This window comes from Massilia sp. CFBP9012 (assembly GCF_034045115.1).
Taxonomy (GTDB): Bacteria; Pseudomonadota; Gammaproteobacteria; order Burkholderiales; family Burkholderiaceae_D; genus Telluria.
The window spans coordinates 559,711-654,341 of record NZ_JAXCWM010000001.1 but is presented as its reverse complement, the minus strand read 5'-3'; the positions used below and the strand labels follow the sequence as shown (position 1 = coordinate 654,341).

Below are 94,631 nucleotides of genomic sequence, written 5' to 3'. Positions count from 1 at the left end.
GTCCGGAATAATTTCGGGCGCTTGAATAAGCCCGCTTCATAGGAAAAACCACGTCGTTCCCGCGGAGGCGGGAACCCAAGTGTGCCCGGCCAGTGGCCTGGAAATCGACCTCCGATGAACGTTCGGGCAACGCAAGAGCATGAACATTCTGTGATTTCACTTGGATCCCCGCCTTCGCGGGGATGACGATGCATATTTTGCGTATAAATATTCCGGACACCAGTGCGCCTTCGCGGGAATGACGTGCTGAGGTCGTGGTACTAACGTCAAAAAGCACTTAGCTGATCCCGCACCCTCAGTCAGACCCTAGTTGCGTCGCTCCTGCCCCGACTGCAATCCATGCTCCACCGCGAACACCGCCGCCTGCACCCGGCTCGACAGCCCGAGCTTTTTGAGGATGTTCTGGACGTGGATCTTGACCGTGCTTTCGGCCAAATCCAGGGCGCGCGCGATCACCTTGTTGCTTTCGCCGCGCGCCAGGCAGGCCAGGATCTCGCGCTCGCGCGGGGTGAGCTTGTCCAGTTCCGACACCGCTGCAGGCGCCCTGGCTGCGCCGCCACGCTGCACGTGGGCGAACAGCTTGCCGGCCAGCGACTCGGCCAGCACCGATTCGCCGGCGGCCGCGCGTTCCACGGCCCGGGTCAGGTAATCGGCGTCGATGTTCTTGAGCAGGTAGCCGCGCGCGCCGGCCTGCAGGGCCGCGGCCAGGTCCTCCGCTTCCTCGGACACGGTCAGCATCAGCACCGCGGCGCCGGGCCGGTCCTGCAGCATCAGCTGCAGGGTCTCGATGCCCGACATGCCGGGCATGTTCAGGTCGAGCAGGACGACGTCGGGCTTGAGTTGCAGGGCGCGCTTGACGCCATCGACCCCATCGGCGGCTTCTCCCACCACGTTGAAGCGCGGATTGCGCTGCAACAGCGAACGCACGCCGCTGCGAAACAGGGTATGGTCGTCCACCAGCAGCACGCTGATCGTTTCGCCTTCACCAGGCATTCAGATTCCCTTTCATATTGATTCAGGCGGCGCGGCGCTGCGCCTGCCCGAGCCGGAGCCGGACCGTGGTCCCGGCGCCCGGCGTCGATTCGATCTCGAGGCTGGCGCCGATGCGGCCGGCGCGCTCGCCCATGATGTGCAGGCCCACGTGGCTGCCGTCGGCGTCCGGCTTCGCGCCGGCATCGAAGCCGGCGCCGTCATCTTTGACGTTCACCAGGTAGTCGTCGCCGTCGTCGACCCGCACTTCCACGCGGCTGGCGCGGGCGTGCTTGCGCACGTTCGACAGCGCTTCCTGGACGATGAACAGGATCTGCAGCTGCACCTCGCGTTCGATCGGCGGTCCACCCTTGCCGTGCACCGAGAACGCGGTGTCGACGCCGGCTTGGGTTGAGAACTTGCGTACCGTCTTGTGCAGGGCCGCGTTCAGGTCTTCTTCCGCCAGCCGGCTGCGGAAGTTCAGCAGCAGCTCGCGCACGTCCTCGTAGCTTTCCTGGACCCCTGCGCGCAGCAGCGGCACGATCTCGGCCGCCTCGGCAGGGCGTCCCGCGGCGAGCGAGGTTTCCAGCATCTGCACCTGCAGGTTGAGGAAGTTCAGGCCTTGCGCGATGCTGTCGTGCAGGCCGCGCGCGACCAGGTTGCGTTCTTCGGAGATTGCCATCTCGCGCTCGCGCGCCGCCAGCCGCATGTTCTCGATCGCCACCCCGACCAGCTTGGCCAGCGTCTCGAGCAGGGCGCGTTCGCGCTCGCTGAAGCTGCGGCCGTGCATGAAGTGAAGGCTGAACAGGCCGACGTGCTGGTCTTGCGCGTGGATCTGGAATACCGAGATGGTGGCGAAGCCTTCGCGGCTGCAGGCCAGCGGGCCGATCTGCGGCATGTCTTCCAGCCTGTGCACCACCGAGATCTTCCGGGCCGCCGCTTCGCCGCACAGGCATTCGCCGATCTTCATGCAGCGCTCGGCCTCGGCCATCTCGCTGGACAGGCCGTCGTGCACCACCATGTGCATGTTCTCGTTGGCCGGGTCGACGATGCGCACGGTGCTGCCGGCCGCGCCGAAATAGGCCGCGATGCGCGACAGGAAACCGCTGCACATGGTCGCCAAAGTGTGGCGCTGCTGCAGGAATGCCGCGCAGTCGTACAGCAGGGCCAGTTCGCGGTTCTTGTCTTCGAGGCTGACGGTCTTGCGCCGCACCTCGTCTTCGAGGTTGCAATACAGGTGCTGCAGGCGGTCGGCCATTTCGTTGAAGCCGCTCGACAGCTGGCCGAATTCATCGCGGCTCTCGACGTCCAGGCGCACGCCGAAGTCACTGCCGGCCATGCTGCGCATGCCTTCGCGCAGCCGCATCACGGGCGCGATGATCAGCGCGAACATCAGGTAGACCAGGGCCACGGTGCCGCCGATCGCCAGCGCGACCAGCACCAGCTGCGAGGCGCGCAGCCAGAAGGTGCGCAGTTCGTTGTCGCGTTCGATCAGGTTGACCAGCCGGTCGAGGTCGGCCACGTAGTCCTCGAGCTGGTTGTCGAACAGGCGCAGCGCCTCGATGCGCGCCGGGCCCTCCAGTTGCAGCACCTGGCGCGCGCTGGGCCGCACCTGGCTGCCCCAGCGCCGCGCCACGTCGAGGAAGGCGCCGTGGATCGCCGGCGTCGGCGGCAATCCCAGCGGACGTTGCGGATCGCCGCGTTCGAGCAGCAGCAGGGTCGCTTCGATGGTGGCGATCTGGCGTTCGACGCGCGCATAGGCGTCGATGATGGGCGCATCCTGCGTGCGCGGCAGGGCCAGCGCCAGCCGGTAATTGTGGCGGCGCAGGCTGCCGGTCTCGTTGATCGCGGCCGCCGCCCCTTCGAGCTGCCACGACAGCCACAGGGTGGCGCCGATCGCGGCCAGGGCCAGCAGCAGGAAGCCGATCAGGGCGCCGACGATCTTGGTGGACAGGCGTTGGAAAGGGGCAAGGGCGGAATAGGCTGGCATGCGGTTCAGGCGGCGCGCGGCACGTTCACCGCGACGGGATCGAGTATGGGCAGGAATTCCTGCTTGCGCGCCGAGTAGGCGAGCAGGGTGCCGGCGGCAAGGTCGAAATACCAGCCGTGCATGGCTAGTGTACCAGCCTCGACGCGGCGGCGGATCCACGGATAGGTCAGCAGGTTGTCGAGCGAGTGCAGGATGCTGGCCAGTTCGGCCGCGCGGCACTGTTCGTCGGCGTGCTTGTGGTGCAGTTCGCGCAGCACGTCGAGCCGCACCGGTTCGGCCAATCGCATCCAGCGCGCGACGAAGCCGGTCTGCTCCGCCTCTTCGCTGATGCGTGTGCCCGACATCAGGGCGCGTATGCCGCCGCAGCGCGCGTGACCGAGCACGATGATGCGCGCCACCTCCAGGCCGCATACCGCGAACTCGATGGCCGAACTGACGCCCGGCGGGGCGTCCGGGGCGCACGGCGGCACCAGATTGGCGATATTGCGCACCACGAAGATGTCGCCCGGATCGCAGCCGGTCAGCAGCGCCGGATCGACCCGCGCATCGCAGCAGCCGATGACCAGGGTGCGCGGATGCTGGCCCTGGCGCAGGCTGTCGAGCGCGGTGGGCTCCTTCAGGTATTGCTCCTGGAAGCGGCTGAAGCCGCGGATGAATTTTTCGATGTCCTGCATGTCGGCCTCCGGTTGGCCCCATTGTAGGCAGCGGCGGCTCCGGCGGCAGTCGGCATGACGACGTACGGTTTCTAGGTCTAATTGACTATTTCCACAGCTAGCTCGGGCGTTTTTGATCCACATCAAGTTTTTGTTTAGTCAACGAATTGTAGGATGCGGCATGCGCAATCGCTGCTTTGGAGCGGATGCGCTTTCCGGTGCGCCGGATGTTCCAGGCGCCCCCGTTTCGTTCGTTTCCACGGGCTACGCCCTGAATTTATCGTGAGCCGACACCGCATCGCACCCCGCCAGTTCCTGGCAACCCTGTCCCTGTTCGCCGACCTCTCGTCCGAACAGCTCGACATGCTCGCGCAAGCGACTACCGAGCTGCACGTGCCGCGCGGCCGCGTGGTCGTCGAACGCGGCGAATCCTGCAGCGGCCTGCACGCCGTGATCTACGGCGACGTCAAGCTCTCCATCGTCTCGAGCGAAGGCGACGAGAAGGTGGTCGAACTGATCGGCCCCGGCCAGAGCTTCGGCGAGGCGCCGCTGTTCATGGAGCGGCCCTACATGACCCAGGCCGAGACGCTGGCCGACAGCATGCTGCTGCACATCTCGAAGCACGCGATCTACGCCCAGATCGAGCGCAATCCCGGTTTCTCGCGGCGCCTGCTGGCGTCCATGAGCCGGCGCCTGCACGGCCTGATCTCGGACGTCGAATCCTATACCCTGCGCAGCGGCAGCCAGCGCATCGTCAGCTACCTGCTCAAGGACGATCCGGCGCAGGGCGCCGAAGTGACGCTGGCGGCGCGCAAGAAGATGATCGCGTCGCGCCTGTCGCTGTCGCCCGAATACTTTTCGCGCGTGCTGCACGACATGGCCCACCGCGGCATGGTCGGCATCGCCGGGCGCAGCATCACCATCCTCGACATCGAGCGCCTGCGCGCCTACGAAGGCTGACGCCGCGCCGTCATCAACCAACCACGAAGGCGTTCATATGTACATGCACCTGACCGAATTCACCGACAACGCCCTGCGCCTGCTGGTCTACCTGGGCAACCACCGTGAGCGGATCGCAACCATCAACGAGATCGCCGAGCGCTACGGCATTTCGCGCCACCACCTGGCCAAGGTGTCCTGCGTGCTGGCCGCGTCCGGGCTGATCGAGACCTCGCGCGGTCGACTGGGCGGGATGCGCCTGGCCGGCGCGCCGCGCGACATCCGCCTGGGCGAAGTCGTGCGCTGCACCGAGCGCGGCCTGGCGGGTGGCGCCCGCAGTGGTCCGCGCAGCGCCCAGGACGGCGAGCGGCCGCCATGCCGCCAGCCGGGCGACCGCCTGCAGCAGTCGCTGGCGGTGGCCACCGCCGCCTATCTGGCCGAACTCAATCGCGTGACCCTGGCCGACCTGATTCCCGGCAGCGGGGAGGCGCACGGTGAAATACCCGGCTGGCTGGCCACGAATGCCTGGCGCTGGCAGCACTCGACGCTGGAGGAGGGGGCATGAGTACATTGGCCCCCAGCGCCGACACCGTCCGCATCGACGTCTCGGCGCTGGCGGCGCCCGAACCGATGGAGCGCATCCTCGATGCGCTTGCCGTGCTGCCGCCGGGCGCCCGGCTGCAGGTGCTGATCCACCGCGAGCCGTTTCCGCTGTACGAGATCCTCGACCGGCGCGGCTGGGACCACCGCACCACACGCCGGCCGGACGCCCGCTACGACCTCGTGATCGAAGCGATGGCATGCAGCGCGCCCTGAGCTACGCGGCGATGCCCGCGCTGCGGGTGCCGCTGCCGTTCATGCTGGCGGCGCCGTGCTTCGCGCTGGCGGCGGCGCTGCTGCTGGTGTGGCACGGCGAAGCGGCGCTGGTCTTGCGCTGGACTCCGGTCACGCTCTGCATGACCCACCTGGTGGTGCTGGGTTTCCTGACCATGACGATCGTCGGTTCGCTGTTCCAGCTGTTGCCGGTGACGGCGGGCGTGGCGGTGCCGCTGGCACGGCAGGTGGCGGTCTTTTGCTGGTGCGCGCTGGCGCTGGGCACGGCCGTGCTGGCCGCGGCGCTCGGCCTGGGCCTGGGCGCGACGGCATTTCGCCTCGCGGCCGGCCTGCTGGGCAGCGCCGGCTTCGTGTTCCTGAGCGCGATCGGGGCCGCCATCGCGCGCCCGGTGCCGGCGGGCGCGAAGCCGCTGGTGGAAGGCGTGCGCTACGCGGCGGCGGCGCTGGCGATCACGATCGCGATCGGCGCCGCGCTGGCGCTCTATCTGGGCGGAGTGGGCACCGTCAATGCGCCGCTGCTCACCGACATCCACGCCACCTGGGGCCTGGTCGGCTGGGTGATCGTGCTGACGGCGACCGTGTCGTTCCAGGTGATCCCGATGTTCCAGGGGACGGCCACCTATCCGCGCCTGCTCGAGACCTGGCTGCCGCCACTGGTATTCGCCCTGCTGTTCGGCTGGAGCGCGGCGACGCTGTTCGACGCCGCCTGGTGGGCCCTGGTATGCGAGACCGGGATCGGCGCGCTGCTGCTGCACTACGCGGTCACCACGGTAGCCTGGCTACGAGGCCGGAAAGGCAAGCGCAAGCCGGATACCGGGACCCGTTACTGGCTGCTCGCGATGGGCTGCCTGCTGCTGGCGGCGCTGCTGCATTTCATTCCGTTCGAGTTGGTCTTCGATTCGGTGGATGCGCTGCCCCTGCTCACCGGCGTGCTGGTGATCGTGGGCTGCGCGATGTCCGCGGTGAACGGCATGCTGTACAAGATCGTACCCTTCCTGGTCTGGTACCACCTGGCCCACGACGAACGCCTGCCGCGCGAACGCATCCCCAGGATGTCGGCAGTGCTGGGCGAGGCGCAGGCCGCGCGCCAGTGGCGCTGGCACCTTGCAGGGCTGGCGCTGCTGGTGCTGGCCTGCCTGTTCCCCGCCGTGCTGGCGCGGCCCGCTGGCCTGTTCCTGATGGTGTCCTTGCTATTGCTGGCGCGCGACGTCGCCGCCGCGGCGCTGCTGTACGTACGCCTGCGCGGCGCATAAAACAGCACGACCGTACGCAACCGCGTCCACACGCGATGGTGTCGCTTCGGCTAGAATGTTTGCCCATGAATGGAAGGCCGCCTTCCACGCCGCGACATCCAAGTTATAGGAAGACCATGAGTACCGATAGTAATCTGAACGAAGCCCAGAACACCCAGTTGCGCATCGACGCGCTCGAATACCATCGTAGTCCGACCCGAGGCAAGATCGAAGTGGTGGCCACCAAGCCGCTGTCGAACCAGCGCGACCTGTCGCTGGCCTACTCGCCGGGCGTGGCCTACGCCTGCGAGGAAATCGCCGCCGATCCGGCGACCGCCTTCGATTACACCTCGCGCGGCAACCTGGTGGCCGTGATCACGAACGGCACCGCGGTGCTTGGCCTGGGCAATATCGGCCCGCTGGCATCGAAGCCGGTCATGGAAGGCAAGGGTTGCCTGTTCAAGAAATTCGCCGGCGTCGACGTGTTCGACCTGGAACTGGACGAACTGGATCCGGACAAGCTGGTCGACGCCATCGCCATGCTCGAACCGACCGTTGGCGGCATCAACCTGGAAGACATCAAGGCGCCGGAATGCTTCTACATCGAGAAGAAGCTGCGCGAGCGCATGAACATCCCGGTCTTCCACGACGACCAGCACGGCACCGCGATCATCTCGACCGCGGCGCTGCTCAACGCGCTGAAGGTGGTGGGCAAGGACATCGGCCAGATCAAGCTGGTGGCCTCGGGCGCCGGCGCGGCGGCCATCGCCTGCCTGGACATGATGGTGTTGCTGGGCGTGAAGCAGTCGAACATCTACGTCACCGACTCGAAGGGCGTGATCTGGCAGGGCCGCGAAGCGAATATGGAAGCCAACAAGGCGCGCTATGCGCAGGCGACCGATGCCCGCACCCTGGGCGATATCGTCAAGGACGCCGACGTGTTCCTGGGCTGCTCGACCGCCGGCGTGCTCACCGCCGACATGGTCAAGACCATGGCCGACAAGCCGGTGATCCTGGCCCTGGCCAATCCGGAACCGGAGATCCGTCCTGAAGTAGCGAAAGCCGCGCGTCCGGACGTCATCATCGCCACCGGCCGTTCGGACTATCCGAACCAGGTCAACAACGTGCTGTGCTTCCCTTACATCTTCCGCGGCGCGCTCGATTGCGGCGCGACCCGCATCACCGACGAGATGAAGCTGGCCTGCGTGACCGCGATCGCCGAGCTGGCCGAAGCCGAGGCGAGCGACGTGGTGGCGCTGGCCTACGAAGGCCAGGACCTGACCTTCGGCCCTGAATACATCATCCCGAAGCCGTTCGATCCGCGCCTGCTGGCCGCGATCGCCCCGCGCGTGGCGCAGGCGGCCGCCGATTCGGGCGTGGCGACCCGTCCGATCGCCGACATGGACGCCTACCGCGACAAGCTGGGCGAGATGATCTACCACACCGGTTTCTTCATGAAGCCGGTGTTCAACAAGGCGCGCGCCAATGTGCGCAAGGTGGCCTACGCCGAAGCGAACGAGCCGCGCGTGCTGCGCGCGGTGCAGGCGGTGGTGGACGAGGGCATCGCCCAGCCGGTGCTGATCGGCGACGAGACCGCGATCGCGCGCGCCGTCAAGCAGGCCGGCCTGCGCCTGCAGGCGGGCGTGGACTACACGGTCATCGCAGCGGAATCCGACACCACGCTGCAAGGCACGCGCCTGCTGAAGTCGGGCCAGGTCGACGCCCTGATCTGCGGCATGACCGGCAGCTATGACAGCCACCTGGAACACGTCAGGAACGAAATCGGCGTGGCGCCGGGCGCCGAAGTGCTGGCCGCGATGAACGCGCTGGTGCTCGACAAGCTGACCCTGTTCATCACCGACACCTACGTCAACGAGACCCCGAGCGCCCAGGAACTGGCGGCGATCACCCGCCTGGCGGCCGAGGCGCTGCAGCACTTCGGCCTGGAGCCGAAGGCGGCGCTGCTGTCGCACTCCTCGCAGGGTTCGTCCGAGCGTCCGTCGGCGCGCCGCATGCGTGAAGCGCGCGCGCTGCTGGCCGAGCAGTCCCCCGAGCTGGCGGTGGTCGGCGAGATCCACGGCGACGCCGCGCTGTCGCAGGAAATCCGCGACATCTACGGGATCGACGCCGGCTACAACGGCAGCGCCAACCTGCTGGTGATGCCGTCGCTGGACGCGGCCAACATCCTGTTCAATGTGCTCAAGGTCGCCAGCGGCAAGGGCGTGACGGTGGGCCCGATCCTTCTGGGCGCGGCCAAGTCGGTGCACATCCTGAGCCCGAGCGCCACCGTGCGCCGCATCGTGAACATGACGGCGCTGGCGGCGGCGCAGGTCGTCTAAGGCGTTAATCCTTCCCATCCGACGGCCCCTTGCGAGGGGCCGTCGCGTTTCTGGTTCTGTCTATGATTTCGGTGATCGACCTTGCATTGAACTTCGGCCTGGGCGCCTCGCTCGGCATTGCCGGCGGCATGCTGGGCATTGGCGGCGGCCTGATCGCCATTCCGGTGCTGGGCCTGTTGTACGGCATGAACCAGCACCTGGCCCAGGGCACGGCGCTGGTGATGATCGCGCCGAACGTGGCGATTGGCTTCTGGCGCTATCACCAGAAGCACCCGGTCGACCTGCGCTCGGTCGGCGTGGCCGGCCTGTGCTCGATCGGGACCGCCTGGCTGGCGGCGCGCTTCGCAGTGGCGATCGACGCCCAGGTGCTGCACTACGCTTTCGCGCTGTTCCTGCTCGCGCTGGCGCTGTACTTCGGCTGGCCATCCCGGCGCAAGACCGGCGCGCCGCCGCCCGCGAGGGAAGTGCCGCGCCGGTTGATGCCGGCGATCGGCATCGCCAGCGGCGCGGTGTCTGGTTTCTTCACGATCGGCGGCGGCATGGTGGTGGTGCCGGCGCTGGTGAGCCTGTTCAAGATGCCGCAGACGCGCGCCCAGGGCATGGCGCTGGCGCTGGTGGTGCCGGGCGCCTTCGTGGCGTTGGCCACCTACGGCCACAGCGGCGCGGTCGACTGGCAGGTCGGCCTGCCGCTGGCGCTGGGAGGGGTGCTGACCGTGTCGTGGGGCGTGCACCTGGCGCACACCCTGCCGCCACGGCTGTTGCGGGTGGCGTTCAGCTCGGTGCTGCTGGCGGCCGCCGTGACGATGCTGGTGACTGGCGGCGCCTGAGCCGCATGGGCCGAATGAGTGGGCTCAGGCCGGCGCGAACTGCGCGGCCAGGAAATCGATGAAGGCGCGCGCCCGCGCCGACTGCCGGCGTCCGCCCGGATAGACCACGTACAGGTCGGCCGCCGGCTGCACGTACTGCGGCAGCACGATGCGCAGGCGGCCGCTGTCGACGTATTTTTTCAAGTCCCATTCCGAGCGCACCAGGATGCCGTGGCCGTCCAGCGCCCAGCCGAGGGCGATGTCGCCATCGTTGCTCGACAGCGTGCCCTGCACCTTCACCGAGACATTGCGGCCCTCGTGCACCAGGCGCCACACGCCGTGCGCGTCCTCGTTCTGGCGGTGGACGATGCAGCGGTGCCGCGCCAGGTCGGCCAGGCTGCCCGGCGTGCCGTGCTGCTCAAGGTAGCGTGGCGAGGCGCACAGGAAGCGCCGGTTCGACATGATGCGGCGCGCCACCAGGCGCTGGTCGGGCAGCTCGCCGAAGCGGATCGCCAGGTCGATGCCGGCCGCGACCAGGTCGACCGGGCGGTCGGTGACGTCGAGCTGCACCTCGACCTGCGGATAGCGCTGGGCGAAGCTCGAGACCAGCGGCGCGATCGCGGTGCGCCCAAAGCCCAGCGAGGCGTTCACCTTCAGCCGCCCACGCGGCACCGAGCGCGTGCTCGATACCGCTTCTTCCATTTCGCGCAGCTCGGCCAGGATCCGGGTCGCGTAGTGCAGATAGGTTTCGCCTTCCGGCGTCAGGCTGCTGGTGCGGGTGGTGCGGTTGACCAGGCGCACGCCCAGGTGTTGTTCCAGCTGCGCCAGACGCTTGGTGGCGGCGGGCGGGGTCAGGTCCAGCTCGCGCGCGGCGGCCGACAGGTTGCCGTGCCTGGCCAGCAGGACGAAGAATTCGAGGTGGGAGGCGAGGTCGTTTTTCACCGCAGGTTAATAATCTAGTGAATCCGGCTCAATCATAACCGCCTTTGAAGAGAATAATCTGGTGGCTCGTTCAACCGCAAGCGAAGGAATCCCAGATGAGAATCGTCGAAATCCGCGAAAAGACTGTCCCGATCAGCTCCCCGATCCGCAATGCCTATATCGATTTCAGCAAGATGACGCTGAGCGTGGTCGCGGTGGTGACCGACGTCGTGCGCGACGGGAAGCCGGTGATCGGCTACGGCTTCAATTCTAACGGCCGCTACGGCCAGGGCACCCTGATGCGCGAGCGCTTCATCCCGCGCATCCTCGAGGCCGACCCGGCGTCACTAGTCGACGATACGGGCGACAATCTGGATCCGCACAAGGTATGGCAGGCGATGTTCACCAACGAGAAGCCGGGTGGCCATGGCGAGCGCTCGGTGGCCATCGGCACCATCGACATGGCGGTGTGGGACGCGACCGCCAAGATCGCCGGCAAGCCGCTGTTCCAGCTGCTGGCCGAGCGTTATGGCAACGGCGAGCCGGATCGGAAAGTGTTCGTGTACGCGGCCGGCGGCTATTACTATCCGGGCCAGGACCACGGCAAGCTGAAGGACGAGATGCGCAGCTACCTGGATCGCGGCTACACGGTGGTCAAGAAGAAGATCGGCGGCGCCTCGCTCGACGAAGACCTGCGCCGCATCGATTCGATCCTGAGCGTGCTGGGGGATGGCCAGAAGCTGGCGGTGGACGCCAACGGCCGCTTCGACCTGGACACCGCAATCGGCTACGCCAAGGCGCTGTCGCAGTACGATCTGTTCTGGTACGAGGAGGCGGGCGACCCGCTCGACTACGAGCTGCAGGCCACGCTGCGCAACTACTACGACAAGCCGATGGCCACCGGCGAGAACCTGTTCTCGATGCAGGACGCGCGCAACCTGATCCGCCACGGCGGCATGCGTCCCGACCGTGACTGGCTGCAGTTCGACTGCGCGCTGAGCTACGGGCTGGTGGAATACCTGCGCACGCTCGATATGCTGCGCCAGCATGGCTGGTCGGCCAGCCGCTGCATTCCGCACGGCGGCCACCAGATGTCGTTGAACATCGCGGCCGGGCTGGGGCTGGGCGGCAACGAGTCCTATCCCGACCTGTTCCAGCCGTATGGCGGATTCCCTGATGGCGTGAAGGTCGAGAATGGTTTCATCACGATGCCCGACTTGCCGGGAATCGGGTTCGAGGGCAAGGCCGACCTGATTGCCGAGATGCGGCGGCTTACCGCTTGAGTGGGGGCGTCGTGCGCCTGCGCCGCTTGACCACGACCGTGCCGGCCATCTTGTCGTGCCAGCCCTGCTTGCGCGCATCGATGCCGACCCAGATGAGGCCTAGCCCCAGCGGGATGCTGGAGACGAAGTAGCCGATGTAGCGCACCAGGAACTGGCGCGCGCTCGGCCTGGCGCCGGTGCGGGCGTCGACGATGACGGCGTCGATGGCCATCTTGCCCGGCGTGGTCGAGCGTGCGAGCCAGAACAGCATGATGACGATGGCGGGCAGCACCCAGCCGATCAACAGGTCGGCCAGGCCGCCGTCGAAGGACGGATTGTGCCAATAGGCCGGCCCGTACAGGTACCAGAGCAGCGGCGCCGTGAGCATCATCATCAGGATGGTGTCGAGGAGGGCGGCGCCTACCCGGAGCCAGAAGCCGACGTATTCCGGTTCGCTTGCGTCGTGCGGCGCCATGCTGTCCTTTCGGGCGGGATGTCAGTGATGCAGTGGACAGTAGCACCGGCCCGGCCGGCATGCAAGCAGGCCGGGCGCAGGTCAGACGCAGGTCAGACGCAAGTGAGCCGCAGGTCAGCTGTCCTTGTCCAGATAGCGCGCCACCGCTTGGCCCACCTCGGTGGTGTTGGCCTCGCCGCCCATGTCCGGCGTGCGCGGGCCTTCGACCAGGCAGCGTTCGATCGCCGCCAGCATGGCGTCGTGGGCGGCGGTATAGGTGGCGTCGCCCTGGCCCAGGAACTCGAGCATCATCGCTCCGGACCAGATCATCGCGATCGGGTTGGCGATGTTCTTGCCGTAGATGTCGGGCGCCGAACCGTGCACCGGCTCGAACAGGGAAGGGAAGGTCCGCTCCGGATTCAGGTTGGCCGACGGCGCGATGCCGATGGTGCCGGTGCAGGCCGGGCCGAGGTCGGACAGGATGTCGCCGAACAGGTTCGAGGCCACCACCACATCGAAGCGCTCGGGCGAGATCACGAAGCGCGCGCACAGGATGTCGATGTGGTACTTGTCCCATTTGACGTCGCCATACTGCTGGCCGATGGCGGCCACGCGCTCGTCCCAGTAGGGCATCGAGATCGAGATACCGTTCGACTTGGTGGCGGCGGTCAGGTGTTTCTTCGGACGGCGCTGGGCCAGGTCGAAAGCGTACTTGAGGATGCGGTCGGTGCCGTGGCGGGTGAAGACCGATTCCTGCAGCACGAATTCGCGCTCGGTCCCTTCGAACATCTTGCCGCCGACCGAGGAGTATTCGCCTTCGGTGTTTTCGCGCACCACGTAGAAGTCGATGTCGCCGGGCTTCTTGTTGGCCAGTGGGCAGGGCACGCCGGGCATCAGGCGCACCGGGCGCAGGTTGACGTACTGGTCGAACTCGCGCCGGAACTTGAGCAGCGAACCCCACAACGAGACATGGTCGGGCACCGTGTCGGGCCAGCCGACGGCGCCGAAATAGATCGCCTCGAAGCCGTCGAGCTGCTGGCGCCAGTCGTCCGGCATCATCTTGCCGTGCTGGGCGTAGTAGTCGCAGTCCGCCCAGGCGAAGGTGGTGAATTCGAGGCGGATGCCGAAGCGGCGGGCGGTCACCTCGAGGGCGCGCAGGCCCTCGGGCATGACTTCCTTGCCGATGCCGTCGCCGGCGATGACTGCGATCTTGTGGGTGTTCATGTGGCGTGCTCCTGCGTGCTGGATGGGTGTGGTCAGCATAATCCAAAACGCGGTGTTTATAATATGGCTTTCCGTGGCTGCAAGGAACACGAATCGTGAATAATCTGTTGGAGAATGCCGACTTGCGCGTGTTCGTGACCGTCGTGCGCAAGGGCTCGTTCGCCCAGGCCGCCGCGGAACTGGGCATGTCGGCGGCTTATGTGAGCAAGCGCATCGGCGTGCTGGAAGAGGCGCTGGGCGTGCGGCTGTTCCAGCGCACTACGCGCCGCATCGTCATCACCGAGGAGGGCGAGCAGGCCTTCGGGCGGGCCCAGGCCATCCTGGACAGCCTGGACGGTCTGGTCGACGAGGTATCGGAGCGGCGCCGCGAGCCCAGTGGCCGGGTGCGCATCTGCAGCAGCTTCGGCTTCGGGCGCAATGTGGTGGCGCCGGCCATCGCCAAGCTGGTGCGCGCCTATCCGGCGCTGCAGATCCGGTTCGAGGTGTTCGACCGCCTGGTCGATCCGGTGGCCGAAGGTTTCGACCTCGACGTGCGCATCGGCGACGAGATCGCGCCGCAGCTGATCGCGCGCCGCCTGATGGCGAACCACCGCATCCTGTGCGCGGCGCCGGATTACCTCGCACGGCATGGCGCGCCGCGCGCGCTGCAGGAGCTGTCCGGCCACCAGTGCCTGGTGATCAAGGAGCGCGACCACCCATTCGGTGTGTGGCGGCTGCGCGCGCGCGGGGGCGAGGAGACGGTGAAGGTCTCGGGTGCGCTGTCGACCAACCACGGCGAGATCGCGCTGCGCTGGGCGCTCGACGGCGCCGGCATCATCCTGCGCTCGCGCTGGCATGCCCAGCCCCATCTCGATGCCGGGCGGCTGGTGCAGGTGCTGCCCGACTTCAGCCAGGAAGCGAATGTCTGGGCCGTGTATCCCCAGCGGCTGGGCAATTCGGCCAAGGTGCGGGTGTGCGTGGAATTCCTGGAACGCGAGCTGGCGGTGGGGCGAGCACCGGAATAGGGCATATCGGCTGCGTGGCTCGCACTGAAACAGGGGTGCGCGCACTGGAATGGTGCTCCGCACAAGCCTGTTGGCCGAGGTGTTTCTCATCTACTACGCCAGCATGCCTGGTGTATCGACATTGCGCCGCAACATGAGCGATAATAGCGCCCCGAAGCACACCATACCCCGTGCGTTTCGCGCATTTGCGCCTACCCGGCGCGCCGGCATCCCTGTTACCTCTATATCTCAAGGAACATGAACTTCAGCTCTACGCTCGTCGCTACCCCCTGCACGGCCACCCGGCGGACCCTGTCCGTTCGCGTGGCGATCGCCACCATCGTCGTCGATGCGGCGGTGCGCGGATGAGCCAGTCTGCCATGTTCCCCGGTTCGGCATCGTCGTCCCAGCGCGCAGTCGTGGTCAAGCCGCATTCGCCACTCGATGACGTCTACGGCATTGCCGTCGGCGTGCTGTTCGTCGTGATCGGCATCGTGCTGCTGCAGGCGGCCCAGCTGATCACGGGCGGCGTGGCCGGCATCGCGCTGCTGACGTCGTATGTGAGCGGGCTGTCGGTCGGCACGCTGTTCATGATGATCAACGTGCCGTTTTTCCTGTTCGGCTACCTGTTCATGGGGCCGCTCTTCACCTTGAAGTCGCTGGCGGGCAGCGCGTTGATCATGGGCCTGCTCAAGATCATGCCCTTCGTGCTGGTGATCGATCACATCCACCCCGCGGTGGCGGCGCTGGGCGGCGGCACCTTCTGCGGCATGGGCATCCTGGCCATGGCGCGCCATGGCGCCGGCGTCGGCGGCACCGGCATCGTCACCCTGTGGCTGCAAAAAAAGTACGGCATCAATGCCGGCCGCACCCAGGTCATGATCGACAGCGTCATCCTGCTGCTGGCCCTCGGCCTGGTAGCCCCGCACCTGGTCGGCTGGTCGGCACTGAGCGCGGTGGCGATGAGCAGCATGGTCATGGTCTGGCACCGCTCCGGCCGCTACTTCGGCAGCTAACCCTCAATTAGGGTCAGAGTCGAATTATTGAGCAATTTCTCCGCTTGATTGGCAGCTATTCTCGATGAACAGCTGCCTATAATCAGGCAGCGAAATAATGAGGGTCAGCGTCGAATTATTTTCCAATTGATTTTTAAAAATTGGCAAACAATTCGACACTGACCCTCTTTGTTTTACGTTCGTGCGAGCGCTATCATCCGTAAAACTATTTCTCGGCTCTAATTGGTTCTCAATCGCCAACAAAAATGGCGCCAAATCTGGCGCAAAGAATTAGGGTCAGAGTCGACTTATTGAGCAATTTCTCGGATCGTCGATAAGTTCGACGCTAATGCTCAGGTCGATCAGAAATATTGCCCAGCAATTAGGGTCAGAGTCGAATTATTGGCCAATTGATTTGCTGAAGTTGTCAAACAATTTTACTCTGACCCTAATTATGGATTGGGCTGGGGCGGTAAGCGCGCGCGGCTGGGTGGAAGTGGGTTGTAGAATTGAAATTTTATTGTCTGGAAATTGCCATGCCGCGTCTATTGCGTTGTGTTGTGTTCGGGCTGTTGTTTGCGTCGTGTCAGGCGGTTTTTGGGCAGCCGCGTGGCTTGCTGATTCAGAATGCGTATGTCGTCAGCCTTGATCCACAGCAGGGCGAGCGGCGCGATGCGGATGTGCTGGTAAGGGATGGGCGGATCGTGGCGGTTGGGCGCGGGCTTGAGGCGGCGGGGGCGGAGCGGATCGATGCGCGTGGGATGATCCTGCTGCCGGGGCTGGTCGATACGCATAACCATCTGTGGCTCAGTGCGGCGCGCGGGCAGTTTCGGAATACACCTGACACCGATTATTTTGCGCTCAAGAAGCGGTTGGGGCGGCACTATACGCCGGATGACGTTCGTATAGGCACGTATTTCGGCGCTGTTGAGACCCTGGCGTCGGGCGTTACGACCACCGTCGATTTCTTCCATAACCTGCGCAGCCCGGCGCATCTGGAGGCGGCTGAACAGGCGCTGCTGCGAAGCGGTATTCGCGCGCGGTTGCTGGCGGGCGCGCATGACGATCTTGGCGCGGCCGAGAGCGTCGACCTCGAGCTGCTCGCCGCCGCGGCGGCGCGGGAGAGGCCGGGGCGGGTCACGCTGGGGCTCGGCTGGCGCGGTGTGGGGGAGGGCAAGGCCGACGTGGCCGCGACCGGCCGCCGCGAGATCGCGGCCGCGCGCAAGCTCGGCTTGCCGGTCTCGGTGCATTCCGGCGGCAAGCGCAACGGCGCACTGGCCGCCAGCGGACTGTTAGGTGAGGACGTGCAGATCGTGCATGCCACCGGCGCCACGCCCGCCGAGCTGGCGGCGTTTCGAAAGGCCGGCAGCGCGCTGTCGCTGACGCCGGTCACCGAGCAGCGGGTCGGCTATGGCCTGACCGTGCTGGACGACTACTCGGCGGTCGGGCGCATCGGCCTGGGCATCGACGGCACCGCGCTGGCCGGCAGCGCCGACCTGTTCGCCAATATGCGCCTGCTCGCGCTTACCGCATCCGGCGCCGGGAAAAAGGAAACAGCGGTCGCCCCGCGCCACATCCTCGAACTGGCGACGATCGAGGCGGCGCGCTCGATCGGCATGGACGATCAGATCGGTTCGATCACGCCCGGCAAGCGCGCCGACCTGATCCTGCTCGACCCCGGCGCCCTGAACATGGCCCTGGCCGAGGACAGCGATCCCTATGCCCTGATCGTGTACTCGGCCACGCCGGCCAATGTCGATACGGTGATCGTCGACGGCGTCGTACTCAAGCGAGACGGGCGCCTGATCGGCGTCGATGTTCCCCAGGTGATGAAAGAGGCGCGCGCCTCGATCGACGCCATCCTCGAACGCTCAGGGGGGAAACCTCAATAGGCTTTCGCCGCCGGATTGGCGTGCAGCAGCAGGCTGGCGCGCAGGCCCGGATGGTTGTCTTCCAGCGTCAGGCTGCCGCCATGCAGGCGCGCCACGGCCGAGACCACGCTCAGGCCCAGGCCCACGCCCGGCGTGCCGCGGCTGGCGTCGACCCGGTAGAAGCGCTCGATCACGCGCGTGCGCTCGTGTTCCGGAATGCCCGGGCCGTTGTCGGCCACCACCACCGCCACCCGGTCGGCGTCGAGGCGGCGCGCGGTGATCGCGATCGCGCCGCGCACCGGCGCGTATTTCAGGGCGTTGTCGACCATATTGCCCAGGGCCTGGGCCAGCAGCACCGGGTCGCCCACCACCCGCAGATCTTCGGGCGCGTCGAAGCCCAGGTCGATGTCCTTCAGTTCGGCCACCGGGCCGTAGAATTCGGTGACCTCGGCGCCCAGCGCGGCCAGGTCGACCTCGACGAAACCGCGGCGCCGGCTGCCGCTGTCGATCTCGGCCAGGCGCAGCAGCGCGTTGAAGATGCCCATCACCCGGTCGACGTCGTCGATGGCGGCGTCGATCTCGGCGAAGGTTTCCTCGCTCGGCGGACGCGCCACCGACAGCTCCTCGAGCCGCGCGCGCAGCTCCGACAGCGGCGTGCGCAGGTCGTGCGCGATCGCGTTCGACACGTCCTGCACCCCCGTCACCAGGTGCTCGATCTGGTCCAGCATGCGGTTCACGGTGCGGGTCAGCTGCTGCAGCTCGTCGCCGTCGCGCGGCTCCACCAGGCGGTGCGACAGCTTGCCCTCGATGATCGAGGCCGTGGTCTGGCTGATGCGCTGCACCCGCCCCAGGAGCGCGCGGCGGATCAACACGCCGCCCAGCGCGGCTCCCACCAGCACCGCCAGTGCGCAGCCCAGCAGGCCGTAGGCGAACAGGCGCTCGAGCTGCTGGAAGCGATCCAGGTTGCTGGCCACCAGCAGCATATAGCCGTCTTCCAGCGTCACCCGCACCAGCTCCACGTTGCGCGGCTTGTCGTCGACCCGGATCGTCACCTGGCACAGGCCGTCGCGTTCGGGTACGCCCTCGGGCCACTCCGGCAGGTTGCCGGCCAGCTTGGCGCCATCGGGCGCCACGAACAGCATGATCTTGCGCACGCCGTCATTGACGCCGTGGACCTGGCTGTCGATCGCCGCCGCCAGCGCCGGCGGGCCCTGGCGCTCGAACAGGTTGCGCAGGTGCCGGGCGTCCGTCTTGAGCAGCTGGGTGCGCACCTCGCCGATATTCTTGTGCCAGGCGAACCACAGCGGCGCGGCGAACATCGCCAGCACCAGCAGGGTGACGACGGCGTATCCGATCGCGATGGTGCGGGCGGAAAAACTGGGCAGGCGCAGGTTCAAGACGGATGTCTCATGGCTGGTCGGTCAGCATATAGCCGGCATTGCGCACGGTGCGCAGCAGCGGAGTGGCAAAGCCCGCGTCGATCTTCTGGCGCAGCTTGCTGATGTGGACGTCGATGACGTTGGTCTGCGGGTCGAAGTGGTAATCCCACACGTTCTCGAGCAGCATGGTGCGCGTCACCACCTGGTTGGCGTGGCGCAGCAGGTAAGTGAGCAGCTTGAATTCGCGCGGCTGCAGCGCCACCGGCTTGCCGGCGCGCGTGACGCGGTGCGACAGCATGTCGACCGACAGGTCGCCCAGGCTCATCACGGTTTCCACCGCCTGGCTCTGCGAGCGGCGCAGCAGGGCGTCGAGCCGCGCCAGCAGCTCGCCGAAGGCGAACGGCTTGGTCAGGTAGTCGTCGCCGCCGGCGCGCAGGCCGCGGATGCGGTCGTCCACGCCATCCAGCGCGCTCAAGATGAGGATCGGCACCCGGTTGCCCTGCTGGCGCAGCGCTTCGATGATGCCCAGGCCGTCGATCCCGCCCGGCAGCATGCGGTCCATGACGATCGCGTCGTAAGGCTCGCTGACGGCATGGTACATGCCGTCGCGGCCGTTGTCGGCGTGGTCGACCGTATGGCCGGCCTCGGTCAGCCCCTTCTTGACGAAGCGGGCCACGCGTTCATTATCTTCGACGAGTAACAGTTTCACGGCAGTCTCAGTGGGAAGCCGGCATTGTATCCGCTGCCTCGGCCTCGGCCTTCGGCGCGTGGGCCACCGGCGGTGGCGGCGGCGGCGCGTGGATCGCCGGCGGCTTGGCGCGGCCGGCGACGATCACGTAGAACAGCGGAATCAGGAAGGTCGCCAGGAAGGTCGCCGTCAGCATCCCGCCGATCACGCCGATGCCCAGCGCGTTCTGGCTGCCCGAGCCGGCCCCGCTGGAGATCGCCAGCGGCAGCACGCCCAGGATGAAGGCCATCGAGGTCATGATGATCGGACGCAGGCGCACCTTCGACGCTTCCATGACCGCCTCGACCAGCTCCATGCCCTGCATCTGCAGCTCGCGTGCGAATTCCGCGATCAGGATCGCGTTCTTGGCCGACAGGCCGATGGTGGTCAACAGGCCCACCTGGAAGAACACGTCGTTCTCCATGCCGAAGGCGGTGGCCGCGCCCAGCGCACCGAGCACGCCGATCGGCACCACCATGATCACCGAGATCGGGATCGCCCAGCTCTCGTACAGCGCCGCCAGACACAGGAACACGACCAGGATCGACAGTGCGTACAGCAGCGGCGCCTGGGCGCCGGCCTGGGATTCCTGCAGCGAGATGCCGCTCCATTCGAAGCCGATGCCTTGCGGCAGCTGGGCCGCCAGGCGGGTCATGATGGCCATCGCCTCGCCGGTGCTGTGGCCGGCGGTCGGCTGGCCCACGATCTCGGCCGAGGTGATGCCGTTATAGCGCTGCATCGACGGCGAACCCCATGACCAGCGCGCGCTGGCGAAGCTCGAGAATGGCACCATATCGCCCTGGCCGTTCCTGACGTGCAGCAGCTTGATATCGTCCGGGTTCATGCGGAACTGGGCGTCGGCCTGGATGTAGACACGCTTGATGCGATTGTCCATGTCGAGGAAGTTGTTGATGTAGCGCGAGCCCCAGGCGGTCGAGAAGGTCTGGTCGACCAGGGTCAGGTCGATGCCCAGCGCAGCCGCCTTCTCGCGGTCGATGTCGATCTTGTAGGTCGGGTTGTCGGCCTGGCCGGTGAAGCGCACCCGGGTCAGGGCCGGTTCCTTGGCGGCCAGTTCCAGCAGCTGGTCGCGCGCCTTGGCCAGTGCGTCGCGGCCAAGGCCGCCGCGGTCCTGCAGCTGCATCGTGAAGCCGGTGGCCGAGCCCAGGCCGCGGATCGACGGCGGCTCGATCGGCACCACCTGGGCGTTCTGCAAGTCCTTGTAGCGCGCGGCGATCCGGTTGGAGAGCGCCGACACGTGCAGGGCATCGTCCTTGCGCTCGTTCCAGTCGTGCAGGCGCACGAACATGCGTCCCACGTTCTGGCCGCGCTGGCCCTGGCCCGAGCCGTTGATGACCATGGTCGCCTCGACCATCGCCTTCTCGTCATTGAGCAGATAGGTGCTGATCTCATCGAGCACCTTGCCGGTCTGTTCCTGGGTGGTGCCGGCCGGGGTCTGGACCTGGACCAGCATGAAGCCCTGGTCTTCCTTGGGCAGGAAGCCGCCCGGCAGGCGCAGGAACAGCGCCGCGACGATGCCGATGATGACCAGGTACACCACCATCCACAGCGCGCGGCGGCCCAGGATGCTGCTCACCGCGCCCAGGTAGCGGTCGCGGCTCTTGTCGAAGCCGCGGTTGAACCAGCCGAAGAAACCCTTTTTTTCGTGGTGATTGGGATCGACCGGCTTGAGCATGGTCGCGCACAGCGCCGGGGTCAGGGTTAGCGCGATGAAGGCCGACAGCAGCATCGAGGCCACCACCGTCAGCGAGAACTCGCGGTAGATCGCGCCCACCGTGCCGCTCGAGAAGGCCACCGGCACGAACACCGCCGACAGCACCAGGGCCACGCCGATCAGCGCGCTGGTGATCTGGCCCATGGCCTTGACGGTCGCTTCCTTCGGCGGCAGGCCATCCTCGTGCATCACGCGCTCGACGTTCTCGACCACCACGATGGCGTCATCGACCAAGAGGCCGATCGACAGCACCAGGCCGAACATCGACAGCGTATTGACGGTAAAGCCCAGCGCCGCCATGATGCCGAAAGTCCCCAGCAGCACGACCGGCACCGTGATCGACGGGATCAGGGTGGCGCGGAAGTTTTGCAGGAACAGGTACATGACCAGGAACACCAGCACGATGCCCTCGATCAGGGTGTGCACCACGCCGCTGATCGATTGCTCGATGAAGGGCGTGACGTCGTTCGGGTACACGGTGCGCAGGCCCGGCGGGAAGAATTCGCCCAGCTCGGCCAGGCGGGCGCGCACCGCAACCGCGGTGTCGAGCGCGTTCGCGCCCGGCGCCAGCTGGATGCCCAGGCCCGACGCCGGCTTGCCGTTGTAGCGCACGTCGACGTGGTAGTTCTCGGAGCCGAGCGCGACCCGCGCCACGTCCCCGATGCGCACGCTCGAGCCGTCCGGCTGGACCTTGACCAGGATGCGCTGGAATTCCTCCGGCGTGCGCAGCAGCGTCGCCTGGGTGATGGTGGCGTTGATCGATTGTCCCTGCACCGCCGGCGTGCCGCCCAGCTGGCCGCCCGAGACCTGCACGTTCTGGGCCCGGATGGCGGCGCTGACGTCCAGCGGCGTGAGGGCGTACGCGGTCAGCTTGACCGGGTCGAGCCAGATCCGCATCGCGTACTGGGTGCCGAACACGTTCATGCTGCCCACGCCCGAGATGCGGCTGAGCGGATCCTGGATGTTCGACGACACGTAGTTGGCGATGTCGAACTTGGTCATGCTGTCGTCGTCCGACACGAAGGCGGCCACCATCAGGAAGTCGCTGGTCGACTTGGTTACCCGCAGGCCGGTCTGCTGCACCTCGGCCGGCAGGCGCGGCACGGCCGCCTGCAGCTGGTTCTGCACCTGCACCTGGGCGATGTCGGGATCGGTGCCGGCGGCGAAGGTCAGGGTGGTGGTCGAGCGACCCGAATCGTCGCTCGAGGAGTCCATGTACAGCAGGTTGTCGATCGCGGTAAGCTGCTGCTCGATCACCTGGATCACGGTGTTCTGCATGGTCTCGGCCGAGGCGCCCGGGAAGTCGGCCTGGATCTGCACCGACGGCGGCGACACCGGCGGATACTGCTCGATCGGCATGCTGTACAGGGCGATGCCGCCTGTCAGCATGATGAGCAGCGAAATGACGATCGCGAAGATCGGGCGCTGGATGAAGAACTTTGGCATCGTCGCTTATCCCTGGCTGGCGGGCGCCGACGGCGCGCCGATCCGGACCACGGTGCCCGGACGCAGCTTCTGGGTGCCGCTGACGATCACGCGTTCGCCTTCCTTCAGGCCTTCGTCGATCAGCCAGTAGCCGTCGACCAGGGCGCCGGTGCGTACGCTGCGCAGCTGGGCCTTGTTTTCGCGGTCCACGACCATGACGGTCGCGGTGCCCTGCGGGGTGCGCGAGACGGCAGGCGCCGGCACCCGCATCACGGCCTGGCGCACGCCCTGGCTGACGCTGGCGCGCACGAACATGCCGGGCAGTAGCAGCTTGTCGGGATTCGGGAAGCGCGCGCGCAGGGTGACCGCGCCGGTGGCCTGGTCGACCGTCACGCCGGAAAACTCGAGCGTGCCGCTGCGGCTGTACGTGGTGCCGTCTTCCAGCGTCAGGCTGACCTTGGCGGCGTTGGCGCCGTCCATGCGCACCCGGCCGGCGGCGATCTCGCGCCGCAGGGCCAGGCCGTCGACGCTCGATTGCTGCAGGTCGACGTACATCGGGTCGATCTGCTGGACGGTGGTCATCAGGGTCGCGGCGCTGCCCTGGACATAGGCGCCCTGCGTCACCGTTGACACGCTGCTGCGGCCGGTGATGGGCGCGCTCACGCTGGTGTAGCCGAGGTTGATGCGGGCGGTATCGACGGCGGCCCTGGCGGCGGCGACGTCGGCCGCGGCTTCCAGCTGGGCCGCCTCGGCGTTCTCGAATTCCTGCTTGCTGACCGCGTTTTCCTTCACCAGCACCTGGTTGCGCTTGAGCTGGGAGGCGTTGCTGGCCAGGGTGGCCTGGGCCCGCTGCAGCTCGGCCTCGGCGCTGGCCAGCGTGGCGCGATAGGGCGCCGGGTCGATCAGGTAGAGCGGATCGCCTTGCTTGACGTCGGCCCCTTCCTTGAAGCGGCGTTCCTGCACGATGCCGTCGACCCGGGCCCGGACCTCTGCCAGTAGGAAAGGCGCCGTGCGACCCGGCAGGGCGATGTTCAGCGCCACGTTGGACGTGTTCATCGTCAACACGGCCACCTCCGGAACGGTGGGCGCGACGGGTTTCGGGTCTTTGGCGCAGGCGGACAGCAGCAGCGCCGCCAGGACGGTGGCGCCAAGGGCCGGCTGGCGGCGCAAGGAAGTGGTCGAAGGCATGTGGTCGGATCCGGATTGCAAGGTTGAGAGCGGTATTTTCCCTACCTTCGATCATGCCCGGCGCCGGCTTAAACGGGGGTGTGCGAATTATTAATTTTCGTTAATGTTGTCCTTCAGCTGTGCCAGAATGGTCAATGGATGAGCGATAGGCTGTTACCGCAGAGTGGAAAAGTGCAACTCGGCGCTCCCGACCGCGGGCGGGGGGAGTATGCCCGCCGCCATGGCCTGGGACGGGGAGTATCGGCACTAATGTCCGACGGTTTCGCCGCGCGCGAATGCCAGCAGGTCGGCGTTCACCCGGTCCTTGTGCGTGTCGGTCAAGCCATGCGGCGCCCCGGCATAGGCGATGAAGGTCGCGTGCGGCACCAGGCGCGCCGAGGCCCGGCCGCCGACGTCGATCGGCACCACCTGGTCGTCGTCGCCGTGGATGATCAGCGTCGGCTTGTCGAATTTCCTGAGGTCATCGCGAAAATCGGTTTCGGAAAACGCCGCGATCGAGTCGTAGGTATTCTTGTGTCCGCCTAACATTCCCTGCAAGAACCAGGACTGGATCAGCCCCGGCGATGGCGTTGCGCCCGGCCGGTTGAAACCATAGAAGGGGCCGGAGGGGATGTCGAGGTAGAGCTGGGCCCGGTTCTCCAGCTGGCCGGCGCGGATGCCGTCGAACACTTCGCGCGGCACGCCGTCCGAATTGTCGGGGCGCTGCACCATCAGCGGCGGCACCGCTCCGATCAGGACAAGCCGGGCGATGCGGCCGGTGCCATGGCGGCCGACGTAGCGCGCCACCTCGCCGCCGCCGGTCGAGAAGCCGACCAGGCATACGTCATCAAGGTCGAGCAATTCGAGCAGCTGGGCCAGGTCGTCGGCGTAATGGTCCATATCGTTGCCATCCCAGGGCTGACTGGAGCGCATATGCCCGCGCCGGTCGTGGGCGATGGTGCGCAAGCCGTTGTGCGACAGGTGCAGCATCTGCGCTTCCCAGCTGTCCGCGCCCAGCGGCCAGCCGTGGCAGAACACGACCGGCCGGCCGCGGCCCCAGTCCTTGTAATAGATGTCGACGCCATCGCGGGTGGTGAAATAGGCCATCGTGTTTCCTTTCGACGAGGTGGAGGTGGCCCGGCATGGTTCAGATGCCGGGCCTCGTCGATTGTTCCGGATCGGCGGCAAGGCGTTGCCGACCGGATCAAGGATTAGAACTGATTGCGCAGTCCAAACACGATATTGCGTCCTCGTAGTGGCGACTGGGCTTTGACGAAGGACGCGTGGCTATACGCCAGCTCGTCCGTCAAATTTGTGCCGCTAAGGTAGAGCTCGGTCCAGCGGCCGGGGCCGTGGGGGAAGCGGTAAGCCAGGGTCGCGTTGAGCATATTGTAGCCATCGGTGCGCGTCTCCAGCGGCGCCAGCCGGTCTTGCGTGAACTGGCGGTAGACCTCGAACCCCGCCGACAGCGGCCCCCAGTCGCCCTGGTAGCGGGCGCCCAGCCGAGCCGGCGGGATGCGCGGCAGATAGCCTTTCTCGTCGGCGAGTTCGGCATGCACGTAGTCGCCGAACACGGTCACGCGCGAGGCCGGCGTGAGGCGGTAGCTGGCCTGGCCGTCGATGCCCTTGAAACGCGCCTTGCCGGCCGTATAGATCAGGAAGTGGTGGGCGAGGCCGTTGCGGGTCTCGGTTTCCAGCGCGTGGGCGTACACATAGTTGTCGACGTCCTGGTGGAACAGGCCGACTTCGAACTCGAACGGGCCGCCGGTCTTGCGCAAGGTCAGGTTCAGCGCGTCCGATTTTTCCAGGACGTCGCCACGGAAAATGCCGGCTTCCCCGAGAATGGGGTCGATGAATTCCCAGTCGGCCAGCAAGCCCAGCTCATAGCTATTGGTGGCGAGGTTGTTGCCGAAGGCGAATAGCTCGCGCATATTCGGCGCCCGCTCGGTGCGCGCCAGCGCCAGGGCGGCCGAGTAGCCGCCGCCAAGATTCCAGGTCGCGCTGATCGATGCGGAGAGCGGACGATGCTTGCGCTCGGGGTTTCTGCTGACATGGCCCTCGCGCATGCTTGCTTCGAGCACCTGGCGCCAGTTCGGGCCGTCCATCTTTTCATAAGAGGGAATATATTCCTCCGGCACACGGATGAAGAACTCCCCGGGAATCGGCACGCTGACCGTGCGCCAGTCCTTGCGCACGGCGAGCTCGACGTCGACGGCGCCGAACGCGCGCCGTTCGCTGAGGAAGAGCCCGGTGTTCTCGGTCACGTAGCGCGTCTGCCCTTCGAACCCGTAGAAATTGGTCGAGGGCACGTGCAGGTCGATGAGATTCAGCCCACCGAAGGTGCCGTCCGTGTACTGCAGGCCGATCGTGCCGGTGAATCCGAGCAAGGGTTTGTGGGTGAGTTCGAGGCGGCCATCCTTGACCTTGTTGGTATAGCGGCTGTACAGGATGGGGCCATCGATCTCGTTGTGCTGGTAGTCGGTGTGGGAGGCGCGGAATTTAATGCCGGAAAAGCCGGGCAGCGGATCGGCATAGTCGGCCCGGACATCCACGCGGTCGCTGCGCAGGTCGATCCAGGCCGTGTCCGAGTCGGGATTGTCCAGCGGATTCTGGTAACTCCCATGCCCCACGCAATGCAGGTCGACCCGCACCGGATTGAAATAACCGTGCAGGTGACACACGCCATTCGCATGGCTGTGTCCGGGCAGGCCATATTCGTTGCGCACGCGCGTATAGGCCACGCCAATGTAGCCCTTCTTGGTGATCCACGAACCGCCCATGCTATAGCTCTCGCTGTCGGCGAAAGAGTCGCGCAGCCTGTCGGCGCCGAAGGCGGACGGCACCTCGTATTCGCCGGCCTGGCGTTTGGCGCCTTCGGCATGCAGGGCGAAGTTGCCGCTGCCGGCGGTGACGCGGCCGACCACGGTTTTCTCATTGTCGCCAGTGCCGTAGCGTACTTCGGTCGCGCCGCTGACGCCGCCTTCGGGGACCAGCTTGGGTACCTTGCTGTCGATCAGGTTGATCGCGCCGCCGGTTGCGTTGCCGCCGTAGCGCACTGCGGCCGGCCCGCGCTGGACCTCGATGGCGTCGAGCAGCAGCGGATCGGTGGCGATGCCGTGGTCGGGCGACACCGACGACACGTCGAACAGGTTGGCGCCATCGCTCAGCACTTCGATGCGGGGCAGGGTCTGGCCGCGGATCACGGGCCTGGCGGCGCCGGCGCCGAAATTGTCGAGGTGCACGCCAGGCAGGCCGGCCAGCGTCTCGCCCAGGGTGCCCATGCGGCGCCGCACGAGTTCCTGGCCCGACAGGGTCTGTACTGGCGTGACGGTCAATGGGGCGGCGTCGTCGCGGCGGGCGGTGACGACGACGGTGCTGTCGGGCTCCGCTTCTTGCTCGGCGGCCAGCGGCAGGGCGGGCGCCAGTACAAGGCAGGCGCCCAGGATGGGAAGGCGGTTCATGGTAGTCCTTTCAGGGTGATCAAACGGTTGCTGCGGCCGAGGCGGCGAGCGCCATCTCTTCCAGATACAGTTGCTCGAGCTCCAGCGCCGACACCTCGTTCGCGCGCAGGGTGCGCAGCAGGCGGCCGTCGCGCATCAAGCCGATGGTGGTGGCCACTTCGCGCGCGCGGAACAGGTCGTGGGTGGCCATCAGCACCGCCGCGCCGGCGTCGCGCTGGCGCAGCAACAGGCGGTGGAACTCGGCGCTGGCCTGCGGGTCGAGACCAGACGTCGGCTCGTCCAGCAACAGGCCGCGCGCCTGGCGCGCGATGGCCAGTGCGATCGCGACCTTCTGGCGCATGCCTTTCGAATAGCCACTGGCGCGGCGTAGGGCGGCGGCGGCCGGCACGCCAGCCTGTTCCAGCCAGCCGCGCAGGCGCGCCGGGCTACGGTCAGGCACACCGGCCAGGCCGGCGAAGTAATCCAGGTTTTCCAGGCCGGAGAGTTCCCCGTACAGCGCCACCTGCTCCGGCAGGTAGAGCAGGCGCCGGCGCGCGGCCAGCGGATCCTTCTGGACGTCGATGCCGTCGACCAGGGCCAGGCCCGAGGTCGGCGCCAGGAAACCCAGCAGCAGCTTGATGGTGGTGGTCTTGCCGGCGCCATTGGCGCCGAGCATGCAGAAGATCTCGCCCGGCGCGATGCGCAGGTCGAGGTTATCGAGGGCGCGCTGGCCCCCGAAGGATTTGGACAGCGCTTGTGCGTGCAGCATGGTGGACCTCATTCGGTGAAGGTGGCGTGGCGGCGCAAGCGGCGGCCGGCGGCCAGCAGCAGGGCGGTCATGCCGAGGACGATGACGGCGGCGTCGAACAGCAGGGCGCCAAGGCGCCGGGCGGGCGGCGCCTCGCGCAGCAGGAAGCGGGGCAGGCCGCGGTCGTAGTCGGCGACGGTGAGCAGGCGGTCCTGGTCCAGGTGGCGCCGCACGATCCGGCGCACCTCGAGCAGGAAACCGTGGGCCTGGTCCTGGAAGCGCAGGGCGCGCCCGGCGTCGCTCCCGGCCAGTCGTTCCAGCGCGTCCTGCAGTGCGATTGCGGGCGAGACCACGCGCAGGCCGTCGAGCCAGGCCAGACGCTGCGCCTGCTGCGCGCGGTAGGGCTGGAGTGCCTCCTGGATCAGCCGTTCGCCGCGCTCGACTTCGAGCGCGCGGCGACGCAGGCTGTCGGGGATGTTGGGTGCGGGCACGCGGTCAGGCGCGACCGCAGTGCGCAGTTCGGCGCGCGCCTGCATCGCCATGGCGCGCAGCGCGTTCGCGCGCTCGGCCTGGCTGACCGGCGGCGCGGCCAGGTCGGCCACCCCCAGGGCCAGCGCCGGCAGCAGCACGACCATGGCCAGCCAGGCAGCCAGGCAGCCCAGCGCCGCCTGGGCGGCGTTGCAGGCGACCAGGTTGACGAGCAAGGCAAGCACGAGCCAGAACAGCGCATAGAGCAGCACCAGGCCGCCGGCCTGCAGCAGCGCCGCCGGCCCGGCCTGGCTCGCGAAGGCGAGGGTCGCCACCACGATCGCCGCCAGCGGCAGCGCCAGCAGCAGCGCACGCGCCGCCGTCTTGGCCGCCAGCAGATGCGCGGGCGTGACCGGTTGCGACAGCAGCCATGGCGCCATCCCACGTTCGCGTTCAAACGCGAACAGGTCGAAGCTACCGGCCAGCACCAGCAGGGGCAGCAGCCAGACGATCGCGAAGGCCAGGTCGAACCGGCCGGCCGCCAGCACCGCCGGGTTTTCCATGCCGGCCGTGTGGCGGTCGAAGATCGTATTGCTGGCGATGAACGGGAAAACCGTCGCCGCCATCGGGTAACCCTCGGCCTGGCCGACCGTCAGCAGCGCCAGCTCGCCCGGCGGCAGGGTGGCGCGCAGCGACATCGCGGTGGCGTACAGCGCGCCGCCGTAGCGCGACTTGTTGTCCGGCGTGACCTGTTCGGCGAGCTGGGTGCGGCGCATGGCGTGCGTCGCGCGCTCGTCCTCGAGGATGAGCGCGAGCGTGGCCTGGCGCCCCTCGACCCAGGCTGCGCCGTTCCACGCGGCGCAGGCGCACATCACGCCGAACAGGAGCCACAGCGGCAGCAGCCAGCGCCCGCGCAGCAGGCGCCGTCCTTCCATGCGGATGATGGTCAAGGTCGCACTCATGCCGCGCCCTCCAGCCGGCGCACGGCCAGCCGCATCAGCAGCAGTGCGCCGCCCACCCAGGCCGCCAGCGCGGCAAACGGTACGACCGTGCGCGGCAGCAGCTCGCCCAGGGCCAGCGGCTGCGGCGCGAACGCGATGCCGCGCGTGATCGCCGCCACGTCGCTGGCGTACTCGCGCATCTGCGGCTTGCGATTGAGTTTGATGTCGCGGTTGAGCGCCTGCACGGTCTCGTAGCGGTAGCGCTCGGCCTGGGCCAGGAAGTGGCGGTGCGCTTCCATATCGGTGCGCGCCAGGCTGGACGACAGCGGGCGCAGGGCCAGCAGCGGCGAGAGCGCGCTTCCGGCCAGCGCCAGGCGCGCCTGGGCCGCGTAGCCGTCGTACAGCCGGTCGACGTGGCGGTTGTAGATGTCGGCGGTCGCCTTCTCGCCATGCTCGAACAGCAGGCCGGCGTAGTTGATGGGCAGCTCGTCGATGTGCCTGACGCCGTAGCGGGCCAGCGTGGCCTTCTCGAATGCGGCGAAGCGCACGTCGCGTGGGCTGTGGCCGTCAGGCCCCTTCATCACCTCGTCGGTCACGGCGGCCTCGAAGGCTTCCGCGCTCGGCGTCGGATGGCGCGCCTCGGCCAGCATGGGCGCCAGCATCGGCGCCAGCACCGCCGTCACGATCCAGAACGCCAGGGCGCCGAACAGTGCCGCGCGGCTGCTTGCGCTCCAGGCCGAGATGGCGAGCGTGACGCCGAGGAAGGCGGTCCAGTACAAGCCATGGGCGGCCAGCATCAGGCCAAGGGCCGCGAAATGGGCGGCGCTCCAGGCCGGGATGGTGGCCAGCGCGGCCAGCATGCCGACCAGCGCAAGGAGCGGCAGCAGGGCGGCCGCGCAGGCGGCGAAGCGGCCCAGCATCAGTTGCCAGGGCGTGGCGCCGGCGCCGATTTCCTGCCAGGCCAGCTGGCGCGCCCGCTCGCCGGAAAAGACGCCGAAGGCGGCGAACACGATCATCAATGGCACCAGCACCTGCAGGGCGAAGGCCGGGCTGAAGCCGCCAAAGCGGCTCAGGGCCGCGCCCCCGTCGGTCGCCCTGAAACGGCTGGCGTTCTGGACGTGGCCTTCGAGCTTGAGGGTGGAACCCAGGTGGGCCGTCACGCCGGGATCGAGCACCGCCAGCGGCGTCGCCGGCTTGTAGACAAAACGCCCGAAGTGGGCCGCGCCGTGCGGGTTGGCCTCGCCCTGGGCCTCCCACACCGCTTCCTCGGCCAGGATATCGTGCATGCGCGCGGTCTCCAGGCGCCCGGTATCCAGCGCCGCGTCGAACAGGGCGAGCGCGCAGAGGGCCAGCACCAGCAGGCCGAGCAGTCGCAGACGGCGCTCGCGCGCCAGCGACATCCACTGCTGGCGCACGATCAGGCGCAAGGGCGTCGGGACAGCGGCGGTCATCGGTAGCTCCCGCGCACGCTCAGCAGCACGCTGCGCGGGTCGCCGTAGATGTTATAGGTGTTCAAGCCACCCACACGCGCCCAGTAGATACGGTCGAACACGTTGTTGACGGCGAGCGTGACGGCCAGGCGGCGGTCCAGCGCATAGCCCAGCTGGGCGTTGGCGACCGCGTAGCCGCCCTGTTCGCGCACACCAGGCACGCCGGTGCCCAGCAGTGCGCTGCTGGCGCTCATGCCGCCGCCGAGGAACAGGCCGCGCATCCAGGCCGGCTGCCAGCGCGCGTACAGTTTCAGGCTGTGCTTGGGCTCGAAGGTCGACCATTCGGCGCCTTCCAGGGTCGGGTGGACGCCGTATTCGGTGCGCAGGAAGGTATAGCCGGCAGTCAGGTTCAGATCCGGCAGCGGACGGCCGCCGATCTCGAACTCGACCCCGCGCACCTTGACGTCGCCGGCGGGAACGTAGACGTCGATGACGTCGGTGGCCAGCGCGCGGTTGCGGTCGCGCGCATTGAACACGGCGGCCGAGGCGTTCAGGCGGCCGTCCAGGAACACGCCCTTGGCGCCGATCTCCACCTGGCTGCCCACGCGCGGATCGAGCGTGCGGCGCCCGGCGTCCATCTGCGATTGCGGGAAGAAGATGTCGGCGTAGGAGACGTAGGCATTGACCTCGGGCGCGACATGCCACAGCAGGGCCGCCGATGGCGTGACTTCGCCGCGTTCGCGGGTGGTGGCGACGAAGGCCGTCTCGGGTGTCGGCGCGATATTGCGGGTCTCGTTGCGGTAGTTGGAGCTGCGCGCGCCCAGCGCCAGGGTGAACGGATCGGCGAGCGAGAGCCGGGCCTGGGCATAGGCGCCGCTCTGGGTGACGCGGTTGGCGTTGCCGCGGGCGAAGTCACCGCTCGGTTCCGGCACGCTGTCGGGGTTGAAAATGTCGACGTTCGGCACCGCCGCATAGGTGACCGACTGGTTGTCTGCCACGCGCCGGTCGAAGTTGTAGCCGACCGTCAGGCCGTGGCGGCGCCCGAACAGGGAGAACGGGCCGCTGGCGAACAGGTCGGCCGCCTCGCGCTCGAAATCCAGCCCGGCCATGCGGCGCGCGTAGGTGGCGGTATTGTTGGCGCGGTTCACGCCGGTGCTCGGGTAGCCGTCCTTGTAGAACTTGTCGACGCTGCGGCGCACGGCGCGCGCCCGCAGCTCCCAGCCCGACGCCAGCTTGTGCGCCAGCTCGGCCTCCGCCTGGCTGGTGGCCCACGCCATACGGTTCCAGGACGGATATACATGGGTCTCGCGCGGCGCCTCGATGAAGGCGCCGTCGCTCCATGCCGGCAGGCCCATGGTGGTCGAGTCGAGGTCGTCGACCTGGCGCGTGAAGGCAAGCGACAGTGTGGTGCCCCGCGCCACGTCGGCGTCCAGCGCCAGGTAGCCCAGCCATTTGCGGTCATGGGTGGTGTCGTGGAAGTAGTCGCGGTCCTGGAAGGTCGCGACCGCGCGGGCGCGCAGCGTGCCGGCGGCGTTCAGCGGCCCGCCAGCGTCGATCTCGACCCGGCGGTTGTCGTAGGAGCCGAGGCTGACTGCGCCCGAGAACAGGTGCGCGCGGCTGCCGCGCTTGCGCACGAAGTTGATCACGCCGCCCGGCTGGCCGGCGCCGGCGGTCACGCCCGATGGTCCGCGCAGCACCTCGACCCGCTCGTAGACCGCCAGTTCGAATTCCTGCTGGCCGCTGCCGGCCTGGCTGGCGGGAATGCCGTCATAGCTCAGCTCCATGGCGTAGCCGCGTGCGCGGAAGTCCGGATTGGCGCCGTCGAAGGGCATCACGCTCACGCCCGGCGCCTGCTGCATCAGGTCGCCCAGGGTGAACAGGTTCTGGTCGCGGATCCGTTCGGCGCTGAACACGGTGGCCGATTGCGGGATGTCGATCAGGCGCTGCGGCGTCTTGCCGCCGACCGTAGCGTGCGACGGCGCATACGGCTCTTCCAGGCTGGCGTTGACCACGACCTGCGGCAAGTCCTGGGCGGCGGCGTGGGCGGCTGGGTGACCGGCGAGCGCGGCGCCAAGGCACAGGCCCAAGAGCGTACGGCGCGGCGCTGGGCAGGATGCGGTATCGAAAGGCTTCTTCATTTTTCTTTCCTTGGGGCGTGCGGCGGCCTTGTCCCGTCATGCGCGGGACGCGGCAACGCCGCTGGTTGATGCAACGGCGTTGCGAATTCAGGCGCGCGCTGGCCGGAGGGCCGAGCGCGGGCGCGCACGGCCGATGCCGGCGTGCGGATGGATGACGATGTTCATGGTGCGGCGAGGACCCGGTGCATGGCCGTGGCCCGTCAGCGACGGGTCAGGCCGAAACGAGAGGACGCACGGGCGCGCGTCTGGACAATCCAGGGCGCCGGGCGGACTTCAGGTGCAGCGACGGATCAGGCGAAGGGCGGGGCGCGCGAGCGGAAGGCCAGCGCGGGCGCGGCTTCGATGCCGCGCGTGGGGACGGCGTGGTGAACGACGGCGGCCGGATCGGCCGGTTGAAGATGGAAGGTGGATGCCGGCAGGGCGGCCGCGAACTGGGCCGCCGCGACGCACAGCTCGCAGGCGTGGGCCGCGAATTCCTGGGTGTCGCCGCTCAGTTCCTGGGCTGCTGCTGCCGCCGCGATCGTCGCGGCCGGCGCCAGGTGGCTGACGGCGTGCGATAGCGAAGCCTGCTGGGTGAACAGCAGGAACAGCATCAGCAATAGTGACAGCGGTCGACGCACGGTCCGGATCAGCCTTGGCGCAAAGCCCTTGAAAGATGGTCGCAAACAGGGTGCGACGGAAAGGGCTTGCAGTATAAACCAGGGTAGGTGGAAGGGTTTATATTTTTTTGCAAGCCAGAATGAAAACATGGTCATTTTCCTGTGGCGGACAGGCCACGCAAGATACTGAACAGGCCGCTCCCGAGTTCTCGTGGGGCAACTATTCACGTAAAATCGGTAAGTTACATACTTCATACAAACGCTCGTCGATGCGTCTGCCAACTGTCCGGAATCTGCCACGCAATCTGCTGCCCCGGGGGCTGGCGGGATACATGGCGCTCGCAACGTCCACGCTTTGCGCCGTCCTCACGATCATCCTGGTCGCCCTGGTCCAGAACCAGGCGCGCGACCACGTGCGCGAAAGCATCGGCTTCGGCCTGGGCGAGCTGGCCCAGCAGGCCGCGGACAAGCTCGACCGCGGCATGTACGAACGCTACCGGGAAGTCAATCTGCTGGCGCGCCGCATCGGCGACCTGGGTCCGCGGGCGACCCTGGAATCGCAGCGCCGCCTGCTCGACGACGCCCACCGCAGCTATGGCTACTACAGCTGGATGGGCATCGCTACCGTGGACGGCAAGGTCCAGGTGGCGGCGCGCGGCCTGCTCGAAGGCGCCAATGTGGCGGCCCGGCCGTGGTTCACGAACGCCCTGGCCGGCATCCACATCGGCGACGTGCACGAAGCGCTGCTGCTGGCCAAGCTCCTGCCATCGGTGAGTGGCCAGCCGCAGCGCTTCGTCGACGTCGCGTTTCCGATCGAGGACCCCGACGGCCGGCCGCGCGCGGTGCTGGGCGCCCACCTGTCGTGGCAGTGGGCGCGCGACGTCGAGCGTTCGGTGATCGAGCCGATCCAGGAGGGACGCCGGGTGGATGCCCTGATCGTCGATACCAAGGGCCTGGTCCTGCTCGGACCGCCCGGCCTGCAGGGCACCACCATCGATACCGCCAGCCTGCGCCGCGCGCGGGGCGAGCGCGGCATCGGCTATGTGCTGGAGCGCTGGAGCGACGGCAGGGAATACCTGGTCGGCTACCGCAAGACCGACGGCTACGCCGATTATCCCGGCTTGGGCTGGACCGTGCTGCTGCGCCAGGAGGCGGGCAATGCCTATGCGCCGGTGCACAAGCTCGGCCAGTATGCGCTGTGGACCGGCGTGGGCCTGGCGGTGCTGTTCTCGATCGCCGGCGCGCTGGTGGCGAACTGGATCACCCATCCGATCAAGAACCTGCAGGTGTACGCCGACCGCATTCGGCGCGGCGTGGTGGCGCCGCTGGTGCCCGACGCGCGTTCGTATGACGAGGTGCGCAGCCTGGCCAGCGCCCTGAATACGCTGCTGGAGGACCTCGTGCGGCGCGGGCACGAGCTGGAAGAGCTCAACCGCACGCTGGAGCAGCGGGTGAGCGAACGCACCCAGGAACTGGCGAGCGCGCTGGCCATCGTCCAGCAGAACGCGCAGCACATCAACACCATCATCGAGACCGCCCACGACGCCTTCATCGGCATGGACCTGGACGGCGTCGTCACCGACTGGAATACCCAGGCCGAGCGCATGTTCGGCTGGCGCCGCCACGAGGCGATCGGCCGTCCGCTGGCCGAGCTGGTGCTGCCGCAGCGCTACCACGACTCGCTGCGGCGCGCCATCGTCGAGTTCCGCACCACCGGCCACACCGATGCCCTGAACCGCCGCGTCGAGCGCATCGTGCGCACGCGCCAGGGCGAGGAGTTCGCCATCGAGATGACGGCCGGCATCGCCGGCATCGGCGAGCGCAGCTTCTTTTCCATCTTCCTGCACGATATCTCGCTCAGGAAGCGCGTCGACCAGATGAAGAACGAGCTGGTGGCCACCGTGTCGCACGAGCTGCGCACGCCCCTGACCTCGATGCGCGCCTCGCTGTCGCTATTGAAGAGCGGCGCGGCCGGGCCGATCGACGGCGAAGTCGGGGAACTGGTCGAGATCGCGCATCGCCATTGCGAGCGCCTGGTGCGCCTGGTGAGCGATATGCTGGACGTGGAAAAGATCGAATCGGGACGCCTGTCGGCGCATTCCAAGCCGCAGCCCCTGATGCCGATCGTCGAAGACGCACTCTGCGCGATGCGGGTCCAGGCCCAGGATGCGCAGGTCGAGCTGCGCAGCGCCTGCGAAGCGGGCCTGGAATGGCTGCCGGCCGAGGTCGACCGCGACCGCATCACCCAGGTCCTGATGAACCTGCTGTCGAATGCGCTCAAGTATTCGCCGCCGCAGGGCGCGGTCGAGGTAATGCTGGCGCGCAGCAGCCGCGGCCTGCGCATCAGCGTGGCCGACCGCGGGCCGGGCATCCCGCCCGCGTTCCGCGCGCGCATCTTCCAGCGCTTCTCCCAGGCCGATGCGGGCGCGGACCGCAAGACCAGTTCCGGACTGGGGCTGGCGATCAGCCGCCAGATCATGGTCGAACATGGTGGCGACCTGTCGTTCGAGGACCGAGAGGGCGGCGGCACCTGCTTCCACGTCGACCTGCCGCTCACCGCGGCATCGCAGCGCGCGCTCGCGGCCTGAGCGTCTCAGTCAGGGTTTCAGCCAGGGTCTCAGCAAGAGTCTAAGCCGGCTTCCTGGTCGGCCGTCCACACGGCCAGTTCGTAGCCGTCGGGATCGACGAAGTGGAAGCGCCGGCCGCCGGGGAAGGAGAAAGTCTCCTTGCTGATGCGGGCGCCGGCGTCGACGACGCGGCGCAGGGTCGCTTCCAGCTCGTTCGAATACAGGATCACCAGCGGGCCGCCGGCGCGCACCGGAGCATCGGTCGTGAAGCCGCCGGCCAGGCGGCCGTCGCGGAACTCGGTATAGCCGGGGCCATAGTCGATGAAGGTCCAGCCGAACACCTGGCCATAGAAAGCCTTGCTGCGCGCGATGTCGGCGACGTTCAATTCGATGTTGTCGATCTGGTGGTGATGGCCTTGTGTGCTCACTGTCGTCTCCGGGCGTGATATGGAGACGCCATGATACGTCAAGACGTTACTCAGCCGTCCAGCAATCCCGCCGCTGCCTGCACCAGCGCCTCGGGACTGAAAGGCTTGACCATGTAATGATCGGCCCCCGCGGCCAGGCCGGCCGCGACGTCGCTCTGCTGGCCGCAGGCCGACAGCAGCATGACCTTCATGCCGGCGGTGGCCGGCGCGTCCTTGAGCTTGCGGCACAGTTCCAGGCCGCTGATGCCTTCGCCCAGCCAGACGTCCAGGATCAGGAGGTCGGGCACGGATTGCGCCAGCTGGGCCAGCGCGGCCTCGGCGCTGGACGCCTGGGCCACCTCGCCCAGCGCGCGCAGGGTCAGGCGGATCAGCAGGCGCAAATCGGGCTGGTCGTCGACGACGAGGATGCGGCGTGTCGTCAAGAGGCCTCCGGGTCGGTGGGCGCGCCGTCGCGCGGCAGCCAGAAGGTCACCTGGGTGCCGTCGCCCGGCGTCGAGACGATCTCCACCTGGCCGCAGTGGACGTCCACGATCTCGCGCACGATGGTCATGCCCAGGCCGTTGCCCGGCACGTCGGGCAGGGCGCCGGCGCGCCAGAAGGCGTCGTACACCTGGCGCTGCTGGTCCGGCGTCATGCCGACGCCGCGGTCGATGACGGTCACGGCGGCGCCCGGCCGGCCGTCGCGCGCTTGGGGCCCGATGCCGATCCCGACCTGGCTGTCCGGCGCCGAATACGCCAGGGCGTTGGCCACGATATTGGCCAGCGCCTGCTGCACGCGCTGAGGGTCGGCCTGGACCTGCGGCAGGTCTGGGGCCGGGTGCAGCACGATGCGGGCCGACTGCGCCGCGTCCTCGATCCCGGCCTTCACCTTCTCCACCACCTGGGCCAGGTCAAGCGGCGCCGGGTGCAGCTGGTCCGAGCCGCCCGAATCGATGCGCGCCAGGTCGAGCATCTGGTTCACCAGGCCGATCAGGCGATTGGCCTGGCGGTGGATGATGTCGATCAGTTCGCGCCCGGTGGCGGCGTCGAAGTCACGCTTGAGCAGCAGTTCGGAAAAGCCCAGGATGCTCGCCATCGGGGTGCGCAGCTCGTGGCTGGCGGTGCGGAAGTAGTCGTGGCGGCGCCGGTTGGCGGCGCGCACCCGTTCCTGCTCGGCGCGGTGCCAGGCCACGTCGCGCACCGTCGCCACCAGGTAGGCGCGGCCGTCGAGCGTCATCTCGGCGATCGAGACCTCGGCCGCGAAGGCGCTGCCATCCATGCGCCGGCCCGTGCCCTCGTGGCGCGCCACCGCCTTCGGGGCGATCCCGATCAGGGCGCCCGACGACTGGCCGGCCAGCGCCTCGCAGGGGGCGCCGAACATGCGCTCGGCGGCCGGATTGCAGGACTGGATCGTGCCGGCCGCGTCGAACAGCAGCACGCCCTCCGGCAGGTGGTCGAGCAGGGCGCGCACGGTCGCCGCGCTGCGCCGCTCGCGCTCGGACACGGCCTTGAGCTCGAGGGCGGCGACCTCGCCCGCGACAATGCTGGCCAGGTCGCGCAGCAGGGTGCGTTCTTCGGGGCCGAATTCGCGCGGGACGCGGTCAATGATGCACAGGGTGCCGATGCGTGCGCCGTCGCCGATCTCGATCGGCGAGCCGGCGTAGAAGCGGATGCCGGCATCGCCCAGGACCAGCGGATTGTCGGCGAAACGGGCATCCTCGCAGGCGTCGCGCACCACCATCACATCGTCCTGCAGGATCGCGTGGGCGCAGAACGAGGCCGAGCGCGGCGTTTCCGGCAGCGGCATGCCGACGCGCGACTTGAACCACTGGCGGTCGGCGTCGATCAGGCTGACCAGGGCGGTCGGCACGTCGAACAGGCGCGCCGCAAGTCGCGTAATGCGGTCGAAGCGTTCGTCGGGAGGCGAATCCAGGAGGTCGAGGTCGATCAGGACCTGCAGGCGGCGCGCCTCGTCGGCGGGCAGCGGAGCGCAAGTGTGGGGTGTCTCGTTCATGATCATTGGTGTGCTTTGGCGTGCGTTGGCTATTCTGGCCCGCTCAGGATGCCGCCGGCAGCCGCGCGGTGACCGCCGCGCGCAGGGCCGCGAGCGGGGCCGGCTTGGTGAGATAGGCGACATCCTCGGGAAGGCCCAGGGCCAGCACCGCCGGCTTGTCCATACCGCTGACGACGACCAGCGGCAGGCTGGCGGTGGCTGGATTGTTGCGCAGGGTGCGGATCATGCCGAAGCCGTCCAGGCCCGGCATGTGCAGGTCGCTCACCAGGATGTCCGGCCGCGCTTCGCCGATCCGTATCAGCGCTTCGATGCCGTTGCTGGCCTTGCGCACCGCGAGGTCCAGTCCCCAGGTCGAGATCTCCAGCTCGTACAGGCGCAGCAGCACGGCGTCGTCGTCGACAATCAGGACGCTGCGCGTGCAGGTGGTCGGCGCGATCGGGCGCAGCGCGGGCGTCGGACGCGCTACGCCAGCCAGGGCGGTGCGGCGTTCGGACAGCAGGCGCTCGACCGACTCGACGGCGATGCGGCGGTGGCCGCCGGCCGTCTTCCAGGCCTGCAGCGTGCCGTTCTCGACCCACATCTGCACCGTGCGGTGCGATACGCCGATCTGCTCGGCGGCCTGCCTGGTGGTGCAAAAGGCGGCCCGGTCGAACGAACGTTCCTCGGTGACTTGCTGATCGGCGATTTTCATATTTACTGATTTTACTGTTTCACATTTGCCTGTCAAGGGCAAACCACAGGTAGATCAACTTACCGCAGAGCAAATCGATGGCGGACGGGGCCGGTGTGGCGCAAGCGGTACACCGGCCCCGCCGGAACGGGCCGGTATGCCTTATCCCACGCCGTCGTCAGTGATGGCCGGGGGCAGGTAAAGTGTGACTTCCGTGCCCACCCCCAGCTGCGATTCGAGCGTGATCTGGCCGCCGTGCAGGTCGACGATCTCCTTGAGGATGGTCATGCCCAGGCCGCTGCCGGGCACGCTGGAATCGCGGTCGACGCGGTAGAAGGCGTCGAACACCTGGGCCTGCTGCTGCGGCGTCATGCCCAGCCCCTGGTCGCGCACCCGGACCGCGACCAGGAGCCGCCCGTCGCGCCGTTCCAGGCGCGCCTCCACCGTGATCGGCGTGCCGGGGGCCGAGTACTTGATGCTGTTGCTGACGATATTGGTCAGCGCCTGCTGCATCTTTTGCGCGTCGGCCGCCAGCGGCGGCAGGTCGGGCGCGAGATCGGCGCGCACGCGGTGGGCCTGGCCCAGGCCTTCCAGGCTGGCCAGGGTCTGCTCCACCAGCGCCGGCAGCGCCACCGCGGCGAGCTTGAGTTGGGACGTGCCGCCGGCCTCGATGCGCGCCAGGTCGAGCAGCTGGTTGACCAGGTCGACCAGGCGGCCCGATTCGCGGTGGATGATCTCGACCAGCTCGCGCTGGGTGGCGGGATCGAAGTCGCGCTTGAGCAGCAGCTCGGAAAAGCCCAGCACGCTCGACATCGGCGTGCGCAGCTCATGGGTGGCGGTGGCGAAGTGGTGGCGCCGCCGCTCGTCGGTGGCGCGCGCGCGTTCTTCCTGGGCGCGGCGCTGGGTGATGTCGCGCACGGTAACGGCGAACTTGGGTCGGGCGGCCCAGGCCATGCGGCAATACGTGAACTCGACCGGGAAGCGGCTGCCGTCCAGCCTCCGCGCGCCCGTCTCATACGGGCAGCCCTCGACCAGCAGGCCGGCACGGCGCCGGGCGACCAGGTCTTCGTCCAGCAGCTCGCCCAGCGGGCGGCCGGCCAGCATGGCGCCGCTGGCGCCGAAGATCTTCTCGGCGGCCGGATTGGCGGCGACGATCACGCCGTGGACGTTGAGCATCAGGATGCCGTCCGGCAGGTGGGCCACCAGGGCCTTTTCCCAGCCTTCGGGCGCGGGGCGGCCAGCCGGCCGCGCGCGCAGCTCGTCGCCGGCGATGGCGGCCAGGTCGCGCAAGGTCGCCATCTGGTCCTGGTCGAAGTGGCGCACCTGGCTGTCGATCACGCACAGGGCGCCGACCCGGCTGCCGTCGGGCGCGGCCAGCGGAATGCCGGCATAGAAGCGCACGCGCGGCTCGCCCAGCACGAAGGGGTTGGCGGCGAAGCGAGGGTCTTGCCGCGCATCTTCGATCACCAGGCCTTCGGGATGCTCGATGGTATGGGTGCAGAATGAGGTGGCGCGCGCCGTTTCGTGAAGGTCGATGCCGACCCGCGACTTGAACCACTGGCGTTCGGCGTCGACCAGGGCGACCAGCGAGATCGGCACGCCCAGCAGGCGGCAGGCGAGGCGGGTGATGCGGTCGAAGCGTTCTTCAGGCGGGGTGTCGAGCAGTTGCAGCTCGTGCAGGGCCCGCACGCGCGCGGCGTCGGGCTGGGCGTCGGGCAAGGCGGTACGAACAATCTTGTGCGGCTCGTGTCGCATTCTTCTCAGTCCTGGTTAAGTCTCCATGGCGCCGTCGCCCGCGCCCAGCAGCTGTTCGACCTTGGCGCGCAATTCGGGGAAACGCACCGGTTTGGAGAACACCGGTATGTCGGACGGCAAGCCCATCGACGCGATCGTAGCCCGGTCCAGGCCGCTGATCACAATGATGGCCATCTTGCCATAACGCGGGTCGGCACGTAGTGTACGTACCATGCGGAAACCATCCATCCCCGGCATGTTCAAGTCGCTGATCAACAGGTCGGGCTTGGCTTCGCCGATCCGGATCAGGGCGTCGAAACCGTCGCGTGCCTTGATCAGCTCGGCATCCAGGCCCCAGCCCGAAATTTCCAGCTCGTACAGGCGCAGCAGGGTGGCGTCGTCGTCGGCCATCACGATGCGGCGCGCCGAAGATGGCGTTGCCTGTTCGGCCGCCTGGTTGGGGGGCGAGCCGCCCGCCACCGCATGATTGCGCTGCGCTACCAGCCGGTGCACCGAGGTGAGCAGGATGCGGCGATGGCCGCCCGCCGTTTTCCACGCTTGCAGTACGCCGCCCTCGACCCACAATTGCACCGTGCGGTGCGAGACGCCGAGCAGGCTCGCGGCCTCTTTGGTCGAACAGACTTCCGAGGAAGCGGGATCTGGCTGCGCCGGCGATGGACTGCTGTGCGATTTCATTGGATTCAGGTGTGCATAGGGTTAAACGCCCGCCGGCATGGGCCGGCAAAAACGCGCGTCGCACGCTTGCCGGATTGGCACAGGCGTGCGACGAAGCATGATACAGGCTGCCGGCATGCGCAACAGATACGCATGGGCAAGTCAACAATCTATCAAATTCTCACAATTTGCGATAGTGAAACGCGATGATTCGTTTCCTCATTGTAACTTGCGGTGACAAACCTATGCAGCACGATTGGATTTGTCTTATTGGACCTTGACTGAAATAGTGACGCTGCCCGTTGCCCCGGGCGCCAGGGTGCCGCTGACCCCCCATTCGACCTTGCCGGTGGCGCCGACTTCGGGCTTGCTCGCCACGATGCACGACAGGCCTGCCGGCATCGATCCGCAGTTGCTGTCCACATAGGTGGTGTAGGCCGGGGTCGGGTCGCTGACCTTCAGGTTGTTGAGCGTGGTGGTGCCGGTATTCTCGAAGGTGATCGTGTAGACGATGGTGGCGCCGGGCAGGGCGGCCGATTTGTCGGCCGCCTTGGTCAGCTTGAAATCGTCGCAGGTCTGGCAGATGCCTTCGACGGTCACCACCATCTCGCCCAGGCCGATGCCCAGCAGCTTGAGCAGCGGGTCAGCTACGCCGGACAGGATCGGCGCCAGCAGCGGCGACACGACCTTGGTCACCAGCGTCACCACCAGCGGCTGGACCACGCCCTGCAGCAGGCCCAGGCTCGGCATGTCGCGGAACTTCAGGTTGCTCACCAGGCTGTTGGCGGCATTGGTCACGAACATCGTGCTGCTGCTGACGGTGCGGGTCTGGGGGAAGCTGCCGCTCATGGTGACGCTGGTCGAGAACGGCGCCTGGGCGCGCACGATGCTCTTGACGTCGAGCGGGATATTGACCGAGGCCAGGCCCAGCGCCAGCGTCGCCTGCAGGTTGCCGATGTTGCCATAGTCGACGTCGGAGTCCTGGATGGTGCGGGTGCGGTTGAAGAACACGCCGTCGTCGATCTTGCCGATGTACAGGTCGGCCACACCCGGGGCCACCTGCAGGGTGACGGCCTTGGTGGCGGCGTTGACGGCCGCCAGGCTGCCCTGGCCGCGCGCGACGTCGGCATAGACGTCGAGTTTGCCGATCGCGATCGAGGCGCTCTGCAACAGGCCGAGGCCGACCAGGGTGTCGGTAAGCGGGGCCAGCGAAATCAGGTCGAGCTTGAGCTTGATGCGCACCGCGGCCGAATAGAAGGTCGAGCCGGTCGGACCGCACACGTACGATGGCGGCTCGATCACCTGGGCGTACAGCTGCAGGCTGTTGACGATGCCGGCGGCGCCCAGGACGCCGCCCGAAATGCCGACCGGGACCGGCGTGGTGAGCACGTTGCGGCGGTTGTACAGCTGGATCAGGCCGGTGAACATGTCGAGCGCATTGACGGTGGTTGTGCCGAGCGAGCCGGTGTCGGCCGTGATCTTGAGCAGGTCGCCCAGGCGCACGGTGGCGCCGGCGCCGTTCAGCTGCGAGGCCAGGCCCGAGAGGGCGGCGGCCAGCTGCGGCTTGGCTTCGGCCTGCGCCTCGACCGACAGCGCGTTCGCGATCTGCGCCAGCGTGACGTTCGCGCCCAGCACCTGCGAGGGGCTGGACAGGTTCAATTGCGTCTGCAGCACCTTCAGGAAGTTCAGAAGGTTCAGGTTGCCGCCGGCCAGCGCGTTCCAGTCGAGCGCATTGAGCGAGACCCCGGTGCCGAGCAGGCCGCCCAGCAGGGGGCCGAGCAGGGCGCTCTTGTTGGTGTCGATGCTGGCCAGGCGCGGGCCGGCGGTGATGCAGGCGCCGGTGGCGGTGCATTGCGCGCGCGCCGGCAGGGCGGCGGCCAGGCACAGGACCACCAGCAGGGCACGCAGCCAGGTGAAGCTCACGAATCGCGAAGTCATGTCTTTTTCCTCGTTCTTGTTACTTGAGCAGATCGCCGGACAGCAGGCCCTGCAGGGTATTTTCGTCGAATTTCATGCGCATCCGCACATAAGCGCCTTTGGCGGTGGCGTCGGCGCCGGCCAGGTCGCGCTCGGTGAAGCCCATGAAGTTGTAGCCGGCCGAGACCCACATATTCTTCTTGAGCTGGTAGCCCGCTTCCAGGCCCGCAGCGTACTGGCGGCCGCGGGTGTCGCGGTCGAGCAGCATCTGGGCGGTGGCGCCGACGTCCCAGTCTTCGTTGATCTCGTGGGTCACGCGGCCGGCCACCAGGTGGCTGACGGTGCGGGTCGACAGGCCGTTCGAGCGGTCCAGCGCGACCTTGGCGGCGTAGCGCGCGCTGACCACGGTGTCGCGGCGCAGCTGCCAGTTGGCGTTCATCGACACCGCATGCACGGCGCGCTTGAGGTTGGCCGGGCCGTCGTCGCGTTCCAGCTTGTACTCGTACTTGGCAAGGCCGGTCACGCCGATCGACTCCAGGGCGCGGTAGGCCACGCCGCTTTGCAGCAGCTCGGTCAGGCGCAGGGTGGTGCCGGCGCCCTTCGAGCGGGTCGCGGCCAGGGTGTTCTTGCCCAGGAAGGTCCAGCTCTCGTCGATCTTGTAGGCCAGGCCCAGCGTCGACAGCAGGCCGTCGCTGTCTTCGCCGTGGCGCAGTTCGAGGCGCGCGTTGCCGGTCCAGGTCGGATGGCGGCTCACTTCGATGGCGCCGGTCAGGGCGATCGCTTCGTTGTCGCGGGCGCCCGAGATCACCTTGACGCGTTCGACGCTGGTATTGGCGCGCACGCCTTCGCCCAGGGTCCACAGGTTGCGCAGGCCAAGGGCTGCCTCGGCCTGGCGCTCGCCGCTGATGGTGCCGGCCGGGGAGGTGCCGCCGGCGCGGTATTCGGTGAACACGCGGCCGTCCTGCATGTAGTCGCTGTCGACGCCGAACACGGTGGCGCTACGCTGCTGGCCCTGGTTCAGCGCATAGGTCGAACCCAGGCTGCTGATCAGTTCATGGCGGCCGTAGACGCGGCTGCCGCCGGCGAAGCGATAGTCGCCGCCCAGGGCCACCATGCGGCGGCCGTTGTCATGGATGTCCTGTTCGCCTTCAAGGAACACGCCGGCCTGTGGCAGGCCCGGGATCTGGGTGGCGATCTTGGCGCGCACGCTGGTCAGGTCCGGCTGGGCCAGCACGACGTTCTCGCCGGCCGATTCGCGGGCGTGGCGCACGCCCAGTTCGACCTGGACGCCGTTGTCGAAGGTGTAGCCGCCGAACAGCTGCACGCCATTGCGTTCGGCCTCGGTTTCCAGGTCAGCGGTGTGCAGGGCTTCCAGGCCGAGACTGGCGCGCTCGGTGACGCGGTAGCGCACGGTGGCGCCGCCTTCGGTGCGGCCCTTCGGCAGCGACGACGATGGATTGTCGAAGTTGGCGTCGGCGCGGCCGGCGAACAGGCGGCTTTCCAGCTTGCCGTCGGTGCGGGTGGCGTCCAGGCGGGCGGCGCGGCCTTTCTGGTCGGCCTTTTCCATTTGCGCGGCTTCGACGATGACGGTGGTCTTGTCGTCCGGGGTCACGCTGGCGTTCACGCTCACCAGGCGGGTCGGGGCGGCCGGGTTGCGGTCTTCCACGGCGCTTCCGCCGACTTCGACCATCTCGCCGATCTTGTACTGGGCGGCGATGCCGCCGACCCAGAAGCGCGGGTGGCCCTGGTCGACTTCATAGCTGATGCGCAGGCTGACCGGGTTCATGTCCGGGTCCAGGCTGGCGACCGGGGCGCGCAGCAGGATGCGGCCGGTCAGCGGGTCGATGTCGTACTCGGCGTAGCGCGCCAGCAGGCGGCGCGACAGCATCAGGCCGGTCTGGTTGCGGTCGCGCACGACGATCTCGACGCGCTCGCTGTTGATGACCATCAGGCCGCCGCCGGTGAGGAACGGGCCCGAGGTGCCGTTGGCGGCGATCTCTTCGACCATTTGGCGGGTGGTGTCGTAGCTGGCGAACGAGTCGAAGGTCAGGTTGCCGATTTCCGAATGGGTGCGCAAGCCCGTCAGGTTGCGGCTGTAGGCGCCCAGGTTGCGCGCCGGGGTCACGCCTGGCGGCACGTAGTCGCCGTACATCACGTACGAGCGGTCGCGGTCGGCGCGCAGGTAGAGGCGGCTGGTCGACTGCGCCTCGAAGCCACGGCGCGCGTCGTCGCCGTAGGTCGGGTAGTAGGCCAGCGGATCGATGTCGCGGAACAGCTTCGGCTCGGTTTCCTTGTCCGAATCGTAGGCCATGGTCAAGAGGGTGTCCTCGCCCACCTGGCCCTTGGCGAACATGGCGGCGCGGGCGCCGGCGGCGGGGCCATTGCCATTGCCTCGCTCGGCCATGTGGCGCAGCTTGTCCTCGAAGCCGTCGAAGTCGCGCAGCGGGTTGGCGGTATTGCCGCGCACCCGGTTCAGGCTGATGGCGCCTTCGACCACGCCGGCCGCAACCAGCGGACGCAGGTCCGGCACGAAGCGCAGCGCGCCCTTGGCCTGCAGCAGGCCGCTGGCGGCCAGCAGGCGGGCTTCGCCGGCTTCCTTCGGGGCGCGCAGCGAGAATTCGGCGCTGCCGCCTTCGACGAACACCTGGTAGCCGGGCTCGCGCGGGTCGAGGTCGGTCGTGTCCCACTGGCCGGCGCTGGCGTCCAGGGTCACCGGGGTGCGCTCGACGACCGGCACGCCGTCGGCGTCTTCCAGGCTCACGTTGATCAGCACCGGCTGCTTCCCGTCGGCCGGAGCGGCCTCGGTCTGCGGCTTGATGCGCAGGCGCGCCAGCTTGCCCGGCACCACGACGCCGATGCGCTGGCTGCCGCGGGCATTGCCGAAGGCATCCTTCTGGGCGATTTCCAGCTCGTTGTGGCCCGGGCGCAGGGCGACGCCGACGTATTCGTAGACGTCCAGCTGGCGGTCGGCGACGGTGCTTTGCTGGCCAACGTGGCTGTCATCGACTTCCACGCCGTTGACGGTGAGGGTGAAGCTGTTGCCGGCGGCGCCCTTGATGCGCACCATCGCCTGGCCGTACGGCAGGACGGCGCCGTCTTCCAGGCCGATGAAGGCCAGCTTGTTGTCCATTTTCGCCAGGTCGAGGTCTTCGATCCTGGTGATCGTGACGGTTTTCTCCGGCACGGTCAGCGCGGAGGCGGCTTGCAGCTCGGCGCGCAGGCGCTCGGCGCGACCGGCAATGGCGGCGCGCAGCTCGTCGCCGCAGGCGTCCAGGGCGAAGTCGGCGCGCGCCAGCTCGCCGTCCTTGAGGTCGACGAAACGGCTGCCGGCGTCGCCCGCATTGCGGTTCGACAGGATGGCCAGCTGGCTGCCGGCTGGCAGGGTGGTGGCGTCGACCTTGGCCACGTGGGTGCGCGGGGTGACGCCGGCGAAGCTGTAGCGGCCTTCGGCATCGGTCTGCGCGAAGTTGCCGTCTTCCAGCCAGATGCGCACGTCGGGCACGCCCGGCTCGCCACGATCGCGCAGGCCGTTGGCGTTGCAGTCGGCGAACACGGTGCCCAGGATGTGGCCCTTGTCGCTGAAGATGCCCGCTTCGACCTTCACCTTGGCGGCGGCCACGGTGCTGGTGAAGACCAGGGGCGCGGCGCTGGTGGCGTGGGCGCGGTTGATGCCGTCGCCCTGCAGCGCGCCGGCGCCGATGCGCACGCGGTAGCGCAGCACGCGGTTCGAGCGGCGCGGCAGGTCGCCCACATTGATCACCAGTTGCGGGCCGCGGTTGGCGAACTTGCCGTCGAACGGTGCGTTATCCAGGCGCATCGAGCCTGGCACGTAGCTGAAACCGGCCGGCAGGTCGTCGATGACGGTGACGCCGTTCAGGGTCTCGTCGGCGGTATTGAACACGCGCACGGTGTAGTCCAGCACTTCGCCGATTTCGACCACGGCGCGCGAGGCGTTCTTTTGCAGGTACAGGGTGCCCGGGATCGGGTCGAGCGGGACGTCGATGGTGACCACGCCGAGGGCGGCGCTGACGGTGAACTCGCCGCCGAACGAGCCGTACAGGTTGGTCTCGCGGTTGCCCGGCAGCTGGCCCGCGGAGGTCTTGGACGGGAAGCCATAGTTGTTCGGGGGGATGACCTTCAGGCGGTACAGGCTCGGGGCGACCAGCGGGAAGTGGTACATGCCGTTGCCGTCGGTGACGACCGTGCTCGGCAAGCGGCTGACGGCATCGACGTCGAACACGATCGCCGGGCCGCCGGGATTGCCGCCGTTGCCGGCGCCGGTGACGTCGATCAGGGTCACGGTGGCGCCCGCGACCGGCTCGTTGCTGACGCTGTCGTACACGATGCCGATCGGGTCGACCAGGATGTCGGTCGAGATGGTGCCGTTGCCGCAGCCGGCGATGCTGGCGGTGAGGGTGTCGTCGGCCATGACTTCGAGCATGCCGTCGCCCACGTCGTTTTCGTGGCCGTCTTCGTCCATGGAGCGGTCCATGGTCATGGGAGTGATGCGGAACAGGCCGCTGTCGGCGGCGGTCTCCGAGGCCATCCAGGACTGGCTGTCGCCGCTCTTCTTCGAGGAAATGGTGACGCGGATGTCTTCAGCCCGGCTCGGGTCGGCATTGCAGTCGGCCGCCGAGATCTGTATGAACAGCTGGCCGTTGGCGCGGGTGGCGCGCGCGACGGTCGAGAAGGCGGCCGAGGTGAAATAGGTGATGGTGTCGGTGCGCTGCGCGCGCACGGTGTTCGATTCGACGGCGCCGGCGCCGCCGCCCGGCTGGGCGAAGGTGGCGCTGGCCTTGTTGACGATGGCGGCTCCCGCGTCGCTGCACAGCAGCAGGGTGGTGACCAGGCAGAAGAAGACGAAGTGTCGGAGCTGAGTGATCATGGCGCGGGAGTCGGAAAGAGAATTCTGAAAGCGGCGTCCGGGGACGCCGCGCTTGCTGGATGAAAGAACGCTTACGGGTTGATCTTGACGCCGAAGTTCAGCGTGTTCGACTCGTTCGGGTTCAGGTTGAAGCCGGTGGCCGACACCGTGGTGACCACGCCCGCGGTGAGCGGAGCCAGGATCGCGCCGAGCAGGGTCTGGGCGGCGGCGCCGGTGTGGTAGGTGGTGTTGGCCGGCACGTTGTCGGTGATGACCACGGCGTTGATCGTGGTCAGGCCCTTGTTGGTGGCGACGATCTGGTAGCGGATGCAGGCGCCAGGGGCGGCGGTGATCGGGTCCTTGGTGAACTCGCCTTCCGGGGTGCCGTTGCAGTCGGCGTCCAGGGCCTGGGTCTTGACCAGTTCCAGCAGCGAGTCGCCGGCGACGACGGTCACGGCTTCATGGATGCGGTCCGAAATGGCGACGTTGGTGGTCGACTGGGCGCGGAACCAGATGTCGGTGGTGCCCGGGGTGGCGCCGGCGGCCGGGGTGACTTCGGCGGTAACCTTGACGTTGGCGCCGGCGGCGACGGTGGCGTTGGTGATCACCTGGCCGTTGGCGTCCTTGAACACGACGGTCCAGCCGGCCGGCAGCGGGGTGCCGCCGAAGTTGACGTCGGTGCTGGCGGCCAGCGTGAAGGTGTCGGGGCTGCCGCCGGTGTTGTTCAGGTAGATGACGAACGAGGTCATGGTGCCGGCGGTGGTGAGCTTGGTCTCGATGGCCGAGGCTTCCGGACCCTGGCCGTTGCCCGGCGCGGTCGGGCCGAAGGCGTTGGCGGTGATGTCCATGAGGGCGCCGGCGCCGACGGTGGTGGTGTCGGTGCTGGTGGCGCTGATGCTGCCGTTGAAGCCGCTGGTGGCTTTGACTTGCATGGTGTTGGTGTTGCCGGTGGTGGCGCCTGCCGCCAGGGTGGCCACGGCCACGAAGCGGTAGGTGGCGCCCGGGGCCAGCTGGCCGGTCGAGGTGATCGGGGTGGCGTTGTCGGCCGCGCCGTTGCCGTCGGCGTCCAGGTAGAACACGACGCCGGTCAGGGCCAGGGCGCCGCTATTGGTCTGGGCCAGGGCGAAGGTGTCAGGGCCGTTACCGGTATTGGTCACGCTGTGGGCGAACACCACCTGGGTGCCGGCCGCGCCGCTCTTGGCGGTGCCGTTGTTGATGGCCAGGCTGGCCACTTGCTGCACGGTGGTGGTGACCACGTTCGACTGGACGGTCTTGGTGCCGGTCGAATCGGTATAGGTAGCGCTGGCCTGGTTGGTGATCAGGGTGCCGGCGGCGGTCGGGGCGGCGCTGGCGTTGGCGGCTGCCAGCAGCGAGGCTGCGGCGACGAGCGTGAGACGGGTTTTCATGGCTTCTTCCTTCTTGTCAGACGGGAAATGAATCGGGTTTGTACTGCAAATGAACCGGGTAAAAACGAGATAAAATTATTAAAATGACAACTAAATCGATGGAATTCGGGCGTCAGGGCGGTCCTCCCTTATCTGCTTGCCAACTTGGGCGCGCTGCCGATCGAGATCACCTTCATGCGTGAGCTGACGGTGACTGCCTGACCGGGCGCGAGGTCGCCCAGGTTCCAGCGCAGGAAGCGGTATTCCGAGGCCGGCACCCGCTCGACGACGCGCAGGCCCTTGCGCACGACTTCACGGGTGAGGGGCAGGGGAGCGAAGGTCTTGCCGTCGAGGCTGGCCTGGACCGCCTTCGGCGCCGCGCTGCCGGCCAGGTAGCTCATCGCGCCTTCGGGCACCGGCAGGGTCGCCGCCACCGCCTGGGCCACGGCCTTGCCCTGGTTCTGGTAAGTGATCTGGTATTCGATGGTGTCGCCGATTTCGGCTTCGAGGGCCGGCACCAGCTTCTCGCCACCCTTGTCCTGGGCGACGACCTGGAAGGCTTGCAAACGCACGTCGACGGCCTGGGTATCGGCCGCGAATACTTTGGTGCCTGCCAGCACGATGGTCCAGAACAGCAGGATATTCAGGATACGAATGGTCATGGAATTCCTTTGAATCGAACGGTGGGTGGGTGGGGTCATCATGGTTTCGGTTTTACTGGTTTAGTTGACGATCTGCATTCTATCGAATTTACTGAGTTACTCAAGAAAAATATTTCGTATTTGCAGATTTTGATGTTGTGAGGGAACATCTTGAACAAGCGACAGCAGCCAGTTCATAGATAGTTGGTATGCAAATCGGCAAGTCGAGGATGTTGTTGCTGAGAAACAACGACATCTGTCCTGTTTTTTAATCTTCTGACTTTGCTGAATTTACTGTCTGCGTTTTTTGGCGCATGATTGTTTCCATGCATGCTGTGGCGCCGCGCTCCGCGTCGTCTTCACTTACTTACCTGTGGATATATGGAAACCATCTACCTGGAATCGCCCGACGCCCTGCAGGACTTGCGCGCGATCTATTCGGCGCTCGACGGCGCCCAAGCCATCATCGAATTCGATTTGAATGGCAACATCCTGCGTGCCAATGACAATTTCCTGGCCGTGACCGGCTATACCGACGACGAGTTGACGGGCCGGCATCATTCGATGTTCTGCGAACGCGACCTGATCGATTCGCCGGCCTACGTGCGCTTCTGGCAGGACCTGGCCGCCGGCAAGGCCGACCGCGCCGAGTACAAGCGCATCGCCAAGGGCGGGCGCGAGTTCTGGATCAATGCCTCCTACAATCCGGTCAAGGACGCCAGCGGCCGGGTGTGCAAGATCATCAAGTTCGCCACCGACATCACGCTGGAAAAACTGCGCGCCGCCGAGACCGCGGGCCTGGTGGCCGCGATCGCCAAAGCCCAGGCCGTGGTCGAATTCGACATGAACGGCATGCTGCTGGACGCCAACGCCAACTTCCTCGACCTGCTCGACTACGCGCTGGAAGACGTGCGCGGCGAGCACCACCGCGTGTTCTGCGACGACGAATATGCCGCCAGCGCGGCCTATCGCCGCTTCTGGGGCAAGCTCAATCGCGGCGAATTCGACGCCGGCCGCTACAAGCGCCATGGCAACCACGGCAAGACGGTGTGGATCCAGGCCACCTACAACCCGATCTTCGACGCCGACGGCAAGCCGGTGAAGGTGGTCAAGTTCGCCACCGACATCACCGAGCAAGTGATGCTGGAGCAGGCCGCCGTCGCGCGCGCCGAATCCGAGCGCCTGAAGGTCGACGCCCTGCTTGAGCAGGTGGCGCGCGCCTCGCGCGGCGACCTGACCGGATCGATCGACACCAGCGGCGACGAGCCGCTCGACCAGCTGGCGCGCGGCGTCATGAAGATGATCGGCGACCTGCGCGCCGTGATCGGCGACGCCGTCAACGCCGCCGGCAAGCTCAACGACTCTTCGCGCGCGATCGCCGACCGCTCCAACACGGTGGCCGCCAGCGCCCAGGCGCTGGGCGCCACGGTGGAGCAGATGAACGCCTCGGTCGACGGCCTGACCGCCTCGATCAACACCATCGCGCGCAGCACCCAGGAAGCCAATTCCCTGGCCCAGAACACCCGCGACGAGGCCGAGATCGGCGCCAGGGCGATCGCCCGCTCGATCGAGGCGATGGCCATGATCAACCAGTCGTCGGAAGACATCGGCGAGATCGTGAAGGTGATCGGCGAGATCGCCGGCCAGACCAATATGCTGGCCTTCAATGCCGCGATCGAGGCCGCGCGCGCCGGCGAGCACGGCCTGGGCTTCTCGGTCGTGGCCGACGAGGTCAGGAAGCTTGCGGAACGCTCTTCGCAGGCGACCAAGGAAATCTCGAAGCTGATCAACGAATCGGTGCGCCGCGTGGCCCAGGGCAGCGAGATCTCGCGCCAGGCCAGCGAAGCGTTCGACCGCATCACCACCGGCGTGGGCAAGACCTCGCTGGCGATCGCCGAGATTTCGGACAGCGCCAGCGAACAGTCGCTGACGGCCAAGGAAGTGAGCGCCGCGATCTCCTACATCGCCCAGGAAACCGAGCGTTCGGCCGGTTCCTGCGACAGCATCGCGCGTTCGACCGAGGGCCTGAACGAGCATGCCGGGCACCTGAACGCCACGGTGGCCCGCTTCGTGGTGTAAAGGGGCGATATGGGACTGAGCGATATGGGACTGAGCAATATGGAACTGAGCGATGACAAGCTGGACGCCATCATCGGCCTGGTGCGCAAGCACACCGGCATCGCCATGGGCCGGCACAAGCGCGTGCTGCTCGAGGGGCGCCTGCAGCCGCGCCTGCGTGCGCTCGGGCTCGACAACTATGGCGCCTACATCGAGCGCCTCGACCACGACCGCCAGGAGGTCGTCTCGTTCATCAATTCGGTGACCACCAACGACACCGCCTTCTTCCGCACCCCGGCCGTGTGGCGCTGGCTGGAGCGCGAGTTCCTGCCAGAGTGGGCGGCGCGCGCCGAGGCTATGCCGCTGCGTATCTGGTCGGCCGCCGCAGCCACCGGCGAAGAAGCGTATTCGCTGGCCATGACCTGCCTCGAGGCGCGCAGCAACTTCCCCGGCCTGCGCTTCGAGATCCTGGCCACCGACATCTCGACCGAGGCCCTGGCCGCGGCGCGCGCCGCCGTGTACCGCGGGCGCAGCGTGGAGCGTTTCGAACGCGACCACCCGGAACTGTTCCGCAAATACCTGCGTCCGGTGGGCGACGCCTTCCGCGTCGCCAGCGAGGTGTCGCAGTACGTCGAGTTCGCAGAACACAATCTGCTGCAACGGCCGCCGCGCGTGGCCGGCTTCGACCTGGTCATGCTGCGCAATGTGCTGATCTACTTCGATGCACAGGCCCAGCAGCGGGTGCTGGCCGGCGCCCGCGCGTCGATGCAGCGCGAGGCGCGCCTGGTCCTGGGCGAGCAGGAATCCATCACTCGCCTGGACACGGATTTCGTGTTCGAGCAGGCCCACGTCTATCGTATCGGGGATTAAACCACCATGACTACGCACCTGAACCATCGCCTTGACCACACCGCCCATGTCCTGACCGGCCAGATGCAGATCGGCCAGGGCGAGCAGGTCCTGACCGCGCTGCTGGGCTCCTGCGTCGGGATCGGCATGATCTGGCGCAAAGAGCGCCGCTGCGGCCTGGCGCATTGCTTCCTGCCCGAGGGCGTCGAGACGGGCGAAGATTCCGCGCGCTACGTCAGCGCCGCGGTGCCGCGCCTGCTGGCGGCGCTGGGCGTGCGCCGCGAGCAGTACGACGAGGTGGACGTGGTGATCGCCGGCGGCGCGCGCATGCTGAACCTGCGCACCCACGACGGTGCGGTGGGCACCCGCAATATCGCGGCGGCGCGCTCGCAGATCTCGCTGCGCGGCCTGCAGGTGACGTTCCAGGACGTGGGCGGCTCGCAGGGGCGGCGCCTGTCGATCGACTGCGATCGCCAGACCTTCAGCGTGGTGCGCATCCAATCCGCCCAGCGCGCGCAGATGGTGGCGGCATGAACGCGCTGAACGATATGCATGCCGATGCGCGCACCGCCGTGGCCGCGATCGGGGCGCAACAGGCCGCCGCCGCGCGCGTGCTGCGCGAGGCCGCCGGCATGGAAGTGGTGGGCACCTTCTTTTTGGCCGGCCAGGAATTCGCGCTGCCGGCCGACCATGTGCGCGAAGTGGTGGGCATGCCAGCGCGGATCACCCCGATCCCGCTGTCGCCAGCCTGCCTGGAAGGCATCTTCACCCTGCGCGGCGCCGCCATTCCGCTCCTGAACCTGGGCCGCATCTTCGATCCCGCGGCGTCCGCTGCCTCGAACGAGCAGCGGGTGGCGATCGTCGACGTCGACGACATCCAGGTCGGCCTGGTGTTCGACGCCACCGGCGAAGTGCTGCGCGTGCGCCCCGAGCAGCGCGCCGGCCTGCGCTGGAGCGAAGACCAGCGCTTGGACTCAAACCTTGGGGTGGTCGCCGGCGCGATCACCCTGGAAGACGGCGCGCGCATCGTCCAGATGCTCGACGCCGCGCGTCTGGTGCGCATCGATAACGTGCCGCAAGTGCGGGCCCATGCCAGCGTGGCGCGTGAAGCCTGGCGCATGCGCTTCCTGCGCCAGGCGCAAGGCCGCAAGTGCATCTCGTTCACCGTCGGCGGCCTGCGCTTCGCGCTGGCGATGGAGGCGATCCAGGAAATCATGCGCGTGCCGGCGCTGCAGCCGTCGGTGATGCTGGGCCGCCTGTGCAAGGGCTGGCTCAACCTGCGCGGCGCACCGGTCGGCGTGGTCGATTTCGGCGCGCTGCTGCAGTGCGCGCCTGCTACCTGCGACCCGGATGACGCGCGGGTGCTGGTGGTGCGCATCGGCGACGAGCAGCTCGGGCTGCTGGTCGACGCGGTCGACGACATCCGGCCGTACTTCGACACCGACATCCTGCCGATCCCGATGCTGGGTACGGCGCGCGGCGCCATGTACCGCGGCTGCCTGCCCAATGCGGAGCTGGGCGACAGCCTGTTCCTGGCGCACGAGGCGCTGTTCTCGGATGCCGAGGTGGCCGAGATCTGCGCCGGCCACCGCCGCCTGTATGCGGCCGAAGCCGGGGCCGCCCGCGCGGCCGAGAAGAAGGTGGGCGCGCGCCGCGTCTACCTGGCCTTCTCGCTGGACACTGGCTGGGCGGCCGATATCGGCCAGGTGCGCGAGATCGTCGATTTCGACGGCCCAGTCACCCGTCCGCCCGGCATGCCGGCCTGTGTGCACGGCATGATGCAGGTGCGCCAGCAGATGGTGTGCGTGATCGACCTGCGCACCCTGTATGGCATGGCGCCGCTCGAAGACCGCTCCGGCTGCCGCATCCTGGTGCTGGAGCACGAGGGCGAGCGCTTCGGCCTGGTGGTCGACCGTGTGGACACCATCCTGTCGCTGCCCGACAGCCAGCGCCGTCCTTCGCCGCAGCTGCTGCGCGTGAACGGGCCGGACGATATGCGGCGCGACGCCGCCGAGGTGCTCGAGGTGCCGGGCGAGGACGGGCACATGGACGGGCAGGAGCGCGTACGCACCCTGCTCGACAAGGAGCGCTTCCTGGCGACCCTGCGCGGTCAGCTCACGCGAGCTGCTTGACGGCCTCCACGGCGTCGTCCAGGAGGGTGCGCGCCACGCCGGGGTCGGTGACGATGCGCGACATGGTGAGCGCGCCGATCATGATGGACAGGGCGATCCGTGCGCGCCGGGTCGCTTCCGGCGCCGGGACGGCGCCCATGCGCCGCGCGAAGACCTGCACCAGCCGTTCGAAGCCTTCGCTGGCGACCTGGCGGGTGGCGGGCGCGGAGCGCACCAGTTCACTCCCTACCGCCGCGAACAGGCAGCCGCCGCCGGCATGGGCGGCATCTTCCAGGCGCAGATAGGTCCAGGCCAGGGCCTCCAGGTCGGCGGGGGCGCCATCCCCGCCGGGCGCGAGCCGCTGCGCCGCCTGGCGCAGGGCGAGTGCGCTGGCTTCGGCGATCAGCTCGTCCTTCGACACGAAATGCTTGTAGAAGCCGCCATGGGTGAGACCGGCCGCGGACATCAGTTCGGCGATGCCGGTCTGGTGGATGCCGTTCTGGCGAAACACCGTCGACGCCGTTTCCACGATCCGCTCGCGCGTCTGCGCCGCCTCCACTCTCGATTTTCCCATCCACTTCCTCCAGGGTTCTGCTGGCGCGAGTATAACGCGCAGCGCGCTGTCCTGCCGCCTCAGAACGGCTCGACCCAGGGCCTCAGGTCGATCTCGTGGCTCCAGGCGCTGCGCTCCTGCCGCATCACGGCCAGGTAGCTGCGCGCGATGGCCTCTGGGTCGAGCGTACTGTCCGGTCGCGCCGGCGGGTCGGCGCGCGTCGCGGAGCGCACCAGGCCGTCGATCACGATATGGGCCACGTGGATGCCTTGCGGCCCCAGTTCGCGCGCCGCGCTCTGGGCCAGGCCGCGCAAGGCGAACTTCCCCATCGCGAACGGAGCCGAGTCGGCGAAGCCCTTGACGCTGGCCGTGGCGCCGGAGAGGACGATGCAGCCATGGCGCGCCGGCGCCATGCGCAGGGCGGCCTGCTGGACCACCAGAAAGCCGCCATAGGCCGACGCCGCCAGGTCGGCGCCCACCTGCCGCGGGTCGAGCGTGAGAATCGAGGCGCGGGCCGGCCGTGACGCGGCATTGTAGACCACGACGTCGGCGGGCCCATAGGCCCATTCGGCGCACGCGAACAGCTCGGCGACCGACGCGGGATCGGCTGCGTCGGCCTCGAACGCCAGGGCCCCGATGTCGGCGGCCAGCGGACGCAGGCGCGCGAGATCGCGCGCGCCCAGCGCCACCCTGACACCCTGCGCGATCAGCTGGCGCGCCAGCGAGGCGCCGATGCCGGGGCCGGCGCCCACGATCAACGCCGTACGATAGGGGAAGACGTTCATGCCGCCAGCGCCGGAAAATGGAGCACGATGTGGCGCCGCAGCTCGTCGATGACGTCCTGCGCCGGACGGGCGCTGTACTTGAGGCTCAGGATCACCTGGTTGACGCCGATCTCCTGCAGCAGCTCCAGCAGCTTGAGCAACCGGTTGCGTCCCAGCCGGTAGCCCAGGTGGATCGGCTGCGGCGCGGCATCCGGATCGTTCGCCAGGTCGATGAACAGGGACTGGATGAATGGCTTGAACTGCTCACCGCAACTGGCGGCCACGCTGGCGCGGAAGGTGGCAATCAGCAGTTCCTGGTGTTCCAGCTGCCTGGGATACGTGATCCAGCCATGGGCATGTTCGGCGATCCAGTCCACCGACTGGCGACTGTTGCCGGTGACAAGCAGCGGCACTTCCCGCGCCAGCGGCTTGGGCACCAGGTCGGCCCCCTCCAGCGCGCCGCCTTCCCAGCGCGCCGGTTCGAAGCTGGTGCCCTGGACGGTGCGCATCACCGCCAGGTGCTCGCGCAGGATCGCGCCGCGACGCTCGGGGTCGACGCCGAAGGCGGGAAACTCCACCGGGCGGTCGCCGGAGGCCACGCCCAGCAGCAGGCGGCCCCCGCTGAGCCGGTCGACGCTGGTGGCCGCCTTGGCCACGTGCAGCGGGTTACGCAGCGGTACCACGATGCCGCCGGTGCCGAGCGCGATGGTCGAGGTTTTGGCCGCCAGGTAGCCGAGATAGACGAAGGGATCGAAGATCTGGCCGAGGTCGCCGAAGCCCGGGTCGCGCAGCGGCACGTCGCGGATGAACAGCGAGGCGAAGCCGGCGGCTTCGGCTTCCTGCGCCCGCTCGGCGTGGCCTTCCATGCTGGGCGCGTCGCCCTGGTAGGCTTCGATCGGATAGAACAGGCCGAGGGTCAGCCGGCCCGGCGCGAAGCAGCGCGTGAAGCCGGGCAGGGTGGAATACGGGCGTGAAGATGGTGAAAGCATGGTCAATCCTAGCGAGTAATGGCGGGTTGGACGGCGTCCGTCGTTGGCCTGGCATGAAGCACGGCAAGCGCCGCCAGGGGCAGCAGTGCGGCCAGTGCGGCCACGCTGCCGGCCCACGGCGTCAGTTCCATGGCGCCGCGGGCGACGATCAGGCTGCCGCACAGGGCACCCATCGAAATGCCCAGATTGAATGCCGAAATGTTCAGGCTGGAGGCGAAGTCCATGGCCTGCGGGGTGTAGCGTTGCGCGGTGGCCAGCATCGCCGCCTGGAGCGGAGGGCCCAGGCCGAAGGCGAACAGGCCCCACACGAACAACATTGCCACTATTGGCGTCTGCGAGCGGATGACGAGTGCGATGAGCGCCTGGGCCAGCGCCAGCCCGACCAGCATGCCGGCCAACGTACAGGCCCAGCCGTAGCGGGTAACGAGGCGTCCGCCCACCAGGTTGCCGACGAAGGTCGCAGCGCCGAACACGACCAGCAGCGCGCTGGCGGTGGCGGCCGAGAAGCCGGAAATGTCGGTCAGGATCGGCGTGATGAAGGTGAAGGCGGCGAAGCTGGCGCCGAAGCCCAGCACGGTCACCGCCATCATCGACAGGATGGCGGGACTGGCCAGCGCCGCCAGCTGCGCGCTGGCCTTGCCTGCGCCGCCCTGGGGGAGCTGGCCGGGCAGCCAGCGCAGCATCGCGCCCAGACCGATGGCGGCCAGCAGCGCCACGGCGAGGAAGGGCAGGCGCCACTCCATCAGGTTGCCCAGGAAGCTGCCGAGCGGTACCCCGATCACCATCGCCAGCGTCAGCCCGGCGAACATGGTGGCGATCGCGCGGCCGGCCTGTTGTGACGCGACCAGCGCGGCCGCCACGGTGGCGCCGATGGCGAAGAATGCGCCGTGGGCGACTGCCGTCACGACGCGTCCGGCCAGCAGCATGGCGTAGCTCGTCGAAAACGCCGACGCCAGGTTGCCGAGCAAGAAGGCGACGAGCAGTCCGGCCAGCACCCGGGTACGTGCGAGACGCGACAGGGCGAGCACCAGCAGCGGTGTGCCCAGCGCGAGCGCCAGTGCGTACAGGCTCACCAGGGCGCCAGCGCTGTCGAGGGAAATCCGGAGGTCGGCGGCGATGGACGGCAGGATGCCGACCACGATGAATTCGGAACTGCCGATGGCGAAGGCGCTGATTGCCAGCGCGATCACGCCGGCGGGCATGCGGTCGTGTTGTGTGTTCATGTCGGGCGTGGAAGGAAATGGAAGCCCCCGGCGCCGGAATGCGCGGGGAAGCGGCTGCGGGCGGCTCAGCCCTTGAGCATCATGTCATTGAATTCCTGGAAATAGGCCGCTTCGTTGGGGCCTGGATTGGCGCGGATCCTGCGCACCCGGTCCACCAGGACTTCGTCGGCGCCGGTGGCCAGCAAGGCCATGGATTCGGCGATGAATTCGGCGCGCGGCATGGCGCCTTCGGCCTCATTGCTGTTCAGCAGATCGGTGCGCACCCAGGGCGGGGCCAGTTCCACCACCTTGACCGTGCTGCCTTCGAGCTGGTAGCGCAGGGTCATGGTCCAGGAGTGCAGCGCGGCCTTGCTGGCCGAATAGACCGCGCCGATCGCGAACGGCACGAAGCCCATGCCCGAGGTGACGTTGACGATGGTCGATGCGGGTCGGGTTTTCAGGTGTTCGACCAGGGCCGAGGTCAGGCGGATCGGGCCGAGAAAATTGGTGGCGACGCTGTCGACCAGCATGCGGTCGTCGATCGGTTCGGCCGGGTTGTCGATCGCCATCACGCCCGCGTTGTTGATCAGGACATCCAGCGAAGGGAAGTCGCGCAGCACCCGCGCACTGGCCTCGGCAATGCTTTCCTGGTCGGTCACGTCGAGTTCGATGGCGCGCATGCCCGGATTTGCCTGCGTCACGGCATCGAGGTAGTCTTTGCGCCGCCCGGCGACGATGACCTGGTTGCCGAGCCGGTGGAAGGCTTCGGCCAGGCCGCGGCCGATGCCCGAGGCGCCGCCGGTGATCAGGATCGTGTTGCACGTCATTTTCATGTTTCTGCTCCCTGTTGAGGTGTATGGAGCGATGAGCATAGGCAGTGGCCGAAACAAAATCCAACAATCGTTTTTGGTATAAGATACAAATATGAACAAATTATCGAGGCTGGGCATCAAGCAGCTGCGCATCATGGCGGCCTTGCTCAAGGACGGCAACCTGAGCCAGGTCGCGGACCAGATGGGATTGACGCAGCAGGCCATCAGCGCCAACCTGGCGACCCTGCGCGAAGTATTCGGCGATCCGCTGTTCGTGCGCACCGGACGGGGCGTGCTGCCGACCGCGCTGGCGCTGGAGATGGGGAGCGAGATCAATGCGATCCTGGCCGCGCTCGAGCGGCTGGTCGAGCGCGGCCCCTTCGATCCAATGGAAGTGCGGGCGACGGTGAATATCTCCGCCTCGGATTACGCCCATGCGGTGGCGGTCGCGCCGCGCCTGCGCGCCATCCGCGACCAGGCGCCGCACCTGAAGCTGATCCTGAGCGAAGCCGAGGTCGACACCTTGCCGGCCAGGATGGGCAGCGGCGAGATCGACCTGGCGGTGAATATCCCCGCCAATGTGCCGGCCAGTTTCGAGCGCCGCGTCCTGTTCCAGGAGCATTACGTGTGCGTGGCGGCGGCCGCTTCGCCGCTCGCGGGCAAGCGCCTGAGCCTGAAGGCGCTGGCGCAGCAGCAGCATGTGGTGGTGTCGCCGGCGCGCGCCAACCTGGTCGGCTCGGCCGACGGCTGGCTCCAGCAGCTGGGACTCGAGCGCAATATCATCCTGTCGGTGCCGCATTTCCTGCTGATGCCGCAGGTGCTCGAGGCGACCGGCGCGGTGGCTTTCCTGCCATCGCGGCTGCTGCCGCATCCCGGCCTGGCGCGGGTGCGGCTCGATGGCGACGTGGTGCCGCCCGGCTTCGAGCTGATCGCCGCCTGGCATCCGCGCGCGGCGTCCAGCCCCCTGGCGAGCTGGCTGGTTGGCATGCTGGCGCGCTGAAGCGCAGAGTCAGCCCAAGTGGCTGCCCCAATGCGGGTGGCGCGCCACGCGGCGTTCGATATCGCGCAGCATGCGCAGCGACCGTTCCAGCTTGTGATAGGCGTCGCCGCCTTCCTCCCAGCCGGTGTAACCGATATAGCCTTCGTAGCCCAGGCGCTTGAGCAGCGCGACCACCGCAAAATTGTCCAGTTCACCGACGTCGAGCGGTTCGATCGTCGCGATGCCCATGAAGCCGAGCGGGCTGCGCCGGGCGCCCGCCAGGTTGACCTGCTTGATGTAGGGCAGGGCGCGGCGCAGCAGGGCCGCGAGCTGGTCGCCTCCGCCCATATACCAGTTACCGCTGGTGAACAGCATGCCGAGCTTGGGATGCGCCATCTGTTCGCACAGGCGCAGCGCGTCGTCGTGCTTGTCGAGCCAGAAACCGATATGGGTGTACAGCAGGATGCGGCTGCCGCGCGCCTGGGCGATGGCGAGCGCCTGTCGCAGCAAGGCGCATACCGCGGCGTCGCCGGCCGGATCGGAGCGGTTGAGGAGCGGGCCGGCCGAGCGGATCGCCAGCTCGATGGTCGAGCCCTCGGGCATCGTCTCGATCATGGTGAGAATGCCGCTGTTGCGCAGGTCGCGTTCGCCCAGCGCCAGGTCGAGCACGATGTACACGCCGGCTACCTCGAGCCCGTAGCGTTCGCCGACGTGCGCCAGCGGCGCCGTGCTGGCCCAGTTGCGGCCATCCCATACGCTCAGGTGCATCGCGTCATAGCCCACCTCCTTGACGATCTCGCAGCGCTCTTCGAAGGGATAGACCCCCAGGCTGCTGTAGAAGGGCATGTCCATCGCATAGAATTTCTGGGTCATTGGTGCTCCATTCGATCCGGGTTGACGCCTTACGAAAGGCTTGACGCGCCAGTCTAGGGTCCCCTGGATACAAACTCAAACAATCATTCTTTGTGTGAGATACAAGAAGAAATCGAATGTCTTCGGCCATGAAGATTATGATTGACATCCATTTTCCGGCGTGCGAATAATAAAAAAGATGTCGATCGTCATCCATCTTTTCGACATCGTTTACCTTTTATCTGGAGAAGTAAAATGACTATTACCGCCGGCTTCGATGCCACCAACGACCCTCGCAATGACATTAACTGGCCCGAGGCCTACAAGCCGGAAACCGCCCCCCTGTACGCCCGCAACGAGCTGGTCATTCCAGCGCCGCCGGCCACCGTCTGGGCCTGGCTGACGTATGCCAAGAGCTGGCCCGAGTGGTATCCGAACGCGCAGGACGTGGAGTTCACGATCTGGCCGGGCCCCTACTTGCGGGCCGGGTCGGAGTTCCGCTGGTCGACCTTCGGCTTCCGCCTGACGTCGACCGTGCACGATTTCGAGAAGGAGCGCCGCCTGGCCTGGGTGGCAAAAGCGGACGGGGTGCTGGCCTACCACACCTGGTATCTGCACCCGCTGGAGGATGGCACGACGCTGTTGATCACCGATGAAACCCAGATCAGCACCCTCGGCATCTGGTCCACCGATGTGTTCACCAAGGGACTCGTCGAGCAGCACGACGTGTGGCTGCGTGAGCTGAGCAAGAAAGCCCAGACCGGCCTGCCGCCAGGCTGACCCGCCGCCATCTCACCGTCATTCCCCCGTCGTCCAGTGCCGGAGCCCGCTCCGGCACTGTCCACTCCCACATCGTTTCATTCCTGATCTTCGTGAACATCCTGCTTGCGCCGCTGGCACTTTTGAGTGCATTCATCGGCAGCGCTTACGCGCAATCGTCGGTCCAGTTCTATGGCAATATCGATATCGGCTTGATCAAGCGTAGCGGCCAGCCGCTGGCGCTCGGCAAGCGCGCCAACAATACACTGGGCATCAAGGGCAGCGAAGCGCTCGGCAACGGCCTCGATGCCTTGTTCCAGCTCGAGATCCGCTACGAGCCGGACACCGGCAGCGCCGAGCAAGGGCCGGGAGGCGCGCAGCGTCCGCTGTTCCAGGGACAGAGCCGGGTCGGCCTGAGAGGCGCTTTCGGAACGGTGAGGCTGGGGCGCGGCCTCACCGCCTTCCAGGAATCGAGCGCGGCCTTCGACCCGTGGTACGGGTCGCCGACGCCGGCCGGTTTCCAGACAGATCTCACCATTGCGGGCTTCACGTCCGACCCGCTTGGCCCGGTCGGCAACTCGACCAACCGGATGTCGAATGGGCTGTTCTACAACTCGCCCGAGGTGGCCGGCATGCAGCTCAATGCGACCGTCGGCACGCGCGAGGCGAATGGGGGGGCGCCCCTGATCGGCAAGGGCAGCGCGCAGGACCCGCAATATCCCGCGAACGCGGCGCCATCAAGCACGCCGGTATCGCTGACGGCGACCTACCGTCGCAAGGACCTGTCGCTGATGCTGGCCTTCGAGCGCAATGCCGTCGAAAGCCGCCTGTACTCCGCCGGGGTGTCGCTGGTGCCGACGCCGTCGACGCGGGTGATGGTGTCGCATACCAGGCAGGACCAGTCCCATACCCGGGTCGTACAGGCGCACAGCAAGGCCTGGGTTATCGGCCTGCAGCAGGTGCTCGGCCCCGGCCGGGTGCTGGCGGGTTACGGCTGGAAGGACGTGGACGAGTCGTCCACGGCCAGGCAGGCCTCGCTGGGCTACGAGTATGACTTATCGAAGCGCACGCGTCTCTACGCCGACGTGTCGAGCAAGAAGGCGCCGCAACGCGTCCGCCACCTCGATCTGGGCGTGAACCACCAGTTCTAGGCCAGCTTTTCCAGCAACGCCTCCAGCTGCCCGGCATCGTAGGGCTTGGGCAAGTGCGCGTCCGCCGCATCCGATGCGTGGCTCGCCCCGCTCATGAAGACGATCCGCGCGCGCGGCAGTCTTTGCCTGACCGTGTGCGCCAGCGCCTCCCCGCTCATGCCCGGCAGCTGCAGGTCGGTCAGCACGATGTCCGGCTGCCTGTCCAGCAGCGCCTGCGCCGCTTCGGCGCTGGCTGCGTCCAGCACCTCGTAGCCCATGATGCGCAACAGTTCCGCGGTGTTCTCGCGGATGTCGTCCTCGTCTTCCACCAGCAGCACGCGCGCCTTCGAGCCGGCCGGCGCGGCGGCGCCGGGCGATGGCTGCAGGGCGGCGTTCTTTTGCTGCTGGTTGGCCAGCACGTGGCGGATCTTGCGCGCCAGGTTGTCGCGGGTATAGGGCTTGCCGAGCAGTTCGACGCCCGGATCGAGGCGGCCGCCGTGCACGATCGCGTTCTCGGTATAGCCCGAAGTGAACAGCACCGCGACGTTGGGCAGGCGCTCGCGCGCCTTCTTCGCCAGCTCCGGGCTGCGCAAGGGGCCCGGCATGACGACGTCGGTAAACAGCAGGTCGATGTGGATGCCGCTGTCGATCACGGTCAGGGCCGAGGCGGCGTCGTTGGCGCGCAGCACCCGGTAACCCAGGTCGGCCAGCAGGTCGACCACGGTCAGGCGCACCTGCTCGTCGTCTTCGACCACCAGCACGGTCTCGTGGCCGCCGGTCGCCGGCTGCGCCAGCTGTTCGCCGGCGTGATCCTCGGCCCGCAGCGAGCGTGGCAGGTAGATCTTGACGGTGCTGCCTTCGCCGACCTCGCTGTAGATCTTGACGTGGCCGCCCGACTGCTTGACCAGGCCATATACCATCGACAGCCCCAGGCCGGTGCCCTTGCCCTCGGGCTTGGTCGAGAAGAAGGGCTCGAAGGCCTGGTCGATGACTTCCTGCGGCATGCCGCTGCCGGTGTCGCTGACGGCCAGCAGCACATACTGGCCGGGCGCGACCTCGGGATGGGCGGCGCAGTAGCCGGCGTCCAGTGCGGCGTTGGCGACCTCGAGGGTCAGCTTGCCGGCGCCGTCCATGGCGTCGCGCGCATTGATCGCCAGGTTCAGGATCGCGTTCTCGAGCTGGGCCGGGTCGACCTCGGTGGTCCACAGGCCGCCCGAGATCACCATCTCGACGTCGATCTCCTCGCCCAGGGAGCGCCGCATCATGTCTTCCATGCTGCCCAGCAGGCGCCCGATCTTGACCGCCTTCGGCTCGAGCGGCTGGCGGCGCGCGAACGACAGCAGGGAGCTGGCCAGCTTGGCGCCGCGCTCGACGCCGTTCATCGCGTTCTCGACGCGCTTCTTGATCTCGGGCAGGCCGTCGGCGCGGCGCGCGATCAGTTGCAGGTTGCCGCCGATGACTTGCAGCAGGTTGTTGAAATCGTGCGCCACGCCGCCGGTCAGCTTGCCGATGGTTTCCATCTTCTGCGCCTGCTGCAGCGCGGCCTCGGTGCGCCGCATGGCTTCCATCTGGGCCAGGTCGGTGCTGATGTCGCGGCCTACCGCGTGGATGTACTGCTGGTCGGGCGAGGCGGTCCAGGACAGGTGGCACCAGCTGCCGTTCTTGCGACGCCAGCGGTTCTCGAAGCGGAACACCTGGCCCCCGAGGCGCAGCGCGTCGATCTGGGTCGCGGTCGGCGCGCGGTCGTCCGGATGCACCAGCTCGAGCAGCGAGGTGGCCTGCACCTCGGCCTCGGTCCAGCCGAGGATGGCCGTGAACGCCGGATTCACCGCGAACAGGGCGCCCTGGAGGTCGGCCACCAGCATGATGTCCTTCGACAGCCGCCACATGCGGTCGCGCTCGGCCGTGCGGCGCTCGACCCGTTCCTCGAGGGTGGCGTTGGCGACGGCCAGCGCCTCGCTGGCGCGCTTCTGTTCCTCGATGTCGATGCTGCTGCCGATCCACAGCGCGCCGTCGCCGGCCTCGCCCGGCGAGCGCCGTGCGCGCACCAGGTGCCAGCGGTATTCGCCATCATGGCGGCGCAGCCGGATCTGGGCGTCGAGCGGGGCGCCGGACGCCACGCTGGCGTCCCACAGCGTGCGGTAGCGCGCGACGTCGTCCGGGTGCACCAGCGCGCCCCAGCCGCGGCCCAGCACACCCTGCGGATCGGCGCCGGCGCTGGCATATTCGTGCACGCGGTCGTTGATCCATTCGACGCTGCCGTCCGCGCGTGCCGCCCACACGTGGTTGGGCATGGCCTGGGCGAAGGTGCGAAAGCGCGCTTCGCTGGTGCGCAGCGCGCGTTCGGTGGTCACCCGTTCGGTGACGTCGTTGCCTTCCACGAAGGTGGCAAACACGGCGCCGTTCGCGTCGCGCAGCGGCTGCAGCACGAAGTCGATGAAGAAGTGCACCGGCGCGTCCAGGCCGGGATTGCGCAGCGTGAGTCCGACACCCTCGGCGCGGAAGGTCGTGCCGTCGGCGAAGCAGCGGTCGAGCACGTCGACGATGCCGCGTTCGGCCAGTTCGGGCACCGCCTGTGCCGCCGGCATGCCCAGGAGAGGACGGTTGCCGGTCAGCGCGCGATAGGCGTCGTTGGCCAGCGCGTAGCGATGCTCGCGGCCCTCGAGCAGGCAGATGAAGCCGGGCGCCTGTTCGAACATCGAGTTCAGGCGCTCGCGTTCGGCGCGCACATGGCGCTCGGCCTTGACCTTGCTGGAGGTCTCGACCACCACCGACATCACGCCGGCGATGGCGCCGTCCTGGTCGCGGATCGGCGAATAATCGAGGTTCATCCAGACCGGCTCGGGCTGGCCGCTGCGGTGCAGGGTCAGTTCCTGGTCCTGGTAGCTGAGGGTGCCGCCCGCCAGGCCCACCTTCATCACGTTGTCGTTGAAGTCGGCCACCTCGGGCCAGCCTTCGCGCACCTTGGAGCCGAGCAGCACCGGATGGCGCCCGCCGGCGAACACCCGGTAGGCGTCGTTGTAGATCATGTAGCCGTCCTCGCCCCACAGGGTGACGATCGGCGCCGGGGTGGCCATGATCAGGGCCACCGTGGTCTTGAGTACGGTCGGCCAGTCTTCGATCGGGCCCAGGCTCGTGGTATCCCAGGGGAATGCTAGTATCAGTCGCGACGTCTCGTCAGTGGCGGGCAGGAAGGGAAGGCTGGCTGGCGGCATCGGTGCGAATGATAAAAAGTGGACGATGCATTTTACACTTCGGATAACATGGAAGACGCCATGTTCGTCGCCACTGTTATTATTAGGCAACAATTTCCAGGCCCTTTTCATGTGCGTTAATTATCGCCCCCCGACACCCGAGCAGTTCAATGGCCGCATTGGCGCCTTCAGCATCCTGCCAGGCGACTGGCACTGGCCCGAGGAAACCTGGAAGGATTACGCGGCGCCGATCCTGCGCGCCGCGCCCGGCTTGCCGCTGGAAGCCTGCGTGGCCAGCTACGGCATGGTGCCGCGGCGCCACATCCCGCACGAGGTGAAACCCTTCGACACCATGAATGCGCGCGCCGAATCGCTGCTCGAGCGGCGCTCGTTCGCCCCGGCCTGGCGTCGCCTGCAGCTGTGCGCCGTGCCGATGCTGTGGTTCTACGAGCCGTGCTACGAGAGCGGGCGCGCCGAGCGCACCGCGATCGGCATGGCCGACGAAGGGCTGTTCTGGGTGGCGGGCCTGTGGCGCGAGTGGCAGGAGGCCGATGGCGCGATGTCGACCGCCTTCACCCAGATCACCATCAACGCCGACGACCATCCGCTGATGCGGCGCATGCACAAGCCGGGCGACGAGAAGCGCTCGCTGGTGCTGCTGGGGCAGGAAGAAGTGGGGGACTGGCTGGCCTGCCGCGATACCGACGTCGCGCGCAGCTTCCTGCGGCATTATCCGGCCGAGGCCATGAAAGCGTGGCCGGCACCACTGGCGCCGAAGCGGGCCGCGCCGCCGCCATCGCCGAACCTGGAGTTGTTCTAGCCGCCGACGTATTGACGGTAAAAGCGCGCACCCAGGCGGGTCAGCACCTCGTAACCGATGGTGCCGGCCTGGCCCGCGACCTCGTCCACCGTCTGCTGCGGGCACAGGAGGTCGACCGTCTGGCCCGGCGCGATCCGCGCTTCGGGGATGCCGGTGACGTCGAGTGTGATGCTGTCCATCGACACGGTGCCGGCGAAAGGCACGGCCACGCCGTCCACGAAAGCCCACGAGTGGCCGGTGAGGGCGCGCAGCCAGCCGTCGGCATAGCCGATGGCGATGGTGGCGATGCGGCGCTCGCCCTGCGCGATATAGCGCGCGCCATAGCCGACGATGTCGCCTGCGGCCACGGTGCGCAGCTGCACCACGCGCGCCGCCAGCGACACCGCCTGCGCCAGCGGATTGGCGTGACCCGGCTGGGGATTGATGCCGTATAGCGCGCACCCCGGGCGCAGCAGGTCGAAGTGCCAGGCGCCGCCCAGGAACACACCCGAGGAATTGGCCAGGCTGGCCGGCACGCCTGGGAACAGCGCGCGCACCTCTTCGAAGCGCTGGCGCTGGCGCTCGTTGAGCGGGTGCGCCGGTTCGTCGGCGCAGGCCAGGTGGCTCATCACCAGGCGTAGGTCGATGCCTTCCAGCCAGGCCGGATCCTGGCGCAGGCGGTCGAGGTCAAACGGGGCCAGGCCCATGCGCGACATGCCGGTATCGACCTGGAGCGCGGCCGGCAGTTCTCGGCCGAGCTCACGTGCCAGCGTGCGCCATTCGGCCACCTGGCCACGGTCGTTCAGCACCGGCACCAGGTCGTGCTCGACGCAGTCGCGCGCCGTGCCCGGCATCGCGCCATGCATCACGTGGATGGTGCAATCCGCGGGCACGAGCTGGCGCAGGCGGATGCCTTCGTCGAGGTGGGCCACGAAGAAGCTGCGGCAGCCTTCGCGCACCAGCGCCTGCGCGACCTTGTCCATGCCGAGTCCGTAGGCGTCGGCCTTCAGCACGGACGCGCAGGCGGCCTGCGCGCCACCGGCCTGACCGCGTTCGCGCAGCAGGCGGTAGTTGGCGCGCACCGCGTCCAGGTCGATCGTGAGGATGGCCCCGGCGCGGGCGCAGCTTGCCTGGTCGCTCATCGGGTCAAGCCTGCGCCAGCTTGCCGGGGGCGGCGCCGCTGCCGCTGCCCGCGTAGCGGAACACGGCCAGGTCGTCGGCGCGGATCGACGGCGCCTTGCCGCCCACCAGATCGGCGATCACGCTGGCCGAACCGGCCGCCATGGTCCAGCCCAGCGTGCCGTGGCCGGTGTTCAGGAACAGGTTGCGCAGCGGCGTGGCGCCCACCACCGGGGTGCTGTCCGGCGTCATCGGACGCAGGCCGGTCCAGAAGCTGGCCTGGGCCGTGTCGCCCGCGCCCGGGAACAGGTCGTTGACGACCAGTTCCAGGGTTTCACGGCGGCGCGGATTGAGATCGAGGTTGTAGCCGGAGAGCTCGGCCATGCCGCCAACGCGGATGCGGTCGTCGAAGCGGGTCACGGCGATCTTGTAGGTTTCGTCGAGGATGGTCGACACAGGCGCGCGCGCAGCGTCCGTGATCGGCACCGTCAGCGAATAGCCTTTCATTGGATAGACCGGCAGCGGGAACCAGCGCTGCAGCAGCAGGCGCGAGTAGCTGCCCAGGGCCAGCACAAATCGGTCCGCGGCGAATACGCCCTTGTCGGTGTCAACCGAGACGACCTCGCCGCCCGCTTCATTCAGATGGCGGATCGCTGTGTCGAATTCGAAGCGCACGCCCAGCTCGCGCGCCATGGCCGTGAGGCGGGTGGTGAACAGCTGGCAGTCGCCGGTTTCGTCGTTCGGCAGGCGCAGGCCGCCGACCAGCTTGTCGGCCACATTGGCCAGCGCCGGTTCGGCCGTGGCCAACTGCGCGCCTTCCAGCACTTCGTAGGCGACGCCGGCGTCGCGCAGCACCTCGATGTCCTTGGCCGCACCGTCGAACTGCTGGCGGGTGCGGAACAGCTGCACCGTGCCCTGCTGGCGGCCTTCGTAGGCGATGCCGGTGTCGCGCCGCAGCGCGCGCATGCAATCGCGGCTGTATTCGGCTAGGCGCACCATGCGTTCCTTGTTGACGGCGTAGCGGCCTGGATCGCAGTTGCGGTACATCTCCCACATCCAGGCAAGCTGGAACAGCGAGCCGTCGGGACGGATCGCCAGTGGCGCGTGGCGCTGGAACAGCCACTTGGCGGCCTTGAGCGGAATGCCGGGCGCGGCCCAGGGCGAGGCATAGCCGGGCGAGATCTGGCCGGCATTGGCAAAACTGGTCTCGTGGGCGGGGCCGGGCTGGCGGTCGATGACGGTGACCTCGTGGCCGGCCTGCGCCAGGTAATACGCGGTGGTGACGCCGACCACGCCGCTGCCCAATACGATGACTCGCATATATCCCTCGAAAGCTGAATCCAGAAAAGGTTGCCATCGTAGCGCGGGTAGGGAGATAATTGTTTCTGTTAACACGTCATTTTTCAGCAAATATTCTGGATTTGAGCCATGCGCGTACAAAAAGCCTCGAACCGCATCCTGGACCGGATCGACCTGCACATCCTGTCCATCCTGCAGCAGGATGCGCGGATCGTGATGAAAGACCTGGCCGAGCAGGTCGGGCTGTCGCTCACGCCCTGCATCGAGCGGGTCAAGCGCATGGAGCGCGACGGCGTCATCCAGGGCTACTACGCGCGCATCAATCCGCAGGCGCTGGGCATGCAGATCCTGGTGTTCGTCGAGATCAACCTGCACCAGAAATCCGACAAGGCCTTCGAACGCTTCCGGCGCGCGATGCTGGCCATTCCCGAGGTGATGGAATGCCACCTGGTGTCGGGCGACTTCGACTACCTGATCAAGGCGCGCATCCCCGAGATGTCCGAATACCGGCGCCTGCTGGGCGAGATCCTGCATGTGGCCGACGCCGGCCAGTCGAAGAGCTATGTGGTGATGGAAGAGCTGAAGGAAACGTTGGCGCTGTCGATTCCGCGCTGACCCTCATCGGCGATCCCGCAAAAACCGCAAGGATGACGCCGGCTCATCCTATAATGAAAATTTCCCCTCTGGAACACCCATGCGCGCCGTTGCCGGACCCGTCCTGTCCCTTCGACACCTCCTGATCCTGCTCACCGCGATCGGCCTGCTGCCGCTTGCCCTGCTGGGGGTCTGGACCATCCACGGCGCCGGCCTGTATCTGGAACAGGAACAAGAGAGGATGATGGTCGGCCACGCGCGCGCGCTGTCGAGCGCCATCGACGCCGAGCTGGACGCCACCGTGGCCGCCCTGAGCGGCATCGCCAAGAGTCCCCAGCTCGCCAGCGGCGACCTGCAGGCCTTCCACGAGACGGCCAGCCGCCTGTCGCGGCCCGACTGGCTGGGCGTCGTGCTGACCGGCGCCGACGGCCGGCCCCTGTTTCGCACCATGGCGCCGTACGGCGCGCCGGCGGCGCGCGTCGCCGACCCGGGCAGCCTGCACCAGGCGATGGAGGAGCGCCGCCCGATGGCCGGCCGCGTCGCGCGCGGGCAGGGCGGGCGCCCGGCGGTGCCGGTGCGGATCCCGGTCACGGGGCTCGACGGCCAGCCCTGGGTGCTGACCGCTGTGGTCCAGCCGGACAGCTTCCTGGACGTGATCATGCGCCAGAAGATCCCGCCCGAGTCCGTGATCGCCGTGATGGATGGCGGCGGCGCGCTGGTGGCGCGCTCGCGCGACCAGGAACGCACCGTGGTCGGCGGCCCCAGCGCTTCGCTCACGGCGCTGATGCGCAGCGGCGGCCCGGAAGGCGTGGGCCCCACCACCGCGCTCGAAGGCGACGACGTGATCAGCGCCTACACCACTTCGCCGCGCTATGGCTGGGTGGTGGCGGTGGGCGCCCCCAGCGCCGGCTTCGGGGTGGGCTTCTTCCAGCGCTTCGCGGTCTATGTGCTGGGCGCCTGGGTGGTGCTGAGCGCCTGCATCGCGCTGGCCTCGTGGCTCTCGGGCCGCATCGTGCGCCGCATCGAGAGCGTGCAGGCCGGCGCCGCCGCCCTGGGCAGCGCGGGGACCGTGCGGGTGGCGCCGTCGCGGATCAAGGAAATCCGCGAGATGGGCCAGGCGCTGGAGGCCGCCGCCAGCCGGCGCGCGGCACAGGAAGAGGAGCGTTCGCGCCTGCTGGCGTCGCTCGAGGAGGCGCTGGCCCAGGCGCGCCAGGCCGGCCAGGCCAAGGACGCCTTCCTGGCCATGCTGGGCCACGAACTGCGCAATCCGCTCAGCCCGATCCTGACCTCGCTCGACCTGATGGACTTGCGCGACGAACCGGGCAGCCAGCGCGAGCGCGGCGTCATGCGGCGCCAGGTGACCCACCTGCGGCGCCTGGTCGACGACTTGCTGGACGTCTCGCGCATCGCCTCCGGCAAGCTGGCGATCGAGACCCGCCCGCTGAACCTGGCCGAACTGGCGCGCCACGCGGTGGCGGCCCTGCCGGGCGAGCCGATCGCCCTGGAGGCGCCGCCGGAGGTCTGGGTGGATGGCGACGAGACGCGCCTGGTGCAGGTGCTGGGCAACCTGCTGTCGAACGCGGCCCGCTTCGGCAGCAGCGACACCCGCGTCACGCTGGAGGTGCTCGATGGCGAGGCGGTGCTGGGCGTGAGCGACAACGGCGCTGGCATGGCGCCGGAACTGCTGGCGCGCGTGTTCGAGCCGTTCTACCAGGCGCCGCAGCAGCTGGCGCGGCGCACCGGCGGCCTCGGACTGGGCCTGGCGATCGTGCGCGAGATCGCCCAGCTGCATGGCGGCCGGGTCGCGGCCCACAGCGCCGGCCCGGGCGCCGGCAGTCGCTTCGAGGTGATCCTGCCGCTCGGCGCGCCGAGCGCGGCGAGCGAGCCGGGCCCGCTGGCGCCGGCGGCGCCGGGTCGCCACATTCTGCTGGTCGACGACAACGAAGATGCGGCCGCAGCCAGCGCACTGCTGCTGCGCCATCTGGGCCATGCGGTGCGGGTCGCCCACAGCGCGGCCCAGGCGCGCGCGCTGGCCCTGGCCGAACCGCCCGAGGTGGCGATCCTCGACATCGGCCTGCCCGATATGGATGGCTATGCGCTGGCCGCGGCCTTGCGCGCCGATGCGGGCGCACCGGCTGCGGGCGGACCGGCCGCCGGCGCCGCGCTGCGGCTGGTGGCGCTGACCGGATACGGCCAGCAGGCCGACGTCGCGCGCGCGCTGGCGGCCGGCTTCGACGTGCACCTGACCAAGCCGGCGACCATCGAGGCGCTGCAGGGGGCGGTGGCGCCGGCCGGGGCCTGAGCATCCGGGGCAATCTGCGGGCCGGGCAGCGCGGTGAAGGCATAACCGCGTCCGGCCACGTTCACGATCGCGCTGCCGGCGTCGCCCAGCACCTTGCGCAGGGCCGCGATCTGCACCCGCAGGTTGGCCTCGACCACCACCGTATTCGGCCACACCCCGGCCATCAGCGCGCGGTTGCTCAATATGTTGCCCGGTCGGGAGGCCAGCAACGCCAGCAGGTCGTAGGCGCGCGCGCCGATCGGCAGCGGCTGGCCGGCGCGCAGCAGCAGGCGCTGGGCGAGCAGCAGTTCGAAGTCGAGAAAGGCGATCCTGGTGGGGGCGGGTGGGCCGGAATCCATGGCAAGCCTCGTGTCTGTTGGTGGCGGCAGCGGTCGGGTCGTATCTTGTCCGATTGTCCGCCCCCACGGCGCGGCGGCGCTAGAATTTTCCTGCTGTCGTGTGCGGTGACGGCAAGCGTACGCCGGGCGTGTCGGGGCGGGGCGATAATACGGACGGGCTCACGACGGAGGACGGATGGCACGCAAGCACGACCTGCCGCTGCACGAGGTGCGGCGTTACCTGGAACCGGGACCGGTGGTGCTGGTGACCTCGTGCCATGCCGATGAGCGCGACGTCATGGTGATGGGATGGCACGCGGTGATGGAATTCAGTCCGTCGCTGATCGGCTGCGTGATCTCATCCGCCAACCACAGCCACGGCCTGATCCGCGCCAGCGGCGAATGTGTGATCAACCTGCCGACGACGCGGCAGCTCGAGGCGGTGCTGGGCGTCGGTTCGACCACCGGCGCCGAGGTCGACAAGTTCGCCGCCTTCGGCCTCACGCCGGAGGCCAGCGAGCGGGTGGCGGCGCCGTCGATCCGCGAGTGTCACGCCCAGTTCGAGTGCCGGCTGCACGACGACAGCCTTGTGGGACGCTACGATTTCTTCATCTGGGAAGTGGTGGCGGCGCGCGTCGCGCCGCGGCCGCGCCATCCCGAGACCCTGCACTACAAGGGCGACGGCACGTTCATGGTCTCGGGCAAGGTGATCCGGCGCCAGCGCGCGGGCCTGAAATGACGTTCAATGGTGGCGCGAGCGCCAGCCCGCATGCCCGGCGCCATGCAGCAGGATGCGCGGCACGCGCCCGCCGGGCCGGCCGGCCGGCGCGTGCCGCGCCGTGGCCAGCGCCAGGTCGGTGCTGATCCGGTGCAGCGACAGCAGGTCGAGCAGCGCCGCCACCAGCTGGCGGCCGAGCGTGACGTCGCCATCCTCGACCAGCGGCATGGCGCGGTGCAGGGCGGTCAGGATGGTGGCGTTCTCGGCGCGGTGCTCGTGCAGGCGTTCGTAGTCGAGCGCTTCCATGACTGTTTCCTCGTGCCGGAACCCGACCTCGACCGCCGTGACGACGGCCGGGAAGGCGTGCACGAAGCGGTCGTCGGGCGTGCAGCTGCTGTCGGCCGTGTCGGCCAGGCGGGCGCACAGGTGGCGGCGGGCATGGCGGATCGCGGCGCCGATGGCGCCGGCGCTGCCTCCTGGATAGTGGTGGAAGGTCATGGCGGAAATCGTGGAAAGTAGGTCGAGTGGGATTCAATGGGCGATGAGCAGCGGCGTCGGCGCGTGGTCGAGCACGTCGCGCGTGACGCCGCCGAGGATCCATTCGCGGTAGCGGCTGTGGCCGAAGGCGCCGGTGACCATCAGCCCGGCGTGGCAGTCGCGCGCCATGTCGATCAGGGCCTCGCCCTCGGTGGCGCGGGTATGCGCGACGGCGACATCGACCTTCAGGCCGTGGCGCGCCAGGTAGTGTGCCATGTCGGCGCCCGGCTCGTCGCCGTGCAGGCCCGATTGCAGGTCGGGGTTGACCAGCGCCAGGTGCACGGTGCCGGCCTGGGCCAGCAGGGGCAGGGCGGCGTTGATCGCGCGCTGGGCCGGCATGCTGCCATCCCAGCCGACCAGTGCATCGCCGGGGATCGGCTTGCCGTGGTAGGTGTCGGGCACCACCAGCACCGGACGGGCGCCGTGCAGGGCAAGATATTGGGGCAGGCCCCGTTCGGTCGTGGCGCGGCGGCCATGAACACGGCTGAGGTCTTGGCTAACTACCACCAGGTCGGCATAGCGCGCCTGCAGCAGCAGGCCGTCGCGGTCGGCGTCTTCTACCATTCGCGTCTCGGCGCCGTGGATGCCGAGGTGTTCGGCCTGGGCCACGAAATCGTCAAGCACGACCGTGACGGAATCGCGCAGGTCCTGGAATTCGCGGTTGGAGACCGGCATGGCCATCGAGCCGTTCAGCACAGCAAAACTGGCCATCGACAGCCCGGTGGCGGCGCTGCCCACCAGGTGGGCGCCGTGCGCGCCAGCCAGAAGCGCGGCCGCGCGCAGGCGGCTCTCCTGGCAGGGACCGCCATCGACATGGACGAGTATGGTCTTGAACATGGTGATCACTCCGTTCGAACGCGAGACTGAAACGTGGCGCACGGCATTTCACTATACGCCGCGCAAGGGGGCATGTCAGGCGCACGGTTGATCGCGATCAAACAGGGGTGAAATATCGCGGCGTCCTGTGCTGGAATGGTTTTGTTGACAAGCAAGAAGCGAAGGATTAGCGTTGACCGCTTCGCCACCTCGACCGCCTGTTCATAACCGATGCCGATGAATCGTCCGCTTGTTTCCCTCATCCTTGCCTGCACGCTCGCCTTCGCTTTCGCATCCCCGGCACGGGCGGCCCAGTTCAGTGTGCTGCTGTTTACCAAGTCCACCGCCTGGCACCACGATGCGGTGCATGCCGGCGTGGCGGCGGTGCAGGAACTCGGCAAGTTGCATGACTTCGAGGTGTTCTGGACTGCCGATGCCGGGCGCGTGATGAACGATGCCGAGCTGGCGAAATACCAGGCGGTGATCTTCCTGCTCACCACCGGCGACGTGCTCGACGCGGCCCAGCAGGCGGCCTTCGAGCGCTTCATCCGGCGCGGCGGCGGCTACGTCGGCGTGCACAGCGCGGCCGATACCGAGTACGACTGGCCGTGGTATACCAATATGGTGGGACATATGTTCCACATCCATCCCGCGATCCAGACCGCGATCGTGAAGGTCGAGGACGCGAACTTCCCTGGCATGGAACGCTTCGCGCCGCGCAATCTGTTCACCGACGAATGGTATGAATACGGGCCGGCGCGTTCCAAAGACCTGGTCTACCTGCTGAGCGTGGACGAGAGCAGCTATCGTCCGCAGACGGCCTGGCCCGACCGCGTGGGCAAGGGCATGGGTGCATTCCACCCGATCAGCTGGTACCAGTACTACGACGGCGGCCGCGCCTTCTATACCGGAATGGGCCATATGGGGGCAACCTACCGCGATCCGGTCTTCCTGCACCACCTGTATGGCGGCATCTACTGGGCGGCGACCGGACGCGGCATCGGCCCCGGCCAGGCCCGGCAGCGCCAGGCCGTCGACAATGGCGCACAGCCCAACTAGGCCGCCAGCAGCGCGAACAGGATCAGCACCAGGCCCACCAGCGACACCATCCACACCAGTGTGCGCAGCACCGGGATGCCGGCCGCGTACAGCGGCACGTAGACGATGCGCGCCAGCAGGTAGAGCCAGCAGCCCCACAGGGTCAGGGCACCGTGCGTGCCCGACACATGGGCGATCAGCACCGCCGCCGCGAACAGCGGCAGGGTCTCGAACAGATTGGCCTGGGCCCGCTGCAGGCGCGCCGTCACCGGGCGCGGCGGCGGCGCGGCGCCATCGCGCGCGCTGACATTGTATTGGGCGCCCGTTTCCTGGGTGCGCAGGGTAGAGGGCAACAGGATCTGGACCAGGGCCAGCACCAGGGTCCAGGCCAGCAGGGTGAGTTCGGTGGTCATCGCGCTTCTTTCTCGGATTTTTTCTCGTTGTGGACGGGCCGCATCCGATCATACGTGAGCCGGTGTGAAAGCCCGCTCTGCTATTCGGCCTACCATGCGCGTTATCCTGCTTGCAAGAAAGAGAATGATCGTTTATTCTAAAAAAGAGTAAACGTTCATTCATCTTTCATCCATCGACGGTCCGTCGCTTTACCGAGGTTCGCGCAATGCCATCCATTCATCCTGTCTCCAGAGGCGCAGGCGCGCAGGTGCTCCTGCCGCTGCTGCTGGGTTCCATCCTGCTCGCCGGCTGCGGCAAATCCGATTCCAGCCAGCAGGCCACCCAGGCCCCGCCGGCCCAGGCCGTGACCGTCGTGACCTTGAAGGCCGAGGACGTGACGCTGACGCGCGAGCTGGCCGGGCGCGCCACGCCGTCCCTGATCGCCGAAGTGCGGCCGCAGGTCAGCGGCATCGTCAAGGGACGCCTGTTCGAAGAGGGCGGCACGGTCAAGGCCGGCCAGCCGCTGTACCAGTTGGCCGACCTCGAGTACGCCGCCGATGCGGCCAGCGCCCGCGCGGCGCTGGCGCGCGCCAAGGCGACCCTGCAGCAGGCCCAACTGGGCGCGCGGCGCTCGGGTGAGCTGGTGAAAATCGACGCCGTCAGCCGCCAGGACGACGAAAACGCGCAGGCGGCGCTGGCCCAGGCCCAGGCCGATGCGGCCGCCGCGCAGGCGGCGCTGCAGCGCAGCGAGGTCCTGCTCGGCTATGCCCGCATCGTCTCGCCGATCAGCGGCAATATCGGACGCTCGAGCGTGACCCAGGGCGCGCTGGTCACGGCCAGCCAGGAGCAGCCGCTGGCCCTGGTGCAGCGGCTCGATCCGATGTACATCGACGTGACCCAGTCCAGCAGCGAACTGCTCGATCTGCGCCGCGAGATGGCCGCTGGCACGCTGAAACAGGCGAGCGACCTGCCGGTGAAGATCCTGCTCGAGGATGGCACGACCTATGCCCGCGAAGGCAAGCTGGCCTTCACCGACGTGACGGTCGACCCGACCACCGGCAGCTACACCTTGCGGGTGACGGTGCCAAACCCGGACGGCGTCCTGCTGCCCGGCATGTACGTGCGCGCGCAGGTGGGCAACGGCGTGCGCAACGCGGCGCTGCTGGTGCCGCAGCAGGGCGTGGCGCGCGACCCGAAAGGCAATGTGTCGGCCATGGTGGTCGGCAAGGACAACAAGGTCGTACAGCGCCAGCTGGAAGTGAGCCGCACGATCGGCAACCGCTGGCTGGTCGACAAGGGCCTGGTTGCGGGCGAGCGCGTCGTGATCGAAGGCCTGCAGAAGATCGGCCCCGGGGCGACCGTGGCGCCGAGCGAGGCCGGCGCAGCGCCGGCCGCACCTGCTGCTCCGGCAGCGGCAGCGGCCACCGCCGCCGCCGCGCAGCCGTCGAAGTCGTAAGGGAAGAATCAGATGGCACGTTATTTCATCGATCGCCCCATCTTCGCGTGGGTCATCGCGATCATCATCATGCTCGCCGGCGGCCTGGCCATGGTCAACCTGCCGGTGTCGATGTACCCGACCATCGCGCCGCCGACGGTCGAGATCCAGGCCACCTATCCGGGCGCCTCGGCCAAGGTGGTCGAGGACTCGGTGACCCAGATCATCGAGCAGAACATGAAGGGGCTGGACGGCCTGCTGTACATGTCGGCCAACAGCTCGGCCAACGGCCAGGCCACGCTGACGCTGACCTTCTCGAACGGCACCGATCCCGACACCGCGCAGGTGCAGGTGCAGAACAAGCTGCAGCTGGCGATGCCGCTGCTGCCGCAGGACGTGCAGAGGCAAGGCGTCAACGTCAGCAAGGCGGCCTCGGGCTTCCTGCAGGTGCTGGCATTCGTGTCGGAAGACGGCAGCATGACCCGCGACGACATCTCGGACTATGTGTCGGCCACGCTGGTCGACCCGCTCTCGCGCGTGCCGGGCATCGGCAACCTGCAGGTCTTCGGCGGCAAGTATGCGATGCGGATCTGGCTCGACCCGGCCAAGCTCGAGACCTTCGGCCTGGCCACCAACGAGGTGGTCGCGGCGATCCAGGCCCAGAACGCGCAAGTCGCGGTCGGGCAGCTCGGCGGCGCGCCGTCGATCGAATACCAGCAGCTCAACGCCACCATCCAGGCCCAGGACCGGCTGCAGACGCCAGAGCAGTTCCGCGACATCGTCGTGCGCAGCAATCCGGACGGCTCGGCCCTGCTGCTGGGCGACATCGCGCGCGTCGAGATGGGCGCCGAGTCGTATGAATTCATCACCAGCCTGAATGGCAAGGCCGCCACCGGCGTGGCGCTCTCGCTGGCCACCGGCGCCAATGCGCTGGACGCCGCCGAAGGCGTCAATGCCGAAGTGGCGCGCCTGTCGCAGTTCTTCCCACCCGGCCTGAAGGCGGTGGTCGCGTATGACACCACGCCGTTCGTGAAGGTGTCGATCGAGGGCGTGGTCAAGACCCTGATCGAGGCGATCGTGCTCGTGTTCCTGGTGATGTACCTGTTCCTGCAGAACCTGCGCGCCACCCTGATTCCGACCATCGCGGTGCCGGTCGTGCTGCTCGGTACCTTCGGCCTGCTGTCGGCGATGGGCTTCTCGGTCAATATGCTGACGATGTTCGCGATGGTGCTGGCGATCGGCCTGCTGGTGGACGACGCCATCGTGGTGGTGGAGAACGTCGAGCGCATCATGGCCGAAGAGGGCCTGAGTCCCAAGGAAGCGGCGCGCAAGTCGATGGACCAGATCACCGGCGCGCTGGTGGGCATCGGCATGGTGCTGTCGGCGGTGTTCGTGCCGATGGCCTTCATGACCGGCTCGACCGGCATCATCTACCGCCAGTTCACGGCCACCATCGTGTCGGCCATGGCGCTGTCGGTGCTGGTGGCGATCGTGCTGACCCCGGCCTTGTGCGCCACCATGCTCAAGCCCGTGGAAAAGGGCCATCACGGCGCCAAGAAAGGCTTCTTCGGCTGGTTCAACCGCAAGTTCGACGCCGGCAGCGCGCGCTACCAGCGCGGCGTGAAGGGCATCCTGCATCGCAGCGGGCGCTTCCTGGCCATCTTCGCCTTGCTGGTGGCGGTGATGGGCGTGCTGTTCGTGCGCATGCCGAGCTCTTTCCTCCCGAACGAGGACCAGGGCGTGCTGCTGGCGATGATCCAGGCGCCGGTGGGATCGACCCAGCAGCGCACGCTGGAATCGATCCGCAAGCTCGAGCAGCATTTCCTGACCGAGGAAAAAGACAATATCGAAACGGTCTTCACGGTGCAGGGCTTCAGTTTCGCCGGCGCCGGGCAAGCCAGCGGCCTCGCGTTCATCCGCCTCAAGGACTGGGAGTACCGCACTGACGCCGACACCAGCATCGACGCGATTTCCGGACGCGCCATGGCGGCCTTCGCGGGCATCAAGGATTCGCTGGTGTTCGCGTTCGCCCCGCCGGCGATTCCTGAACTCGGCGTGGCCAGCGGGTTCTCGTTCTTCCTGCAGGATAACGCGCAGCAGGGGCACGACGCGCTGCTGGCGGCGCGCAACCAGTTGCTGGGTGCGGCCGCGAAGAGCGATCTGTTGACCAATGTGCGGCCCAACGGCCTGGAAGACACGCCGCAGCTGCGCGTCATGGTCGACAAGAAAAAGGCGGCCGCGCTTGGCCTGCAGATCGCCGACATCAATGCGACGCTGTCGACCGCCTGGGGCGGCCAGTACATCGACGACTTCGTCGACCGCGGTCGCGTCAAGCGTGTGTACGTGCAGGCCGATGCGAAGTTCCGCATGGTGCCCGAAGACTTCCAGCGCTGGACCGTGCGCGCCGCCGACGGCAAGATGGTGCCGTTCTCGGCGTTCGCCAGCACGCGCTGGGACTATGGCGCCCAGCGCCTCGAGCGCTACGAAGGCGTGCCTGCAATGGAGATCCAGGGCGAGGGCAAGGCCGGCGTCAGTTCGGGCGCCGCGATGGACGAGATCGAGCGGCTGGCGAAAGAGCTGCCGCCCGGCTTCAACGTCGAGTGGACCGCGCTGTCGTACCAGGAGCGCTCGGCCGGCGACCAGACCACGATGCTGTACACGCTGTCGCTGCTGATCGTGTTCCTGTGCCTGGCCGCGCTGTACGAAAGCTGGAGCGTGCCGACCGCGGTGCTGATGGTGGCGCCGCTCGGCATCCTCGGCACGGTGCTGGCCAACTTCATGATGGGCATGAACCGCGACGTGTACTTCCAGGTCGCGATGCTCACCACCGTTGGCCTGACGAGTAAAAACGCGATCCTGATCGTCGAATTCGCCAAGGAAAACGTGGAGCAGGGCGTGGAACTGGTCGAGGCGACCATGATGGCGGTGCGCGATCGCCTGCGGCCGATCATCATGACTTCGCTGGCCTTCGGCCTGGGCGTGCTGCCGCTGGCCCTGGCCTCGGGCGCCGGAGCCGGCGCGCAGCGCGCGATCGGCACCGGCGTGGTGGGCGGCATGCTGGTCGGCACCGTGCTGGGCGTGTTCTTCATCCCGCTGTTCTATGTCGTGATCGGGCGCCTGTTCAAGCGTAAGAAAGCGGTCAATCCTCAACCCCGCACCGGAGCCGCGCAACATGAGCAAGCTTAATCTCTCACCGATCATGCTGGCGCTGTCCCTGGCGCTGGGCGGCTGCGGCATGCTGCAGCCAGAGTTGCCGCAGGCGCAGGCGAACATCCCGTTCGCCTGGCCGGAGGCGCCTACCGCCGCCGCGGATGCGGCGCCGGCCGACAGCATCGGCTGGCGCGATTTCTTCACCGATCCCAAGCTGGTCAGCATCATCGCCAGCGCGCTGGAAAACAACCGCGACCTGCGCGAAGCGGCGCTGAACGTGGAACGCACCCGCGCGCTGTACAAGGTACAACGCGCCGACCGCCTGCCATCGGTCGGCCTGTCGGTGGCCGCCGAACGGAGCGGCGGCAGCGGCGCCATCGCCGCCGCCACGCCGGACGTGGTTTCGGCCGGCGTGGGCATCTCGACCTTCGAGCTGGACCTGTTCGGCCGTGTGCACAACCTGTCCGAGGCGGCGCTGCAACAGTACCTGGCCCAGGAAGAGGCGCGCCGCGCGGTGCAGATCAGCCTGATCGGCGAGATCGCCAACGTCTACCTGACGCTGGCCGCCGACATCGAGTCGCTGCGGGTGGCCCAGGCGACCCTGGACGACCAGCAGGCGCTGTTCGAACTGATCGTCAAGCGCCAGGCGATCGGCGCGGTATCGGGACTCGACGTCGAGCAGGCCCGCACCACGGTCGAGACGGCGCGCGCCGATGCCGCCCAGTTCGCGGGCCTGGTGGCGACCGGACGCAACCAACTCGCGCTTCTGGCCGGCAGCCAGGTGGCGGAAGCCTTGCTGCCGGCCGGCTTCGACGTCGCCGTCTCGGGTCTGGCGCCGCTGCCGGTGGGGTTGGCGTCCGACGTGCTGTTGCGCCGTCCCGACGTACGCCAGGCCGAGTACGTGCTGCGCGCGGCCAACGCGAACATCGGCGCCGCGCGTGCCGCCTTCTTCCCGTCGGTCACGCTGACCGGGAGCCTCGGTTCGGCCAGCGACGAGCTATCGGGGTTGTTCGAATCGGGCACCAGGCTGTGGCGCTTCGCGCCGAGCGTCAACCTGCCAATCTTCCAGGGTGGTCGCCTGACCGCCCAGCTGGGGGTGGCGCAGGCGGACCGCGACATCGCGCTGGCGCGCTACGAGCGCGCGATCCAGTCGGGATTCCGCGACGTGGCCGACGCGCTGGCCCTGACCCGCACGCTGGACGCGCGCCGTGCGGCGCGCCAGTCGCTGCTCGATGCGGCCGAGCGTACCCACCGACTGTCCAAAGAGCGTTATGATCGTGGCCTCGACAGTTACCTGGTCCTGCTGGACGCCCAGCGGACCCTGTATTCGGCGCAGCAGGGCCTGATCGGCGCCCAGCTGGCCGAGCAGGACAACAGGGTCAGGCTGTATCGGGTGTTGGGCGGTGGTTGGAACGAACGGATGGGAGGCAGTTAAGCATCATGGAAAGTACGCGAATGCAGTCGGCAAGGGTGAGCGACCGGGCGCAGGCCCAGAAGGACAGGATCCTGAACGCGGCGGAAAAGGCATTCATCGAGCATGGATTCCATGCCGCCGGCATGGCGCTCATCGCGGCCGAGGCCGAGATGAGCCCGGGCCTGATCTACCGCTACTACCCGGGCAAGCACGACATCATCCTGGCGATCATCGAGCGCCAGCTCGAGGAGAACCGCGCCGGGATTCGCGAGCTCTATGACAGCGGCCTGGACGTGCCGCAGTCGATGTACGAGCACTACAGGCAGTGGTGCACGACCGACCCGCAAGTGATGAACGCGGCGCTGTACGCCGAGACCAGCGCCGAGGCCACGCGCAGCGCCTCGCTGGCGCAGGCGGTGGCGCAGTCGGATGCCGCGGTGCGTGAAGACCTGGCGCGCTGGATGGCCACGCCGCGCGAGCAGGGCGGCGGCGGCTTGCCGCCCGAGCAGGCGCCGGTCGCCGCGCTGTCCATGCTGTTCTTCATGAACGGGCTGGCGATCCATGCGATCCGCCAGCCGGGTTGCGACGACGACAACGTCCGGGCCGCGATCGAGAATTTTGTGAAGGGATTGTTCCCCTCGCTCGCCTGATGTAACGCGCCGGATACAACGGAGACCCATGGTCCGCAAAACAAAAGAAGAGGCGCTCGAGACGCGCCGCCGTATCCTGGACGCGGCCATCGCCGTATTCGACAAGCGCAGCTGGAAGGACGTGACCCTGGAAGACGTGGCGAACGCCGCCGGCGTGACGCGCGGCGCCGTCTACTGGCATTTCGCCGGCAAGGAATGCCTGTTCGACGCGGTCTGCAAGGCCACGCCGCTGCCGGCTGAACTGATCGACGCCGGCGTCGAGGCCTGGTGCGGCGACGACCCGCTGGGCCACTTCCGCCAGGCCTGTCTGGCGCTGCTGGCCGAAGCGGCAGCGCTGGACGGCGCGGCCGACGTCTTTTCAGCGCCGTCGAACCGCGAGGAGTTGCTCGATCCGGCCGGCAGCCTGCTGCTGCGCCACCGGACTTCGGTCGAGCGCTCGCGCCAGTCCCTGCAACGGGTGCTGCAGGCGGCGATCGACAAGGGCCAGCTGCCCGCCACGCTCGACACCGAACTGGGCGCGCGTCTGTTGCACGGCATCGTGGCCGGGCTGCTGGGCGACTGGCTGCTCAATCCGGGCAGCTTCGACCTGGCCGCCGAAGGCGAGCGCGCGCTCGATGCGGCGCTCGTGATGCTCAAGGCGCCATCGCTGCGCTTGGAGCCAATCTAATCGAGCAAGTCCTGGCGCGGCCGCTCCCACTGCGGCACCGGCGCCGGGCAGGGCCGGTCCGCCATTTCGGCGTAGGGCAGGGTCGAGAAATTATCGACCCCGGGCGCGCTAAAGCGGATGTCGGTGGCCTTGCCGTCGATGAGAGAAGGTACGCGCGCGAATCGCAGCCAGCCGTCGAAGTGGCAGTTGTCCCGCTGAAGCGCGCGCAAGCCGGCCAGACTGCCGTCTTCCTTGTACTTCCACGATAGCGTGCCCTCAGGCCCGACTGCCCCCGGCTCGCCGCCAAAGCGCGCCGGGCAGGCGGCGACGTCGCTCACGCCTGGCGCCAGGCTAAGGGCGCCGATACGCACCGCATAGCTGCCGGCGCCGCCACTGTCGGTAATGGCCGCGAACGACCAGCATAGGGGATTCGAGGGGAAGGCCGACAGCGGCATGTCGAGGATGCGGCTGCCCGGCTCGAGCTGGGCCAGGGCCGAGCGGATCTGCTCACGCGCCAGGTGGCCGGCCACGCCCTGCACCGCGATGAAGCCCAGGCAGGCCACGATCGCGGTGACCAGGCCGGCCGATCCGCCACGGCGCGCCATCACGGCCACCACACCCGCTACCATCAGCAGTCCGGCCAGCGAACCCCATTGCAGGAAGCCCAGATAGGTAAACGCCACAGGGGCGGCCAGGATCAGGGCCGCGAACAGCCAGCGCAGCACCCGGTTCGGCACCAGCAAGGCCAGCGCGATCCCGAGCGCGGTCCAGAATACCGGCTCGATGATGAACACCATGTCGCCATATAGCCAGCGTGAATCGAGCGGGTGGAAGGGATGCACGCCATACACGTTCAGGAAGTCGAGCGACAGGTGCAGCACCATGCCGACGGCAGCGGTGGCCAGCACCGCGCGGCGTGCCGGGCGGTCGTCGCGCATCAGGCGCCGCGCGCCCGGCCACAGCAGCCAGAGCAGGCCGAGCAGCAGCGCGATCTGAGGCAGGGCATACAGCAGCGTATGCGTATGGCCGCGGTGGTGCAGCAGATAGCCGAGCGGCGGCGCCAGCAAGGGCGTGAGCACCAGGTCCAGGTCGGGGAAGTTGCTGGCCAGCGCGCCGGTGGCGAGCAGGACGCGGCGGCGCGTGCGCGCCTTGTGCGGATCGGGATGGGCGGGCAGGGCGCGGTTGGCGAGTTCGCCCAGCAGCAGGCCTACCAGGGAGTGAGTGAGATTGTCCATCCCACAAGTTTACCGTGAAAGCAAGACATTGAACTAAATCAAGAATCTCTTGGTTACATAGCACGGTGGACCATCGCATTTTTGATGTAGGTCATACTTTTCGCATTTCCTCATCGTTAGAATGCAAGAAACTATATTTCTTAAAAGCAATGAGGAGAGAGCACAGTGCGCAATAACCAGCCAGTCACCGGGATCGAATACGTGATGCAGCCGGGACAGTCGATCGTCTCGAAGACCGACACCAAAGGCCGCATCACCTACGTCAACCCGAGCTTCGTCGACGTCAGCGGTTTCAGCGAGGGCGAGCTGCTGGGCAAGGCCCACAATATGGTGCGCCACCCCGACATGCCGCCCGAAGCCTTCGCCGACCTGTGGGCGACCCTGCAGGCGGGCGAACCCTGGACCGGCCTGGTCAAGAACCGGCGCAAGAACGGCGACTTCTACTGGGTGGTGGCGAACGTGGTGCCGATCCAGGAGCGCGGCCGCGTGACCGGCTATATGTCGGTGCGCACCGCGCCCACCCGCGAGCAGGTCGAGCAGGCCGACGGGCTGTACCGCCAGATCCGCGCCGGCCAGGCGCGTGGCCTGGGCATCGTGCGCGGGCAGGTGGGGCGCACCGGCTGGCGCCGGCGCCTGAATATCCTGGCCGTCCTGCGCGAGCTGCCGCTGAGCCAGCGCCTGGGCTGGATGATGGGCGCGCAGACCCTGCTGCTGGCCGCGCTCGGGGCTGCCGCCGATGGTCTGGGCTGGCGCGTGCTGGCCGGCGCCGGCGTGCTGGCCTCGCTGGCGGTCTGGTATGAGCTCAACCGCAGCATCGCGCGGCCCCTGCAGGATGCCGTCGCGACGGTCTACGCGCTGGCCGGCGGCGACCTGGCGCGTCCCGTCCCGGCGCCTGGCGGCGGGGAGATCGGCCGCCTGCAACTGGCGCTGCGCCAGCTGAACATCAACCTGACTGCGATCATGGGCGACGTGCGCGACAACGTCAGCTCGATCGAGCTGGCCACCCGCGCGATCGCCGCCGGCAATGCCGACCTGGCCAGCCGTACCGAAGCCCAGGCCGCCAGCCTGGAGCAGACCGCGAGCAGCCTGGGCAATATCGCGCGCGCCGCCGGCCGCAATACCGACAGTGCGGTGCAGGCCGACGGCATGGTGCTGGCCGCCACCAAGGTGGCCGGCCAGGGCGGGCAGGCGGTCGAGCGCGTCGGCCAGACCATGGACCGGATCAGCGGTTCGGCCAATCGCATTGGCGACATCATCGGCTTGATCGACGGCATCGCCTTCCAGACCAATCTGCTGGCGCTGAACGCGGCGGTAGAGGCGGCCAGGGCCGGTGAGCAGGGACGCGGTTTCGCCGTCGTGGCCGGCGAGGTGCGCAGCCTGGCCCAGCGCACCGCCGGCGCCGCCAAGGAGATCAAGGGACTGATCGAGGTCTCCAGCGGCCACGTGGGCGAGGGGACCGAACTGGTCGGCCAGGCCGGCCAGACCATGCGCGCGGTGGTCGACCAGGTGGCCGAGGCGGCCGCCATCATGAGCGCGATCACTGCCGCCAGCCGCGAGCAGGCCCAGGACATCCTGGGCGTCAATGTGGCGATGAACGAGCTGGACGCGATCACGCGGCAGAACGCCGCCCAGGTCGAGGAATCGGCCGTGTCGTCGGGCAGCGTGGCCGATGAGGCGGCGCGCCTGTCGCTGGCCTTGTCGGTATTCAAGTTCCAGGCGCTGTAATCGTTAGATATGGATGAGCATTGAACTGCTGAGCTGATCCGCGGTCCAATCCCGGTCGCCATCGACCGGGAGCGCACGATGAAAGCGCCGAAATTTGAGGAGTCATTTACCCAGCTAGCGCTGCTGAACCAGCCGCAGCGTCAACAGGTGCTGGCCGCCCTGCATCCGGCTGCCGGGCTCGACCGGGTGGTCGCCCTCATCGGCGAGATCCGGTCAAAGGGGCGCTGCTGCCCGGATTGCGGCTGCGAGCGCTGTCACCGCCATGGCCAGGCTAACGACTTGCAGCGCTTTCGCTGTTGCGCGTGCGGCCGCACCTTCAACGATCTGACGGGTACGCCGCTGGCGCGGCTCAGGCACAAGGGAAAGTGGCTCGATTATCTGGAAACGGTGCTCGATTCGCGCACGGTCCGCTCCGCGGCCAAGCGTGTGGGCGTGCACCCGAACACCACGTTTCGCTGGCGCCATCGCTTTCTCGGCCGGGTCAAGGACGACCGGCCCGAGCGCCTGGTCGGCATCGTCGAGGCTGACGAGACGTTCCTGCTCGAATCGCAGAAGGGTTCACGCAAGCTCGATCGCAAGCCGCGCAAGCGTGGCGGCAGGGCCGCCCTGCGTGGCATTTCGCATCATCTCGACTGCATTCTGGTGGCGCGCGACCGCAGCGGCCAGACCATCGACGCCGTCACCGGACGCGGCGCCTTGAAGGTGAGCCAACTGGTCACTCACCTGCTGCCGAAACTCGATCCCCAGGCGCTGCTGCTCACCGATGCCAACGCCGCCTATCCCGCCTTCGCCCGTGCCCATGGCATTGCGCACCAGGCGGTCAATCTCAGCGCCGGCGAACGCGTCCGCAACGGGGCCAAGGGCGCCATCCATGTCCAAAACGTGAACGCCTACCACCGGCGTTTCAAGGAGTGGCTGATGCGCTTCCATGGCGTGGCGTCACGTTGGTTATCCAACTACCTGGGCTGGCATTGGGCGCTCGATGGCGGGCGGGTCACTTCTGTCGAGCAATTGCTGCGTATTGCATTCGGAGTCATCAACAGATAACGAGGACAGCGCCAAGTTCAAACATGGCGGCTAGGGCAACTCGACCATATTTGATGCATGTCAAGGATTTGCGTGAAGCAGATCAATAAACTGACAGCTAATCGTGCCACTTTGCATTTCCGCAAAGTGGCCAGCAGCTGGAGTACCTCAGTCATGTTCGCAGAAGTGCAAGCGGCGTCCCCTGCGCCGGCCCCCACCCAGTCCCCATCCAAACCCGCCATCGTGCTTCATCCGGTCGTCGAATTCGATGGCGACCTGCTGGCCCGGCTCGGCAAATCCGGCCCCCGATATACGTCCTACCCGACGGCCGATCGCTTCAGCCCCGACTTCGGCTACCGCGACTACCTGCACGCGGTGGCCAGCGTGCGCACCCGCGGCAAGCGTCCGCTGTCGTTGTACCTGCACATCCCGTTCTGCGAAAGCGTCTGCTACTACTGCGCCTGCAACAAGATCGTCACCAAGCGCCGCGACAAGGCGGCGACTTACCTGTCTTACCTGAAGCGCGAGGTCGAGATGCAGGGCCTGCTGTTCGCCGGCATGAACGAGGTCGAACAGCTGCACTTCGGCGGCGGCACCCCCACTTACCTGTCGGACGAGCAGATGGGCGAGCTGATGGCACACCTGGCACGGTGCTTTCGCTTCGCGCCCGACGAACGTGGCGAATATTCGATCGAGGTCGACCCGCGCACCGTCTCGACCGAACGGGTGCACAGCCTGCGGCGCCAGGGTTTCAACCGGATCAGCCTGGGCGTACAGGATTTCGATCCCGACGTGCAGAAGGCGGTCAACCGGGTCCAGCCCGAGGCCGAGACGGTGGCCATCATCGACGCCGCGCGCGCCGCGGGTTTTCGTTCGGTGAGCATCGACCTGATCTACGGCCTGCCGAAGCAGACACTGGACAGCATGACGCAAACCCTGGACAAGGTGATCAAGGCCAGCCCGGACCGCATCTCGGTCTACCACTACGCCCACATGCCCCACCTGTTCAAGCCGCAGCGGCGCATCCTGGATGCGGACATGCCGGACAGCGACACCAAGCTCGAGATGCTCCAGCTGTGCATCGAGCGCCTCGGCGCGGCCGGCTATGTGTACATCGGCATGGACCATTTCGCCAAGCCGGACGACGACCTGGCCGTGGCCCAGCGCCAGGGCCGCCTGCACCGCAACTTCCAGGGCTACTCGACCCATGCCGACGCCGACCTGGTGGCCTGCGGGGTGTCGAGCATCGGCGCGGTGGGCGCCACCTACAGCCAGAACGTCAAGACGCTCGACGAATACTACGACCTGATCGACCAGAACGAGTTGCCGGTGCAGCGCGGCATCCGCCTGTCGATGGACGACGCGCTGCGCCGCGCGATCATCCAGAAGCTGATGTGCCAGTTCGAGCTGTCGATCCCGGCCATCGAGCAGGCTTTCCCGATCGCCTTCGACCAGCACTTCGCCGCCGAGCTGGCGCTGCTCCGCAAGATGCAGGACGACGGCCTGGTGCAGGTGGGGCCGGAGTGGCTGACCGTCACGATGAAAGGCCGCCTGTTGATCCGCAACGTGTGCATGGTGTTCGACCGCTACCTGGCCCGGCCGGGCGAGGGGCCGCGCCACTCGCAAACCGTCTAGGGGCGATCCATGAGCGGCGTCAGCCTGTTTCCGGTGTTTCTGGTCGGCCTGGCCGGCAGCGTGCATTGCGCCGGCATGTGCGGCGGGATCGTCGGCGCGCTGTCGCTGCCGCGCCCCCGCCAGCCTACCCCGGCCTTGCGGAAACCGGCTTTCCCGGTGCCGGTACACAGCGTGACCGCGAGCGCGTCGCTTGCCTGGATCGGTGCCTATAACGCCGGGCGCATGGCCAGCTATATGACGGCTGGCGCACTGGCCGGGGGATTGGCCGGCAGCGCGGCCTCGCTCGCATCGTTGCCGGCCTTGCAGGCAGGCTTCTACTGGGCCGCCAACCTGATGCTGGTAGCACTGGGGTTGTTCCTGATGGACGCCTGGCGCGGCCTGGCCCACGTCGAGCAGGCCGGCCAGGCCTTGTGGCGCCATCTCGCGCCGCTGCTGCGGCGCGCGAACGGCGCCAGGGCTGGCGGCGGACGCATGTTCGCGCTCGGCGCCCTGTGGGGCTGGCTGCCGTGCGGGATGGTGTACAGCGTGCTGGTGACCGCCATGCTGAGCGGCTCGGCGCTGGGAGGCGCCGGCGTGATGCTGGCGTTCGGCCTGGGCACGCTGCCGATGCTCGCCGCGCTCGGCCTGGCGGGCGGCCGCCTGCGCGCCTTGATGGCGCGGCGGACGGTGCGCCTTTGCTGCGGGTTGGCGATCCTGGCCTTCGGCATCCTCGGCCTGGCGCGCGCCGCCGGGGGCCTGCCGGCCGGCTGGATGCACGAGCTATGCCTTGCGAGCCCGGCATGAGCGCCGTCCTCAAGGAAGCGGTGCGCGAGGCGGCCGGCGCGGCCGCGGCGCGCACGGCGGCGGCCGGGTGCTTCCACTGCGGCCTGCCGGTGCCGCACGACAGCGCCTGGCAGGCCACGATCGACGGCGACGTGCAGCGCATGTGCTGTCCCGGCTGCGCGGCGGCGGCCCAGGCCATCGTCGACGGCGGCTTCGCCGACTACTACGCGACCCGTACCGCCTATGCCGCCCAGGCCGACCTCGAGGCCGCCAATGCGCCCGAGCTCGACCTGGTCGACGACGGCGATTTCGATGGCTCGGCCAGCTTCACGGTGGAGGGCATCCGCTGCGCCGCCTGCGTGTGGCTGATCGAGCGCCGCCTGCAGGACTTGCCCGGGGTGCTCGATGTCAGCCTGAACGTGGCCACCGAGCGCCTGTTCGTGCGCTGGGATCCTTCCGGCTGCCGCCCGAGCAGCATCCTGCGCACCCTGCGCGCGATCGGCTACACCGCCTATCCCTACGATGCGCGGCGCCACGGCGAACAGCTCGAGCGCGCGCGCAGGAAGCTGTTCCGCCAGCTGTTCGTGGCCGGCCTGTCGATGATGCAGGTGATGATGTATGCGGTGCCGGTGTACATGGCCGACGAAGGCACGATGGACGCCACGATGACGGCACTGATGCACTGGGCCTCGTTCTTCCTGACCCTGCCGGCGGTGCTGTATTCCGCCCGGCCATTCTTTGCCGGCGCCTGGCGCGACCTGCGGCGCGGCGTGCCGGGCATGGACGTGCCGGTCGCGCTCGGGATCGGCGCCGCCTTCGCCGGCAGCCTGCAGGCGCTGGTGTCCGGGCAGGGCGATGTGTACTTCGATTCGGTGACCATGTTCGTGTTCCTGCTGCTGGGCAGCCGCTATCTCGAACTGGGCGCGCGCCGCAAGGCGGCCGGCGCCCTCGAACGCCTGCAGCAGGGCTTGCCGCCGTCGGCGCTGCGCCTGCGCGGCGACCCGCGCTTGCGTGACACTGAACTGGTGACGGCCGGCAGCCTGCGGGTGGACGACCTGGTGCTGGTGCGCGCCGGCCAGGCGGCGCCGGCCGACGGCATGATCGTCGAAGGCGAGACCGACGTCGACCTCGCGCTCCTGACCGGCGAAAGCCGCACCCAGCGCCGCGGCGTGGGCGACCTGGTGCCGGGCGGCGCGCTCAATGCGGCCGGCGCCATCGTGCTGCGCGTGACCTCGACCGCCCACGACAGCACGTTGGCGATGCTGGTGCGGCTGGTCGAACGCGCGGGACAGGGTAAGCCGGCGCTGGCCCTGTGGGCCGACCGGGTGGCCGCCTGGTTCGTGTTCGGCCTGCTGGTGCTGACGGTGCTGGCCTATCTCGCCTGGCTGCAGGTGGACCCGAGCCGGGCCTGGCAGGTGGCGATCGCGGTGCTGGTGGTGTCGTGCCCGTGCGCGCTGTCGCTGGCCACGCCGACCGCGCTGGCCGCCGCCACCGATCGCCTGTTGCGGCGCGGGGTGCTGTCGGTGCAGCCGCACACGCTGGAAACCTTCGACCGCGCCACTCATGTGGTGTTCGACAAGACCGGCACGCTCACCCATGGTCGCCCGGTGCTGCGCCAGACCCTGTCGGTGGGCAGCCTGGCCGGCTTCGACTGCCTGCGCATCGCTGCCGCGCTGGAGGCCGACAATCCGCATCCGCTGGCGCTGGGGATCCGCGAGGCAGTCATCGGATCGCCGGGTGAATCGGCCCGCGCGGAACGCACGCAGTTCACGGTCGGGCAGGGCGTCGAGGGCTGGATCGATGGACGCTACTACCGCCTGGGCAGCGCCGCCTGGGTCGCCGGCGTGGCCGGCGGCGTGGCGCGCGCCGCGGCGCCGGTGGGCACCACCTCGGTCTGGCTCGGCAACAGCGAAGGCTGGCTGGCACGCTTCGACCTGGCCGATGGCCTGCGGGCCGACGCCGCGGAGGTGGTGCGCCGCATCCGCGACAGCGGCAAGACCGTGATCCTGCTCAGTGGCGACGAGCAGCATGCGGCGCAGGCCGTGGCGGCCCGCCTGGGCATCTCGACTGCCATCGGTGGCAAGCTGCCGCAGGAAAAGCTGGCCTATGTGCGGCGCCTGCAGCAGGACGGTGCGATCGTGGCGATGGTCGGCGACGGCATCAACGACGCGGCGGTGCTGCGCGGGGCCGACGTCTCGTTCGCGATGGGCCGCGGGGCCGAACTGGCGCAGCTGCATGCCGACGGCGTGCTGATGGGCGACAGCCTGGCGCCGCTGGCCGACACCCTGGACACGGCGCGCAGCACCCTGGCGGTGATCCGCCAGAACCTGACCTGGGCCACGGTCTACAACGTAGCGGCGATTCCGGCGGCGGCGACGGGCTTGCTCAATCCCTGGCTGGCGGGGATTGGCATGGCAGCCAGTTCGGCCGTGGTCGTGCTCAATGCGCTGCGCTTGCGAAAGGACTAGGGCGATGGAAGCCTTGTATTTGCTGGTGCCGCTCAGCGTGGTGGTGGTGGGGGTGGCCTTGTGGGTGTTCTTCGGGGCGGCCGAGAGCGGGCAGTTCGACGATCTGGAGGGGCCGGCGTATCGCGTCTTGCAGGATGATGATAAATAGGGTCGGCGGATAAGCCGCCAACCCACAAGCGGCACAACAATGGATCACATGGTCGGACCGCGCCCGGTATGGGTTTCCTTCTCGATGCGGTCCTGGCATTCGATGCAGGTGCGCACCGTCGGCGTGGCCAGCAGGCGCGCGTCGGGGATCTCGCGGCCGCACGACTCGCAGATGCCGGCGCCGCCGGCCTCTAGCTTGCCGAGGGCGACGTCGATCTCGTGCAGCGTGTTGGCATCGTGTTCGGCCAGGTGGACTTCGTCGTGGCCGATCATCTCGGCGGTATTGCGGTCGTCGCCCTGCGCTTCATGCGCGAGCGGGCCGATCGGCGGGGCATCGCCCTCGTCGGCCGTGGTGCGCGCACGGACGGCGCCGAGCAGGTCTTCACGCGCCGCGTTCAGGCGCTTGGACATTTCTTCGTGAACGGATCGGGAAAGAGGCGGCATAGCGATTCCTTATTGGTTAGTGAGGAAAAGCCCCCCGTGACACGGTGGGCCGTCTAGTTTTGGACTTGACTCGTCTCAAAACGATGCCCGTGGAATTGTGGAAGAAAGCGTCGCAGCTGGGGCACAACAGGGCTGCAACAGACGTTCCTCATACTCTATCCATCAAGGAACATTTTGATACACATCAAGGATTTTTAAGGTTCCTAAAAGCACACTCCTGACTGTCACTCAATCGTGTCATTTCAGGAGAGTATCTTGGACAGCAGTCTAAACTATAACTACAAGATCGTGCGCCAGTTTGCCATTGCGACCGTGGTATGGGGCGTGATCGGCATGGCGGCAGGGGTGTTCATCGCGGCCCAGTTGGCCTGGCCCGCGCTTAACTTCGATATCCCATGGGTCAGCTACGGACGCCTGCGTCCGCTGCACACCAACGCGGTCATTTTCGCCTTCGGCATTTGCGGCCTGTTCGCTACCTCGTACTACGTGGTGCAGCGCACCTGCCAGGTCCGCCTGTTCTCGGACAAGCTGGCCGCGTTCACCTTCTGGGGCTGGCAGGCAGTGCTGCTGTGCGCCGCGGTCACGCTGCCGATGGGCTTCACGCGCGGCAAGGAGTACGCCGAACTCGAATGGCCGATCTCGATCCTGATCGCCATTGTCTGGGTCGCCTACGCCGTGGTGTTCTTCGGCACCATCGTCAAGCGCAAGGTCAAGCACATCTACGTCGCCAACTGGTTCTTCGGCGCCTTCATCCTGGCGGTGGCCATCCTGCACATCGTCAACGGCATGACCTCGCCGGCCTCGCTGATGAAATCGTACTCGGTCTACTCGGGCGTGCAGGACGCCATGATCCAGTGGTGGTACGGCCATAACGCGGTCGGCTTCATCCTCACCGCCGGCTACCTGGGCATGGTCTATTACTTCATTCCGAAGCAGGCCGAGCGTCCGGTGTACTCGTACCGCCTGTCGATCGTGCACTTCTGGGCGCTGATCTTCACCTATATGTGGGCCGGTCCGCACCACCTGCACTACACCGCGCTGCCAGACTGGACGCAATCGCTGGGCATGGTGTTCTCGATCATCCTGCTGGCGCCATCGTGGGGCGGCATGATCAACGGGATCATGACCCTGTCGGGCGCCTGGCACAAGCTGCGCTCCGACCCGCTGCTC

At 67.8% G+C, this 94,631-nt stretch carries 76 protein-coding genes and 1 pseudogene (1 of these 77 running past the window's edge); 35 read left to right on the top strand and 42 right to left on the bottom strand.

Features of this window, described 5'->3' with window-relative positions; translation table 11 throughout:
• Positions 1 to 306: 306 nt before the first annotated feature.
• Genes SOM61_RS02655 through SOM61_RS02645 form a run of 3 tightly spaced genes read right to left on the bottom strand, consistent with a single transcriptional unit; the run spans position 307 to position 3,633 of the window.
• On the bottom strand, positions 307 to 993 hold the full coding sequence (locus tag SOM61_RS02655; protein ID WP_320472653.1) for a response regulator transcription factor: 687 nt from the start codon (positions 991 to 993) through the stop codon (positions 307 to 309).
• 22 nt (positions 994 to 1,015) lie between these two features.
• Entirely contained in the window at positions 1,016 to 2,959 is a 1,944-nt protein-coding gene (locus SOM61_RS02650; protein ID WP_320472652.1) for a type IV pili methyl-accepting chemotaxis transducer N-terminal domain-containing protein, read from the bottom strand.
• A gap of 5 nt (positions 2,960 to 2,964) precedes the next feature.
• Positions 2,965 to 3,633 carry a carbonic anhydrase gene (locus SOM61_RS02645; RefSeq protein WP_320472651.1) on the bottom strand — a complete coding sequence of 223 codons (669 nt, stop codon included), beginning with the start codon at positions 3,631 to 3,633 and terminating at the stop codon, positions 2,965 to 2,967.
• Positions 3,634 to 3,894: 261 nt separating this feature from the next.
• On the opposite strand from SOM61_RS02645, the gene SOM61_RS02640 reads away from it, so the two are divergent.
• From SOM61_RS02640 to SOM61_RS02615, 6 genes are all read left to right on the top strand, one after another.
• Positions 3,895 to 4,572, top strand: coding sequence for a Crp/Fnr family transcriptional regulator (locus SOM61_RS02640; RefSeq protein WP_414674922.1), 678 nt, complete (start codon positions 3,895 to 3,897; stop codon positions 4,570 to 4,572).
• Positions 4,573 to 4,609: 37 nt separating this feature from the next.
• A complete protein-coding gene (locus tag SOM61_RS02635; RefSeq protein ID WP_320472650.1) occupies positions 4,610 to 5,116 on the top strand; it encodes an RrF2 family transcriptional regulator in 507 nt (168 codons plus the stop codon).
• Positions 5,113 to 5,367 (top strand): DUF2249 domain-containing protein, encoded by a 255-nt coding sequence (locus SOM61_RS02630; protein ID WP_320472649.1) that lies wholly within the window; start codon positions 5,113 to 5,115, stop codon positions 5,365 to 5,367. The genes SOM61_RS02635 and SOM61_RS02630 overlap by 4 nt, the downstream gene beginning before the upstream one ends.
• Positions 5,352 to 6,638 (top strand): permease, encoded by a 1,287-nt coding sequence (locus SOM61_RS02625; RefSeq protein ID WP_320472648.1) that lies wholly within the window; start codon positions 5,352 to 5,354, stop codon positions 6,636 to 6,638. The genes SOM61_RS02630 and SOM61_RS02625 overlap by 16 nt, the downstream gene beginning before the upstream one ends.
• A 116-nt stretch (positions 6,639 to 6,754) precedes the next feature.
• Positions 6,755 to 8,956: an NADP-dependent malic enzyme gene (locus tag SOM61_RS02620; protein WP_320472647.1), complete on the top strand. Its 2,202-nt coding sequence runs from the start codon at positions 6,755 to 6,757 to the stop codon at positions 8,954 to 8,956.
• Positions 8,957 to 9,018: 62 nt separating this feature from the next.
• A complete protein-coding gene (locus tag SOM61_RS02615) occupies positions 9,019 to 9,783 on the top strand; it encodes a sulfite exporter TauE/SafE family protein (RefSeq protein WP_320472646.1) in 765 nt (254 codons plus the stop codon).
• Positions 9,784 to 9,807: 24 nt separating this feature from the next.
• Here SOM61_RS02615 and SOM61_RS02610 read toward each other — a convergent pair whose 3' ends face one another.
• On the bottom strand, positions 9,808 to 10,704 hold the full coding sequence (locus tag SOM61_RS02610) for a LysR substrate-binding domain-containing protein (RefSeq protein WP_320472645.1): 897 nt from the start codon (positions 10,702 to 10,704) through the stop codon (positions 9,808 to 9,810).
• Between the two features lie 95 nt (positions 10,705 to 10,799).
• Here SOM61_RS02610 and SOM61_RS02605 point away from each other — a divergent pair, with 95 nt between their 5' ends.
• Positions 10,800 to 11,966 carry a mandelate racemase/muconate lactonizing enzyme family protein gene (locus tag SOM61_RS02605; protein WP_320472644.1) on the top strand — a complete coding sequence of 389 codons (1,167 nt, stop codon included), beginning with the start codon at positions 10,800 to 10,802 and terminating at the stop codon, positions 11,964 to 11,966.
• On the opposite strand, the gene SOM61_RS02600 is transcribed toward SOM61_RS02605, so the two are convergent.
• Entirely contained in the window at positions 11,956 to 12,420 is a 465-nt protein-coding gene (locus SOM61_RS02600) for an RDD family protein (RefSeq protein WP_320472643.1), read from the bottom strand. The genes SOM61_RS02605 and SOM61_RS02600 overlap by 11 nt on opposite strands.
• Positions 12,421 to 12,534: 114 nt before the next feature.
• On the bottom strand, positions 12,535 to 13,623 hold the full coding sequence (locus SOM61_RS02595) for a tartrate dehydrogenase (RefSeq protein WP_320472642.1): 1,089 nt from the start codon (positions 13,621 to 13,623) through the stop codon (positions 12,535 to 12,537).
• Between the two features lie 95 nt (positions 13,624 to 13,718).
• Between SOM61_RS02595 and SOM61_RS02590 the strand changes: the two genes are divergently transcribed.
• The 3 genes from SOM61_RS02590 (at position 13,719) to SOM61_RS02580 (ending at position 17,493) form a co-directional block, all read left to right on the top strand.
• Entirely contained in the window at positions 13,719 to 14,627 is a 909-nt protein-coding gene (locus SOM61_RS02590; protein ID WP_320472641.1) for a LysR substrate-binding domain-containing protein, read from the top strand.
• A 344-nt stretch (positions 14,628 to 14,971) separates the two neighbouring features.
• On the top strand, positions 14,972 to 15,622 hold the full coding sequence (locus SOM61_RS02585) for a YitT family protein (protein WP_229415048.1): 651 nt from the start codon (positions 14,972 to 14,974) through the stop codon (positions 15,620 to 15,622).
• Between the two features lie 515 nt (positions 15,623 to 16,137).
• A complete protein-coding gene (locus SOM61_RS02580) occupies positions 16,138 to 17,493 on the top strand; it encodes an amidohydrolase family protein (RefSeq protein ID WP_320472640.1) in 1,356 nt (451 codons plus the stop codon).
• On the opposite strand, the gene SOM61_RS02575 is transcribed toward SOM61_RS02580, so the two are convergent.
• From SOM61_RS02575 to SOM61_RS02525, 11 genes are all read right to left on the bottom strand, one after another.
• The gene (locus SOM61_RS02575) at positions 17,487 to 18,869 is read right to left on the bottom strand and encodes a sensor histidine kinase (RefSeq protein WP_320472639.1); all 1,383 of its coding nucleotides are present in this window, start codon (positions 18,867 to 18,869) and stop codon (positions 17,487 to 17,489) included. The two genes, SOM61_RS02580 and SOM61_RS02575, sit on opposite strands and share 7 nt — an antisense overlap.
• A 10-nt stretch (positions 18,870 to 18,879) precedes the next feature.
• Complete coding sequence (locus SOM61_RS02570) at positions 18,880 to 19,560, bottom strand: response regulator transcription factor (RefSeq protein WP_147934098.1); 681 nt, start codon at positions 19,558 to 19,560, stop codon at positions 18,880 to 18,882.
• A gap of 7 nt (positions 19,561 to 19,567) precedes the next feature.
• Entirely contained in the window at positions 19,568 to 22,756 is a 3,189-nt protein-coding gene (locus tag SOM61_RS02565) for an efflux RND transporter permease subunit (protein WP_320472638.1), read from the bottom strand.
• A gap of 6 nt (positions 22,757 to 22,762) precedes the next feature.
• Entirely contained in the window at positions 22,763 to 23,923 is a 1,161-nt protein-coding gene (locus SOM61_RS02560) for an efflux RND transporter periplasmic adaptor subunit (RefSeq protein WP_320472637.1), read from the bottom strand.
• A gap of 246 nt (positions 23,924 to 24,169) precedes the next feature.
• Positions 24,170 to 25,009 (bottom strand): alpha/beta fold hydrolase, encoded by an 840-nt coding sequence (locus SOM61_RS02555; RefSeq protein ID WP_320472636.1) that lies wholly within the window; start codon positions 25,007 to 25,009, stop codon positions 24,170 to 24,172.
• A 104-nt stretch (positions 25,010 to 25,113) separates the two neighbouring features.
• Positions 25,114 to 27,363 carry a TonB-dependent receptor domain-containing protein gene (locus SOM61_RS02550; protein ID WP_320472635.1) on the bottom strand — a complete coding sequence of 750 codons (2,250 nt, stop codon included), beginning with the start codon at positions 27,361 to 27,363 and terminating at the stop codon, positions 25,114 to 25,116.
• A gap of 19 nt (positions 27,364 to 27,382) precedes the next feature.
• The gene (locus SOM61_RS02545) at positions 27,383 to 28,111 is read right to left on the bottom strand and encodes an ABC transporter ATP-binding protein (RefSeq protein ID WP_320472634.1); all 729 of its coding nucleotides are present in this window, start codon (positions 28,109 to 28,111) and stop codon (positions 27,383 to 27,385) included.
• Positions 28,112 to 28,119: 8 nt separating this feature from the next.
• On the bottom strand, positions 28,120 to 29,520 hold the full coding sequence (locus tag SOM61_RS02540) for an ABC transporter permease subunit (RefSeq protein WP_320472633.1): 1,401 nt from the start codon (positions 29,518 to 29,520) through the stop codon (positions 28,120 to 28,122).
• Positions 29,517 to 30,950 carry a DUF3526 domain-containing protein gene (locus tag SOM61_RS02535; protein ID WP_320472632.1) on the bottom strand — a complete coding sequence of 478 codons (1,434 nt, stop codon included), beginning with the start codon at positions 30,948 to 30,950 and terminating at the stop codon, positions 29,517 to 29,519. The genes SOM61_RS02540 and SOM61_RS02535 overlap by 4 nt, the downstream gene beginning before the upstream one ends.
• Positions 30,947 to 33,067: a TonB-dependent siderophore receptor gene (locus SOM61_RS02530; RefSeq protein WP_320472631.1), complete on the bottom strand. Its 2,121-nt coding sequence runs from the start codon at positions 33,065 to 33,067 to the stop codon at positions 30,947 to 30,949. The genes SOM61_RS02535 and SOM61_RS02530 overlap by 4 nt, the downstream gene beginning before the upstream one ends.
• Before the next feature lie 290 nt (positions 33,068 to 33,357).
• Entirely contained in the window at positions 33,358 to 33,687 is a 330-nt protein-coding gene (locus SOM61_RS02525) for a hypothetical protein (protein ID WP_320472630.1), read from the bottom strand.
• Positions 33,688 to 33,998: 311 nt separating this feature from the next.
• Between SOM61_RS02525 and SOM61_RS02520 the strand changes: the two genes are divergently transcribed.
• On the top strand, positions 33,999 to 36,254 hold the full coding sequence (locus SOM61_RS02520; RefSeq protein ID WP_320472629.1) for an ATP-binding protein: 2,256 nt from the start codon (positions 33,999 to 34,001) through the stop codon (positions 36,252 to 36,254).
• Between the two features lie 29 nt (positions 36,255 to 36,283).
• Here the strand turns inward: SOM61_RS02520 and SOM61_RS02515 are convergent, their stop codons facing one another.
• The 10 genes from SOM61_RS02515 to SOM61_RS02470 all read right to left on the bottom strand — a co-directional run bounded on the left by SOM61_RS02515 (position 36,284) and on the right by SOM61_RS02470 (position 50,561).
• Positions 36,284 to 36,661: a VOC family protein gene (locus tag SOM61_RS02515; RefSeq protein WP_320472628.1), complete on the bottom strand. Its 378-nt coding sequence runs from the start codon at positions 36,659 to 36,661 to the stop codon at positions 36,284 to 36,286.
• 50 nt (positions 36,662 to 36,711) lie between these two features.
• Positions 36,712 to 37,083, bottom strand: coding sequence for a response regulator transcription factor (locus tag SOM61_RS02510; protein WP_320472627.1), 372 nt, complete (start codon positions 37,081 to 37,083; stop codon positions 36,712 to 36,714).
• Complete coding sequence (locus SOM61_RS02505) at positions 37,080 to 38,654, bottom strand: sensor histidine kinase (protein ID WP_320472626.1); 1,575 nt, start codon at positions 38,652 to 38,654, stop codon at positions 37,080 to 37,082. Before SOM61_RS02505 ends, SOM61_RS02510 begins: the two co-directional genes overlap by 4 nt.
• A 43-nt stretch (positions 38,655 to 38,697) precedes the next feature.
• On the bottom strand, positions 38,698 to 39,345 hold the full coding sequence (locus SOM61_RS02500) for a response regulator (protein ID WP_320472625.1): 648 nt from the start codon (positions 39,343 to 39,345) through the stop codon (positions 38,698 to 38,700).
• 141 nt (positions 39,346 to 39,486) lie between these two features.
• Positions 39,487 to 41,079 carry a sensor histidine kinase gene (locus SOM61_RS02495; protein WP_320472624.1) on the bottom strand — a complete coding sequence of 531 codons (1,593 nt, stop codon included), beginning with the start codon at positions 41,077 to 41,079 and terminating at the stop codon, positions 39,487 to 39,489.
• Positions 41,080 to 41,094: 15 nt separating this feature from the next.
• Positions 41,095 to 41,754, bottom strand: a complete 660-nt coding sequence (locus SOM61_RS02490; RefSeq protein ID WP_320472623.1) for a response regulator — start codon at positions 41,752 to 41,754, stop codon at positions 41,095 to 41,097.
• Positions 41,755 to 42,000: 246 nt separating this feature from the next.
• A complete protein-coding gene (locus SOM61_RS02485; RefSeq protein WP_320472622.1) occupies positions 42,001 to 43,671 on the bottom strand; it encodes a hypothetical protein in 1,671 nt (556 codons plus the stop codon).
• 19 nt (positions 43,672 to 43,690) lie between these two features.
• Positions 43,691 to 48,535 carry an SdrD B-like domain-containing protein gene (locus SOM61_RS02480; RefSeq protein WP_320472621.1) on the bottom strand — a complete coding sequence of 1,615 codons (4,845 nt, stop codon included), beginning with the start codon at positions 48,533 to 48,535 and terminating at the stop codon, positions 43,691 to 43,693.
• Positions 48,536 to 48,606: 71 nt separating this feature from the next.
• Positions 48,607 to 49,920 carry a hypothetical protein gene (locus SOM61_RS02475; RefSeq protein ID WP_320472620.1) on the bottom strand — a complete coding sequence of 438 codons (1,314 nt, stop codon included), beginning with the start codon at positions 49,918 to 49,920 and terminating at the stop codon, positions 48,607 to 48,609.
• 128 nt (positions 49,921 to 50,048) lie between these two features.
• Positions 50,049 to 50,561, bottom strand: coding sequence for a hypothetical protein (locus SOM61_RS02470; RefSeq protein ID WP_320472619.1), 513 nt, complete (start codon positions 50,559 to 50,561; stop codon positions 50,049 to 50,051).
• 360 nt (positions 50,562 to 50,921) lie between these two features.
• Here SOM61_RS02470 and SOM61_RS02465 point away from each other — a divergent pair, with 360 nt between their 5' ends.
• The 4 genes from SOM61_RS02465 to SOM61_RS02450 are packed head-to-tail and all read left to right on the top strand — an operon-like array spanning position 50,922 to position 55,579.
• Complete coding sequence (locus SOM61_RS02465; protein WP_320472618.1) at positions 50,922 to 52,619, top strand: methyl-accepting chemotaxis protein; 1,698 nt, start codon at positions 50,922 to 50,924, stop codon at positions 52,617 to 52,619.
• Positions 52,620 to 52,628: 9 nt separating this feature from the next.
• Positions 52,629 to 53,468 (top strand): CheR family methyltransferase, encoded by an 840-nt coding sequence (locus tag SOM61_RS02460; protein ID WP_320472617.1) that lies wholly within the window; start codon positions 52,629 to 52,631, stop codon positions 53,466 to 53,468.
• A 6-nt stretch (positions 53,469 to 53,474) separates the two neighbouring features.
• Positions 53,475 to 53,981, top strand: a complete 507-nt coding sequence (locus SOM61_RS02455) for a chemotaxis protein CheD (protein WP_320472616.1) — start codon at positions 53,475 to 53,477, stop codon at positions 53,979 to 53,981.
• Positions 53,978 to 55,579 carry a chemotaxis protein CheW gene (locus SOM61_RS02450; protein WP_320472615.1) on the top strand — a complete coding sequence of 534 codons (1,602 nt, stop codon included), beginning with the start codon at positions 53,978 to 53,980 and terminating at the stop codon, positions 55,577 to 55,579. Before SOM61_RS02455 ends, SOM61_RS02450 begins: the two co-directional genes overlap by 4 nt.
• On the opposite strand, the gene SOM61_RS02445 is transcribed toward SOM61_RS02450, so the two are convergent.
• From SOM61_RS02445 to SOM61_RS02425, 5 genes are all read right to left on the bottom strand, one after another.
• Positions 55,563 to 56,132, bottom strand: a complete 570-nt coding sequence (locus tag SOM61_RS02445; protein ID WP_320472614.1) for a TetR/AcrR family transcriptional regulator — start codon at positions 56,130 to 56,132, stop codon at positions 55,563 to 55,565. The genes SOM61_RS02450 and SOM61_RS02445 overlap by 17 nt on opposite strands.
• Positions 56,133 to 56,191: 59 nt before the next feature.
• Complete coding sequence (locus tag SOM61_RS02440; RefSeq protein ID WP_320472613.1) at positions 56,192 to 56,896, bottom strand: SDR family oxidoreductase; 705 nt, start codon at positions 56,894 to 56,896, stop codon at positions 56,192 to 56,194.
• Positions 56,893 to 57,864: an LLM class oxidoreductase gene (locus SOM61_RS02435; RefSeq protein ID WP_320472612.1), complete on the bottom strand. Its 972-nt coding sequence runs from the start codon at positions 57,862 to 57,864 to the stop codon at positions 56,893 to 56,895. The genes SOM61_RS02440 and SOM61_RS02435 overlap by 4 nt, the downstream gene beginning before the upstream one ends.
• A gap of 8 nt (positions 57,865 to 57,872) precedes the next feature.
• A complete protein-coding gene (locus tag SOM61_RS02430; protein WP_320472611.1) occupies positions 57,873 to 59,087 on the bottom strand; it encodes an MFS transporter in 1,215 nt (404 codons plus the stop codon).
• 65 nt (positions 59,088 to 59,152) lie between these two features.
• Positions 59,153 to 59,899, bottom strand: coding sequence for an SDR family oxidoreductase (locus SOM61_RS02425; RefSeq protein ID WP_320472610.1), 747 nt, complete (start codon positions 59,897 to 59,899; stop codon positions 59,153 to 59,155).
• A 91-nt stretch (positions 59,900 to 59,990) separates the two neighbouring features.
• Between SOM61_RS02425 and SOM61_RS02420 the strand changes: the two genes are divergently transcribed.
• Positions 59,991 to 60,878 (top strand): LysR family transcriptional regulator, encoded by an 888-nt coding sequence (locus tag SOM61_RS02420; RefSeq protein ID WP_320472609.1) that lies wholly within the window; start codon positions 59,991 to 59,993, stop codon positions 60,876 to 60,878.
• 9 nt (positions 60,879 to 60,887) lie between these two features.
• Here the strand turns inward: SOM61_RS02420 and SOM61_RS02415 are convergent, their stop codons facing one another.
• Positions 60,888 to 61,730, bottom strand: a complete 843-nt coding sequence (locus SOM61_RS02415) for a sugar phosphate isomerase/epimerase family protein (RefSeq protein WP_320472608.1) — start codon at positions 61,728 to 61,730, stop codon at positions 60,888 to 60,890.
• A gap of 234 nt (positions 61,731 to 61,964) precedes the next feature.
• On the opposite strand from SOM61_RS02415, the gene SOM61_RS02410 reads away from it, so the two are divergent.
• Positions 61,965 to 62,489: an SRPBCC family protein gene (locus SOM61_RS02410; RefSeq protein ID WP_320472607.1), complete on the top strand. Its 525-nt coding sequence runs from the start codon at positions 61,965 to 61,967 to the stop codon at positions 62,487 to 62,489.
• 92 nt (positions 62,490 to 62,581) lie between these two features.
• Entirely contained in the window at positions 62,582 to 63,619 is a 1,038-nt protein-coding gene (locus SOM61_RS02405; RefSeq protein WP_320472606.1) for a porin, read from the top strand.
• On the opposite strand, the gene SOM61_RS02400 is transcribed toward SOM61_RS02405, so the two are convergent.
• Positions 63,616 to 66,813 carry a hybrid sensor histidine kinase/response regulator gene (locus SOM61_RS02400; protein ID WP_320472605.1) on the bottom strand — a complete coding sequence of 1,066 codons (3,198 nt, stop codon included), beginning with the start codon at positions 66,811 to 66,813 and terminating at the stop codon, positions 63,616 to 63,618. The genes SOM61_RS02405 and SOM61_RS02400 overlap by 4 nt on opposite strands.
• Positions 66,814 to 66,922: 109 nt before the next feature.
• Here SOM61_RS02400 and SOM61_RS02395 point away from each other — a divergent pair, with 109 nt between their 5' ends.
• Positions 66,923 to 67,612 carry an SOS response-associated peptidase family protein gene (locus tag SOM61_RS02395; protein WP_320472604.1) on the top strand — a complete coding sequence of 230 codons (690 nt, stop codon included), beginning with the start codon at positions 66,923 to 66,925 and terminating at the stop codon, positions 67,610 to 67,612.
• Here the strand turns inward: SOM61_RS02395 and alr are convergent.
• Positions 67,609 to 68,733, bottom strand: a complete 1,125-nt coding sequence (alr, locus tag SOM61_RS02390; RefSeq protein WP_320472603.1) for an alanine racemase — start codon at positions 68,731 to 68,733, stop codon at positions 67,609 to 67,611. The genes SOM61_RS02395 and alr overlap by 4 nt on opposite strands.
• 4 nt (positions 68,734 to 68,737) lie before the next feature.
• The gene (locus SOM61_RS02385) at positions 68,738 to 70,105 is read right to left on the bottom strand and encodes a D-amino acid dehydrogenase (RefSeq protein ID WP_341850453.1); all 1,368 of its coding nucleotides are present in this window, start codon (positions 70,103 to 70,105) and stop codon (positions 68,738 to 68,740) included.
• 33 nt (positions 70,106 to 70,138) lie between these two features.
• Between SOM61_RS02385 and SOM61_RS02380 the strand changes: the two genes are divergently transcribed.
• On the top strand, positions 70,139 to 70,624 hold the full coding sequence (locus SOM61_RS02380) for an Lrp/AsnC ligand binding domain-containing protein (protein WP_005667188.1): 486 nt from the start codon (positions 70,139 to 70,141) through the stop codon (positions 70,622 to 70,624).
• Positions 70,625 to 70,703: 79 nt separating this feature from the next.
• Positions 70,704 to 72,905 carry a hybrid sensor histidine kinase/response regulator gene (locus SOM61_RS02375; protein WP_320472601.1) on the top strand — a complete coding sequence of 734 codons (2,202 nt, stop codon included), beginning with the start codon at positions 70,704 to 70,706 and terminating at the stop codon, positions 72,903 to 72,905.
• Positions 72,906 to 72,952: 47 nt separating this feature from the next.
• Here SOM61_RS02375 and SOM61_RS02370 read toward each other — a convergent pair.
• Positions 72,953 to 73,243: pseudogene (locus SOM61_RS02370) on the bottom strand (winged helix-turn-helix domain-containing protein); the annotation flags it as partial.
• Positions 73,244 to 73,418: 175 nt separating this feature from the next.
• Between SOM61_RS02370 and SOM61_RS02365 the strand changes: the two are divergent.
• On the top strand, positions 73,419 to 73,961 hold the full coding sequence (locus tag SOM61_RS02365; protein WP_320472600.1) for a flavin reductase family protein: 543 nt from the start codon (positions 73,419 to 73,421) through the stop codon (positions 73,959 to 73,961).
• A 3-nt stretch (positions 73,962 to 73,964) separates the two neighbouring features.
• Here the strand turns inward: SOM61_RS02365 and SOM61_RS02360 are convergent, their stop codons facing one another.
• Positions 73,965 to 74,438, bottom strand: a complete 474-nt coding sequence (locus SOM61_RS02360) for a hypothetical protein (protein WP_320472599.1) — start codon at positions 74,436 to 74,438, stop codon at positions 73,965 to 73,967.
• 33 nt (positions 74,439 to 74,471) lie between these two features.
• Positions 74,472 to 75,314 carry a universal stress protein gene (locus SOM61_RS02355; RefSeq protein WP_320472598.1) on the bottom strand — a complete coding sequence of 281 codons (843 nt, stop codon included), beginning with the start codon at positions 75,312 to 75,314 and terminating at the stop codon, positions 74,472 to 74,474.
• A 216-nt stretch (positions 75,315 to 75,530) separates the two neighbouring features.
• Between SOM61_RS02355 and SOM61_RS02350 the strand changes: the two genes are divergently transcribed.
• Positions 75,531 to 76,352 carry a ThuA domain-containing protein gene (locus SOM61_RS02350; protein ID WP_320472597.1) on the top strand — a complete coding sequence of 274 codons (822 nt, stop codon included), beginning with the start codon at positions 75,531 to 75,533 and terminating at the stop codon, positions 76,350 to 76,352.
• Here SOM61_RS02350 and SOM61_RS02345 read toward each other — a convergent pair.
• Positions 76,349 to 76,744, bottom strand: a complete 396-nt coding sequence (locus SOM61_RS02345; RefSeq protein WP_320472596.1) for an MAPEG family protein — start codon at positions 76,742 to 76,744, stop codon at positions 76,349 to 76,351. The two genes, SOM61_RS02350 and SOM61_RS02345, sit on opposite strands and share 4 nt — an antisense overlap.
• Before the next feature lie 248 nt (positions 76,745 to 76,992).
• Between SOM61_RS02345 and SOM61_RS02340 the strand changes: the two genes are divergently transcribed.
• The 5 genes from SOM61_RS02340 to SOM61_RS02320 are packed head-to-tail and all read left to right on the top strand — an operon-like array spanning position 76,993 to position 84,040.
• Positions 76,993 to 78,180 carry an efflux RND transporter periplasmic adaptor subunit gene (locus SOM61_RS02340; RefSeq protein WP_320472595.1) on the top strand — a complete coding sequence of 396 codons (1,188 nt, stop codon included), beginning with the start codon at positions 76,993 to 76,995 and terminating at the stop codon, positions 78,178 to 78,180.
• Positions 78,181 to 78,192: 12 nt separating this feature from the next.
• The gene (locus SOM61_RS02335) at positions 78,193 to 81,345 is read left to right on the top strand and encodes an efflux RND transporter permease subunit (protein ID WP_320472594.1); all 3,153 of its coding nucleotides are present in this window, start codon (positions 78,193 to 78,195) and stop codon (positions 81,343 to 81,345) included.
• The gene (locus tag SOM61_RS02330; RefSeq protein ID WP_320472593.1) at positions 81,332 to 82,744 is read left to right on the top strand and encodes an efflux transporter outer membrane subunit; all 1,413 of its coding nucleotides are present in this window, start codon (positions 81,332 to 81,334) and stop codon (positions 82,742 to 82,744) included. The genes SOM61_RS02335 and SOM61_RS02330 overlap by 14 nt, the downstream gene beginning before the upstream one ends.
• A gap of 20 nt (positions 82,745 to 82,764) precedes the next feature.
• The gene (locus SOM61_RS02325; protein ID WP_320472592.1) at positions 82,765 to 83,373 is read left to right on the top strand and encodes a TetR/AcrR family transcriptional regulator; all 609 of its coding nucleotides are present in this window, start codon (positions 82,765 to 82,767) and stop codon (positions 83,371 to 83,373) included.
• A 28-nt stretch (positions 83,374 to 83,401) separates the two neighbouring features.
• Positions 83,402 to 84,040 carry a TetR family transcriptional regulator gene (locus tag SOM61_RS02320; RefSeq protein ID WP_320472591.1) on the top strand — a complete coding sequence of 213 codons (639 nt, stop codon included), beginning with the start codon at positions 83,402 to 83,404 and terminating at the stop codon, positions 84,038 to 84,040.
• Here the strand turns inward: SOM61_RS02320 and SOM61_RS02315 are convergent.
• On the bottom strand, positions 84,037 to 85,254 hold the full coding sequence (locus SOM61_RS02315; RefSeq protein WP_320472590.1) for a metal-dependent hydrolase: 1,218 nt from the start codon (positions 85,252 to 85,254) through the stop codon (positions 84,037 to 84,039). The two genes, SOM61_RS02320 and SOM61_RS02315, sit on opposite strands and share 4 nt — an antisense overlap.
• A 165-nt stretch (positions 85,255 to 85,419) precedes the next feature.
• Here SOM61_RS02315 and SOM61_RS02310 point away from each other — a divergent pair, with 165 nt between their 5' ends.
• The 6 genes from SOM61_RS02310 (at position 85,420) to ccoS (ending at position 93,018) form a co-directional block, all read left to right on the top strand.
• Positions 85,420 to 86,979 carry a methyl-accepting chemotaxis protein gene (locus tag SOM61_RS02310; RefSeq protein WP_320472589.1) on the top strand — a complete coding sequence of 520 codons (1,560 nt, stop codon included), beginning with the start codon at positions 85,420 to 85,422 and terminating at the stop codon, positions 86,977 to 86,979.
• Positions 86,980 to 87,057: 78 nt separating this feature from the next.
• Positions 87,058 to 88,026 carry an IS1595 family transposase gene (locus SOM61_RS02305; RefSeq protein WP_320472588.1) on the top strand — a complete coding sequence of 323 codons (969 nt, stop codon included), beginning with the start codon at positions 87,058 to 87,060 and terminating at the stop codon, positions 88,024 to 88,026.
• 153 nt (positions 88,027 to 88,179) lie between these two features.
• Positions 88,180 to 89,640 carry an oxygen-independent coproporphyrinogen III oxidase gene (gene hemN / locus SOM61_RS02300; protein ID WP_320472587.1) on the top strand — a complete coding sequence of 487 codons (1,461 nt, stop codon included), beginning with the start codon at positions 88,180 to 88,182 and terminating at the stop codon, positions 89,638 to 89,640.
• 9 nt (positions 89,641 to 89,649) lie between these two features.
• Entirely contained in the window at positions 89,650 to 90,423 is a 774-nt protein-coding gene (locus SOM61_RS02295; protein ID WP_320472586.1) for a sulfite exporter TauE/SafE family protein, read from the top strand.
• Complete coding sequence (locus tag SOM61_RS02290; protein ID WP_320472585.1) at positions 90,420 to 92,870, top strand: heavy metal translocating P-type ATPase; 2,451 nt, start codon at positions 90,420 to 90,422, stop codon at positions 92,868 to 92,870. Before SOM61_RS02295 ends, SOM61_RS02290 begins: the two co-directional genes overlap by 4 nt.
• A 4-nt stretch (positions 92,871 to 92,874) precedes the next feature.
• A complete protein-coding gene (ccoS, locus tag SOM61_RS02285; protein ID WP_320472584.1) occupies positions 92,875 to 93,018 on the top strand; it encodes a cbb3-type cytochrome oxidase assembly protein CcoS in 144 nt (47 codons plus the stop codon).
• A 44-nt stretch (positions 93,019 to 93,062) separates the two neighbouring features.
• Here the strand turns inward: ccoS and SOM61_RS02280 are convergent, their stop codons facing one another.
• Positions 93,063 to 93,428: a TraR/DksA family transcriptional regulator gene (locus SOM61_RS02280; RefSeq protein ID WP_320472583.1), complete on the bottom strand. Its 366-nt coding sequence runs from the start codon at positions 93,426 to 93,428 to the stop codon at positions 93,063 to 93,065.
• 288 nt (positions 93,429 to 93,716) lie between these two features.
• On the opposite strand from SOM61_RS02280, the gene ccoN reads away from it, so the two are divergent.
• Positions 93,717 to 94,631, top strand: the 5' portion of a protein-coding gene (gene ccoN, locus SOM61_RS02275) for a cytochrome-c oxidase, cbb3-type subunit I (RefSeq protein WP_320472582.1). 546 nt of this gene lie beyond the right edge of the window; only the first 915 of its 1,461 coding nucleotides appear in the window; its start codon is at positions 93,717 to 93,719; the stop codon falls past the right edge of the window.

What these genes read in the sequence shown, in the direction of transcription:
- SOM61_RS02655 (WP_320472653.1), bottom strand. Translation starts at nt 993, where the DNA reads ATGCCTGGTGAAGGCGAAACGATCAGCGTGCTGCTGGTGGACGACCAT.
- SOM61_RS02650 (WP_320472652.1), bottom strand. Translation starts at nt 2,959, where the DNA reads ATGCCAGCCTATTCCGCCCTTGCCCCTTTCCAACGCCTGTCCACCAAG.
- SOM61_RS02645 (WP_320472651.1), bottom strand. Translation starts at nt 3,633, where the DNA reads ATGCAGGACATCGAAAAATTCATCCGCGGCTTCAGCCGCTTCCAGGAG.
- SOM61_RS02635 (WP_320472650.1), top strand. Translation starts at nt 4,610, where the DNA reads ATGTACATGCACCTGACCGAATTCACCGACAACGCCCTGCGCCTGCTG.
- SOM61_RS02630 (WP_320472649.1), top strand. Translation starts at nt 5,113, where the DNA reads ATGAGTACATTGGCCCCCAGCGCCGACACCGTCCGCATCGACGTCTCG.
- SOM61_RS02625 (WP_320472648.1), top strand. Translation starts at nt 5,352, where the DNA reads ATGCAGCGCGCCCTGAGCTACGCGGCGATGCCCGCGCTGCGGGTGCCG.
- SOM61_RS02620 (WP_320472647.1), top strand. Translation starts at nt 6,755, where the DNA reads ATGAGTACCGATAGTAATCTGAACGAAGCCCAGAACACCCAGTTGCGC.
- SOM61_RS02615 (WP_320472646.1), top strand. Translation starts at nt 9,019, where the DNA reads ATGATTTCGGTGATCGACCTTGCATTGAACTTCGGCCTGGGCGCCTCG.
- SOM61_RS02605 (WP_320472644.1), top strand. Translation starts at nt 10,800, where the DNA reads ATGAGAATCGTCGAAATCCGCGAAAAGACTGTCCCGATCAGCTCCCCG.
- SOM61_RS02600 (WP_320472643.1), bottom strand. Translation starts at nt 12,420, where the DNA reads ATGGCGCCGCACGACGCAAGCGAACCGGAATACGTCGGCTTCTGGCTC.
- SOM61_RS02595 (WP_320472642.1), bottom strand. Translation starts at nt 13,623, where the DNA reads ATGAACACCCACAAGATCGCAGTCATCGCCGGCGACGGCATCGGCAAG.
- SOM61_RS02585 (WP_229415048.1), top strand. Translation starts at nt 14,972, where the DNA reads ATGAGCCAGTCTGCCATGTTCCCCGGTTCGGCATCGTCGTCCCAGCGC.
- SOM61_RS02580 (WP_320472640.1), top strand. Translation starts at nt 16,138, where the DNA reads ATGCCGCGTCTATTGCGTTGTGTTGTGTTCGGGCTGTTGTTTGCGTCG.
- SOM61_RS02565 (WP_320472638.1), bottom strand. Translation starts at nt 22,756, where the DNA reads ATGCCAAAGTTCTTCATCCAGCGCCCGATCTTCGCGATCGTCATTTCG.
- SOM61_RS02560 (WP_320472637.1), bottom strand. Translation starts at nt 23,923, where the DNA reads ATGCCTTCGACCACTTCCTTGCGCCGCCAGCCGGCCCTTGGCGCCACC.
- SOM61_RS02555 (WP_320472636.1), bottom strand. Translation starts at nt 25,009, where the DNA reads ATGGCCTATTTCACCACCCGCGATGGCGTCGACATCTATTACAAGGAC.
- SOM61_RS02550 (WP_320472635.1), bottom strand. Translation starts at nt 27,363, where the DNA reads ATGAACCGCCTTCCCATCCTGGGCGCCTGCCTTGTACTGGCGCCCGCC.
- SOM61_RS02545 (WP_320472634.1), bottom strand. Translation starts at nt 28,111, where the DNA reads ATGCTGCACGCACAAGCGCTGTCCAAATCCTTCGGGGGCCAGCGCGCC.
- SOM61_RS02540 (WP_320472633.1), bottom strand. Translation starts at nt 29,520, where the DNA reads ATGAGTGCGACCTTGACCATCATCCGCATGGAAGGACGGCGCCTGCTG.
- SOM61_RS02535 (WP_320472632.1), bottom strand. Translation starts at nt 30,950, where the DNA reads ATGACCGCCGCTGTCCCGACGCCCTTGCGCCTGATCGTGCGCCAGCAG.
- SOM61_RS02530 (WP_320472631.1), bottom strand. Translation starts at nt 33,067, where the DNA reads ATGAAGAAGCCTTTCGATACCGCATCCTGCCCAGCGCCGCGCCGTACG.
- SOM61_RS02520 (WP_320472629.1), top strand. Translation starts at nt 33,999, where the DNA reads ATGGCGCTCGCAACGTCCACGCTTTGCGCCGTCCTCACGATCATCCTG.
- SOM61_RS02505 (WP_320472626.1), bottom strand. Translation starts at nt 38,654, where the DNA reads ATGAACGAGACACCCCACACTTGCGCTCCGCTGCCCGCCGACGAGGCG.
- SOM61_RS02500 (WP_320472625.1), bottom strand. Translation starts at nt 39,345, where the DNA reads ATGAAAATCGCCGATCAGCAAGTCACCGAGGAACGTTCGTTCGACCGG.
- SOM61_RS02495 (WP_320472624.1), bottom strand. Translation starts at nt 41,079, where the DNA reads ATGCGACACGAGCCGCACAAGATTGTTCGTACCGCCTTGCCCGACGCC.
- SOM61_RS02490 (WP_320472623.1), bottom strand. Translation starts at nt 41,754, where the DNA reads ATGAAATCGCACAGCAGTCCATCGCCGGCGCAGCCAGATCCCGCTTCC.
- SOM61_RS02485 (WP_320472622.1), bottom strand. Translation starts at nt 43,671, where the DNA reads ATGACTTCGCGATTCGTGAGCTTCACCTGGCTGCGTGCCCTGCTGGTG.
- SOM61_RS02480 (WP_320472621.1), bottom strand. Translation starts at nt 48,535, where the DNA reads ATGATCACTCAGCTCCGACACTTCGTCTTCTTCTGCCTGGTCACCACC.
- SOM61_RS02475 (WP_320472620.1), bottom strand. Translation starts at nt 49,920, where the DNA reads ATGAAAACCCGTCTCACGCTCGTCGCCGCAGCCTCGCTGCTGGCAGCC.
- SOM61_RS02470 (WP_320472619.1), bottom strand. Translation starts at nt 50,561, where the DNA reads ATGACCATTCGTATCCTGAATATCCTGCTGTTCTGGACCATCGTGCTG.
- SOM61_RS02465 (WP_320472618.1), top strand. Translation starts at nt 50,922, where the DNA reads ATGGAAACCATCTACCTGGAATCGCCCGACGCCCTGCAGGACTTGCGC.
- SOM61_RS02460 (WP_320472617.1), top strand. Translation starts at nt 52,629, where the DNA reads ATGGGACTGAGCGATATGGGACTGAGCAATATGGAACTGAGCGATGAC.
- SOM61_RS02455 (WP_320472616.1), top strand. Translation starts at nt 53,475, where the DNA reads ATGACTACGCACCTGAACCATCGCCTTGACCACACCGCCCATGTCCTG.
- SOM61_RS02450 (WP_320472615.1), top strand. Translation starts at nt 53,978, where the DNA reads ATGAACGCGCTGAACGATATGCATGCCGATGCGCGCACCGCCGTGGCC.
- SOM61_RS02445 (WP_320472614.1), bottom strand. Translation starts at nt 56,132, where the DNA reads ATGGGAAAATCGAGAGTGGAGGCGGCGCAGACGCGCGAGCGGATCGTG.
- SOM61_RS02440 (WP_320472613.1), bottom strand. Translation starts at nt 56,896, where the DNA reads ATGAACGTCTTCCCCTATCGTACGGCGTTGATCGTGGGCGCCGGCCCC.
- SOM61_RS02435 (WP_320472612.1), bottom strand. Translation starts at nt 57,864, where the DNA reads ATGCTTTCACCATCTTCACGCCCGTATTCCACCCTGCCCGGCTTCACG.
- SOM61_RS02430 (WP_320472611.1), bottom strand. Translation starts at nt 59,087, where the DNA reads ATGAACACACAACACGACCGCATGCCCGCCGGCGTGATCGCGCTGGCA.
- SOM61_RS02425 (WP_320472610.1), bottom strand. Translation starts at nt 59,899, where the DNA reads ATGAAAATGACGTGCAACACGATCCTGATCACCGGCGGCGCCTCGGGC.
- SOM61_RS02420 (WP_320472609.1), top strand. Translation starts at nt 59,991, where the DNA reads ATGAACAAATTATCGAGGCTGGGCATCAAGCAGCTGCGCATCATGGCG.
- SOM61_RS02415 (WP_320472608.1), bottom strand. Translation starts at nt 61,730, where the DNA reads ATGACCCAGAAATTCTATGCGATGGACATGCCCTTCTACAGCAGCCTG.
- SOM61_RS02410 (WP_320472607.1), top strand. Translation starts at nt 61,965, where the DNA reads ATGACTATTACCGCCGGCTTCGATGCCACCAACGACCCTCGCAATGAC.
- SOM61_RS02400 (WP_320472605.1), bottom strand. Translation starts at nt 66,813, where the DNA reads ATGCCGCCAGCCAGCCTTCCCTTCCTGCCCGCCACTGACGAGACGTCG.
- SOM61_RS02395 (WP_320472604.1), top strand. Translation starts at nt 66,923, where the DNA reads ATGTGCGTTAATTATCGCCCCCCGACACCCGAGCAGTTCAATGGCCGC.
- alr (WP_320472603.1), bottom strand. Translation starts at nt 68,733, where the DNA reads ATGAGCGACCAGGCAAGCTGCGCCCGCGCCGGGGCCATCCTCACGATC.
- SOM61_RS02380 (WP_005667188.1), top strand. Translation starts at nt 70,139, where the DNA reads ATGCGCGTACAAAAAGCCTCGAACCGCATCCTGGACCGGATCGACCTG.
- SOM61_RS02375 (WP_320472601.1), top strand. Translation starts at nt 70,704, where the DNA reads ATGCGCGCCGTTGCCGGACCCGTCCTGTCCCTTCGACACCTCCTGATC.
- SOM61_RS02365 (WP_320472600.1), top strand. Translation starts at nt 73,419, where the DNA reads ATGGCACGCAAGCACGACCTGCCGCTGCACGAGGTGCGGCGTTACCTG.
- SOM61_RS02360 (WP_320472599.1), bottom strand. Translation starts at nt 74,438, where the DNA reads ATGACCTTCCACCACTATCCAGGAGGCAGCGCCGGCGCCATCGGCGCC.
- SOM61_RS02355 (WP_320472598.1), bottom strand. Translation starts at nt 75,314, where the DNA reads ATGTTCAAGACCATACTCGTCCATGTCGATGGCGGTCCCTGCCAGGAG.
- SOM61_RS02350 (WP_320472597.1), top strand. Translation starts at nt 75,531, where the DNA reads ATGAATCGTCCGCTTGTTTCCCTCATCCTTGCCTGCACGCTCGCCTTC.
- SOM61_RS02345 (WP_320472596.1), bottom strand. Translation starts at nt 76,744, where the DNA reads ATGACCACCGAACTCACCCTGCTGGCCTGGACCCTGGTGCTGGCCCTG.
- SOM61_RS02335 (WP_320472594.1), top strand. Translation starts at nt 78,193, where the DNA reads ATGGCACGTTATTTCATCGATCGCCCCATCTTCGCGTGGGTCATCGCG.
- SOM61_RS02330 (WP_320472593.1), top strand. Translation starts at nt 81,332, where the DNA reads ATGAGCAAGCTTAATCTCTCACCGATCATGCTGGCGCTGTCCCTGGCG.
- SOM61_RS02325 (WP_320472592.1), top strand. Translation starts at nt 82,765, where the DNA reads ATGCAGTCGGCAAGGGTGAGCGACCGGGCGCAGGCCCAGAAGGACAGG.
- SOM61_RS02320 (WP_320472591.1), top strand. Translation starts at nt 83,402, where the DNA reads ATGGTCCGCAAAACAAAAGAAGAGGCGCTCGAGACGCGCCGCCGTATC.
- SOM61_RS02315 (WP_320472590.1), bottom strand. Translation starts at nt 85,254, where the DNA reads ATGGACAATCTCACTCACTCCCTGGTAGGCCTGCTGCTGGGCGAACTC.
- SOM61_RS02305 (WP_320472588.1), top strand. Translation starts at nt 87,058, where the DNA reads ATGAAAGCGCCGAAATTTGAGGAGTCATTTACCCAGCTAGCGCTGCTG.
- hemN (WP_320472587.1), top strand. Translation starts at nt 88,180, where the DNA reads ATGTTCGCAGAAGTGCAAGCGGCGTCCCCTGCGCCGGCCCCCACCCAG.
- SOM61_RS02295 (WP_320472586.1), top strand. Translation starts at nt 89,650, where the DNA reads ATGAGCGGCGTCAGCCTGTTTCCGGTGTTTCTGGTCGGCCTGGCCGGC.
- SOM61_RS02290 (WP_320472585.1), top strand. Translation starts at nt 90,420, where the DNA reads ATGAGCGCCGTCCTCAAGGAAGCGGTGCGCGAGGCGGCCGGCGCGGCC.
- ccoS (WP_320472584.1), top strand. Translation starts at nt 92,875, where the DNA reads ATGGAAGCCTTGTATTTGCTGGTGCCGCTCAGCGTGGTGGTGGTGGGG.
- SOM61_RS02280 (WP_320472583.1), bottom strand. Translation starts at nt 93,428, where the DNA reads ATGTCCAAGCGCCTGAACGCGGCGCGTGAAGACCTGCTCGGCGCCGTC.